General features: G+C 41.2%; 118 protein-coding genes, 1 rRNA gene, 4 riboswitches and 1 other annotated feature (2 of these 124 running past the window's edge). Of the genes, 84 read left to right on the top strand and 35 right to left on the bottom strand.

Features of this window, described 5'->3' with window-relative positions; all coding sequences use genetic code 11:
* Window positions 1-1,459, top strand: partial view of a BCCT family transporter gene (locus HUX68_RS07230; RefSeq protein WP_174614198.1) — the 3' portion only. Its footprint begins 53 nt before the window's first position; 1,459 of the gene's 1,512 nt are visible here — the last part of the coding sequence; its start codon lies off the left edge, out of view; its stop codon occupies window positions 1,457-1,459.
* 263 nt (window positions 1,460-1,722) lie between these two features.
* Here HUX68_RS07230 and HUX68_RS07225 read toward each other — a convergent pair whose 3' ends face one another.
* The 7 genes from HUX68_RS07225 to HUX68_RS07195 all read right to left on the bottom strand — a co-directional run bounded on the left by HUX68_RS07225 (window position 1,723) and on the right by HUX68_RS07195 (window position 7,854).
* Window positions 1,723-1,899, bottom strand: a complete 177-nt coding sequence (locus HUX68_RS07225; RefSeq protein ID WP_174614197.1) for a CrcB family protein — start codon at window positions 1,897-1,899, stop codon at window positions 1,723-1,725.
* Window positions 1,899-2,312, bottom strand: coding sequence for a Fur family transcriptional regulator (locus HUX68_RS07220; RefSeq protein ID WP_174614196.1), 414 nt, complete (start codon window positions 2,310-2,312; stop codon window positions 1,899-1,901). Before HUX68_RS07220 ends, HUX68_RS07225 begins: the two co-directional genes overlap by 1 nt.
* Entirely contained in the window at window positions 2,309-3,163 is an 855-nt protein-coding gene (locus HUX68_RS07215) for a metal ABC transporter permease (protein ID WP_174614195.1), read from the bottom strand. The genes HUX68_RS07220 and HUX68_RS07215 overlap by 4 nt, the downstream gene beginning before the upstream one ends.
* Window positions 3,164-3,180: 17 nt before the next feature.
* Complete coding sequence (locus HUX68_RS07210) at window positions 3,181-3,936, bottom strand: metal ABC transporter ATP-binding protein (RefSeq protein ID WP_174614194.1); 756 nt, start codon at window positions 3,934-3,936, stop codon at window positions 3,181-3,183.
* A gap of 12 nt (window positions 3,937-3,948) precedes the next feature.
* On the bottom strand, window positions 3,949-4,881 hold the full coding sequence (locus HUX68_RS07205) for a metal ABC transporter solute-binding protein, Zn/Mn family (protein ID WP_174614193.1): 933 nt from the start codon (window positions 4,879-4,881) through the stop codon (window positions 3,949-3,951).
* Between the two features lie 659 nt (window positions 4,882-5,540).
* Window positions 5,541-6,713, bottom strand: a complete 1,173-nt coding sequence (locus HUX68_RS07200) for an IS256 family transposase (protein ID WP_174616299.1) — start codon at window positions 6,711-6,713, stop codon at window positions 5,541-5,543.
* Between the two features lie 289 nt (window positions 6,714-7,002).
* Window positions 7,003-7,854, bottom strand: a complete 852-nt coding sequence (locus HUX68_RS07195; protein ID WP_174614192.1) for a YitT family protein — start codon at window positions 7,852-7,854, stop codon at window positions 7,003-7,005.
* Window positions 7,855-8,077: 223 nt separating this feature from the next.
* Between HUX68_RS07195 and HUX68_RS07190 the strand changes: the two genes are divergently transcribed.
* From HUX68_RS07190 to HUX68_RS07075, 24 genes are all read left to right on the top strand, one after another.
* On the top strand, window positions 8,078-10,477 hold the full coding sequence (locus HUX68_RS07190; RefSeq protein ID WP_174614191.1) for a 3-hydroxyacyl-CoA dehydrogenase/enoyl-CoA hydratase family protein: 2,400 nt from the start codon (window positions 8,078-8,080) through the stop codon (window positions 10,475-10,477).
* A 20-nt stretch (window positions 10,478-10,497) separates the two neighbouring features.
* Window positions 10,498-11,673, top strand: coding sequence for an acetyl-CoA C-acetyltransferase (locus HUX68_RS07185; protein WP_174614190.1), 1,176 nt, complete (start codon window positions 10,498-10,500; stop codon window positions 11,671-11,673).
* Window positions 11,674-11,796: 123 nt separating this feature from the next.
* A complete protein-coding gene (locus tag HUX68_RS07180) occupies window positions 11,797-13,581 on the top strand; it encodes an acyl-CoA dehydrogenase family protein (RefSeq protein WP_174614189.1) in 1,785 nt (594 codons plus the stop codon).
* 190 nt (window positions 13,582-13,771) lie between these two features.
* Window positions 13,772-14,128: an arsenate reductase family protein gene (locus HUX68_RS07175; RefSeq protein ID WP_174614188.1), complete on the top strand. Its 357-nt coding sequence runs from the start codon at window positions 13,772-13,774 to the stop codon at window positions 14,126-14,128.
* A gap of 63 nt (window positions 14,129-14,191) precedes the next feature.
* A complete protein-coding gene (gcvH, locus tag HUX68_RS07170) occupies window positions 14,192-14,575 on the top strand; it encodes a glycine cleavage system protein GcvH (RefSeq protein ID WP_174614187.1) in 384 nt (127 codons plus the stop codon).
* Window positions 14,576-14,772: 197 nt separating this feature from the next.
* Window positions 14,773-15,126, top strand: coding sequence for a toprim domain-containing protein (locus HUX68_RS07165; RefSeq protein ID WP_174616372.1), 354 nt, complete (start codon window positions 14,773-14,775; stop codon window positions 15,124-15,126).
* Window position 15,127: 1 nt separating this feature from the next.
* Window positions 15,128-15,448: a thioredoxin family protein gene (locus HUX68_RS07160; RefSeq protein WP_343033616.1), complete on the top strand. Its 321-nt coding sequence runs from the start codon at window positions 15,128-15,130 to the stop codon at window positions 15,446-15,448.
* Window positions 15,449-15,514: 66 nt separating this feature from the next.
* Window positions 15,515-15,626: riboswitch (SAM riboswitch) on the top strand.
* Window positions 15,627-15,721: 95 nt separating this feature from the next.
* Window positions 15,722-16,753, top strand: a complete 1,032-nt coding sequence (locus tag HUX68_RS07155; protein ID WP_174614185.1) for a methionine ABC transporter ATP-binding protein — start codon at window positions 15,722-15,724, stop codon at window positions 16,751-16,753.
* Window positions 16,743-17,411, top strand: coding sequence for a methionine ABC transporter permease (locus HUX68_RS07150; protein ID WP_174614184.1), 669 nt, complete (start codon window positions 16,743-16,745; stop codon window positions 17,409-17,411). Before HUX68_RS07155 ends, HUX68_RS07150 begins: the two co-directional genes overlap by 11 nt.
* Window positions 17,412-17,426: 15 nt before the next feature.
* Window positions 17,427-18,260 (top strand): MetQ/NlpA family ABC transporter substrate-binding protein, encoded by an 834-nt coding sequence (locus HUX68_RS07145; protein ID WP_174614183.1) that lies wholly within the window; start codon window positions 17,427-17,429, stop codon window positions 18,258-18,260.
* Window positions 18,261-18,480: 220 nt separating this feature from the next.
* Complete coding sequence (locus HUX68_RS07140; RefSeq protein ID WP_174614182.1) at window positions 18,481-18,651, top strand: YuzK family famiily protein; 171 nt, start codon at window positions 18,481-18,483, stop codon at window positions 18,649-18,651.
* A gap of 280 nt (window positions 18,652-18,931) precedes the next feature.
* Window positions 18,932-19,720, top strand: coding sequence for a Fe-S cluster assembly ATPase SufC (sufC, locus tag HUX68_RS07135; RefSeq protein WP_174614181.1), 789 nt, complete (start codon window positions 18,932-18,934; stop codon window positions 19,718-19,720).
* 18 nt (window positions 19,721-19,738) lie between these two features.
* On the top strand, window positions 19,739-21,049 hold the full coding sequence (sufD, locus tag HUX68_RS07130; protein ID WP_174614180.1) for a Fe-S cluster assembly protein SufD: 1,311 nt from the start codon (window positions 19,739-19,741) through the stop codon (window positions 21,047-21,049).
* Window positions 21,049-22,269: a cysteine desulfurase gene (locus HUX68_RS07125; protein ID WP_174614179.1), complete on the top strand. Its 1,221-nt coding sequence runs from the start codon at window positions 21,049-21,051 to the stop codon at window positions 22,267-22,269. Before sufD ends, HUX68_RS07125 begins: the two co-directional genes overlap by 1 nt.
* Window positions 22,259-22,690 (top strand): Fe-S cluster assembly sulfur transfer protein SufU, encoded by a 432-nt coding sequence (gene sufU / locus HUX68_RS07120; protein ID WP_174614178.1) that lies wholly within the window; start codon window positions 22,259-22,261, stop codon window positions 22,688-22,690. The genes HUX68_RS07125 and sufU overlap by 11 nt, the downstream gene beginning before the upstream one ends.
* Window positions 22,691-22,754: 64 nt before the next feature.
* Window positions 22,755-24,152, top strand: a complete 1,398-nt coding sequence (sufB, locus tag HUX68_RS07115) for a Fe-S cluster assembly protein SufB (RefSeq protein WP_174614177.1) — start codon at window positions 22,755-22,757, stop codon at window positions 24,150-24,152.
* 437 nt (window positions 24,153-24,589) lie between these two features.
* On the top strand, window positions 24,590-26,041 hold the full coding sequence (locus HUX68_RS07110; RefSeq protein ID WP_174616371.1) for an MFS transporter: 1,452 nt from the start codon (window positions 24,590-24,592) through the stop codon (window positions 26,039-26,041).
* A gap of 184 nt (window positions 26,042-26,225) precedes the next feature.
* Window positions 26,226-27,041, top strand: coding sequence for a sulfite exporter TauE/SafE family protein (locus HUX68_RS07105; protein WP_174614176.1), 816 nt, complete (start codon window positions 26,226-26,228; stop codon window positions 27,039-27,041).
* A gap of 11 nt (window positions 27,042-27,052) precedes the next feature.
* Window positions 27,053-28,447 (top strand): bifunctional metallophosphatase/5'-nucleotidase, encoded by a 1,395-nt coding sequence (locus tag HUX68_RS07100; protein ID WP_174614175.1) that lies wholly within the window; start codon window positions 27,053-27,055, stop codon window positions 28,445-28,447.
* Window positions 28,448-28,533: 86 nt separating this feature from the next.
* A complete protein-coding gene (locus HUX68_RS07095) occupies window positions 28,534-28,836 on the top strand; it encodes a YunC family protein (protein ID WP_174614174.1) in 303 nt (100 codons plus the stop codon).
* Between the two features lie 78 nt (window positions 28,837-28,914).
* Window positions 28,915-29,706, top strand: a complete 792-nt coding sequence (gene yunB / locus HUX68_RS07090; RefSeq protein ID WP_174614173.1) for a sporulation protein YunB — start codon at window positions 28,915-28,917, stop codon at window positions 29,704-29,706.
* Window positions 29,707-29,753: 47 nt separating this feature from the next.
* Window positions 29,754-29,931: riboswitch (Lysine riboswitch) on the top strand.
* 105 nt (window positions 29,932-30,036) lie between these two features.
* On the top strand, window positions 30,037-31,587 hold the full coding sequence (locus HUX68_RS07085) for a Na+/H+ antiporter NhaC family protein (protein ID WP_174614172.1): 1,551 nt from the start codon (window positions 30,037-30,039) through the stop codon (window positions 31,585-31,587).
* A 209-nt stretch (window positions 31,588-31,796) separates the two neighbouring features.
* Window positions 31,797-33,329: a sodium-dependent transporter gene (locus HUX68_RS07080; protein ID WP_174614171.1), complete on the top strand. Its 1,533-nt coding sequence runs from the start codon at window positions 31,797-31,799 to the stop codon at window positions 33,327-33,329.
* Window positions 33,330-33,428, top strand: a complete 99-nt coding sequence (locus HUX68_RS07075) for a methionine/alanine import family NSS transporter small subunit (protein ID WP_174614170.1) — start codon at window positions 33,330-33,332, stop codon at window positions 33,426-33,428. It abuts the gene before it with no gap.
* A 128-nt stretch (window positions 33,429-33,556) separates the two neighbouring features.
* On the opposite strand, the gene HUX68_RS07070 is transcribed toward HUX68_RS07075, so the two are convergent.
* Window positions 33,557-34,501, bottom strand: a complete 945-nt coding sequence (locus HUX68_RS07070; protein ID WP_174616370.1) for a M23 family metallopeptidase — start codon at window positions 34,499-34,501, stop codon at window positions 33,557-33,559.
* A 59-nt stretch (window positions 34,502-34,560) separates the two neighbouring features.
* A complete protein-coding gene (locus HUX68_RS07065; RefSeq protein ID WP_174614169.1) occupies window positions 34,561-35,109 on the bottom strand; it encodes a YhcN/YlaJ family sporulation lipoprotein in 549 nt (182 codons plus the stop codon).
* A gap of 141 nt (window positions 35,110-35,250) precedes the next feature.
* Between HUX68_RS07065 and HUX68_RS07060 the strand changes: the two genes are divergently transcribed.
* Window positions 35,251-35,526, top strand: a complete 276-nt coding sequence (locus HUX68_RS07060; RefSeq protein ID WP_174614168.1) for a YutD family protein — start codon at window positions 35,251-35,253, stop codon at window positions 35,524-35,526.
* A gap of 20 nt (window positions 35,527-35,546) precedes the next feature.
* Here the strand turns inward: HUX68_RS07060 and HUX68_RS07055 are convergent, their stop codons facing one another.
* Window positions 35,547-35,876: a hypothetical protein gene (locus HUX68_RS07055; RefSeq protein ID WP_246206623.1), complete on the bottom strand. Its 330-nt coding sequence runs from the start codon at window positions 35,874-35,876 to the stop codon at window positions 35,547-35,549.
* A 414-nt stretch (window positions 35,877-36,290) separates the two neighbouring features.
* Between HUX68_RS07055 and cpaB the strand changes: the two genes are divergently transcribed.
* From cpaB to HUX68_RS06940, 23 genes are all read left to right on the top strand, one after another.
* Window positions 36,291-37,082, top strand: a complete 792-nt coding sequence (cpaB, locus tag HUX68_RS07050) for a Flp pilus assembly protein CpaB (protein WP_174614167.1) — start codon at window positions 36,291-36,293, stop codon at window positions 37,080-37,082.
* Between the two features lie 34 nt (window positions 37,083-37,116).
* Entirely contained in the window at window positions 37,117-38,244 is a 1,128-nt protein-coding gene (locus HUX68_RS07045; protein ID WP_174614166.1) for a CpaE/TadZ family protein, read from the top strand.
* A gap of 18 nt (window positions 38,245-38,262) precedes the next feature.
* Window positions 38,263-39,633 carry a TadA family conjugal transfer-associated ATPase gene (locus HUX68_RS07040; protein ID WP_174614165.1) on the top strand — a complete coding sequence of 457 codons (1,371 nt, stop codon included), beginning with the start codon at window positions 38,263-38,265 and terminating at the stop codon, window positions 39,631-39,633.
* The gene (locus HUX68_RS07035; RefSeq protein WP_174614164.1) at window positions 39,605-40,534 is read left to right on the top strand and encodes a type II secretion system F family protein; all 930 of its coding nucleotides are present in this window, start codon (window positions 39,605-39,607) and stop codon (window positions 40,532-40,534) included. The genes HUX68_RS07040 and HUX68_RS07035 overlap by 29 nt, the downstream gene beginning before the upstream one ends.
* Before the next feature lie 3 nt (window positions 40,535-40,537).
* A complete protein-coding gene (locus HUX68_RS07030) occupies window positions 40,538-41,473 on the top strand; it encodes a type II secretion system F family protein (protein WP_174614163.1) in 936 nt (311 codons plus the stop codon).
* Window positions 41,474-41,492: 19 nt separating this feature from the next.
* Entirely contained in the window at window positions 41,493-41,714 is a 222-nt protein-coding gene (locus HUX68_RS07025) for a hypothetical protein (RefSeq protein WP_174614162.1), read from the top strand.
* 28 nt (window positions 41,715-41,742) lie between these two features.
* Window positions 41,743-43,158 carry a VWA domain-containing protein gene (locus HUX68_RS07020; protein WP_174614161.1) on the top strand — a complete coding sequence of 472 codons (1,416 nt, stop codon included), beginning with the start codon at window positions 41,743-41,745 and terminating at the stop codon, window positions 43,156-43,158.
* Window positions 43,159-43,507: 349 nt separating this feature from the next.
* Complete coding sequence (locus HUX68_RS07015; protein WP_174614160.1) at window positions 43,508-43,807, top strand: hypothetical protein; 300 nt, start codon at window positions 43,508-43,510, stop codon at window positions 43,805-43,807.
* 35 nt (window positions 43,808-43,842) lie between these two features.
* A complete protein-coding gene (locus tag HUX68_RS07010) occupies window positions 43,843-44,595 on the top strand; it encodes a hypothetical protein (protein ID WP_174614159.1) in 753 nt (250 codons plus the stop codon).
* A gap of 61 nt (window positions 44,596-44,656) precedes the next feature.
* Entirely contained in the window at window positions 44,657-45,484 is an 828-nt protein-coding gene (locus HUX68_RS07005; RefSeq protein WP_174614158.1) for a hypothetical protein, read from the top strand.
* A gap of 53 nt (window positions 45,485-45,537) precedes the next feature.
* On the top strand, window positions 45,538-46,251 hold the full coding sequence (locus HUX68_RS07000; protein ID WP_174614157.1) for a hypothetical protein: 714 nt from the start codon (window positions 45,538-45,540) through the stop codon (window positions 46,249-46,251).
* A 52-nt stretch (window positions 46,252-46,303) separates the two neighbouring features.
* Entirely contained in the window at window positions 46,304-47,551 is a 1,248-nt protein-coding gene (locus HUX68_RS06995) for a hypothetical protein (RefSeq protein WP_174614156.1), read from the top strand.
* Between the two features lie 48 nt (window positions 47,552-47,599).
* Window positions 47,600-48,418, top strand: coding sequence for a hypothetical protein (locus tag HUX68_RS06990; RefSeq protein ID WP_174614155.1), 819 nt, complete (start codon window positions 47,600-47,602; stop codon window positions 48,416-48,418).
* 34 nt (window positions 48,419-48,452) lie between these two features.
* Window positions 48,453-48,857, top strand: coding sequence for a TadE/TadG family type IV pilus assembly protein (locus tag HUX68_RS06985; protein ID WP_174614154.1), 405 nt, complete (start codon window positions 48,453-48,455; stop codon window positions 48,855-48,857).
* On the top strand, window positions 48,854-49,522 hold the full coding sequence (locus tag HUX68_RS06980; RefSeq protein ID WP_174614153.1) for a Tad domain-containing protein: 669 nt from the start codon (window positions 48,854-48,856) through the stop codon (window positions 49,520-49,522). The genes HUX68_RS06985 and HUX68_RS06980 overlap by 4 nt, the downstream gene beginning before the upstream one ends.
* Before the next feature lie 23 nt (window positions 49,523-49,545).
* Entirely contained in the window at window positions 49,546-50,052 is a 507-nt protein-coding gene (locus HUX68_RS06975; protein WP_174614152.1) for a hypothetical protein, read from the top strand.
* A gap of 64 nt (window positions 50,053-50,116) precedes the next feature.
* Window positions 50,117-50,290 (top strand): hypothetical protein, encoded by a 174-nt coding sequence (locus HUX68_RS06970; protein WP_174614151.1) that lies wholly within the window; start codon window positions 50,117-50,119, stop codon window positions 50,288-50,290.
* 241 nt (window positions 50,291-50,531) lie between these two features.
* On the top strand, window positions 50,532-50,789 hold the full coding sequence (locus HUX68_RS06965) for a hypothetical protein (RefSeq protein WP_174614150.1): 258 nt from the start codon (window positions 50,532-50,534) through the stop codon (window positions 50,787-50,789).
* Window positions 50,782-51,105, top strand: coding sequence for a hypothetical protein (locus tag HUX68_RS06960; protein ID WP_174614149.1), 324 nt, complete (start codon window positions 50,782-50,784; stop codon window positions 51,103-51,105). The genes HUX68_RS06965 and HUX68_RS06960 overlap by 8 nt, the downstream gene beginning before the upstream one ends.
* Entirely contained in the window at window positions 51,063-51,413 is a 351-nt protein-coding gene (locus HUX68_RS06955; RefSeq protein ID WP_174614148.1) for a hypothetical protein, read from the top strand. The genes HUX68_RS06960 and HUX68_RS06955 overlap by 43 nt, the downstream gene beginning before the upstream one ends.
* A 29-nt stretch (window positions 51,414-51,442) precedes the next feature.
* Entirely contained in the window at window positions 51,443-52,789 is a 1,347-nt protein-coding gene (locus tag HUX68_RS06950; protein ID WP_174614147.1) for a vWA domain-containing protein, read from the top strand.
* A gap of 179 nt (window positions 52,790-52,968) precedes the next feature.
* Window positions 52,969-53,760, top strand: coding sequence for a hypothetical protein (locus HUX68_RS06945; RefSeq protein ID WP_174614146.1), 792 nt, complete (start codon window positions 52,969-52,971; stop codon window positions 53,758-53,760).
* 129 nt (window positions 53,761-53,889) lie between these two features.
* Window positions 53,890-55,266, top strand: a complete 1,377-nt coding sequence (locus HUX68_RS06940; RefSeq protein WP_174614145.1) for a VWA domain-containing protein — start codon at window positions 53,890-53,892, stop codon at window positions 55,264-55,266.
* 73 nt (window positions 55,267-55,339) lie between these two features.
* Here the strand turns inward: HUX68_RS06940 and HUX68_RS06935 are convergent, their stop codons facing one another.
* Window positions 55,340-55,609, bottom strand: coding sequence for an SAV0927 family protein (locus HUX68_RS06935; protein WP_174614144.1), 270 nt, complete (start codon window positions 55,607-55,609; stop codon window positions 55,340-55,342).
* 89 nt (window positions 55,610-55,698) lie between these two features.
* Between HUX68_RS06935 and HUX68_RS06930 the strand changes: the two genes are divergently transcribed.
* Window positions 55,699-56,142: a DUF86 domain-containing protein gene (locus tag HUX68_RS06930; protein WP_174614143.1), complete on the top strand. Its 444-nt coding sequence runs from the start codon at window positions 55,699-55,701 to the stop codon at window positions 56,140-56,142.
* A 15-nt stretch (window positions 56,143-56,157) separates the two neighbouring features.
* The gene (locus HUX68_RS06925) at window positions 56,158-56,928 is read left to right on the top strand and encodes a TIGR01457 family HAD-type hydrolase (protein WP_174614142.1); all 771 of its coding nucleotides are present in this window, start codon (window positions 56,158-56,160) and stop codon (window positions 56,926-56,928) included.
* Window positions 56,929-56,961: 33 nt separating this feature from the next.
* On the opposite strand, the gene HUX68_RS06920 is transcribed toward HUX68_RS06925, so the two are convergent.
* Window positions 56,962-57,474 carry a phosphatidylglycerophosphatase A family protein gene (locus HUX68_RS06920; protein WP_174614141.1) on the bottom strand — a complete coding sequence of 171 codons (513 nt, stop codon included), beginning with the start codon at window positions 57,472-57,474 and terminating at the stop codon, window positions 56,962-56,964.
* A gap of 90 nt (window positions 57,475-57,564) precedes the next feature.
* Between HUX68_RS06920 and HUX68_RS06915 the strand changes: the two genes are divergently transcribed.
* Together HUX68_RS06915 and HUX68_RS06910 are read left to right on the top strand one after the other, a co-directional pair.
* Window positions 57,565-58,536: a protein kinase family protein gene (locus tag HUX68_RS06915; protein ID WP_174614140.1), complete on the top strand. Its 972-nt coding sequence runs from the start codon at window positions 57,565-57,567 to the stop codon at window positions 58,534-58,536.
* 30 nt (window positions 58,537-58,566) lie between these two features.
* The gene (locus HUX68_RS06910) at window positions 58,567-59,535 is read left to right on the top strand and encodes a 2-hydroxyacid dehydrogenase (protein WP_174614139.1); all 969 of its coding nucleotides are present in this window, start codon (window positions 58,567-58,569) and stop codon (window positions 59,533-59,535) included.
* A gap of 142 nt (window positions 59,536-59,677) precedes the next feature.
* Here the strand turns inward: HUX68_RS06910 and ltrA are convergent, their stop codons facing one another.
* Both ltrA and HUX68_RS06900 read right to left on the bottom strand, forming a co-directional pair.
* The gene (gene ltrA / locus HUX68_RS06905) at window positions 59,678-60,847 is read right to left on the bottom strand and encodes a group II intron reverse transcriptase/maturase (RefSeq protein ID WP_174614138.1); all 1,170 of its coding nucleotides are present in this window, start codon (window positions 60,845-60,847) and stop codon (window positions 59,678-59,680) included.
* 872 nt (window positions 60,848-61,719) lie between these two features.
* Entirely contained in the window at window positions 61,720-61,944 is a 225-nt protein-coding gene (locus tag HUX68_RS06900; RefSeq protein WP_174614137.1) for a NifU family protein, read from the bottom strand.
* A gap of 150 nt (window positions 61,945-62,094) precedes the next feature.
* Between HUX68_RS06900 and HUX68_RS06895 the strand changes: the two genes are divergently transcribed.
* From HUX68_RS06895 to HUX68_RS06880, 4 genes are all read left to right on the top strand, one after another.
* Complete coding sequence (locus HUX68_RS06895; RefSeq protein WP_174614136.1) at window positions 62,095-62,421, top strand: YuzD family protein; 327 nt, start codon at window positions 62,095-62,097, stop codon at window positions 62,419-62,421.
* A gap of 17 nt (window positions 62,422-62,438) precedes the next feature.
* Window positions 62,439-63,296: a diaminopimelate epimerase gene (gene dapF / locus HUX68_RS06890; RefSeq protein WP_174614135.1), complete on the top strand. Its 858-nt coding sequence runs from the start codon at window positions 62,439-62,441 to the stop codon at window positions 63,294-63,296.
* Window positions 63,297-63,377: 81 nt separating this feature from the next.
* Window positions 63,378-63,734, top strand: a complete 357-nt coding sequence (locus tag HUX68_RS06885; protein WP_174614134.1) for a HesB/IscA family protein — start codon at window positions 63,378-63,380, stop codon at window positions 63,732-63,734.
* 75 nt (window positions 63,735-63,809) lie between these two features.
* Window positions 63,810-64,115 (top strand): hypothetical protein, encoded by a 306-nt coding sequence (locus HUX68_RS06880; protein ID WP_174614133.1) that lies wholly within the window; start codon window positions 63,810-63,812, stop codon window positions 64,113-64,115.
* Here the strand turns inward: HUX68_RS06880 and HUX68_RS06875 are convergent.
* A complete protein-coding gene (locus HUX68_RS06875; RefSeq protein WP_174614132.1) occupies window positions 64,112-65,095 on the bottom strand; it encodes an NAD(P)/FAD-dependent oxidoreductase in 984 nt (327 codons plus the stop codon). The two genes, HUX68_RS06880 and HUX68_RS06875, sit on opposite strands and share 4 nt — an antisense overlap.
* A 221-nt stretch (window positions 65,096-65,316) precedes the next feature.
* On the opposite strand from HUX68_RS06875, the gene HUX68_RS06870 reads away from it, so the two are divergent.
* Both HUX68_RS06870 and HUX68_RS06865 read left to right on the top strand, forming a co-directional pair.
* Complete coding sequence (locus HUX68_RS06870) at window positions 65,317-65,628, top strand: YuiB family protein (protein ID WP_174614131.1); 312 nt, start codon at window positions 65,317-65,319, stop codon at window positions 65,626-65,628.
* A 55-nt stretch (window positions 65,629-65,683) separates the two neighbouring features.
* A complete protein-coding gene (locus HUX68_RS06865) occupies window positions 65,684-66,373 on the top strand; it encodes a 3D domain-containing protein (RefSeq protein WP_425509536.1) in 690 nt (229 codons plus the stop codon).
* Between the two features lie 38 nt (window positions 66,374-66,411).
* Here HUX68_RS06865 and HUX68_RS06860 read toward each other — a convergent pair whose 3' ends face one another.
* From HUX68_RS06860 to deoD, 3 genes are all read right to left on the bottom strand, one after another.
* On the bottom strand, window positions 66,412-66,885 hold the full coding sequence (locus HUX68_RS06860; protein WP_174614129.1) for a divergent PAP2 family protein: 474 nt from the start codon (window positions 66,883-66,885) through the stop codon (window positions 66,412-66,414).
* Window positions 66,886-67,050: 165 nt separating this feature from the next.
* Window positions 67,051-67,650, bottom strand: a complete 600-nt coding sequence (locus HUX68_RS06855; RefSeq protein ID WP_174614128.1) for a biotin transporter BioY — start codon at window positions 67,648-67,650, stop codon at window positions 67,051-67,053.
* A gap of 128 nt (window positions 67,651-67,778) precedes the next feature.
* Window positions 67,779-68,486: a purine-nucleoside phosphorylase gene (gene deoD, locus HUX68_RS06850; RefSeq protein WP_174614127.1), complete on the bottom strand. Its 708-nt coding sequence runs from the start codon at window positions 68,484-68,486 to the stop codon at window positions 67,779-67,781.
* Window positions 68,487-68,684: 198 nt separating this feature from the next.
* Between deoD and HUX68_RS06845 the strand changes: the two genes are divergently transcribed.
* The 3 genes from HUX68_RS06845 to HUX68_RS06835 all read left to right on the top strand — a co-directional run bounded on the left by HUX68_RS06845 (window position 68,685) and on the right by HUX68_RS06835 (window position 70,852).
* Complete coding sequence (locus tag HUX68_RS06845) at window positions 68,685-68,948, top strand: phosphocarrier protein HPr (RefSeq protein WP_174616369.1); 264 nt, start codon at window positions 68,685-68,687, stop codon at window positions 68,946-68,948.
* A gap of 230 nt (window positions 68,949-69,178) precedes the next feature.
* Window positions 69,179-69,667, top strand: a complete 489-nt coding sequence (locus HUX68_RS06840) for a cation:proton antiporter regulatory subunit (protein ID WP_174614126.1) — start codon at window positions 69,179-69,181, stop codon at window positions 69,665-69,667.
* Window positions 69,668-69,673: 6 nt separating this feature from the next.
* Window positions 69,674-70,852 carry a cation:proton antiporter gene (locus HUX68_RS06835; protein ID WP_174614125.1) on the top strand — a complete coding sequence of 393 codons (1,179 nt, stop codon included), beginning with the start codon at window positions 69,674-69,676 and terminating at the stop codon, window positions 70,850-70,852.
* An 88-nt stretch (window positions 70,853-70,940) separates the two neighbouring features.
* On the opposite strand, the gene kapB is transcribed toward HUX68_RS06835, so the two are convergent.
* Complete coding sequence (kapB, locus tag HUX68_RS06830; RefSeq protein ID WP_174614124.1) at window positions 70,941-71,333, bottom strand: kinase-associated lipoprotein KapB; 393 nt, start codon at window positions 71,331-71,333, stop codon at window positions 70,941-70,943.
* A 110-nt stretch (window positions 71,334-71,443) separates the two neighbouring features.
* On the opposite strand from kapB, the gene HUX68_RS06825 reads away from it, so the two are divergent.
* Together HUX68_RS06825 and HUX68_RS06820 are read left to right on the top strand one after the other, a co-directional pair.
* Window positions 71,444-71,626 (top strand): hypothetical protein, encoded by a 183-nt coding sequence (locus HUX68_RS06825; protein ID WP_174614123.1) that lies wholly within the window; start codon window positions 71,444-71,446, stop codon window positions 71,624-71,626.
* 80 nt (window positions 71,627-71,706) lie between these two features.
* A complete protein-coding gene (locus HUX68_RS06820) occupies window positions 71,707-72,279 on the top strand; it encodes a superoxide dismutase family protein (protein ID WP_174614122.1) in 573 nt (190 codons plus the stop codon).
* 40 nt (window positions 72,280-72,319) lie between these two features.
* On the opposite strand, the gene HUX68_RS06815 is transcribed toward HUX68_RS06820, so the two are convergent.
* The 5 genes from HUX68_RS06815 to HUX68_RS06795 form a co-directional block, all read right to left on the bottom strand.
* Window positions 72,320-73,489 (bottom strand): MalY/PatB family protein, encoded by a 1,170-nt coding sequence (locus tag HUX68_RS06815; protein ID WP_174614121.1) that lies wholly within the window; start codon window positions 73,487-73,489, stop codon window positions 72,320-72,322.
* Between the two features lie 352 nt (window positions 73,490-73,841).
* On the bottom strand, window positions 73,842-75,176 hold the full coding sequence (locus HUX68_RS06810) for a glucose-6-phosphate isomerase (protein ID WP_174614120.1): 1,335 nt from the start codon (window positions 75,174-75,176) through the stop codon (window positions 73,842-73,844).
* Between the two features lie 138 nt (window positions 75,177-75,314).
* Complete coding sequence (gene yugI / locus HUX68_RS06805; RefSeq protein ID WP_174614119.1) at window positions 75,315-75,692, bottom strand: S1 domain-containing post-transcriptional regulator GSP13; 378 nt, start codon at window positions 75,690-75,692, stop codon at window positions 75,315-75,317.
* A gap of 87 nt (window positions 75,693-75,779) precedes the next feature.
* Window positions 75,780-76,799: a potassium channel family protein gene (locus HUX68_RS06800; protein WP_174614118.1), complete on the bottom strand. Its 1,020-nt coding sequence runs from the start codon at window positions 76,797-76,799 to the stop codon at window positions 75,780-75,782.
* A 107-nt stretch (window positions 76,800-76,906) separates the two neighbouring features.
* Window positions 76,907-77,455, bottom strand: coding sequence for a thioredoxin family protein (locus HUX68_RS06795; protein WP_174614117.1), 549 nt, complete (start codon window positions 77,453-77,455; stop codon window positions 76,907-76,909).
* 140 nt (window positions 77,456-77,595) lie between these two features.
* Between HUX68_RS06795 and HUX68_RS06790 the strand changes: the two genes are divergently transcribed.
* From HUX68_RS06790 to menB, 4 genes are all read left to right on the top strand, one after another.
* Window positions 77,596-78,654, top strand: a complete 1,059-nt coding sequence (locus HUX68_RS06790; protein WP_174614116.1) for a M20/M25/M40 family metallo-hydrolase — start codon at window positions 77,596-77,598, stop codon at window positions 78,652-78,654.
* A gap of 584 nt (window positions 78,655-79,238) precedes the next feature.
* Entirely contained in the window at window positions 79,239-83,624 is a 4,386-nt protein-coding gene (locus tag HUX68_RS06785; RefSeq protein WP_174614115.1) for a S8 family serine peptidase, read from the top strand.
* Between the two features lie 135 nt (window positions 83,625-83,759).
* Window positions 83,760-83,907, top strand: a riboswitch (FMN riboswitch).
* Window positions 83,908-84,061: 154 nt separating this feature from the next.
* The gene (locus tag HUX68_RS06780; RefSeq protein ID WP_174616368.1) at window positions 84,062-84,652 is read left to right on the top strand and encodes an ECF transporter S component; all 591 of its coding nucleotides are present in this window, start codon (window positions 84,062-84,064) and stop codon (window positions 84,650-84,652) included.
* Window positions 84,653-84,888: 236 nt separating this feature from the next.
* Window positions 84,889-85,710 (top strand): 1,4-dihydroxy-2-naphthoyl-CoA synthase, encoded by an 822-nt coding sequence (gene menB / locus HUX68_RS06775; protein WP_174616367.1) that lies wholly within the window; start codon window positions 84,889-84,891, stop codon window positions 85,708-85,710.
* A gap of 195 nt (window positions 85,711-85,905) precedes the next feature.
* On the opposite strand, the gene HUX68_RS06770 is transcribed toward menB, so the two are convergent.
* Window positions 85,906-86,289, bottom strand: coding sequence for a hotdog fold thioesterase (locus HUX68_RS06770; RefSeq protein ID WP_174614114.1), 384 nt, complete (start codon window positions 86,287-86,289; stop codon window positions 85,906-85,908).
* 14 nt (window positions 86,290-86,303) lie between these two features.
* A complete protein-coding gene (locus HUX68_RS06765) occupies window positions 86,304-87,239 on the bottom strand; it encodes a 1,4-dihydroxy-2-naphthoate polyprenyltransferase (RefSeq protein ID WP_174614113.1) in 936 nt (311 codons plus the stop codon).
* A gap of 232 nt (window positions 87,240-87,471) precedes the next feature.
* On the opposite strand from HUX68_RS06765, the gene HUX68_RS06760 reads away from it, so the two are divergent.
* The 9 genes from HUX68_RS06760 to ytkD all read left to right on the top strand — a co-directional run bounded on the left by HUX68_RS06760 (window position 87,472) and on the right by ytkD (window position 97,715).
* The gene (locus HUX68_RS06760) at window positions 87,472-88,854 is read left to right on the top strand and encodes an isochorismate synthase (RefSeq protein ID WP_174614112.1); all 1,383 of its coding nucleotides are present in this window, start codon (window positions 87,472-87,474) and stop codon (window positions 88,852-88,854) included.
* Between the two features lie 2 nt (window positions 88,855-88,856).
* A complete protein-coding gene (menD, locus tag HUX68_RS06755) occupies window positions 88,857-90,587 on the top strand; it encodes a 2-succinyl-5-enolpyruvyl-6-hydroxy-3-cyclohexene-1-carboxylic-acid synthase (RefSeq protein ID WP_174614111.1) in 1,731 nt (576 codons plus the stop codon).
* Between the two features lie 4 nt (window positions 90,588-90,591).
* Entirely contained in the window at window positions 90,592-91,395 is an 804-nt protein-coding gene (gene menH / locus HUX68_RS06750) for a 2-succinyl-6-hydroxy-2,4-cyclohexadiene-1-carboxylate synthase (protein ID WP_174614110.1), read from the top strand.
* Between the two features lie 336 nt (window positions 91,396-91,731).
* Window positions 91,732-93,165: an o-succinylbenzoate--CoA ligase gene (locus HUX68_RS06745; RefSeq protein ID WP_174614109.1), complete on the top strand. Its 1,434-nt coding sequence runs from the start codon at window positions 91,732-91,734 to the stop codon at window positions 93,163-93,165.
* Between the two features lie 78 nt (window positions 93,166-93,243).
* The gene (locus HUX68_RS06740) at window positions 93,244-94,761 is read left to right on the top strand and encodes a mechanosensitive ion channel (protein ID WP_246206621.1); all 1,518 of its coding nucleotides are present in this window, start codon (window positions 93,244-93,246) and stop codon (window positions 94,759-94,761) included.
* A 346-nt stretch (window positions 94,762-95,107) separates the two neighbouring features.
* On the top strand, window positions 95,108-95,950 hold the full coding sequence (locus HUX68_RS06735; RefSeq protein WP_174614108.1) for an ABC transporter ATP-binding protein: 843 nt from the start codon (window positions 95,108-95,110) through the stop codon (window positions 95,948-95,950).
* A gap of 104 nt (window positions 95,951-96,054) precedes the next feature.
* Window positions 96,055-96,375, top strand: a complete 321-nt coding sequence (locus HUX68_RS06730; RefSeq protein ID WP_174614107.1) for a hydrolase — start codon at window positions 96,055-96,057, stop codon at window positions 96,373-96,375.
* A 242-nt stretch (window positions 96,376-96,617) separates the two neighbouring features.
* A complete protein-coding gene (locus HUX68_RS06725; RefSeq protein ID WP_174614106.1) occupies window positions 96,618-97,220 on the top strand; it encodes a hypothetical protein in 603 nt (200 codons plus the stop codon).
* Between the two features lie 33 nt (window positions 97,221-97,253).
* Window positions 97,254-97,715 carry an RNA deprotection pyrophosphohydrolase gene (gene ytkD, locus HUX68_RS06720; RefSeq protein ID WP_174614105.1) on the top strand — a complete coding sequence of 154 codons (462 nt, stop codon included), beginning with the start codon at window positions 97,254-97,256 and terminating at the stop codon, window positions 97,713-97,715.
* 237 nt (window positions 97,716-97,952) lie between these two features.
* Here the strand turns inward: ytkD and HUX68_RS06715 are convergent, their stop codons facing one another.
* The 3 genes from HUX68_RS06715 to pckA form a co-directional block, all read right to left on the bottom strand.
* On the bottom strand, window positions 97,953-98,762 hold the full coding sequence (locus tag HUX68_RS06715; RefSeq protein ID WP_174614104.1) for an ABC transporter permease: 810 nt from the start codon (window positions 98,760-98,762) through the stop codon (window positions 97,953-97,955).
* The gene (locus HUX68_RS06710; protein WP_174614103.1) at window positions 98,762-99,541 is read right to left on the bottom strand and encodes an ABC transporter ATP-binding protein; all 780 of its coding nucleotides are present in this window, start codon (window positions 99,539-99,541) and stop codon (window positions 98,762-98,764) included. The genes HUX68_RS06715 and HUX68_RS06710 overlap by 1 nt, the downstream gene beginning before the upstream one ends.
* 271 nt (window positions 99,542-99,812) lie before the next feature.
* Complete coding sequence (gene pckA, locus HUX68_RS06705; RefSeq protein WP_174614102.1) at window positions 99,813-101,402, bottom strand: phosphoenolpyruvate carboxykinase (ATP); 1,590 nt, start codon at window positions 101,400-101,402, stop codon at window positions 99,813-99,815.
* Between the two features lie 211 nt (window positions 101,403-101,613).
* Window positions 101,614-101,721: riboswitch (SAM riboswitch) on the top strand.
* Between the two features lie 132 nt (window positions 101,722-101,853).
* Between pckA and metK the strand changes: the two genes are divergently transcribed.
* Together metK and asnB are read left to right on the top strand one after the other, a co-directional pair.
* Window positions 101,854-103,053, top strand: coding sequence for a methionine adenosyltransferase (gene metK / locus HUX68_RS06700; RefSeq protein WP_174614101.1), 1,200 nt, complete (start codon window positions 101,854-101,856; stop codon window positions 103,051-103,053).
* A 228-nt stretch (window positions 103,054-103,281) separates the two neighbouring features.
* Entirely contained in the window at window positions 103,282-105,186 is a 1,905-nt protein-coding gene (gene asnB / locus HUX68_RS06695; protein ID WP_174616365.1) for an asparagine synthase (glutamine-hydrolyzing), read from the top strand.
* Between the two features lie 426 nt (window positions 105,187-105,612).
* Here the strand turns inward: asnB and HUX68_RS06690 are convergent, their stop codons facing one another.
* From HUX68_RS06690 to HUX68_RS06680, 3 genes are all read right to left on the bottom strand, one after another.
* Window positions 105,613-105,843 (bottom strand): SPOR domain-containing protein, encoded by a 231-nt coding sequence (locus HUX68_RS06690; protein ID WP_174614100.1) that lies wholly within the window; start codon window positions 105,841-105,843, stop codon window positions 105,613-105,615.
* A 369-nt stretch (window positions 105,844-106,212) separates the two neighbouring features.
* Window positions 106,213-106,470 (bottom strand): hypothetical protein, encoded by a 258-nt coding sequence (locus tag HUX68_RS06685; protein ID WP_174614099.1) that lies wholly within the window; start codon window positions 106,468-106,470, stop codon window positions 106,213-106,215.
* Between the two features lie 194 nt (window positions 106,471-106,664).
* On the bottom strand, window positions 106,665-106,835 hold the full coding sequence (locus HUX68_RS06680) for a hypothetical protein (protein ID WP_174614098.1): 171 nt from the start codon (window positions 106,833-106,835) through the stop codon (window positions 106,665-106,667).
* Window positions 106,836-107,043: 208 nt separating this feature from the next.
* Here HUX68_RS06680 and HUX68_RS06675 point away from each other — a divergent pair, with 208 nt between their 5' ends.
* Window positions 107,044-107,244, top strand: coding sequence for a hypothetical protein (locus tag HUX68_RS06675; protein ID WP_174614097.1), 201 nt, complete (start codon window positions 107,044-107,046; stop codon window positions 107,242-107,244).
* 7 nt (window positions 107,245-107,251) lie between these two features.
* Here HUX68_RS06675 and HUX68_RS06670 read toward each other — a convergent pair whose 3' ends face one another.
* Window positions 107,252-107,779, bottom strand: coding sequence for a gamma carbonic anhydrase (locus HUX68_RS06670; RefSeq protein WP_174614096.1), 528 nt, complete (start codon window positions 107,777-107,779; stop codon window positions 107,252-107,254).
* Window positions 107,780-107,866: 87 nt separating this feature from the next.
* On the opposite strand from HUX68_RS06670, the gene HUX68_RS06665 reads away from it, so the two are divergent.
* The gene (locus HUX68_RS06665; RefSeq protein WP_174614095.1) at window positions 107,867-108,934 is read left to right on the top strand and encodes a tetraprenyl-beta-curcumene synthase family protein; all 1,068 of its coding nucleotides are present in this window, start codon (window positions 107,867-107,869) and stop codon (window positions 108,932-108,934) included.
* On the opposite strand, the gene mnmM is transcribed toward HUX68_RS06665, so the two are convergent.
* Window positions 108,931-109,500 (bottom strand): tRNA 5-(aminomethyl)-2-thiouridylate-methyltransferase MnmM, encoded by a 570-nt coding sequence (gene mnmM, locus HUX68_RS06660; protein ID WP_174614094.1) that lies wholly within the window; start codon window positions 109,498-109,500, stop codon window positions 108,931-108,933. The genes HUX68_RS06665 and mnmM overlap by 4 nt on opposite strands.
* 125 nt (window positions 109,501-109,625) lie before the next feature.
* Window positions 109,626-109,840: a binding site (T-box leader), on the top strand.
* Between the two features lie 130 nt (window positions 109,841-109,970).
* Between mnmM and leuS the strand changes: the two genes are divergently transcribed.
* On the top strand, window positions 109,971-112,388 hold the full coding sequence (leuS, locus tag HUX68_RS06655; RefSeq protein ID WP_174614093.1) for a leucine--tRNA ligase: 2,418 nt from the start codon (window positions 109,971-109,973) through the stop codon (window positions 112,386-112,388).
* Window positions 112,389-112,491: 103 nt separating this feature from the next.
* On the opposite strand, the gene HUX68_RS06650 is transcribed toward leuS, so the two are convergent.
* On the bottom strand, window positions 112,492-113,244 hold the full coding sequence (locus HUX68_RS06650; RefSeq protein WP_174614092.1) for a hypothetical protein: 753 nt from the start codon (window positions 113,242-113,244) through the stop codon (window positions 112,492-112,494).
* A gap of 112 nt (window positions 113,245-113,356) precedes the next feature.
* On the opposite strand from HUX68_RS06650, the gene HUX68_RS06645 reads away from it, so the two are divergent.
* On the top strand, window positions 113,357-113,662 hold the full coding sequence (locus tag HUX68_RS06645) for a rhodanese-like domain-containing protein (RefSeq protein WP_174614091.1): 306 nt from the start codon (window positions 113,357-113,359) through the stop codon (window positions 113,660-113,662).
* Between the two features lie 399 nt (window positions 113,663-114,061).
* Window positions 114,062-115,343: ribosomal RNA gene (locus tag HUX68_RS06640) — 16S ribosomal RNA — on the top strand; it runs 283 nt beyond the window's last position.

The raw sequence follows: 115,343 nt of genomic DNA, 5'->3' as shown, positions 1-115,343 counted from the left end.
TGTTGGCTTGTTAGTTATCATTGGGGCTTTTATGCCAGAGCGGTTTGGCAAAGTAGCACAAACACTTTTTGATTTTACAACGGTAAACTTTGGATGGTTTTATTTACTGGCTGTATTTATTATTATTCTGTTCCTGATTGGACTTTCCGTAAGTAAATATGGAAAGACGCGATTAGGGCCTTCTGATTCATGCCCGGAATACCCATTTTTTACATGGATTGGCATGTTGTTCTCGGCAGGTTTTGGCGTATCTCTTGTTTTCTGGAGTGTCGCAGAACCGATGAGTCATTTTTTTGTAACACCATTTCCGGGTATTGAGCCTCAGTCAGAGGAAGCAGCCAGGGTGGCAATGGGTTACTCCTTTTTCCACTGGGGGATCAGCCAGTGGGCGGTTTTTGCGATTGCCGGGCTGGCTATCGCTTTTATTCAATTCAGAAAAAAGGGGAGTGGCTTGATTTCTGTTGCAATCAAACCCGCTATCGGGAAAAACAGGGGGGTAGCGAATGCGATTAATATATTGGCTGTAATTGCTACAGTCATGGGTGTTGCGACAACGGTCGGATTATCGTTTATCCAGCTAAATGGAGGGTTGTCATCCGTATTTAATATTCCAAATAACATTGGAGTCCAGCTCATAATAGCTTTAATCATGCTGGTTTGCTATTTAGTTTCTTCTGGTACAGGATTGGATAAAGGAATAAAGTGGCTGAGCAACTTAAATTTAGGACTCGCTCTACTCATTATGTTAATTGTATTTTTACTGGGACCAACGGTATTTATTTTAAATTCTTTTGTGCTCGGTATAGGCGACTATATAACAAATTTTGTTCAGTACAGCCTGCGCTTGACACCATATACAAGTGGCGATTGGGTATACCAATGGACGATATTCTATTGGGCATGGGCCATCGCTTGGTCTCCATTTGTAGGAGCATTTGTAGCACGGGTTTCCAGAGGCCGAACTATACGTGAATTTGTCGCAGGTGTGATGGTTGTACCACCAGCTATTGCCTGTGTTTGGATTGCCGTATTTGGCGGAACCGCATTGTACAGTGATTTAAATAATGGAACGCAGATTGCAGAGGCTGTTAATGAAGATGTAACAGTTGCCTTATTTGAAGCATTGGGAGTAGTGCCTTTTACAGACATCTTATCGATTATCTCAATTTTGCTGATTTTTACATTCATGGTAACTTCCGCTGACTCTGCAACTTATATTTTAGGTACCATGACATCCAAAGGAAGTTTGAATCCAGCACTGATAACCAAAATAATATGGGGTGTTCTTATTACAGCAATTGCCCTTGTATTATTATTTACAGGGGGATTAAATGCTTTGCAAACAGCTTCATTGACAGCTGCTTTGCCATTTACAGTCATTCTTCTGATTATGATTATATCGATATGGAAATCAATAAAAGCGGAATACAAACCGAAAGATAATAAGAGAAGCAGTTAAAATCATTCTTTGACTGCTTTTCTTTGCTTTCAGGATGCTGATGTTGTAAAAACTATTTGAACAATTAAGGATATATACAATTGGTATGAAGATGATTATTTATTTTGAAACCAAATATTCATGAAAAGGCGCGATTGTGGCATAGGTATTTGAATTTAAACGACTTTATTGTTACTTCCATAAGTTCGTATTCAGTAATTTTACAAGAAAGCAAACAATCGTCCACATATGCGGACGGTGTAATGCGTTTTATAGCTTCAAAATTAAACAATTTTATTATGATTACGCAACCGCTTTATAATTTCGAGCAAAAAATAATTGCATAAATTGGCTATTAATGTTGCAAAAGGAAATCCGAAACCGGTCGCAAAAACGATTGAAATATCGTAACGGGCCAGCGCACCCGCCATTCCAACGATACCAACTGCTAAATATTGCATCAGGCACTCTGGCACATCGGACATAACCCGTAAATTTCAAATTTATGCCCTTCAATAGCATAATTCCCCAGTTCGCTTTGGATCTCATCCATAGGGCAGACAGCAATTTCTTTTGTTTTGCCGCATTCCTTGCAGATGAAGTGATGGTGATGGTCATGTGTACAGGTAATCTGGAATTGTTTTTCACCGTTCAGAACCGTCGTTTCCAGAATTCCGACTTCATCAAAAAGGTGCAGGTTCCGGTAGACAGTATCAAAGCTGATCCCTTTGTATGTCGGTTCCATAAATTGAATCAGATCTTTGGCGGTCCGGTATCCATCAGCTTTCACAAAAAACGTCAGCATATCTTTTCGTTTAGCAGTAGTTTTATAGCCTTTTTCTTTCAATTGTTTGATAGCTTCATCGAGTTTCATTCGAGTTCACTCTCTCCCTTAGATTTTAATGAAAATCGTTTCATCCCAATGGAAATCAGTAAAATAATAATGGAGATAATAACAATTGTACCTCCAGGCGGGATGCTGAAATAATAGCCGCTGATCAATCCGAGGACAACAGCGAGTTCACCGAAAATAATGGACAGAATAAGCATCTGTTTAAAACCCCGTGCCAGCCGCATGCTTGCTGCAACCGGCAATGTCATCAGTGCAGATACAAGCAAAACACCGACAACCCGGATTGATGCGGCAATCACAAGTGCTGTCATTACAATAAAAAGCAAATGAATCTGTTTGGAATGAAGTCCTGAAACAACGGCATGCTCTTCATCAAACGACAGGGTGACAAGTTCTTTATAAAAAATTCGGATAACAATCATAATGACGATGGAAATGCCAAGGATTGAATAAAAATCTGTTTTGCTTACCGCTGATACAGAGCCGAACAGGTAATTAAACAACTCGGTGTTGAAACCGTCTGCGAGTGAAATGAAAATCACACTCAGTCCGACGCCCCCCGACAGGATAATTGGAATCGCCAGTTCCTCGTATGCTTTATAAACACTGCGGAGTTTTTCAATAAGGATGGATCCGAGCACAGAAAATCCCATTCCGCTGTATAATGGTGTAATGATTCCTGCAGCAACTTTTTTTTCAATTAAAAGGCCAAAGGCAATTCCGGCAAGTGTCACGTGAGATAATGCATCTGCAATCAATGACAGGCGCCGGACAACGATGAACGTTCCCAGAAGCGGGGCAATAATGCCAATCAGGAGCCCGGTCAAAAAAGTATGGCGTAAAAAATCGTATTGTATAAAATCGGCCAGCATGATATTCCCCCCAACTGTTAATGATCGTGTGCCACAATATTTACAGGGTGTCCGTAAAATCGTGATAAATCTTTCTCAGATAATGATGTGTATTCTTCCGGCTTTCCGTGAAAATGAAGTGTCTTATTCAGGCAGACAATATCTGTTGCATGTTCAGTCATCGTGCCAGTATCGTGAGTCACAAGCAGTAATGTTATATTATTTTTATCATTGAGACGGTGCAACAGTTCATAAAACCGTTTGACATTTTCATAATCAATTCCAACTGTCGGTTCGTCCAAAATCAGCAGTTCCGGTTCACTGACAAGGGAGCGGGCAATAAAAATCCGTTGCTGCTGGCCGCCTGACAAGGTACCGATATTTTCATATGCATAGTCGCGCAGCCCCACCTGTTCAATGGCATGCAGAATCTGTGCTTTGTGTTTGGATTTCAGAAATGAGAAGTAACCGATTTTGGCTGTAAGCCCCATGGATACGACTTCAAAAACAGTAGCCGGGAATCCCTTATTAAAAGAGTTTGCTTTCTGGGAAACAAAGCCAATTTTATTTTTCGATTTGAATTTTTCAAGCGGCTTTCCAAACAGCTCGATTTGACCATGATCCGGCTTCAGCAGTCCGAGAATCAGTTTAATTAGAGTCGTTTTTCCTCCCCCATTTGGTCCTACAAGACCCATAAAGGCTCCGGAGGGAATCTCAAAGTTGATGTGATTCAGGACGGTTTTGTTTTCATATGCGTACGTAATATTTTTCATGGAAACAATCGGTTCACTCATGGGAATACCTCCTTAATCGGTTGCTGTATCAAGTACTTCCAGATTGTGTTTCATCAGGAATAAATAATCTTCACCATTATCAATATTCTCCTGTGTGAGTACGGAAAGATTATGGATGTGCAATGCCTCTAAACCGAGCTGCTCCTGAATAATTTTGGACACCTGATCTGCGCCGTTCTGTTCGAAAATGACATACTTCATATTGTGTTCTTTTGCGGTGTCGATAATTTTGGTCAATTCTTTTTGTGATGGCTCTTCGCTTGATGACAGTCCACTAATGGCAATCTGCTCAATACCATAGCGTTCTTCCCAATACCCGTAGGCAGCATGTGCTACAAGAATTTCCTTGTTTTCTTTATTCTTTAACGTTTGTTTAAATTGTTTATCCAATGCAAGCAGATCTTTCTTCAGCTTGTTAAAGTTGTCGATGTAGATTTCTTTTTTTTCCGGATTCATATCAATCAATTTCCCTTTAATGATCCCGGCCATATCAAGCATACGGGTCGGATCAAGCCAAATATGCGGATCTTTACCCCCGTGCTGATGCCCGCCATGTTTGTGGTTCTTATGTTCGGAATTTTTATGAAAAAGTTCTTCGTATGTTCCGAGTTCGATCAGTTTGACATCCTGCGAACTTAGTGCATCTGCTGCAGATTCGGCAAAGCCTTCCATGCCGGCACCGAGATAAATAAATGCATCAGCTTCTGCGATGTCGGTCATTTCCTTCGTTGTCGGTTCATAGGTGTGTGCATCAACCCCTGGCGGGTAAACAGATTCAGCATTCAATGTATTACCACCGATCCGCTCGACTGCATATTGGATTGGGTAAATCGAAGTATAAACAGTCATACCTTCACTATCGGACTGCCCCGATGGCGATGAAGCGCATCCCGCAGTTATTATTCCTGTAATAAAAAGTGTGAGTAGTAGTTTGTAAAAACGCATGATCTAATCCTTTCTCTGTTAAATGGACTTCATCATCATATCGTAATGATTACGATTTGTAAACAGTAATGATTACGATTAGCTTTTTTAAACGGTGGGATACTGCATGAAATTGTCGTTATAAATAAAATTGTGGAAACAGTTGAGGTGATTGCATTTCAGTCAGTATCGAACTCGCCGAAAATGTGCGGCCTGCCAATGTTATGTTTGTATTAGAAGGCATTTTCAAAAAATTAATCGGAATGGCGCCTGAAGCGCTGCCCGGTTATATTGATTATATTAGGGGGAACTATTTGCATGGGAAGAATATCAACTGATTAGGAGAAAACATCAACCGCACGAGCGGAACATCAACTGTACGAGCGGAACATCAACCGTACAAGCAGAACATCACCCGCACGAGCGAAACATCACCCGCACGAGCGAAACATCAACCGCACGAGCGGCACATCAACCGCACGGGCGGAACATCAACTGTACGAGCGGCACATCAACCGCACGAGCGAAACATCAACCGCACAAGCAGAACATAGTCAAGTCCTTATCTATGTGTAAAAGTCCAATACAAGTTTTCAACCTTATGATGGTATTTATGTGAATTTGATGTGGTGGGAAGGGCCCTTCCCACCACATCAAATTTTCGCGCGCTGGAATCCTCTTCAACTTTTGTTTCGAATAAACCTTTTTTTATTCTTTTGTTGCCCTTCATAATCCATTAGTACTGCGCCAATTAGACGGAAGGCGGATTGTGTATTCGGAAATATACGAATGACTCTTTCCCGCCTTCTAACTTCTTCATTTAGGCGTTCCAATGAATTCGTGCTGCGTATGAATGTATGATATTTCTCTTCTTCATTGAGATACTGAATGGCATCATCGAAGCCTTCTTCCAATGTCTTAAGTGCTTGATTTAGCTTTGGATCTTCTTCGTAACGCGTGACGAACTCCTCCTTGAAGTTTCTTGCGTCATCTGGTGTAACGGCTTTAAAAATCCGTTTTAACCCCGTGATTACCTCTGACATACCCTTCTTTGGCAGTTGATCCACAATATTTCGTTTAAAATGAACGGTGCAGCGTTGCCATGAGGTTCCGAGGAATTCCTCCTGTATTGCTTTTTTGAGCCCTTTATGGGCATCTGAAATCATAAGTCTTGGTGAATGCAGCCCCCGGCCTTTCAGCTCTTTTAAAAAGCTTTTCCAAGCTTCGTAACTTTCGGTATGGTCAACCTTTAATCCGAGCACTTCCCGTTGGTTATCCTCGCTTATCGCTGTCGCAATGTAGACAGCTTTGGATACAACCTTACGATGCTCGCGAACTTTGATATACATGGCATCTACAAAAATGTACGGATAATAGGTGTTTGCCAAATTTCGATTCGCCCATTTATTGACGATAGGGTCTAGTTTCTCTGTAAGCGATGATACAAAGGACTTGGATACGCTCTCTCCACACAATTCTTCTACTACATTTCGAACCTTGCGTGTGGAGACCCCGTTCACCACCATTTCAAGCAGGGCAAGAACGAAAGCCTGGTCACAGCGTTGATACTTTTCAAAAATACTTGGTGAAAACTCACCGCTGCGAGTCCGTGGAACCCGTAACTTGATCTTTCCAATACTCATCAAATATTCTCTTTCATAATAGCCGTTTCGATAATCACGTGAACTACCAGTACGGGCGTATGGCGGAACGTCCAAAAATTCATCCCGTTCCTTTTCCATATACTCATTCAGAATTAATACAGCTGTTGATTTATAGATAGCGTTCATATTGGAGTTCATAATCTCATCTTTTAACTTGTCCATGTTTAGGTTAAAATGTAGTTGGGTCATCATTAATTCCTCCTTATGTTTTTGTGGTTGAAAACATTGTATCATAGGAATTAATATGGCCCTTTCTTATTTCGCTTTTACACAATTATACGGACTTAACCCAGAACATCAACCGCACGGGCGGAACATCAACTGTACGATCGAAACATCAACCGCATGAGCAGAACATCAACCATACGGGGGTCATTCGGATCAACTACCGATAGAAGTTGAAAAGCGTTGATTTAATCAGGCAATCACTGAATAAATAGATTCAGTGATTGCAATATGGATGCGAATTAACTCCGTGCTACAGCTTTTGCCCATAATACTTGTCCAACGAAAAGCCGCGGCCGAGAATTTCTGATGCGTTCAGGAAAATCACAAATGAAGTTGGTTCTTCCTGTTGCAGCATCCGTTTCAGCTGTACAGCTTCCTGCTGTTCTGTTACACAGAGAATCATTGTTTTGTTCTCGTTTGAGTAACCGCCTACCGTACGGATTTTTGTCATACCGCGATCAATTTGTTCATTGATCAATTGTTGGATTTTTTCTTCCTGCTCGGTAATGATCAGGATAAGCTTTGATGCGGAAGTGCGCAGCTGGACCATATCGATTGTCTTACTCGTAATATAGATACACATTAATGCAAAGAGTGTCAACTCCAAATTAAAGACGATTATAGAAGAGATAACGACAAAACCGTCAACAATTAATTGCGAATAGCCGCTTGAAAGACCGGTGAATTTTTTGACAACCTGGGCAATCGCTGCGGTTCCGCCGGTTGACCCGCCGCCTTTATAAACCGTGCCTAAGCCAACACCCAGAATGATTCCGCCGTAGATGGCACCCAACAATGGATTCGTTATGGTATACGGGATATCTGCACTCAAATAAATGATAAATGGAACCCAAAATGTTCCGACGAGTGTTTTACCGCTGAAATCTTTTCCCAACGCGATCCAGCCCAGAATAAATATCGGTAAATTGATCAGAAACTGGGTATATGCTGGACTCAGCTCATACAATTCATACAGAATGGTACTGACCCCGGAAATACCACCGGCTGCAAGTTTGGCCGGCAGCAGGAATATATTATAAGAAAGAGCGACGAGTGTTGCGCCGATAATAATTAACAGGTATTCGTACATTAACTTTTTCATATCTCAAATTCCTTTCTGTAAATGATGCCTATATCAGTTTAACGCAGTTTTCAAAAGGGGAACAGTCTAACGTGCAATAATCTTCAACAAAAATAAATTCATTTTTATTTGCTAAAAATCAGATAATAATTTATACTTGGAATAGACGGATAGGGAGCTATCTTTTATTTTTACGATAAAAAATGAATGAGTGTTCATTCAAATAGAGTGAGGGGGACAAATCATGAAGCACTCAATCAAGCGTGCCGCGGTGCTGGGCTCAGGTGTAATGGGATCCGGAATTGCTGCACACCTGGCCAATGTAGGGATACCAACAATTATGCTTGATATTGCACCGCGTGAATTAACCAAGGATGAAGAGAAAAAAGGATTTACACTGGACGACAACGCTGTCCGAAATCGTATGGCAGCAGAAAGCAAAAAAGCATTGCTTAAACAAAAGCCATCACCCATCACATCCAAAAAGAGCCTCGATTTAATCGAGATTGGTAACATGGATGACGACATGGAGAAGCTGGCAGATGTTGACTGGATTATTGAAGTCGTTGTTGAAAATTTGGATATTAAGAAAAAAGTCTTTGCCAATGTGGATAAATATCGTAAAGAGGGAACGATTGTCAGTTCCAATACATCAGGGATTTCGGTGGGAGCGATGTCAGCAGATTGCTCAGAGGATTTCCGAAAACATTTTATGGGCACACATTTTTTCAATCCGCCACGTTATTTGAAATTGCTTGAAGTGATTCCGACGAAAGATACGGATTCGGAAGTTCTGGCTTTCATGAAAAAATTCGGGGAGGACGTTTTAGGTAAAGGTGTTGTCGAAGCGAAGGATACACCGAACTTCATTGCAAACCGGATTGGTACGTATGGACTTTTGGTAACAGTTCAGGAAATGCTGAAAGGCGGCTACAGTATCGGGGAAGTGGATTCAGTCACAGGTCCGATGATCGGGCGTCCGAAAAGTGCCACGTTCCGCACATTGGATGTTGTCGGACTGGATACGTTCATTCATGTGGCAAATAATGTGCATGATCAGGTGGAAGGCAAGGAAAAAGAATTGTTCGAGGTGCCTGACTTCATGTTGAAAATGCAGGAGAAAGGCTGGTTCGGCGCAAAGAGCGGCCAAGGGTTCTTCCTGAAGAAGAAAGGAAAAGATGGAAGTACAATCTATCAATTGAACCCGAACACACTGGAATATGAGGATCGCAGAAAATTAAAGACCCAGGCAACGGAACTGGCCAAACAGGAGAAAGGTTCAAGGCAAAAATTGAAAGCGCTTGTAAATGCGAAAGGTGATCGCGCAGGCGACTTTGTCTGGTCTGTGCTGAAACCGGCATTGCTTTACTCGGCTGAACTGAGCGGTGAAATTGCTGATGACATTGTTTCCATTGATCAGGCAATGAAGTGGGGCTTTGGCTGGGAAATTGGCCCATTTGAAACATGGGATGCCATCGGTGTGAAAAAATCTGTTGAGCGTATGCAGGAAGAAGGCGAAACGATTCCGGCATGGGTATTGAAAATGCTTGAAAGCGGCAATGACTCGTTTTATAAAACGGAAAATGGCAATGTCTACTATTATGACAACGGCGAATACAATCAACAGTATTTTAACCCGAAAGAGATTAATATAAAGCGGATGAAAGAAGTCAATGGTGTTATCAAAAAAAATACCGGTGCCAGTTTGATAGATATGGGAGATGATGTTGCACTGCTTGAGTTCCATTCACAAAGCAATGCTATCGGACTGGACATTATTCAAATGGTAAATCATGCCATTGAAGAAGTCGGCAAAAATTACAAAGGACTTGTAATCGGTAACCAGGGTAAAAATTTCTGTGTCGGTGCCAACCTTGGCTTGATGCTGATGGAAGCACAGGATGACAATTTCTTTGAACTCGACATGGTTGTCCGCCAGTTCCAGAACATGGCGATGAACATTAAGTATTCCGAAAAGCCGGTGGTCACTGCGCCATTTAATATGACACTCGGAGGCGGTGCGGAAGTTTCCTTGCCGGCTGCGGCCATTCAGGCATCAGCCGAAACGTATATGGGACTTGTTGAATTTGGCGTCGGGCTCATTCCGGGCGGTGGCGGAACAAAAGAACTTTATTTGAAAGAACTCCGCAATCTGCCGAAGGGCGTGAAGCTGGATTTGACCAAAGTTGCCAATGATGTTTTTGAAAAAGTAGCGATGGCAAAGGTATCGACATCTGCAGAGGAAGCTGTAGAGAACGGATTTTTGAATAAAAATGATGCCATCAGTATAAATCCGGATCACTTGCTACATGATGCCAAGCAACGTGTGCTTGCATTGGATAAGTCGGGCTACCAAGCACCGCAGCCTGAAAAAATTCCGGTTGTTGGAGATGCCGGTTATGCCGCGATGCTCCTTGGAGCAAAAACACTGCGCTTTGGGGGCTATGCATCAGACCATGATGTGAAAATTGCTGAAAAATTGGCCTATGTGCTATCAGGAGGACGCATTAAAGAAGGTACTTTAATCGATGAGCAGACAATGCTTGATTTGGAACGTGAAGCATTCCTGAGTTTAATTTCAGAACCAATGACACAACAGCGTATGCAGCACATGCTGTTAAAAGGTAAACCATTACGCAACTAATTGAAGAGGGGGAAGAAAAGGTGAAGGAAGCAGTAATTGTTGCAGGTGCAAGAACCCCTGTAGGTAAAGCAAACAAAGGGTCACTGGCCAACACGAGACCTGATGACCTGGCAGCATTAACAATAAAAGAAACATTAAAACGGGCCGGCAATTATGCTGGCAATATTGATGATGTGATTATCGGATGTGCGATGCCGGAAGCAGAACAGGGCATGAACATGGCACGAAATATTGCGGGTCTTGCCGGACTGAAACATGATGTACCGGGAATTACAATTAACCGCTATTGCTCATCCGGTCTGCAAAGTATCGCTTATGCAGCTGAGCGTATTATGGTCGGTGCAAGTGATACGATGATTGCTGGTGGTGCCGAATCTATGAGTCTAGTTCCAGTTGGCGGTCACGTGATTAAACCAAATCCAAAGCTTGTCCAGGACGCTCCTGGATATTACATGGGAATGGGCTATACAGCAGAGGAAGTAGCAAATCGGTTTAACATTTCACGGGAGGACCAGGATAAATTTGCAGCACAAAGTCATGAACGTGCGGCTAAAGCAATTAAAGACGGCAATTTCAACGATGAAATTGTACCGGTCGAAGTTACAGAACGTGTTGTCGGTGCAAAAAACAACATTGAAGAAAAGAAAACGTTGTTCAAAATGGACGAAGGTGTGCGTGAAGGTACAACAACCGAAATCTTGGCAAAATTACGCCCGGCGTTCAATGTGAAAGGCTCTGTAACCGCCGGAAATTCCTCACAAATGAGCGATGGAGCGGCATCGGTTTTGATAATGGACCGGGAAAAGGCTGATGCGGAAGGGTTGAAGCCAATGGCCAAATTTCATTCATTTGCGGTTGCCGGGGTTGAGCCGGAAATTATGGGCGTTGGTCCAGTGGGAGCAGTTCCAAAGGCATTAAAAATTGCCGGATTGGAGCTGAAAGATATTGGTCTGATTGAACTGAACGAAGCGTTTGCATCTCAATCAGTAAGGGTCATCCAGGCGCTTGATTTGGATCCGGAAATCGTCAATGTCAATGGCGGCGCAATTGCACTAGGTCACCCACTTGGCATGACAGGAACCAAATTAACGCTTAGCCTCATTCATGAAATGAAACGGCGGAACGTACAATATGGTGTCGTAACCATGTGTATCGGCGGTGGAATGGGTGCAGCCGGTGTGTTTGAACTGCTGTAAGTGAATGTGTAACGCCAATCGAGGGAGTGACACAAATCAACGGTTAATTCGATTTGACAACGGTTTATTTCTGGGTAAGCGAGATGCTTGGCCAATATTCCATAATGGAAAGGAACGATTATAATGGGCGAAACGAAAGAAAGGCTTTTTAAGGGCGGAGCATTTTTAATTGAAGACCTGACAGGCGATGATGTTATAACGCCTGAAGATTTTACCGATGAACATAACATGATTGCTAAAACGACGGAAGATTTTGTTGCTGGTGAAGTATTACCGAAGATTGACAATCTGGAAAATCATGAATTTGAACATTCAGTGGATTTGCTGAAAAAAGCAGGGGGACTTGGGCTACTCGGTGCTGATGTTCCGGAAGAGTATGGCGGTCTGGCGCTTGACAAAATCAGTTCATCATTAATCACGGAGAAATTTTCACGCGCAGGCGGATTCTCGGTAACACATGGGGCCCATGTCGGAATTGGTTCACTTCCAATCGTATTTTTCGGAAATGCTGCACAAAAAGAAAACTATCTGCCCAAACTGGCGACAGGTGAATTGCTGGCCGCATATGCACTGACAGAACCGAGCTCAGGTTCTGATGCGCTTGGTGCAAAAACGACTGCAAAATTGAACGATGCCGGTACACATTACATTTTAAACGGTGAAAAACAGTGGATCACGAATTCAGCTTTTGCCGATGTTTTCATTGTTTATGCCAAAATTGATGGCGAGCATTTTTCAGCATTTATTGTTGAACGTGAATTTCCGGGTGTTTCTACAGGTCCGGAAGAGCATAAAATGGGAATCAAAAGTTCATCGACACGTACACTTATTTTGGAAGATGCGGAAGTGCCGGTGGAAAACTTGCTCGGTGATAAAGGAAAGGGACACAAAATCGCCTTTAACATCCTGAACGTTGGCCGCTACAAATTGGCAATCGGCGGTGTCGGCGGTTCAAAAAGAGGAATTGAACTCGCGACAAAATATGTGAACGAACGGAAGCAATTTAATACGCCGATTTCCAGATTCAGCCTGACACAGGAAAAACTTGCCGCAATGGCGGCAAGGACATATGCCAATGAAAGTGCCGTTTACCGGACAGTAGGCTTGTTTGAACAGCGCATGGGGGCATTGACCGATGAACAGTTGAAGGATGGGCGTGAAGTTGCAAAAGCCATCGCAGAGTATCAGATTGAATGCTCGATGAACAAATATACAGCGACAGAGTGTCTGGATTATGTTACTGATGAGGCGGTACAACTGCATGGCGGGTATGGTTTCATGGAAGAATATGAAGTTGCCCGCATGTATCGTGACTCACGGATCAATCGGATTTTTGAAGGAACCAATGAAATTAACCGGCTGATTGTACCAGGAACATTACTGAAAAAGGCAATGAAAGGCGAGTTGCCACTGCTGCAAAAAGCACAAACTTTGCAGGAAGAGCTCATGATGATGATGCCGGAAGAAGTTGGCGACGAACCATTGGATCAGGAAAAATATCTGTTGAAAAACGCGAAGAAAATGGTGCTGCTTGGCGCAGGTCTCGCTGCACAAAAATATATGAAAAAGCTCGAGAATGAACAGGAAATCCTGGTTAACCTAGCTGATATGACAGCAGAGGTTTACAATATGGAATCTGCCATTCTCCGTACCGAAAAGGCATTCAACAAAGACGGTGCAGAAAAAGCGAAGCAAAAACTTCTGTATACACAAGTATATGTGCAGGAAGCATTTAACCGCATCGAAGCGGATGCAAAAGAAACGTTAATTGCTGTTGAATCCGGTGACACACTCCGTATGATGCTGTCATCATTGCGGAAACTGACCCGTCATACGCCGACAAACGTAATTGCGAAAAAACGTGAAATTGCAGCGGGAATAATTGAATCTGAAAAATATTACGTGTAAGAAGAAAACAAAACTGCCTCACCTTAACCGGTGCTGCAGTTTTGTTTTTTCCAAGCACGTGATTGACTGCGGTTTGGCATTACCAGAAGTTGATGGATTACGTCGAATTTTTATTCTCAGCTTTTTCGTCGACCATTCTTCCGTATTTTTGCTATAATGTATCCAATAGGAATAAATGGAGGGATGCGGAATGGGATTGACATTTTACTGGTATCCGAACTGTGGTACTTGTAAAAAGGCAAAAAAGTGGCTGGACGAACAGAAATTGGATTATAAGCCTGTACATATTGTAGAAACGCCACCGTCTAAAGATAAGCTGTTGGAATTGATTGATAAAAGCGGTCTGCCAGCTAAAAAATTTTTTAATACGAGTGGGAAGAAATATCGGGAACAAAACATAAAGGAAAAAATCAAAGATGCGGATGCAGAAGAAATGGCAGAATTGCTTTCGTCTGACGGTATGCTGATTAAACGGCCGATTGTCACTGATGGAGAAAATGTAACGGTTGGTTTCAAAGAAGAGGTTTTTGAGGAAACCTGGAAGTAGTACTGGAAAAAACAGCCCGAACTTAGTATAGTAAAAATGCAATCTATTATCGGAGGGATTTCAATGAGTTTACCGAAAGATTTGTTATATTCAGAAGAGCACGAATGGGTTAAAAAAGAAGGTGACAAAGTACGAATCGGCATTACCGACTTTGCACAATCCGAATTAGGTGACATCGTATTTGTTGAACTTCCGGAAGCTGGTGATGAACTCGAACTGGATGAGCCTTTTGGCAGTGTAGAATCTGTAAAAACAGTATCGGAATTGTATGCGCCGATCAGCGGAAAAGTAGTTGAGATTAATGAAGAACTGGAAGACAGTCCTGAATTTGTTAATGAATCCCCGTACGACAAAGCATGGATGGTTGTAGTGGAGCCATCAGATGAATCAGAACTTGATAAACTGCTTTCACCTGAAAAATATGAAGAAATTGTAGATGAAGACTAAAGAAAAAGCGGGCTCAAGGCCTGCTTTTTTTCTTTTTGCAGATGGCAAGCTTATACGGTCGATGTTATAAAGCCTTAAAGATAGCTGAATTTTGTAATCGTAATGAATTATTGCATCGAGGCATAAAATAACAATACAGACTGGGTGCTGTGTTATAATTTAAAATGAATCTGTTTTCAGCTGGGAGCGATTTGGTGATGACGGATGATCCGGGAAAGATAATTATTGTAGAAGGTTTGACCGACAAGAAGCAAATTAAAAAGGTTATAGCGGAAGAACTGGATGTCGTTTGCACGAATGGCACACTTGGCGTTGAGCGATTTGATGAACTGCTGGAGACGTACAATTTGGACGATCGTGACGTCTATATTTTGGTGGATGAAGACAGTTCCGGAATTAAATTGCGGCGGCAGTTGACACGGGAACTTCCTCATGCCGAACATATGCATGTAAGCGGTGAATACCGCGAAGTTGCCGCAACCCCGGAACACGATATAGCAGTGGAATTGGCCGGAAAAGGTATCAGGGTCAATCCGATTTTTTTACAATAGGGTGATAAGTTTGCAGGAAGCAACTGAGGAAGTTTTGCAGCAGGAACGTTTTCTACTATATATTTACACACCATTTTGCGGAACGTGCAGTCTGGCAAAATCGATGCTGGATAAAATTGAGTCGGTACATGGCGAACATATTTTTTATGAAATGAATGCATCCCTGAATCCTGATTTGATGCAGGAGTATAAAGTGGAAAGTGTTCCGTGTCTGCTGATTAAGGACAGGGACGAGGTAAAAGAAAAGGTTTATGCATTTCGTTCCATTCCAAATATATATAACTATCTGATGAAATATAAACCTGAGTTATTTGTGAAATAATAATTGACATGCATGAAGAAGCGTGCTAATATCATTTTTATACTTTATTAATTAAATATGTGAATTCTCTTATCCTGAGCGGTGGAGGGGCTGGCCCTGCGAAACCGCGGCAACCTCAAATAATTTTTTATTTGAAAGGTGCCAATTCCTGCAAAGCATTTGCTTTGACAGATGAGAGAACGTGAAGATGCAATTTTACGTCTTTCTGTTCTCTTACGGAAAGACGTTTTTCTATTTTTTATGGCGCATAATAGTGTCTGAAGGAGGATTTTGTTGATTTTAATAGAGGGTTTAAGCAAAGTATTCACATCAAATAAGAATGAAATTACAGCTGTTGACGATTTAACCCTTTCGATAAACGAAGGAGAAATATTTGGCGTTATAGGCTACAGCGGTGCTGGAAAAAGTACGTTTGTACGGCTTTTGAACCGTTTGGAAGATCCTTCAGATGGACGGATTGTCATTAATCAGCAGGAAATTACAGCACTGAATAATAAACAGTTGCGACTGGCGCGACAGGAAATCGGGATGATCTTTCAGCATTTTAATTTACTTTGGTCGCGGACAGTAAAAGATAATATTGCATTCCCGCTCGAAATCGCCGGTGTGCCGAAGCGTGAACGTGAAGCCCGTGTAGAGGAATTAATCAAGCTGGTTGGCTTGTCCGGCAGAGATAATGCCTATCCATCACAATTGAGCGGCGGACAGAAACAGCGGGTCGGCATCGCTAGGGCACTGGCTAACCGGCCGAAAGTGCTCCTCTGTGATGAGGCTACATCAGCACTTGATCCGGAAACAACGAATGCGATTCTTGATCTTTTAGTCGACATCAATAAAAAACTCGGGCTGACTGTTATCCTGATTACCCATGAAATGCATGTAATTCGTAAAATCTGCAACCGAGTTGCGGTCATGGAAGAAGGAAAAGTTGTTGAACAGGGTGATATGCTGGATGTCTTTTTGAGACCCCAGCAACAGGTCACGAGAAAATTTGTGGAACAGGTAATGGGAACCAGTGACGAGAATGAAGGCTACACTAAGTTGATTGAAACGTATGAAAGCGGCAAAATCATCCGCTTGCACTTCATTGGGGAAACGGCGAATCAGGCATTGGTCAGTAAAGTTGCCAAAAAGTTTGCCATTGACATTAATATTTTGCAGGGGAAAATAACGCAGACACAGCGTGGGGCATATGGAACGCTGTTTGTCCAGATCGATGGCGAATTGGCTGAAATGGATAAGGCAGTTAACTATATAGTGAATGAAACCTCTGTTGAAGTGGAGGTGGTTCGCGATGTTGACTGAGTTGTTTCCGAATATCGATACACAGGAGTTATGGATCGCGACATATGAGACATTTTATATGACGGTCCTCGCATTGATTGGGACACTGGTTCTCGGGATTGCACTAGGGCTAATGCTTTATCTGACAGATAGAGGCGGTATCTGGCAGAATAAAACTTTTAACGTGATTGTTGCAGCCATTGTGAATGTGTCCCGGGCAATACCGTTTATTATACTGATTTTACTGCTTTTTCCTTTTACTGACTTTTTAATCGGTACAGTCCGCGGACCGAATGCCGCGTTGCCCGCTTTGATAATCGGTTCGGCACCTTTTTACGGAAGGCTTGTTGAAATTGCCCTGAAAGAAGTGGACAAAGGTGTCATCGAGGCAGCCAAATCAATGGGTGCTAAAAGCTTGACAATAATTTTTCGGGTTCTGTTGCCGGAATCGATGCCTGCACTTGTATCAGGTCTGACCGTAACCGCCATTGCGCTAATCAGCTACACTGCGATGGCAGGTGTTATCGGTGCAGGTGGACTTGGAAGTTACGCTTATTTCTTTGGTTTTCAACGCCAGGAATTTGATGTCGTTCTGATTTGTACAATCTTAATTGTAATTATTGTATTTATTTTTCAGTTCATTGGAGACTTTATTTCCAAAAAATTAGATAAAAGATAAAAGGGGAGAATTCAGATGAAAAAGATTTTGGCACTATTATCTGTATTATTTATTTTGATACTCGCAGCGTGCGGTGGGGAGGAATCCAGCGCGAAAGACAATGTTATTGAAGTTGGTGCATCCAGTACACCACATGCAAAAATTTTGGAGAAAGCAAAGCCAATTTTGAAGGAAAAGGGTATTACCCTTAAAATTGAGGAATATCAGGATTATATACTGCCAAATAAAGACCTGTCCAACGGTGAAATTGATGCAAACTATTTTCAGCATATTCCATATTTAAAAACACAAAAGGAAGAACTCGGTTATAATTTTACACACCTTGGTGGCATCCATATCGAACCTATGGGGATATATTCCAAAACGTATGACAGTCTTAAAGAAGTTAAGGAAGGAACGGAAGTACTGATGAGTCGTTCCGTTGCAGACCATGGTCGCACATTAGCCTTACTTGAAAAAGCAGGCCTGATTAAATTGGCTGATGGTGTTGATAAAGTGGAAGCGACCGTCGATGATATTGTGGAAAACCCGAAAAATCTGATGTTTTCCCCTGAATATGAAGCAGCATTTCTGCCGGAACTTTATGAAACGGAAGAAAATACACTGGTGGCCATCAATACAAACTATGCGATTGGCGCAGGTTTAAATCCGACAGAGGATGCACTGATTATTGAGGGTGAGGAATCACCGTATGTGAATGTGGTTGCTGTTAAGAAAGAAAACAAGGATAATGAAGCATTAAATACACTGGTGGATGTGCTTCATTCCAAGGAAATTCAAGATTATATCCTGAAAGAATTCGATGGAGCGGTTGTGCCGGTTGACGGCAAGGCATCTGACGACAAGTAAAGTGGTCTGCTCGAAAGTCGAATTTTAAGGAAAACCTAGCAAATCAGAGCATTTTGCCAAATGTTTTTATGAAAGTCGGCTATCTATTTTTCAGTGAATTAAACATGGACCTGGGGTTTCACAGAGGTTTAAATCGCTTTTGGAGTGGGAATTGTCCTGTGTTACGATAATTGTTGTAAATAATTCGAAAGGATGATTCACTATTTATAGTGGAATTAAAATGAATTACACTCCAGAGATGGAGAAAGCGATGCAACAGTCGCACAGAATTGGATTTGCCGAGTATGAAAGAAAACTTGACAAACGCATTTATGTTGAAAAGAGACGACAGCATGAATATGATAAATGTAAGAAAATAGTAGCTGAAATTGACAGTCAACTTCATAAATAAAGACTATCGCTGGTGCTCCCTTTGGGTACCAGCGATTTTTTGATATGTTTTATTGAAGAAATTTTACTGGAAGGTTAATTTCCAACAATAAATAATATATAATAATGTAGAAACTTGGTCATAAACTTGAAGTTTTTTTATATTCAAATATCTTATTTCATGCATATTAAAGAGTTGATTATAGATTCGAAATGATTTAAGATTATAATGAGAATAGATTGAGAATGGATATAAAGTCCATTTGAAATAAAGAACATAAATAGTAACTGGAGGTATCAACATGGCAGGATCGACGTTAGAAATCAAGAATCTTCATGTAACCATTGAAGGTAACCAAATATTAAAAGGTGTAGACCTTACGATAAAGGGTGGCGAATTCCATGCAGTAATGGGACCCAATGGTACTGGTAAGTCAACACTTGCTTCAGCAATCATGGGTCATCCAAAATTTGAAATCACTGAAGGGGAAGTGCTCCTGGACGGTGAAAACGTTCTGGAAATGGAAGTTGATGAGCGTGCACGGGCAGGATTGTTTCTTGGTATGCAATACCCAAGTGAAATCAGCGGTGTAACAACATCCGACTTTTTGCGTTCATCTATTAACGCACGCCGTGAAGAAGGCGACGAAATTTCGTTGATGAAATTCATTAAGGAAATGGACAGCGTGCTTGATTTTCTGGAGATCGACAAAAACATGGCACAGCGCTATTTGAATGAAGGATTCTCCGGCGGGGAGAAAAAGCGTAATGAGATTCTTCAATTAATGCTCATCAAACCGGAAATTGCGATTCTGGATGAAATTGACTCCGGTCTGGATATCGACGCATTGAAAGTCGTATCTAAAGGGATTAATAAAATGCGTGATGACAACTTTGGCTGCCTGATTATTACCCACTATCAGCGTCTGTTGAACTACATTACTCCGGATAAAGTGCATGTAATGATGCAGGGACGTGTAGTGAAATCCGGCGGACCTGAACTGGCGCAGCGCCTTGAATCTGAAGGTTATGACTGGATTAAGGAAGAACTTGGCATTGAAGACGACGAAACAGTTGAACAAAAAGCGTAAAAAGTTAGGAGGGGTAAAATGACTGTAGAAACAAAGCTGCCATACGACAAAGAATATATCAGCCAGTTTTCACAAGACAAAAATGAACCGGAATGGATGCGGGAATTACGCCTTCAAGCTTTGGAGCAAGCTGATTCATTGGAAATGCCAAAACCCGATAAAACCAAAATCAACAGATGGAATTTCAATAAGTTCAAGCATGAAGCAGTAAAAAGCGATGAAATTTCATCATTGAATGATTTGCCGGCAGATATTCAGGAATTTCTGGATATGGAAAACGAATCAGGCAATCTTCTGATACAGCGTAACCACACACTTGCATATGCTTCCGTAAGTGAAGAGCTGAAAGAGAAAGGTGTTATTTTTACCGATATTTTCACAGCATTAAATGAACATCCGGAATTGGTTCAGCGTTATTACATGAAAGATGCAGTTTCGATTGATGAACATCGTCTGACTGCACTTCATGCTGCATTAATGAACGGCGGGGCATTCGTTTATGTTCCAAAAAACGTACAGGTGGAAGATCCGCTTCATGTTATTTTCTGGCAGGAAGATCCGGAAACAGCATTGTTCAATCATGTATTGGTTGTAGCGGATGATAATAGTTCCCTTACCTACGTGGAAAACTATGTATCACAGAATGCTGAACAGGAAACCGTTGCAAATATTGTAACAGAAGTCATTGCCAACAATAATGCACAAGTTTCATTTGGCGCAGTTGATAATCTTGCGGCAGGAACCACTTCCTATATTAACCGGCGTGGTGTTGCATATCGTGATGCCAAACTTGATTGGGCACTGGGTCAAATGAATGATGGTAACACGGTTTCAGAAAATGTGACACATCTTGTTGGTGACAACTCCGGCTCTAATGCACGTGCCGTGTCTGTTGGACGTGGGAAGCAAACACAGAACTTCACAGCTAACATCGTGCACTTTGGCAAGGATTCGGAAGGCCATATTCTGCAGCACGGTGTTATGAAAGAACAATCGACTGCAATTTTTAATGGTATTGGCAAAATCGAACATGGTGCAACACGCTCGAATGCTGAACAGGAGTCCCGTGTATTGATGCTCAGTGAAAAAGCACGAGGTGACGCCAATCCGATTCTCTTAATTGAAGAAGACGATGTTACAGCAGGTCACGCAGCTTCTGTCGGACGTGTTGACCCGCTTCAACTATATTATCTGATGAGCCGTGGTATTACGCGTCATGAGGCGGAGCGCCTGATTATTCATGGATTCCTTGCACCGGTTGTTGGTGAATTGCCGATTGCATCCGTGAAAGAACAGTTGACACGAGTAATTGAAAGGAAGGTTTACTAATGGATGTAAAAGCCATACGGCAGCAATTTCCTGCATTAAACCAGGAAGTGAATGGACATCCTTTAGTATATCTGGATTCATCGGCAACATCGCAAAAACCGCAATCGGTTATTGACGCTGTAGATACCTATTATCGTCAGGATAATTCGAACGTACACCGCGGTGTTCACACGCTGGGTACCAGAGCGACAGAGAAATATGAAGGTGCCCGTGAAAAGGTGCGGCGCTTCATTAATGCTGACAGCACCGCTGAAATTATTTTCACACGCGGTACAACCACTTCGATTAATACAGTTGCATACAGTTATGCCCGGGCAAACCTGACGACAGGGGACGAAATTGTGATTAACCCGATGGAGCATCACAGCAATATCATTCCCTGGCAACAGGCTGCAAAAGCAACAGGTGCAACATTGAAATATATTCCATTACAAAATGATGGAACGATTGCTCTTGAGGATGTACGGGAAACTGTAACACCCAACACTAAAATAGTTGCGGTAACACACGTTTCCAACGTGCTTGGAACTATCAATCCGGTTAAGGAAATAAGCCGGATCGCTCACGATAACGGTGCTGTAATCCTAATTGACGGGGCTCAGGGTGCACCGCATATGAAGGTCGATGTGAAAGAAATAGACTGTGATTTTTATGCATTTTCAGGTCATAAAATGTGTGGTCCAACAGGTATTGGTGTACTTTACGGCAAGCGGGAACTTCTTGAAAACATGGAACCAGTTGAATTCGGCGGGGAAATGATTGATTTTGTTAATCTGTACGACTCAACGTGGAAAGAACTTCCATGGAAATTTGAAGGTGGAACCCCTATTATAGCAGGAGCAGTCGGGTTGGGTGCAGCAATTGATTTTCTGAATGATGTTGGTTTGGATAACATTGCGGCACATGAGCATAAAATTGCTGCATACGCACTTGATAAAATGCGTGCACTTGACGGGAAAACCGTCTATGGTCCGGAAGAGCGGGCAGCTTTGGTTACCTTTAATCTGAATGATGTTCATCCGCACGATACCGCGACAGTCCTTGATGCGGAAGGTGTTGCGGTCAGGGCAGGACATCATTGTGCCCAGCCTCTCATGAAGTGGCTTGATGTCACAGCAACCGCACGTGCAAGCTTTTATCTGTATAATACAGAGGAAGATATTGATCGTTTAGTTGATGGACTTTTGAAGACGAAGGAGTATTTCGGTGATGTCTTTTAACAACCTTGATACACTATACAGACAGGTAATCATGGATCATTATAAAAATCCGAGAAACCGCGGGACTGTTGAAGGTGACGCATTGACTGTCGACATGAACAATCCGACATGCGGGGATCGGATCCAGCTGCAGCTGCAGGTGGAAGATGGTATTGTCAGAGATGCTAAGTTTACCGGTGAAGGCTGTTCCATCAGCATGTCATCAGCATCCATGATGACACAGGCAATCAAAGGGAAAAAGCTGGAAGATGCACTGAATATGTCAAAGGCTTTTTCACAGATGATGCTTGGGGAAGAAATGGATACCGGTGATCTTGACTTTGGGGATGTTGAAGCATTGCAGGGCGTATCCAAGTTTCCTGCACGCATCAAATGTGCTACACTAGCATGGAAGGCAATGGAAAAAGGTGTTCAGGAATAAAAGGGTTACTGATTAAATCAGTTTTGGAACTATAAAGTACGAACACTATAAGGAGGTATTCAGCATGGCTAAAAACATGCCTGAAATGGAAGACTATAAATATGGCTTTCATGATAAAGACGTATCAGTTTTTCGCTCTGGAAAAGGTTTGACACGTGAAGTGGTTGAAGAAATTTCCAGAATGAAGGAAGAACCACAGTGGATGCTGGATTATCGTTTGAAATCATTGGAACAATTTTATAAAATGCCGATGCCACAATGGGGCGGCGACCTTTCGGAATTGGATTTTGATGAAATTGTCTATTATGTCAAACCATCTGAGCGCCAAGGTAAAACCTGGGATGAAGTACCAGATGAAATCAAGCAGACATTCGATAAACTTGGTATTCCGGAAGCGGAACAAAAATATTTGGCAGGTGTATCAGCTCAGTATGAATCTGAAGTAGTATACCATAACCTGAAGGAAGACTTGGAAGAACTCGGTATCATCTTTAAGGATACGGATACAGCGCTGAAAGAAAATGAAGATCTTGTCAAAGAATATTTCGGAAAAGTTATTCCTTCCTCGGACAATAAGTTTGCTGCACTGAACTCAGCAGTATGGTCCGGCGGTTCGTTCATCTATGTACCAAAAGGTGTTAAATCAACAACACCACTGCAGGCATATTTTCGTATTAACTCGGAAAATATGGGGCAGTTCGAACGTACGCTGATTATTGCCGATGAAGGCTCTTCCGTACAATATGTGGAAGGCTGTACTGCACCGGTTTATACAACAAACTCTCTGCATAGTGCAGTTGTTGAGATTTTTGTTCATAAAGATGCGTACTGCCGTTATACTACAATCCAAAACTGGGCAAATAACGTTTATAACCTGGTTACAAAACGTACTTCTGTTGATGCAAATGGAACAATGGAATGGATCGACGGAAACCTTGGGTCCAAATTGACGATGAAATATCCTTCATGTCTTCTGAAGGGTGAAGGCGCACGGGGAAATACACTGTCAATCGCAATAGCCGGAAAAGGGCAGGTTCAGGATGCAGGTGCAAAAATGTATCACCTGGCTCCAAACACATCGTCAAGCATTGTTTCAAAATCCGTTTCCAAGCAAGGCGGTAAAGTTAACTACCGCGGACTTGTCCATTTCGGACGCAAAGCAGACAATGCCCGTTCCAATATCGAATGTGATACGCTGATTATGGATAATGAATCAACATCAGATACGATTCCATACAACGAAATCAACAATGACAATATTTCACTGGAGCACGAAGCTAAAGTATCCAAAGTATCAGAAGAACAGCTCTTCTATCTGATGAGTCGCGGACTTGGCGAAGAAGAAGCGACTGAAATGATTGTCATGGGCTTCATTGAGCCATTTACAAAAGAACTTCCAATGGAATACGCAGTCGAAATGAACCGGCTGATCAAGATGGAAATGGAAGGTTCTATCGGTTAATAAATACCCCCCTTGTCACAGCAATATTTGTGACAAGGGGTTTTTTGGTGTGAAGGTCTTATTTTTATGGGTAACTTTAATTACAGTAGCAATGCCTCAAATTTTTTGTAGGATTTGAAGTCCATGAAGTTCATAATATGCTTCGTGGATTTTTTGTTCATGACAAATGAACGCAAAAATAGGTTATTTGACCATTTCGGCTGCTGGACGAGATTGTTATAATAGTCAATACATATTTTTTAAACTGGAGGTGCTTCAGTCACTCAGGTAATTTTATTTAGTTAATCACATAAAATAGGTTTTAATTTTTTCTGGAAAGGAAAATAAAACTTGTGGAAATAAAATATAATTCCACGGGTTTCGGTTAGGATAAGAAAGAGACGAAAACGAGGAGGAGCAACTAGGTGGATAAAAAGAAAAAATTTCGTAAAAAAAATATGCAACACTTACATAAAGATGATGTGACTGTTGTGGACACAAAGCTGGCAAGGAAATCAGTTATCGCAACAGCAATTGGTAACGCAATGGAATGGTTTGATTTTGGTATTTATTCATATCTCGCGGTTATTCTAGGTGCGTTGTTTTTCCCTGAATTCAGCGGTCCATTACAGTTAGTGTTCAGTTTTGCTACATTTGCTGTCGCCTTTTTGGTCCGTCCATTCGGTGGATTGTTTTTCGGAATGCTTGGTGACCGAATCGGACGGAAAAGAATACTGGCTATTACGTTAATTATCATGGCATTTGCAACACTAAGCATCGGGCTGATTCCAACCTATTCTTCCATCGGTATAACTGCACCGATATTATTGCTTGTGGCAAGGCTTATTCAAGGTTTTTCAGCAGGTGGGGAATATTCAGGTGCTATGACATTTATTGCCGAATCAACGGCTGATAAGAAACGTGGATTTTTATCCAGCGGTCTGGAAGTAGGTACGTTGGTAGGCTATATCACTGGTGCTGGAATTGTTACTCTTCTAAGTTATGTACTGGGATCAGAAACGATGCATGACTGGGGATGGCGAATCCCGTTCATCATAGCTGCACCTATTGGTATCATTGGGTTTTATTTGCGTAGTAATTTGGAAGAAACTCCGGCTTTTGAATCCAGGAGTGAGGAAGAAGAGGAAGAGAAAAAACAAAAAGCATCCCTTAAAAATATTTTCGTATATCATCGCAGGTCATTACTGATTGGCTTGGGATTGGTATCATTCTACAATACGGTTTACTACGTGATTTTGACTTACATGCCTTCTCATCTAAATGCTGTGCTTGGCTATGGAAATACAAAAGGATTGTTGCTGATATTGGTCGTGATGGTCATCATGATTCCATTTGTCTTAATGGCAGGTTATTTTAGTGACCGTATTGGAAATAAGCGGATTATTTTGTTCGGGATATCCGGAATGATTATTTTATCAATCCCATCCTTTCTGTTAATCGGAAGTGGAAATAGTTGGCTGGTTTTCTTGGGGTTACTAATTTTGGGCGCTTTACTTGCCTCTTTCCAAGGTGTTATGCCGTCGTTATTGCCTTCCCTCTTTTTTACAGAAGTACGATACGGGTCATTGGCGATTACGTATAATGTGGCAACATCAATATTTGGCGGTACTGCCCCGCTGGTTGTTTCATGGTTAATCAGTGCAACGATGAGCAGGATGGTTCCTGCATACTATATCATGTTTGCATCGGTTATCGGTATAATTATTGTTGCATTCTTTGTTGTCGAAACTTCAGGAAAATCACTCAGAGGACAGCCGCCTGCTGTAGAGGAACAGCATGAAATAGAGGATGTTTTAGAGGATCCTGAGGAAGCTTTATGGTGGAGGGAAGAAAAAAGTGAAATCGCAGAAAGAAAAGATGATAATGACCAAGGTGAAAAAGATGATTAAGTAAATATGCTTTACACAGTGCCACATAAATAATGGATTTATGTGGCACTCCAATTGTATGGACGATTGCAGTTTTTTGCCCGATTCATGAAAATAAGAATGAGTCACTACAATTTAAAATCGTGCAATTCTCTTTCGATTAATGCTACTATAAGGGTAGAGACTTGGATTGGCAGGGATTGTATTGGTTTATATTTTATGTGTTGTAATAGCTGTCGCGGCGGCATTTGTTGGCAGCCTGATTGGGCTCGGTGGCGGGATTGTCCTTATTCCAAGCCTGTTATTTTTATATAAACATTCGGATGTGTTCTCGTGGGCAGAACCGCAGATGATTGTCGGAATTTCCCTTGTCACAATGGTTTTTACCGCTCTCTCATCAACAGTTTCTTATATGAGGCAGGGGAGGGTGGATTACAAAACGGGTCTTCTGTTTCTGATTGGATGTGTTCCGGCCGGTATTTTCGGGTCGTGGCTGAATCAATTTGTGGATACCGAACGATTTACTTTGTATTTTGGTATCCTGATGATTGCTTTATCCACGCTTTTTCTGATTAAACGGAAACGACCGGATATAGATTTAACCAATGCAGCTAAAGTCCGTACCTTCACAGTCGATAACCAGACGTACCATTATAAAATATCTGTATGGCAGGCGGTTGTCATTTCTGTTATTGTCGGGATTCTCTCGGGGCTATTTGGAATTGGCGGCGGGTCAATCATGGTACCGGCATTAATTTTACTTTTTGGTATTCCAGTTCATATCGCAACAGCAACATCGATGTTCATGATTTTTTTTATTGGCATTATCAGTGCCGGAACCCATATTTTCCTGGGGCATGTCATTTGGGAGTATGCGATTCTGTTTATCCCGGGGGCATTAATCGGTGGGGTAATCGGTGCGAAGGTTAACCAGCTCATCAAAGGAAATATATTGGAATGGGCGCTGCGATTCATACTTGTTATTATTGGAGCACGCTTAATTATTGAGGGAATTATGTAAGGAGCATTTTCATGCAGGAACAAATACATTTCTACTATACAAATGATTTACATAGCAATTTTGAAAATTGGTCGCGTGTCGTCGGGTATTTTAAAGCAGAGAAGGAACGCCGCACATCAGAAGGCAGTTCATGCTGGATGATCGATATTGGAGATCATGTGGACCGGGTTCACCCGATTGCGGAGGCATTTATGGGGAAAGCCAATGTACAGCTGCTGAATGATGCAGGCTACGACTTTGCGACCATCGGTAATAATGAAGGAATCACCCTGGCTCATGATGATTTGTACCATTTATATGATGACGCGGAATTTCAGGTGACATGCGCCAACCTGCACAGTATGACTGGCCACGAACCATTCTGGCAGAAGCCGACGATTAACATTCAGTCAGCAGGCGGGGTGAAAATCGGGATGATCGGGTTGACGGCACCGTTTAATGCGTTTTATGAATTATTGGACTGGCACATGTCACCCCCGTTTCAAACATTGGAAAAATATATTGCTGAACTAAAAAAAGAAACGGATGTAATCGTGCTATTGTCACATCTCGGAATCACGGAAGATCAAGAGATTGCTCGTCGTTTTGAAGATGTTGATCTGATTATTGGCGGCCATACACACCATTTGCTCCGGACAGGGGAGGTCATTAACAACACGCTGATAACTGCTGCAGGGAAGCATTGTGCGTTTATCGGAGAAGTGACGTTAACATGGGATTACGCCGCTAAATCCATTATAAAAAAAGAAGCTCATACAACTGATATTACCCATAAGGCAAAAGATCTGCAGACTGAACAAACATTGTATGACATGAGTGTTCGTGCCGATAAGCTCCTGGGGCATCCTGTCATTCATCTGGAGCAGCCTATTGAGGTAAAGTGGTTTCAGCAGACAGAAATGATGCAAAAACTGACCGACACCCTGAAATCATGGACCGAAGCGGACGTGGCTATGCTCAATGCGGGGCTGCTGCTGGATCAATTTCCGGCGGGTGATGTGACGTATAAGGATATTCATCACATTTGTCCCCATCCAATCAATCCTTGTACAGTGGAGCTGAATGGTGACGAACTAGTTGAAGTTGTTCGAGCCTCCTATACGAAGGAATTGACTGAACTGAAGCTGAAAGGATTCGGCTTTCGTGGTGAAGTGATTGGCAAGATGATATTTTCCGGGCTGGAAGTGGATACAGTTATCCGTAAAGACGGCCATGAATATGTGGAACAGGTAACCCGCAATGGCCGTCCGCTTGACCCGGATAAAACGTACAAGCTAGCGACTGCTGATACGTTCACATTTGGCCGTCTGCTTCCGGAAATAGCCAAGTCGGAAACGAAGCAGTTCTATTTGCCGGAATTTCTGCGTGATTTGCTTGCAGATACGTTGCGTACCCATTTTGGCTGATGCATCCATTACACAAATTATGGTGACAATATGCCTTTCGCCTGCATAGCCTATTATGTATAGCAGGAGGGAGGCATTTTTTCCGTATGATGACCGTTAATCCGTTAGAAGTGGATGGCATGTATTTTACGGCAATAACTGTAGAACTTCCGAAAACAAATTTACTGGTGATTTCCAATGAGGTCGGCTATATTATGTGTGGAGCACTGGATGTGGATGTTTTAAATGAAGTGCTTAAAGATAGAAACGTTATCGCCGGCCGTGCACTTGGTGTGAAGACAATTGATCAATTGCTCCATGCACCGCTTGAGAAAATTACCGATGCATCCAGAGAATACGGCTGGGAGCCGGGAATGATCGGCAAAGATGCATTGCTGAAAATTTCCTGACTGAATTCATTGCTGACAGCTGAAAAATAATTCTAACCCCCTGTAAACAAGCATACGTTGTTTTAGGGGGTTTTTTTAATGATGAAGCAGCCAATGGTATTCCGCAAAAAAAGAACACCACGGTCTCCACTTCGGACAAAGAATATAATCGTTATTACTATGATTTTATTTATCGCTGCCGTTTGGTTCAGCTTTTGGATTATTAATCAGGGTTTTAAACCTGTCCTGATGGATATAGCGATAATTAAAACGCAGGAGTTTGCAACTAGGGGAATCAACACGGCTGTTAAATTTGCAGAAAATTATGATTTCGATGATATATTTGAAACCACAACAGATAATGAGGGGCAAGTTACCACTCTTAGCTGGAAAACAAATGTAGTCAGTAAAATAAACAGAGTAACTACAGACCGAGTTGAAGAATTTTTTATGGCGATGAATGAAGGCAGGCAACCCCAATACGAGGAGTCATTGAATGAACCGATTGAATATGACGGCAATGCTGAAGACTTGCCAAGAAAAGATCCAACTGTTGTGGAAATCCCGCTTGGCCAGATAACAGGTAATGCGGCGCTTGCCAATCTGGGTCCGAAAATTCCGGTTAATTTGGATCTTGCCGGAAGTGTGCGAACGGATGTCGTCAGAGAGGTGGAACCATTTGGGATTAACAACTCATTGGTTACTATTTACATACTTGTCGAGGCTGATGTGCAGGTGGTCATTCCGTTTACATCGGAAGTAGAGGAAGTCAGTACGAAAATACCAATTGATTCAACCGTTATTATGGGACAGGTGCCGGAGTTTTATGGAGTTGATGGCAACAATCCATCCATATCAATTCCAAAAGACTCCTTGAAGAAAAATGAATAACTTGCTATACTATGTGAGGAAATTAAATAGGCATTACCTTATCAGATCGGTGAGGTAGAGGTGCAACTGGCATGAGTAATCAGTTTGAGTATGACATCGAAGACGATTGATGAAAGGGTCACTTGCCGAAGCATAATGGTGGTCAGACCTATTATTGCTGGTGTGTTTTTGAATAAAGGATACACTGTCATGTTGATACTACATGCATGGAGAACTACTGATCGAAATGGAGGATAACAGATACTGAAGCAATGGTAGGTTATTTTCTATCGTTGCTTTTTTGTGGTTTATAGATCAGTAAGTGCATTAACGAAAATGGAGGAAGCAACTATGGAGGGAACATTTTATTCAATTATTCCAGCACTGCTTATGCTTGTGCTCGTATTACTCACGAAGCGGGTTTTGCTGTCACTTGGTGCCGGAATCGTTGTGGGGGCATTATTTATTCATGATTTTGCCATTATTTATTCATTGACGGAAATATGGAATGTTTTTTATGGGATATTTGTTACAAGCGGCCAGTTGAATATCGGAAATTTTCAGCTGCTGGGATTCCTACTGTTACTCGGTATGTTGACTGCTTTTTTGACCGCATCCGGCGGGAGCAGGGCTTTTGGTGATTGGATGATTAAACGGGTGAAAACACGAACCAGTGCACAGGTGATGACGGGCGTTTTAGGATTAATTATATTTATCGATGATTATTTCAACAGTCTCGCTGTCGGGCAAATTGCACGGCCGCTGACAGACCGGCACAAAATATCACGGGCCAAGCTTGCGTACTTTATTGATTCCACTTCAGCACCGGTAACCGTTATTTCTCCCGTTTCCAGCTGGGGTGCCTATATTATCGGGATTATCGGCGGTTTACTTGCCGCAAATGAAATCACGGATCTTCAGCCATTGGAAACTTTTATTAAGATGATTCCAATGAATTTTTACGCACTTGCCGCATTGCTGCTAGTATTTATGGTTGCGTATTTTCGCATGGATATTGGTCCGATGCGAAAACACGAGGAACGGGCCGTTGAAGAAGGGTTGCTGCTTAATCCGGATTCGGAACAAGTGCCGGGTGACCTGGGCGATGCATTCGATCCGCACAGCAATGGAAAAATATACCATTTGCTTGTTCCTATTGGTGTTTTAATTGTTGCGACTGTTGCTGCAATGGTTGTTACCGGCATGATGACGAGTGGTACAGAAATTACGTTATTATCCATTTTTGCCAATACTAATGTAAATCTTTCGTTGTTTATTGGCGGACTTGCTTCCGTTCTGTCTGCGCTGGTATTCCATTGGCTGCAGACAAAACCGAAACCGGGACTTTGGAAAATAAGCATTGAAGGAATTAAGACAATGATGCCGGCAATCTACATTCTATTACTGGCGTGGATGATCGGATCAATTATGGGGACGTTGGAGACTGGTGAATATTTATCACGTATTGTTAATGATGCATCCATCAGCCCGTCTCTGCTTCCATTTTTATTTTTTACCATTGCAGGCATAATGGCATTGGCAACTGGAACATCCTGGGGGACATTTGGCATTATGCTTCCGATAGCGGCAGAGGTTGCCTCGATAACCGATATGACCATGCTGCTGCCGTCACTAGCGGCGGTATTGGCCGGATCTGTATTCGGTGACCATTGTACACCGATTTCTGATACGACAATCCTGTCATCAACTGGTGCAGGATCGAATCATATTGACCATGTGCTCACACAGCTGCCGTATGCAATTATTGCAGCCATTTCCGCAGCTGTCGGCTATCTCGTAATTGGTTTTACCGGTTTGGTGTCAATTGCTCTGCTTGCTTCATTAATTATTATTATTGCAGCAGGTCTATTTATCCATTTTATGGAAACAACAAAACAGTAGATGAAGCAAAAGACTCTTTTGTCCCCAGTGGCGAAAGGGTTCTTTTATATCGCGCAATGCTGAAAATTGCCTTTATTTTTTGACATAGGAGGAAAGTACCGTTATAATACAAACATAAATATCTGAAAAAAATAAAGATTACTAACATTCCTTGTTACAATCAGACATACATTGGATTGTAATAAAGGAAAAAAGGGGGAAGTCCAACAATGGAAAATCGTTCACAATGGGGTTCGAGAGCAGGTTTTGTTTTGGCTGCAGCCGGTTCTGCGGTAGGTCTGGGGAATATATGGCGTTTTCCTGCAGTAGCGTATGAAAATGGTGGCGGGGCATTTTTTATCCCGTACCTGATAGCGTTATTAACAGCCGGTATTCCAATTTTGATAATGGAATTTACCATGGGGCACAAATATCGTGGTTCCGCACCGCTGACGTACAATCGGATGGGCGGCAAGAAAGTGGAATGGATTGGCTGGTGGGCTGTATTAGTCGCCTTTGTCATTTCAACGTATTATTCGGTTATTATTGCCTGGGCAATATCGTATTCCATATTTTCCATCAATCTGAGCTGGGGAGATGATACCGAAACATTTTTATTCAATGATTATTTAAATCTTGCAGATCCCGGTCAAGTTGGAGGATTTGTTCCAGGAGTATTAATTCCACTGATCATAGTTTGGATAGTTGTTCTTGGAATCTTATTTAAAGGTGTTAAAAAAGGTATTGAAATCGCTAACAGAATTTTTATACCTGCATTAGTAATTATCTTTCTTATTATTGTTATCAGGGCGGTTACATTGCCTGGCGCGGTACAAGGGCTGAATGCATTTTTTGAACCCAACTTCAGCCAAATCTGGGATCCAAGCGTCTGGGTTGCCGCATATGGGCAAATTTTCTTCAGTATGTCAATTGCATTCGCAATCATGATCACATATTCCAGTTATTTACCGAGAAAAACGGATCTAACAAACAATGCATTTATTGTCGGGTTCGGTAACTCAAGTTTCGAATTGCTTTGCGGTATCGGCGTATTTGGAGTATTGGGATTCATGGCATCACAACAGGGGGTTGCCGTCGATGAAGTTGTTGCAGGTGGTGTCGGACTGGCATTTGTAGTATTTCCGGCCATCATTAACGAATTCCCTGCATTAAATGAACTGTTTGGATTTTTGTTTTTCATTTCACTGGTGCTTGCCGGTTTAACATCATTAATGTCGATTACCGAAACATATGTGGCTGGTTTGGTTGACAAATTTAAAATTTCACGCAACAAAGCTGTACTGTTCGGTGGTGGGACAGCGGCAATTATCTCCTTGCTTTTTGCAACACGGGGTGGACTGAACTTCCTTGATGCGGCTGATTATTTTATTAATCAGTTTGGCGTGGCAATGCTCGGTCTGGTTGAGGTAATCCTGATTGCATGGTTCTTGCGTAAACTGGGAACGTTTAAAGAACATGCAAATGAAATATCAGATATACGAATTCGCGCATGGTGGAACGTCAGCTTAACCTTCATTACCCCGATAGTTTTGGGCTACACCATGTTCCAGCTGTTCCGGGATAACTTGTTGAAACTCTTTGATACACCGACAGGAAATTATGGTGGTTATTCTGATGCCTTTATCTTATATGGGGGTTGGTTTGTCGCAGGCGGTGCGCTTGTGATAGGTATTCTGCTTGCGCTTTCCAAATGGAAGTCATCGGGAAAAGCTAACAAAAAGAAAACTGGGGAGGCTAACTAAATGAGTGCTTCAGCTATCGTTGTTATGGTCCTTGGTATGGTAATCATTTGGGGAGGACTGGCAGCAAGTATTACAAACGCAGTTAAAAAATCAAAATAAATAAAAGCAGAGCCTTTACCAATGGGTAGAGGCTCTTTTTTGCTATAGTCAGCGGGACAAACGGGAGAGATTCATCCGAAAAGGGAGAAAGGCTGCACCAAAAAACAGAAGACGGCCACACTCACCCCTCAATCTTTCGCCATTCGCTCCCATTTCCTCAAATAAGGATATGGATCAAATGAAAATTCGCTGTATCCGTTATCTTTGTACATGCCGTAATGCAGGTGCGGCGGGAATTTTCCGGAAGTTCCGGGAGGGCCGTAGCCGGTGGAACCGACCTTTCCAAGTACATCGCCAGGTTTAACAACCTGCCCGACTTCAATATCATCACTGTACCCGCTCATATGCCCGTAATAGTGATAAATATTATTAATATCACGGATGCCAATACGCCAGCCTCCATACAGATTCCAGCCCATCATCTCAATCACGCCGTAAGTGGTTGATTTAACCGGCGTTCCGTAATCGGCAAAAATATCGGTGCCTTCATGAATCCGTAGTCCCCCAAAACCGCGGCGGTCTCCCCATGTGCTGTTGTAGCTGTAATTATATTCGGTGGCAACAGGGAAATCCCGATCCTCCAGTTTAATTTTCCCAAATTTACGGAAAACCTTTGCTGTATTCATGATTGTCTGGACAGTCAGATCACGATGATAATAATTCCAAAGCGCAATTTTCACCTCATCCTTTGCCGGACCATACTCCATAATTATGTTTGCCATTGTATAGAGCACATCTTCGGGATTATTTGGATTTGCTTTATGGTCCCCGTTACCATCCTTGCCTCGTCCTTGAAAAAACTGAATAAAGCTCTCTGCCTTGATTCGTGAACTGTTTCCAATGCCAAACCAGATCTCAGACGGTATGGATATCGATACAAGCTGTTCTTCATCATCGCTTTTTTTACTGTTACGTTCATACTGGTCGATTGCGGCAATATAATACCATGGCAGTTGTGTTACTGCCTGGGTTTTTTTATAAAGAGCCATACGTTCATCGTACAAATCTTTTTCTTTTGCATGAACTTGCTGCACTTGGAAAATAAGTGCTAAAAACAAGAAGCACACCATCATCTTTTTTAAGTTGCTCATGCAGTGATTTCCACCTCCTTACCCGGAGCTTGTTCCGTTTTTTAATTTCCTTGCGGTGATTTCTTCATCTCACGAATAATACTGTCAATGGTGTTATCATAACTGTTGTCCTGAATACTCGAATTGTGCAGACTTTGAATATCATCCATTAATGTTTCATTTCCGGATACATATACATGAAAGTAACCTGGAACGGCAGATACTGCAGTTTTTTTAGCAATGTCCGCTGCTTCTTCGGCATTTAATGCACTATTCTTTGCGTATGCAATTAAAACTTCCTGATCGGTGACAAGTGTTGCGACCTCCTCAAATCCATCGTTCCGCAATATAATTCTTGTGATCATGTTTGCCATTTTTGTACGGTCTATGTTTACGGAATGGTTCTGTTCACTATTATTGTTTAATTGCTCTTTCGTGTACCTGACATAGCCAAGTTTATTTTCCTGTGCAGGATTATCAGGTGTATTTTCATTGGATGGATCCAATTCTTCAACAATCTGGTCATGCTCCTCTGCCGTATTTTCTGTATTTTCGCATCCCGCGAGAACTGCACACATCATTATGAAAGAAAGCAATATCATCCTCGTCATGGTTATCAGCCTCCATAAATATTCTATGGCTTTAGTTTGTAGAAATAAGAAAAATTCATACAAAGTAATTCATGATTTGCTGGTTGCAACGACTTTAAAATGTGATAAACTAAAGACAGTTTTATGAGAGGTGACGCACAATTGATTGAAATCCAAGGAAAAACATATGAAATCATCGAGAATGTTAAAGATGGATTCCAGGAAGACCGTCTTAATGAACGGTATTCGGACATCCTTTCAAAATACGACTTCATTGTTGGCGATTGGGGTTATGAACAGCTCCGGTTAAAAGGATTTTACGATGACCAGAACTCAAAAGCCGTATTTGATACAAAAATCAGCACACTGGATGATTACCTTTATGAGTATTGCAACTTTGGTTGCGCTTATTTCATTTTGAAAAAAATCGACAAATAAGAGCAGCAGTTCATCCGGAACTACTGCTCTTCATCGTATAAATCGTCCGAAACGTTCACACCGTCGTCTAAATCATCCACATCATCGGTCGCATCGCCGGACTCATCATGCAGCGGGTGGCTCCCCGGGGTCTTTCTGGGCAGTTCATCATGCTGGTCTTTATCCGGATAAACAAAGGCACTTTGACGCCGCTGTCCTTCAGTCCAAGGAGTCGTTTTACTGTAAGGCGGCTCATCGGCATTAATAGAGGACCCGACCGGACCTTCAGGAAACTCTTCAGGAACCAGATTCTCTCGGACATTTTTAACATTTGAAAAATCACGATATTCTTTCTTGCTGCCTTTTGCCATTTTAATCATCCTTTCTCTCTGTATATCTTTTGATAAAAACAAAACCAGAAAACCTGCCAATTTCCTCCAAAATTCAATGGTCCCTTTCTCCCAACAAATATCTTGAATTCGAGATAAATGTCATAACTTACAAAATAATTAAAAATAAGTCTAAATGACTACTTAAAATTGAAATATCCGACAAAAGTGTAAAATCATGGATATTATATAGTTCTTTTTAACTGTTTTCAGGCTAATTTGTTACAAAGGTTTGACGATTTTTATGCGGGGGTATAGGAAGAACCAACCAACTATTTCTTTTTACCCACTGTAACGGAATTGACATATTTCATTTTTGTGTGATGATGTAGTATAGAAAAACCTTAAGTAAGCTGTATTTATGTCTTATTTAATGAAGGGAAAGAGGGTCAATGAATGCTTGAATCGAAAAGGAAGGCAATAATATTTTTTCTCATTGCACTAGTATTGGCATTGATATCGGGTTTTCTGGTATTGAAGAAAGTTCAAGCCTTGAATACTAACCTAGGAACAATTGTGACGATTTATGTTGCAAAAGATGATATTTCATCGAGATCTGTGATTACGCCAGAAGATATCACAACAGATGAGATACCTAAAAAATATCTTCGTGAGGAACATATTACAAACATTGATACATTAGTTGGGAAAGTTGCAGTAGTTCCACTGTCTCCAGGTGATATAATTACTAAAAATATTTTAAAGCAAGCTTCAACAGTTACTGCGGCAGATAATAGGTTAATTACACTGATAAAATCTGAGAAAGTTTTTTTTGATGATGAGTTAATTGCACTCGATCGAGTTGATATCATCGTTTCCCATAGTTTTGAAGAAGAGCCTGTAACTGAAGTTTTCATGAAAGATGTTAAAGTGGCAAGAGTAGCTAAAAATAAAAGTGGGGAATTTCAAGGAGTACAATTGGAAGTACCATTTGAAAAAGTTCCTGAATTGATACATATGCAGAATTATGCTGACAGTTTAAGAATCGTTAAATCAAGTGTTGGTCAGGTACAAGAGCAACAGTCAAATGAAGGTCAAACTTCGGAATCTGAAGGCGAAGAACAAAAAGAGGAATCTGGCACTGAGAAAACAACTGATAAGCAGGAAAAATCGTCTAACGATAAAGAAAAGAAAAAAGAGCAGAAAAAGGATTCCAAAAAAGACGAAAAAAAAAGTGATAAGAAATAAAAGAAGCACATAGCTATGCAGGTGGAGGACACAAATGAGCAAAGTTAATGACATTTACGTTTTAGGGAATAACGAAGAATTAATTGCTTCGTTAAATGAGCAAATTAATGAATCTTTTCAATTGCATTTTGTTACAGCAACAGATTTAACCAAATATAATGCACAATTAATTATTATTGTGAATCAAGGTAAGTCAGCTGTTGATGATGCACAAATTGTTTTGGCGGAAAATCCAAGCGCATCTATTATCTGTTTGAATTATCAAGAGGATTTTGAGTTGCTAAGGGGACTCATTAGATTGGGAGTTTCCGAGTTTTTTGTGTTACCAGGGGAAGAACTTATCTTTATGGAGCGCCTGGATGCGATGTCGAGGGAAGCCGGCAGCCTGGAGGAGAAAACAGCGGACAGTTTTAAACGGGGCGGTGGTAAGGTATTTGCGTTTTACAGCGGCAGCGGCGGTACTGGTAAATCATTATTAAGTACAACATTTGCTCAAACGCTGAAACTTGAATCGACTGCAAAAGTACTATTCATCGATTTAAATTTGCAATATGGCGGTGCTGAAACTTTTCTGGGAATTGAAAGTAACCGATCCATAATTGATTTATTGCCGGTAATAAACGAAATTGGCGAGCATCATATAAGAAATGTATCCGAAAAAGAAGAACATTCCGATTTAAATGTATTAGTTGGTCCAAGAGATGCTGAACTGGCCGAGAAAATTAATGACGTATTTGTACTAAAGCTTTTAAGAGCGGCAAAACGAAGCTATGATTTTATAGTAGTTGATTTGCCGGGTTGGATGGATGAAAGAACATTTACAGTGTTGGAAGAAGCGCATCGAATTTATTATGTAATGAACATTGATACTGTTGCGATAAGTGTATTGAAAAACGTAGAATCATTATTCCAACGCTTAGGGATCATTACGGATGAAAGAATGGAATTTGTAATGAATTTTAAAAGCAAAGAAAAGGAATTAAATAAAAAGGATATGGAACGATTTGTATCCTATGGCATAGCAGCTGAAATAAGAAAGGATATTAAACACGTTCAGGCGTATATAAATCAAGGTGAACCGTTACGTAAAGCGCCAAAGGAAAAGAAAATGACTCCAGTGGCAAAGGATGTACATAAATGGGTTCACTCCATGCTGAAATAATATATGGGTGGTGGTATCATGTCTCTCTTTCAAAGAAGTTCAACAATAAAATCTGACAATGACATAGATACTAGTTTTGTGTCCAATAATGGATACATAGATGAATTAGTGGAGCATTATAAAAGTAGGCTTTTGACGGAAGTAAATCTGGAGCAGATTACCAGTTTGCGAGAATCAGATAAGCGTTTGAAAATTGAACGATTTATTAACCAGTTTATGTCAGAGGAAAAGGTAGTCATTCCGCGTCAGGATAAAGAATCACTTCTATCCATGCTGATTGATGAAAGTGTCGGTTTTGGTCCCCTAGAGCCCTTGCTGAAGGATGATTCTATAACAGAGATTCTGGTGAACTCACCTACTGAAATTTATGTGGAACGAAGAGGACAACTGGAGCGGGTGAACGTGTCATTTAAAGATGAGGCACACGTTCGTCATATAGTGGACCGGGTGGTAGCACCATTGGGAAGAAGAATCGATGAAAGTTCACCGATGGTAGATGCCAGGTTGCCGGATGGAAGCCGTGTAAACGCAGTTATTTCGCCAATCAGTCTGGATGGAACGATTCTATCCATTCGTAAGTTTAGAAAGACACCTTTTGTCATGGACGATTTGCAGCAGTATGATACATTCACAAATGATATGTCAGTGTTCATGCAGGCATTGGTTGAAACGAAATTAAGTGTATTAATTTCCGGGGGAACCGGTAGTGGTAAGACGACGCTATTGAATGCACTGGCGAAATCAATTCCGCATGGAGAACGTGTTATTACGATTGAGGATTCAGCAGAACTTAAACTCGATCGTCCGAATGTAGTTGGAATGGAGGCGCGTCCACCGAACGTGGAAGGCAATGGTGAGGTTACCATTCGAAATCTTGTTAAGAACTCGTTACGGATGCGTCCGGACAGGATTATAGTAGGTGAGGTACGTGGTTCGGAAGCATTTGATATGCTTCAGGCAATGAATACCGGTCATGAAGGGTCATTAACTACAGTACATGCGAATACACCAATTGATGCCATAAATCGTGTTGAAGGTATGGTCGTAATGGCAGGTATGGATCTACCTACACATGTAATTCGTGATTACATTGTCGGTGCACTAGATTATATTATTCAGGTACAGCGGCTTACAGATGGTACTCGTAAAATTACCAATATATCCGAAGTTGAAAAAACAGGAGACAATAAAATTGAAATTCGCGACATCTTTCGTTTTCAGCGAACAGGTGTTGATGGTGAAGGAAATATTAAGGGGCATTTTACACCTACTGGCATCATTCCTAAATGTATACCGCACTTAAAAGTGTTTGGAATAGACTTGGATATGGATTTCTTTACCCCAGTGGAGGAGGCAGATTATGAATATAGCAGTGTCCATACTTTATAGTTTAGCTGTATTGTCTCTTCTGATATTTGTTTACTACTATTTGGGTTACCGGTCACAAAAGAAAGAGTGGAAACAAAAGGTTAAACAGTGGTTTCCTGAAGAAGAACGGAAAAGTTTTATCAGTAAATGGGGGGACAATTTTGATGAAAAAGAGTCTTCCCAGGCATTGCGCAATAAATTACAGAATGCTAATTTAAATCTTCTGCCTTCAGAATACATAGGTATTTTTGTGGCTGGTTATCTTACATTGTTTGTCCTGTGTTATTCAGTTTTTGGTATGCCAATTTTGGTGGCGATGCTTCTGCCGATATTGCTGTTGTTTGTTGCGAATTATTTACTGTTTTACTTTAGGAAAAATAACTATGAAATTCGATTCAATGAACAACTTGGCGAAATATGCAGGATACTTGGAAATGCAGCACGATCCGGGTTAACCATTAATCAGGGAATCGATATTGTTGCCAGAGAGGTATCAGCTCCAGCTGGTGATGAATTTAAACGAATTTCAAATGAATTGAAGCTTGGGGTTACGATGGAAAAAGCCTTTCGTTCGGTGCAGAAGCGAAATAAATCCCGGGATTTCAATCTGTTTATCGCAACATTGCTTATTCAGAAAAAAACAGGAGGAAACCTGGCACTAACTTTGGATACAATGGCTGACACTTTTGAAGAACGCAAGGTGCTGAATCAGGTGATCAAAACGATGACATCCGAAGAAAAATATATTTCATTTATTGTACCTGCGTTACCTATATTTCTGCTGTTGGTCATGAATAATGTAATAGACGGATTTATCGATCCATTATTTTCCGGTTTTGGCTTGATTATCTTGATTATATTTCTCATTGCAATAGTTTTATCATTTTTTCTGATACGAAAAATAACGAATATAAAGGTGTAGTATATGGATGCATTAATTATTTTAACAATAATCGCTTTTTGGTTCTGTTGTCTGATTGCAATGAAACATTTATGGACATTTCTTCGTGAGAAACGGTATGCAATTGACCATGTTGCAGATGTAACGCATATCGATCCGTTTGAGAAAAAAGTAAAAAAGAAAAATAGAAGGGCTGAAATATTCAGCCGTATTACGAATTACGCAGATGACTTTGCAGATTTGGGACAGCGAATTAATTTCTTCAGTGAGAACCATATGGTGGAAGAATGGCTGAGAAAATCCGGAAATCCATTAAAGTTAACGGTATCCCGTTTCCAGGGATTAAAAATATTTTTATTCATCATAGGCTTCTTTTCTGGGTTACTATCCATGGTTATTGGGCTGCCATTCTCTCAATATATGATTATATTTAATCCAGTAATCGGTTATTTTATACCGATTATACTCATTCGGAGGGAGGCAAAGAAGCGCCAGTTATTAATCCGAAGAGATTTACCAGACTTTATGGATACGGTAAGTACCAGTTTACAAGCTGGTGTTAGTTTAGATCACGCATTAAGGGAGGTGATTCGATATTTCGACGGTCCAATTCGTGAGGAGTTTACACGATTTAATCAGGAAATTGATCTTGGTGTTCCAAGGGAAAAAGCATATCGTGAATTATTAAAACGAAATGACAACGAAGAATTTCAATCGCTAATCAAGGCTTTAATCCAGGGAATGGATCTAGGGATACCGATAGCAAAGACGTTTAAAATTCAGGCGGAAGATTTAAGGCAGATAAGGCAGGAACAAGTTAAAGAATTAGCAGCTAAAGCTTCGCCAAAAGTAACTTTGGTCACAACATTTTTAATTGCACCTGTTTCCATATTGATGATTGCGGGCTTGATGATCATGAATATGTTGATGGGTGAAAATAGTATTTTTAATCTACTTTAATAAACAGGAGGAATTTAGAATGAACTTTATTAATGGAATCTACGCAAAGGCTATTAACAGATTTGAAAGCATCAAACAGGATGAAAGAGGGTCGCAAACACTTGAGTGGATTGGGATTGCTGCGGTTATTGTTATTATGGTTGGAGTTATTTCCCAAGCGTTCAGTAATGATACGTCTATAGGAAACGCTGTATTGAAAAAAATCAAAGGATTTATTCAAGACATTGGCGGGGGTAACTAATAAATTTTAATAAATGGGGTATTATGTTATGCAACAAGTTTTAAAAGTGCTGATACTATTTCTTACCTTATTAATCTTTATAGTCGGTTGCAGTGATAATGAAGAAGATAAGAATCCAAAAAATGTTTCGGACCAACAAGAAAAAGAAACAACAAAACAAGACAAGAATGAAAACATAGAAAGCAATAGTGATAATGATAATAAGCCATCTCTAGATGTTAGTGGAAGGAACATTCCTGATGCCCCAGAAAAGACAGCAGGTTTGATTAATCAAAAAAAAGGTCCATATGCAACTGCTGATTTGTTTAATAAGAAGATTGAAAAAGAAATTATAAATAAAATGGAAAAAATAGGTAAACTACCTAAACAGGCAACTGATAAGCAAATGGAAACATATTTTAGTTACATATACTCTTTAGTTTCAGTAGACTTTCCTAATCCTGAAGATGTTATTAAAAAATGGCAGTTTGCTTCATTTGGTAATCCAAAACTTCCAGATGCCCGTTACCATTTTAAAGAAAACTATAATATTGAAATTATTTTAGATGCCAGTGGAAGTATGGCAGCACTTGCACAAAATGGGAAAACACGTATGCAACTTGCAAAAGAAACGATTAATAGTTTCCTGTCCAGTGTTCCACAAGAAGCTAATGTATCACTACGCGTATATGGCCATAAAGGTTCTGGCTCTGAAGCAGATAAAAAAATGTCATGTAGTGCTATTGAGCAAATTTATGGATTTGCGCCTTATGAAAAACAGACATTCCAAAAAGCACTGAATGGCTTTAAACCAAGTGGTTGGACTCCGATTGCTGCCGCATTGAAACAATCACAGAAGACGATGAAAAAGTTTGATTCTAAAAAAAATACGAACCTTATTTATTTAGTTAGTGATGGAATAGGTACTTGTGATGGAGATCCGGTAAAGGTGGCAAAATCATTCTCTAAATCAAATGCAAAGCCAATTATTAATATAATAGGATTTCAAACCGATTCTAAGGCACAGAAACAGTTGGAAAAAATGGCAGAAGCGTCAGATGGTATTTTTACTTCCGTTTCCAATCAAGAAGGATTAAAAGAAGAATTTAGTCGTGCGGAAGAAGTATTGCGAGCATGGAAAGATTGGAAGGAACAGGCGTTAAATGATGCAGAATATCAGAAAGTGGAACATTCTTTTGACATACTTGGTTTGACGAATGAATGGGGCTATAAAACAGATGTATTAACAACACAACTATACACAATTATTACTATGTTAAATGAAAAAGGATACATTACAAATGAACAGGAGGAAAAATTTCTAGAAAGAAGAAATACTATAGAAGAGATGGCTCGACAATCAAGAAATGAATTAGAAGAACAACTTAAAAAAATTAGTGCCGACAATGTAAAAAAAATGAAAGAGAAAATCAAAAAGAAATATGATACACAAACCCAGAAGTAAACACCCAGATTGCTAACTTTTTGTAGAAATGGGGTGATTTAAATTGATAATTGGATAAAGAAGTTATTAATTATAACTTCTGTTATTTTTATCGCGTTCTTTCCAGTAATAACACCAACTGTTTATGCCGTTAGTTCATGGTCTGGAGACTCCTGGGAAGGAGATTCTTGGAATGGTGACTCCTGGTCTGGGAATTCCTGGGATGGATCCGAACTAGAATGGGATGGAAGCCCCTGGGAAGGTAAAGGTACTGATGGATCAAAAACAGATGGTTCTAATTGGTTAGGATATGAGTGGAGTAGTCTTCCTTGGTATATGAAAGGCTGGTCTATCGACGGATATATTGGAAATGGAACAACAGGAGATGCCTGGTCCCAGAATGGATTCAATGGAAACGGCACAAATGGTCAAGGCACAGTTGGAAATGGAACAACAGGGGATGCCTGGTCCCAGAATGGATTCAATGGAAACGGCACAAATGGTCAGGGCACAGTTGGAAATGGAACAACAGGAGATGCTTGGTCCCAGAATGGATTCAATGGAAACGGCACAAATGGTCAAGGTACAGTTGGAAATGGAACAACAGGGGATACTTGGTCACAAGATGGATTTAATGGAAATGGTACCGATGGAAACGAGACTGATTTAGATCCAGCAAAAGTAGCGGAGTACGTTGCCAAAGATGTGATTGGTGGTACTGCTACCTTTATTGAAGCTGGTTTAAGGCATCAACGATACTTAGATTCTGGGATAACAAAATCTGGTTTCGGGTCTTCGGCATCAAGAGTGTATGGGAACATGCTTGTGAATGGTTTGAAATTAGCTGGTGTGGATAGTACATTAACGGGTGCGTATGATGTAGGTACTAAATTCTATGATGGTGCTCAAGGATATAAGGCTTTTCAAAATGCAAAAAATGTAAGAAATACCGCAGATGAAGCAAGTGATGCTTCTAAAGTTTTACAACAAACAAAAGAATCAACAAAAGCAAATAAGGCACTATCTGTTATGAAAAAGGTTCCTGCCCCACCCGCAGGAGTTGAAAAAGCATTATCTAAGTTTAATGTTGCTGCTGCAGCCATAGGTACAGTTGCCTCAGGTGCCAAAACTATTGGTGAAATTCGAAATGCTTCAGATGTATTAAATAGTAACGCAAGTGGTGCAGATAAAACTGCGGCAGTTGCAGATGCAACTGCAAGTGCCGGCAACACTCTTATGAACGCTGGAGTTGTTACTTCTGCAGTACCAGTACCGGGTGCAAGAGTTGCGGGTGGTATAATGGTTGCAGGAGGAGCAGTATTGTGGGGAGCTTCAAAAGCTACTAAATATGTTGCTGAGAATTGGAATTCTATAAAGGAAACTGGTAAAAAAGTCTGGGAAGGCACGAAAAATATAGCTAAAAAAGGCTGGGACGCTGTGACAGGTCTCTTTGGTTAACAGAGGTGAGCACTAGCTCATTTCTGTTAACTTTAAACCCAATCTGAAGTGAGTGATAACAATGTATTATGATAATCCACTGGTTAAGAAAGAAGCTAAAAAACACAAAAGATTTTTAGAATCATTTACTATTAATCCCGGTTCTTTTTTAATTAATAATAACCAATACTTTTTTGTTAATTATTATAGAGGAAAGAAAATGACTGATTGCGCGGTGGTTTCTCCAACCTCCAAGGCCGAAAAAAGTGAATACTTGATGGCATACGATGCATTAATGGAATATGCTCAACTTACAGTATCGATTATGTCATTTGGTGCCGAAAAAGCAACTGCTGATATGCATGCGTTTACTACGTTACAACAATTTTTTACTGATGTTTTAAACAATGGAGAGAATTACTTAAAACAAGAGGACAAAAAAGAAATTGCTTATTGTCTTGAAAGAATAAACTTGATTTTAGATTTGCAAGATCGCCTTGGTAAAATATATGAAGAGTTTTATCAAAAAACAAAAAAATTCCATGAGGGATTTATAGAAAACTTTACAAATTCAGATATTGAAGAAGCAGTCAATTACATGGGTGAAATAGACTATATTCAATACAAGCAATTAGTCGCTAACTATGAGTCTATACCAAAATTTAAATATATTAAAGAATTAGAAATACCGGAGTTAAAGAAATATAAAACAAATGCTGTAAGAAGTTATTTAGAGGAATTTTCTATTAACCAGGGCAGGCAACGTAAAAGAATAGATAGTCTTAAATTTCAGACGGACATGGAAACATTAACGAAAGAAGAGCACATTGAAGGTGCTATAAAAGACTTTTATAGAAACTTGGCTGAGACAAATGCTTCTTCCAGAAAAAGAATGCGTTATCCAAAGTAGGTTATAATTGCTGTTTTTATATAACTTAATTAAAAGCCGACAAGGAGAATACCATGGAAAAACCATTAATCAATGCATGGGAAGTCTATACAGGTAAATTTGAAAAAATACTTGTTTTAATGTTAACTACAACCTTGCCTTTACTCATGCTGCATTCATTTATAACAAACTACATATATGCTATAACCCCAAGTTACTCTAATGTTTATTCCTTTGCGGACATCTATTATGGGCTATTAACATTACTGTTTTTCTTATATGCGCAGGTTCCTTATATTCAGTTTGTATATAACGAATATAAGGGTGTTGAAAATAACTTACGCCAGTCTATATTTAGCTTTTTAACTAAAGGATTTACCGTTTTTGTATTTGCTTGTATTATATCTACTCTCACTACTATAGGGTTTATGTTATTTCTAATACCAGGTTTAATTATTTTGTCATTATTCTTTCCAGTTCCTTACATAAGTGTATTTGATAATAAGTCAGTATGGAAATCTTATAAAGAAGGTTTTCGTATTGGCAAAAAGAACTTATTTAAGATTTTACTGATACTCATTATAACCGGAACTGCTGAGCTATTAATTGGTATTTTCATAACCTATCAGCTGTTTAATATTACTTCTTCTTTTGCAGCACAGATGATTACTCAAATGACATTGAATATTCTTATCTTTCCTTTCATCGTTATACTTACAACATCTTATATAATTAAGTGGCGAGCGTCGTTGGAAATTTTAGATGTTAATGTTTCTGAAAACAGTTGAATGTACGTATTCATCTGAGTGCAATTATTCATTCTGGAAATGAGGGAAGATTATGAGCGGATTGATTAAAAAAGTATTAGTTTCATTGGCGATAATTTTTGTTATCTTTCAACCTGTACTTACTCCTCTTTCTTATGCTGTTGGACCATGGGAGGGAAATACCTGGGAAGGTAATCCTTGGGAAGGAAATTCTTGGGATGGTAATAATTTAAAATGGTCTGGTAATACATGGTCAGGTGATTCTTGGGAAGGAAACTCCTGGGATGGAGACAGCTTACTGTGGTCAGGGAACCCATGGGAAGGTAAAAGTTGGGAAGGGAATGGAACGAACGGAAACGGCACCAATGGCAATGGAACAGCAGGAAATGGAACGAATGGAGACGGCACCAACGGCAATGGAACAGAAGGGAATGGAACGAGCGGAAACGGCACCAACGGCAATGGAACGGAAGGAAATGGAACAAACGGAAGCGGCACTAACGGTAATGGAACTAATAATGATATTGGACTTGAAGAATACCCAAAACTTCCACAGGAATATAACGTTGGCAAGTATATTTTAAACGATGTGGTGATGGGTCAGGCAAAGTTAATTGGCGATTTTCAAACCTATCAAAATTTAAAAGATCTTGGTTATAATCCTAAATTTAATTATGGTGGCAGATTTTATTCCAATTTACTTATGAACGGGGTTAAACTTGGAGTTGGAAATAATGCTATAAACAGTATGTACGATACATATACACATGTGGCTGATGGTGTTAAGGGTGTCCAGGATTTCCGAACTGCACGTAAATTTGCTACGATGGCAGATAACGCACAGGATGTCGCTAATACAGCAGATAGTTTGCGTGATGCTGCAAATGTTGCAGATAATTTTACCCCGCCTGCAGCTCCTGTCGGGGCATTATCGAAATTGAATGTTGCTGCAGCAGTTGTAGGTACTGGAGTTTCCGCGTTCGAAACTGGATACAAAGGTGCTAAGGCGTATGATGTTTTAACAAGTGATGCCTCCGGAGCGGAAAAAACGTCTGCTGTAGCTGATGCAACGGCGAGTTTAGGAAACACTTTGATGAACGCTGGAGTTGTGACTTCAGCCATACCAGGCGGTCAGGCAATCGGTGCCGGTATGGTAGCAGTTGGTGCTGGCATTTGGGTGGTATCCAAAGGTGTTAAATTATTTGCGGATAATTGGAAGGGTAATTTGTGGGATACCGGAAAACATCTTGCTAAAAAGGCCGGAAATGCTATTAAAAATGTAGCATCAAGTGCTTGGGATACAGTAACAGGATGGTTTTAAAGGTTAGACAGTTACATTTAGTAATATAATGTGGGGATGATGCTCAGAATGAACGAATTAGAAGTTAAAGCCAGAAAATATAAGAGGTTATTCGAGAAAATTAAATTTAATCCACATCACCTTCATGTAAATGGAGATGAATTTTATCTCGTTTATTATCAAAAGAGGATAACCAACAAAACAACAATGGTACTTTTATCAACTAATTCAAATTCCACTATAGAAGAGTATAACAATGCATTAGAATCGATGCTGTTTTTGTTGGTTTTATCCTCGAATATTATAAATTATGGTGGACAGCGTAAAAACATTAATATGAAAGCATTTTATACAACAAGGGATTTTTTTAGCAGTGTTCTTGATAACGCATCGCTATCTGAAAATGAACAGCAAATCTATCATTCTTGCTTGGAAGCATTAAATACTCAGATAGAACTTCAAGAAAAACATATCAATCTTATGAATGAATATATGGATTATTATAAAGAGAAGGAAGAAAAAGGTTTCGGATTTTTACCTGAAGATATCGATTATACTAAAGAAGTATTTCTGGAAATGGATTATATACAATATAAGCAGTTGTTAATTAATCAGGATGCAATAAACTTATTTGAAAAAGCGGAACAAATTCGAAAAAGTAATGATTCTATAAAAAATTCATCCAACTTTGAAACTAATCAATATATAAAAGAGTTTGCGAGAGGCGAACGGAAATTGGCAAAAGAAATTAATAGCGTAACTTACGTTGAAGGTTTGGAAAATATGACAAAAAACGAACACAAGGAAGCTGTATGGGAATATTTTTATACGGGACAAAAAAAGCGTATTAATTCCATGAAAAAGGATATTCGACATCCGAAATTATAGATGCTGTCAATATAAAAGGGTAGGAGAGTTTAAGATGCTTAAATGGTGGAAAGAAAAAGTTAAAAGTGAAGATGGATCAGCTACAATTGAGTTCCTGGGGATTGTACCCTTGGCTCTGATGTTGCTAATGATTATTGTCCAATTTGTTGTTGGTATCAATGCTGTACTCGTTACGCAGTCCGCTGCAAATGAATATGCTACGGTGTATTCCGTGACAAAAAACCCTGCAGAGGCGAGTGATGCTGCCAGCGAAATATTATCATCTACCGGCAGTTATCTTCAGACAACATCTATTTCTGGATCCGGTTTAGGAAATAAGGAATTTTCCGCCAATGTAAGTGTTAATATTCATCTCCTCTTTTTACCTGAAGAAATTTTTGGTTATCCATTGCCTTCTGTTCCATATTCAACGACAGCCTATGGCAGGGTGATTGAATGATGTGGAAATCTATCAGGAACGAAGATGGAAATATTGCTCTTTTTGTCCTTGGTATGTTGAGCATCATTATGATTCTGCTTGTTTTTGTATTAAATTTAGGGGCTGCACTTGCCACAAAAGAGGATTCAGCAACAACAGTTCAGCAGGCAAGTTTATCTGGATCAAGTGTGCTTTATGAAGAGGTTCGGAAAGTTATTTATGATTATGAACATGATACCTTAGAAGGCGCACTTCAAGCCTTCTTCAAAAATATTGAAGAAGATGTGGATGATAGGGCAACTGTACTGGCAAACAGCGGAGGATATAGTGACTGGTCCCGGAATGAAATTGAGGTTGAAGCATTTGATCAAGTATTAACAGAGGAGTTAAATAAGGAAGTTGTCAGGCAGAAATTACATGAACTGCTCCGGAATAAGAATATCGAACAAAAAGTAATCAATGAAGTGAAGGAAACAATTACAGATAATGGTGGAAAATTGGAAGGCGCGGTTTTATATATTCGTAATAACCAATTTTATGTAAGAGCAGCTAATGAAATGGAAGGTATCTCATTTGATGAATATATGGAAGGCATTAAGGAGAATGTCTATCAGGAGTCGGCCGGTCCTAAAATAGATTTTCTGGATGAGGTTTGGAATTATAGTAATACAATTCCACTTAATTAATAGAGGGAGAATCATAAATGCGAATGAAAAAAGTTTTATTCTTTATTGGCTTGTCACTAGTCATGCTGCTCACTGCATGTGCTTCTGATCAGGCGAAAGAAATTGTTGAGTATCATAACAGCTATCTTAAAAATGTGAATCACAAAGGGAAAGAATTGGATAAAATTATTAAACAATCCTTACAAGAAGCAAACCCTCAAGCTGCATATCAGATGCAGAAGGAAAAGGCAATGCCAATCGTTCAGGAAATTACAGAGTACATGAAGTCGCAAGAACCTAAAACTGATGTTGTCAAGGAATTGCATCAAATGCGATTGGATCAATTTAAGAAATGGGAAAAGGGTATAAAGATGAAATTCGAAGCAGTTAAGAAAATGGGAGAAGGTATTAGTCAGAAAAAGGCAAAGGAACTGGTTGATAAAGCCAATAAACAATTAAAAGAGGCTATAAATTTAGGAAAGAAAGCAGATGAGAAGTTCTTGGGTTTAGTTGAGGAATATAATATAGAACTTGAAACAGAAAGTAACTAAATATTTCTGATAAAGGAGAGTGTAATTATTGTCCAAATCTGAAAAGAAGTGGCGGAGGTTCTACATGATATTGATGATTTTTATCTATGCCATCTTTGTTCCAGTTACCGTATTTGAATGGTTGTCAGGTACGGCAGGATTTCCATTAACCGCTCTTGTAGTTGGAACGGCATTACCTGTTATGCGAACTAATCATATAAGTCAAATCCAAGAAAAATACGGTAAAACATCATCATAAATTGAACAAGGGAAAATGGTTTATAGCATTTTCCCTTTTCTTTTATGAAGAAGGTATACATATTGGAATGAGAAGCATTGGTTATTAAGGGTGAAGTTCAATGAATGATGAGCAAAGGGAAGAATGGCTTAAAATACTGAAAAACGTGGAAGGCCAGTAATTCTATGAAGGCAGATACCATATAATTTTTGCTGAATATGGTGTGTCATAATGATGCGGAACGAAAATGGAGGTATATCTTTTGAAAAAAATCTGGTATTTAACAGTTGCAATTATAACATTATTATTTATTTTGTCCGGATGCGGTAATGAGAATGCTGGTAAAACAAATGAGTCCACTGAATCCAGGGAGTCAGCTGAGACTGAGCAGGAAAGTAAAAAAGATAATAATTCTACAGAAGCGAAAGAACCGTTAAATGTACAATTTGACGGGTCTGTAACATATAAAAGCCATCATCTTACCGTGGAAGGTCAGACAGGATGGTTCATTTGTGTATAAAACTGAGATTCCGGAAGAGTACGAATATGGACTAAATGTAAAAATTAGGTTTCGTCCTGAAGATTCAACATCTGATTCCATTAAAAAGAAATATAGGGAGTTTGGTAAAAATCTGAAAGGTCCATTTGTGCGTCTTTATGAAAGTTCAGAAGAGGTCAGAAAACAAGCCAGTACTAATGTTTTTTTACCTTTAAATAATAGCAAGTCTGCTACTAAAGAAATTACAAAGCCAGATTGGAAAAAACCTGAAGATTATGGTGATCAAAAATTCGAATGGAAGCCGATGCTACATATAATAAAAATCTTGTATTTATAGATGGAAAGAGTAATTTAATAGAGGGTAGTGAATTAAGTCTAACAATACTTAGTCCGGAAGGTGCCAGGACTGGTTCCGGCGACAAAATTCGTGTTAACCCGGATGGTACTTTTCATGCACAAATTGAGAACCCTTCTCAATCAAAAAGTCTAAAAAATTATACGCTGCGGTTTATATTTAAACCTTCAGAATACAGTTGGGAAAATGTATGGAAGCAATACGGGAAGAAAGGTCAGCACACGACAGGAAATCTTATTGAAGATTGGGCCGATCAGCAACAGGCCGTTCTGAAAGTGCCTTTAGATTAAAGTTTTATTTTTTAAGAGGAGAGATATTAATGAAGCGTATCAGTATATTGTTTACAATCATCTTTCTTTTGGTCACACTTTTGTTAACAGGATGCTCTACCAATGAACAGGCTGCTACTAAGGAGAAAGATAAACAGTCCGATCAGGCAGAAGAAGAAAAGGAAGAGCCCAAAGCTCCAAAAGCAGCGAGCGAACCGGAAGCAATGGTAAACGAAGGTCCCGGGAAATTTTATTCAGCCGATGAAGAGAACATGGAGAAATGGTCTAGTGCGCTGAAAAGGTTACCAAAAGACCTGACCGCCGATGAAGCCTATAATCACTTAATTCATTATCTGTCAGCAGATTATGGCCCGGCTTTGAAGAAATACAAAAATTTTAATCCATCATTTCTGGTCGATGGAGCACCGGAAGGCAGTAGTGATTCTAAAAAGCAGGAGGAATACAAGAAACTTCATGTTGCCTTATTAATGGATGCAAGTGGCAGTATGGGAGCTTATGTGAGTGGCGAGATGAAAATGAAAGCAGCCAAGAAATCACTGAAAAAATTTGTTTCTCAGCTTCCAAAAGATGCAAAAGTAATGCTCCGTGTTTATGGGCATAAGGGTACCGGGAGTCAGGAAGATAAGAAAATGTCCTGCAGCAGTACGGAAGTCGTTTATCCTTTAAGTACATATGATAAGAAAAAATTCAGTGAATCGCTATCGATATTTAAACCTGCTGGATGGACACCATTGGCAGCATCTATTAAAGCAGCTAAGAAAGATTTGCAAGGAAACTCAGGAGATAATGTGAAGAACGTAGTATATATTATCAGTGATGGAGAAGAAACGTGCGGCGGTAATCCGGTACAAGCGGCAAAACAGCTGCATGATTCAGGTATCGCGACTGCCGTTAATATTATCGGTTTTGATGTTGGGAACAAAGCACAGGCTCAACTAAAAAAAGTAGCGGAAGCTGGCGGTGGATCTTTCACGAATGTTGATTCTGGTACAGATATTTTTGAGGTTGCCCAGAACAATATCCAGGAAGCGGTGGAAACTGCTGAACTAAACATGTGGAGTGCTATGGAAGGTGTTGACTTGACATGGGATGCCATTCACATGAATGATGATCTGGACGCAATTGCAGCTGACTTTCGCGATATTATCCAGAACGAAAATGCTCTGTTGCTGGATGGTATGGAGAAACTGGTCTCTTTGAAAAAGATATCTGAAGAGGAAGAAGATAAAGTGAGGGAAATGATTGAAGCAAGAGAAGAAAAAATCGATAAATTCAACGAGAAGAAAGAAGATAAGCTGGAAAAACGTATTGAAGAAGAGAAGCAGAAGGCCAGTGATATAATTGATAAGATGAGGGAAAAGAAAGCGAAGGATTAGACGTTGATTGATGTAGAATTATTGGGACGGTTCTTGCGCTACTTAGCATGGATACAATTTGCATAATCCATAGCCATTAAAAGTAACTGAGTTCATAAGGAACAAAAGAACCGATCCCATGTATACACGGTGTTGAATTTAATATTTTATCTGATCAGATTGAAAAGAAGGTGGAAAACTTGTTTTATATGGGAATTGTGATTGTTGCTTATTTACTACCGTTTATATGGATTTTATGGTCCTTTATTGACGTCAAAAAAGGTGACAAGGAAAAGTTTAATAGGAAGGGTCCGTTGATACTGTTTGTTGTGATTTTAATACTTAGCGTTGTGGTTAATTTCTATCTTTCTTTTGCTTATAACCTTTCATTCTTCCAAAATGGTTTTACAAGTATGATAGGATTGATAGTAATTGGTTCACTTTGGGTTATCATTGCGATTATCAACATTATAACGACAGTAATAGCACGCCAAAAAAATTTATCAAAAACATTACATAATCCTAAAGTAGTATGGATTTTCTCCGGGGTGTTTGCTGGAACGTTATTAATCTTCTTTCTGTGGTTTATGCCATTGGGCAACAAAATTTCCTATGCTGTTACATTAAATAATGCAATTAGTGCAATGGAGAATTCCTCGGAAAATAAGGAAATATCATTAGTTCAAGTTCTCTCAGAAAGTGATTGTTTCAGAAGAAGGAACTGTGATGAAGAATATAAAAATGTGTTTTATGTAAGGAATAATCTTGATAACACAAAAGAGGTACAGCTCCAGATCTACGCACTCGATGCAAATAAAGAAGAATTAAAGGTCATTGATTCCAACATAATGGAATTGGAACCAGGTGAAATCCAGATGGTTAAAACAGAGGAAACGAATGAAAAGAGGAATATTTGGAGCCAACCTACATTTAAGACTGAGAGACGTGTGGTTTATTACAAGTATAATTACCGATACCGAAATGCCGAATGATAGTTGTAGTTGTTGAAAACTTGTAGCCGTGGGTTGTGAATTACTGGGACGGTTCTTGTGCTTCTTATTCCGGTTTGCTTGGAAACAATCGATATGATGACTTGGTAAAAAATACAAGGAGAGATTTGGATGAAGAAGTTCTTATTTGTTGTGTTTCTGTTATCTATGTTAGTGGGGTTATCAGCATGTGGAGCGGATAACGAACAAGAAACGGATCAAAAGGAAAAAGAAACGACTGAGCAAGCTGATGATGAAAAGAAGAAGGCAGATGAAAAAAGTTCATATGATAAGTCAGATTTGAAGCATTTGCATTTTTCTAATGTTGAGGAAAGGATGCAGATAAGTTTAGAGGACGCCAAATATAGTGGAGATAATTATAATGAAGAAAAAGTGCTTCAAATCATGCAACAGCTTCCGAAAGATCTTGATGCTAAAGACTATTATTATAAGATTCTATCTTTGGTTGGGGAAGATTATCGTTCTTATTATGAATTTTTCAACAGTGTAGACACATCATTTAAAAATCCGAGTTCAAAACCCGGCGAAATGCAAAAACCGGGAAAGAAAAAACAGCCAAAGGTGAATGTTTCCATATTGTTTGATGCGAGCGGAAGTATGGGGGCAATGATTAATGGCAAAACAAAGATGGAATTGGCAAAGGAAGCAGTGAATACTTTCGCAAGTAACCTTCCTAAATCTGCAAATATTTCTTTAACAGTTTACGGCCACAAAGGTACTGGGTCTGATAGTGATAAAAAGCTTTCCTGTAATAGTATCGAGGAAATTTATTCTCTTGACTCTTATAAAAAGAAATCATTTAAAAAAGCATTAAACTCCTTTTCACCGGCTGGATGGACGCCATTAGCAGGTGTTATGGAGTTGGCAAAGAAGAACTTAAAGAACGAGAGAGGTAAAAATACAGAAAATATCATTTATGTGGTTAGTGATGGGGTGGAGACTTGTGGTGGAAATCCCGTAAAGGCTGCCAAGAGTTTAAATCAATCTGATATGCAGGCAATTGTCAATATCATTGGATTTGATGTGAACGATAAAGGACAGCAGCAATTAAAGCAGGTTGCAGAAGCGGGCGAGGGAAAATATTCCACAGTAAGAACTGAACAGGAACTAAATGAATTTTTTGAACAAGAAACTACAGAACTTATAAACGAGTGGTATAACTGGGAAACAGAAAATGTCAATAAATATTATGATACGGAAACCGATCGAGTGAATGAACTTTATGATATGGAAACCGAAATGGTAAATACGGCTTATGACGAAGAAACACGCATCAAAAATCTGACATATAAAATGGAAAGGGCTATGGATATAGAAGGATCAGAGATTAGAAGTATTGCATCGGATATTGCATATAAACTTAGAGAATACGCTAGAAACACAGCTTACAAGTATCGGGAAATAATTCGGGAAAAAGCATATAAGCATAGAGAAAACGTTCGGGATAAGGCTTATGACGAACGTGAAGATCTAAGAGATAACGATTAACTTCAGTAACAAGCAGACTTTTCATACAAAGGTAGGTAACAGGGAAGGTGCCAAATAGCATCTTCCCTGTCTTTTACAACACTCCCCTTAAAAACTCCCGAATCTCATCCGCTTCCATCTCCGTCTCATGAAAAAAGTGCTCGATTTCGCCCTCTTTATCGAGATCCTCCAGTCCCAAAAACGCAAAACGATTTTTCTGCAAATAGATAATAATATGCTTGGCTGGATCATCTTCGTGCTTTATGAGAACAAAGTCATAGCGTTGCAGATCACCCTTAAAGTTGATATAACGGACTTCTTTTGTATGTGTTTCATCTTTTAGTATATTGAATTTTTCATCCATATAACTCACTCCATGCAGTTTTGTTTTACTATAACATGTATTGGTTCTTATGATATAGTTAAATGAGCAAGATATGCGGAGGGTGAAAAATGTATTTTGTTGATCGTAAACAAATAGAAGAAACACTTGATTATATGAATGAACTGCTGGCAGAGGTAAAAAAGCATCAGTTCGGTTCATTTATGGAAAAATTATATTTGGAACGAACGGTACATATGGTGATCGAATCGATGCTTGATGTCGGGAACATGATGATTGACGGATTTATTATGCGTGATCCGGGCAGCTATGAGGATATTATTGATATTCTGGTTGATGAAAAAGTGGTGCCGAAGAGTCATGATGAAGGATTGAAGGTAGTTATTCAGCTGCGGAAACATCTTGTTAAAGAGTATTTGTCTGTTGATCACGAATTGCTGGAGAAAACTCTAAAGAACCATATGGAAAAGCTGTCAGAATTCAGTTCCTATGTAAGAAAATATTTGGACACAGAACTTGGAGTGGCGAATGCATTTATAAAGAATGATGATTAGAAAGAGGTACTGTATTTGAAGACATATAAAGCATACTTAATTGATTTGGACGGAACGATGTACAGAGGGAACGAACGGATTGAGGCGGCCGGAGAGTTTGTTGATAAGCTGGCCGCAAAAGGTATACCGTATTTATTTTTAACGAATAATTCCTCCAAAAAACCGGAGCAGATTTCGGATAAATTGGAACAGATGGATATCAGGTCGACGCCGGAACATGTTTTTACATCCAGTATGGCGACGGCGAAATATATTCGGAAGCAAAAAGAAGGTGCGCGGTGTTTTGTAATTGGCGAGGAAGGACTGCACAATGCAATTCAAGGAGAAGGTCTCAGCATAAGCGATAATAATTGTGATTTTGTGGTAGTCGGCATTGACCACAATATCAGTTATGAGAAGCTGTCAACAGCATGTATTGCAGTCCGGAATGGCGCATCGTTCATCTCGACCAACAGTGATGTGGCGATTCCGACCGAGCGTGGTTTGGAGCCGGGTAATGGTGCGTTGACTTCGGTGATTTCCGTGAGCACGGGCAGGGAGCCGACTTTTATCGGGAAACCGGAAGAGATTATCATGGAACAGGCTTTGGCTGTAATCGGTTCATCCAAAGCGGATACACTGATGATTGGTGATAATTATCATACCGATATCCGTGCCGGGATGGATGCCGGGCTGGATACGCTGATGGTTTTTACCGGTGTTACATCGTTCGCTGATTATTCTGGTTTGGCAAAAAAGCCGACGCACTATGTGAAAAATTTATATGAATGGATAGAAAGAATCTAAAAAGCTGCTCACATTAGAGCAGCTTTTTTAAATTTAGTCATCCAGTTGTTTTACATCAGCTGTACCATGTGCAAGTCTGCTTGATGCGGCAGCGGCAATGGCTCCAACGATGTCATCGAGAAATGTATGGCATTCTCCGGTTGATTTGTCGTTCAGCTTCTGCAGAATGCCTGGCTTTTGTTTGTCAATATAGCCATAGTTCGTGAAGCCGATTGATCCGTAGACATTTACAATGGCAAAGGCAACGATTTCGTCTATTCCATACAGGCTCTCATCCGTTTCAATTGTTTTTTGCAGTGGCTGATCGAGCAGTTTTTTCTCCGCAAGTACATCAAGCTGAATTCCCGTCAGGATGGCATTTTGCACTTCCCGTTTTTTTAATACTTGGTCGACGTTGTGCAGGCAGTCGTCCATGCTTAGATTTTCATGATATTTTGCCTGGAGATAATATACCAGTTCGGCAATGTCATCCAGTGTAACTCCTCGTTGTGTCATCCATTCTCTTGCTTTTAATTCCAATTCGCTTTGTTGTGTGTTTTTGTCCATTTTCATCACCTTTTCTTTCAATAAAAGTTAAAAAATTGCTGATACATACATAGATATAATATAGATATTATTCGAATGGAGTGGATATCCATGAGGGAATTGCTTGCCGATTACTATAATATACATGCACGTGAAAATATTATTGTGAACGGAAGGGAGGGTTTTAAGCAGGATAACTTTCTTTATTTTACCATTTCAGCTGATTTTAGGGAAATTATACATATGGAGCAAGCGGCTACGGCATATTTTTTAGTTGAAAATAATTATACACAAGTTGCGTATCCGATTCAAAATGTGAATGGGGATTGGTTCACACGTTACCAGGGCAACCATTATCTTGTTTTGAAAGCTGCGTTTGCTGCATCTGGTCAAAGAAAATCGGAGGGAAAGGCATTGGCAGACCTGCATCTCGCAGGTCTGGATTACCCGTATGAACCGAGGGAGATTTCCAGTTATGGTCAGTGGAAGCAATTGTGGATTGATAAGCTGACAGCATTTGAAAACAAAATTATGCTAGATGCGGAAGAGGCTTTCGATGAATGGAGTCTACTGCTTGCTGATACGCTGCCATATATTGTTGGTATCAGTGAAAATGCGATTCAATACATGCAGGAAAGTGAAGGTGAGAAACGGTTTGCGGAGGTGGATCAAGGGACCGTATGCTTAAGAAGGTACTCCGAAAAACTTGCGGATGGATTTGTGTGGACGAACGATCTTGTTTATGATCATCCGGCAAGGGATTTGGCTGAACATATCCGTCACAATCTCCTGCAGGTAAATGATCCGCTGAATAAAATCAGGGATTTTTTGAACGAATATCAGGAGAAGCGGCAGTTGTCCGTATTCAGTTGGCGATTGATCTATGCCCGGCTGATTTTTCCCATTCATTTATTTGATGCGATTGAACGTGGCTTTTCCAATTCGGAGGACACCCAGCGTGTGCGGGAAATGAGGGATCTGCTGGAACGTCAAGCGGATTATGAACGACGGTTGGGACAGTTCTTTGACGAAGCGGGTGTCGATTGTGAAAGGTTGGAGATCCCTGTGTTACACTGGTTATAAAGAATTCAAGCATAGAGGAGCGAATGATTTGTGAAACCAGTTATTTATGTAACACGGAAGATTCCAGAAAGTTTGCTGGAACCCTATCAGGATCAGTTTGCATTTCGGATGTGGGAAAAAGCGGATGAACCAGTGCCACGGGATGTGCTGTTGAAGGAAGTGAATGATGCGGAAGGGCTGCTTTGTTTGTTGACCGAGCAGATTGACCGTGAATTGCTGGATCATGCGGAAAAGTTGAAAATTGTTGCCAACATGGCGGTCGGTTTTGACAATGTGGATGTTGCTGCTGCAGAGGAGAAGGGTGTCACGGTAACGAATACACCTGACGTGCTGACGGCGACAACTGCTGATTTGACATTCGCACTCCTGATGGCGACTGCCCGTCGGATAGTGGAAGCAAGTGAATATATTAAAAAAGATGCCTGGGAAAATTGGTCACCATACTTGCTGGCTGGTGCTGATGTACATCAAAAAACGATCGGAATTGTCGGAATGGGCAGAATCGGGCAGGCGGTGGCAAGTCGTGCAAAAGGCTTTGATATGAATGTATTGTATCATGCACGGTCACGCAAGCCTGACGCTGAACAGGAATTAGGTGCGGTGTATAAAGAATTTGATGAACTGCTGGCGGAAGCTGATTTTGTAGTTTGTCTTGTCCCGTTAACGGATGAAACTGCGAATTTATTTGACCGGGAGGCTTTTGGGAAGATGAAGCGGTCAGCAGTTTTCGTGAATGTTTCGCGCGGTGGTACTGTTGATGAGAATGCCTTATACGATGCGTTGACAGACGGAACGATTCGTGCCGCTGGATTGGATGTTTTCAAAGGTGAACCAATCAGTGCTGATCACCAGCTTGTCAAGCTCGCTAATGTGGTTGCATTGCCGCACATAGGGTCGGCAAGTGAGGAAACCCGCTCCAAAATGCTCAAGCTGTGTCTTGATAATCTTGCAGCAGTGTTTAATGGGAAGGATCCATTAACTCCGGTTAATAATGGTTAATTGAGTATCAAAGTAGAGTAGGAGGAGGGCTTTCGCCCTCCGACCCCTCGTCAAACCGGACGTGCAGATTTCCCGCATCCGGCTTTCACTTCGTCAGTTCCCCATTTCCGGGAATGAGTTGTTACTTTATTTCACTCACGAATTAGGAACGTTTGGTGAATAAGCTGACCATTGAAACCAATCCCGCTTGTGCTAACACTTTATTGGGTATGCGCCAATTCGACTCCATGGAACGCTTTTTCCTCATATAAGCTCGCACCCTCATTCGAATCCATTCATTCAGACGTTCGAATTTCTTTTTGACATTTCCTATCCTGAAGTAATTGGCAAATCCCCGAATGACTTCATTCAGTTTGTGAATCACTTCTGCCAGACTCTTACCTTGTTGTCTTCTTGATAGATGCCTTATTTTATCTTTAACCTTTCGGGCTCTTTCATCTGGAAGGACTAGATAGTCTTTCCAGAAATGAAACCCCAGAAAACGAAATCCTTCATCAAAATGAACGACTTTCGTCTTTTCGGGATGCATCGTGAGCTTTAAATTGCCTTCCAATATCTCTTCAGCTGCTTTATACGCTCGATTAGCTTTTATCTTCGTTTTACAGAAAATAATCGCATCGTCCGCGAAACGTACAACTGGAAATCCTTGTTGGTTCATTTTCCAATCAAATTCATCCAAATAGACATTCGCCAATAACGGTGATATGACCCCTCCCTGAGGAGAGCCGGAAGTCGTGTCATAGAACCGATCGTCTTCCATGACACCTGCTTTTAACCACATTTCAATCAAATCAAGTACTCGCCCGTCGGCGATTTTTGTTTTGACTTTTTCCATCAATAAGTCATGCGGGATATTATCGAAATACGATTGGATATCCAAATCCACCACGTATTCATACCCATTCTTCTTCGCACGTCTTACGACGTCCACTGCCTGATGTTGGGAATGTCCCTTTCGAAACCCATAACTGTGTGGATAAAAGTCCCGGTCAAACAAGGGTTCCATCATTTGCCGTACGGCTTGTTGGATGATTCGGTCCCTTACAGTGGGGATGCCCAGCGGTCGTTTCTTTTTGCCGTCCCCTTTTGGGATATAGTGACGTAGTACCGGTTCCGGTCGATAACGCTGTTGCTTCAAAAGCCGTTGGACTTCTCTAAGATTTTGTTCCAACTGCGCCTCAAACCATAGGATGGTTTCACCATCTACCCCGGCGCTACCTTTATTGGTCTTAACGGCATTCCATGCATCGTACAGGTTACTCATGCGGTACACCTTATCAATGATGGAATAAAATTTGCGCTTTGGTCGCATATTCATCACCACCTTCGCGCTTACTCACCACATTGGTCTTATGGTCACTACAAGAGGCGATTCCTCGCTTGTTCCACCATGTTGGATTACGTGTTTAGGCAAAAGCCAATCGCTCCTATCCAATCATCATGTACTCAGGTCGCAAGTCCACCTGTATCCTTACATGGCTTTTCATGTTCGGCAGGACGTACCCCTTGGTGAACCTTTCCATTTAATGCGTTACGTCTCCCACTCACTTCCATTCACAATGTTGACGAAGCAGGTCCCTTCACCGCCATATCACAACTTTTGATCGTGACACAGGTTAGATGACATCATGCATCTACTCATCCGAGTTTTCCCCTCCAGACTGTCGCCAGCCTTCATCGGCTCGGACTTCATCGCTACTACGGAGCCATCCGCCACCTGCAGTACCCTCGGTTTGGCTTTCCCCATTTAGGGTTATACCTCCCCTACCTACCGGTGTTTACCGATAGGAGTCTACAGTGCTTCCCCCAGTAATCACACACTCTGTTCCATCCATCCTGACCCTAATCACGTCGATGTGCCCTGTAGGTCGTTTCCCTTTTCTAGTTTCCCTACAAGGTGCGCAACTGCACAGGTTTCCCCGTTTTTTGGGCGGGTCACCCAACATCGCCGCCACCTCTGGTTCACACAATGTTCCGGGCTGGACTTTGCCTGCAGACCTTTCGGATTCCCCTTCGCAGAGGACACCCTGTCAATCCTGCCTCATCAGCGAGGATTCTTCTTCGGCTACGATACTTGAAAGGATAAAGTTATCGAGTGGATTTGAACCACTTAGAGTGTGGAACAGTGAGGCACACTAAAAAAAGCAGACACGATGGGGTGTCTGCTTTCATGTATATATTTTTTTAAAATACCTGTTCGATTTCTGTTACACCGGGAACTTCAGCCATTAATGCACGCTCAATCCCAGCTTTCAAAGTAATCGTGGAACTTGGGCAGTTGCCACACGCACCCATGAGACGAAGAAGTACAATGCCATCATCATCAACATCAATTAACTCCACATCTCCACCGTCGCGCAGTAAAAATGGGCGTAATTTGCTTAACACTTCCTGTACTTGCTCTTGCATTATCCATCTTCTCCTTTCTGATTATCATTATAAACCGAATTGGCGAAAAAATCTATCCAGAATTTTATTTCACTGATTATAGCTTCTTTTATTTTATCTTTAAATCAATATTTTGTAAAATAAAAGTAACTATGAAGGTGAGGGGTCAATATGGGAAAAAATTTGCAGATTACCGTTTACGGGGCGGAACAGATTTGTGCGAGTTGTGTTGGTGCCCCTGGATCAAAGGATACGTATGAATGGTTGCAGGCAGCAATTGGCAGGAAGTATGTTGCCGATGATATTACGTATGAGTATATCGATATTGATAATCCGCCTGAAATTGAAAAACATCAGGATTTTGCAGAACGAATTTTTGAAGAGGATTTATTCTATCCGATTGTCTTTGTAAATGATGAATTGGTTGCTGAGGGTATTCCACGGCTTAAGCCCATTTATAAAGAGTTGGATAAGCATGGAATCGAATTGCAATCATAACGGAACGGGGTTTTAAAATGAAGATACCTTATACAAAAATGCATGGACTTGGCAATAATTATATTTATATTGATTTATTTCATTTTGATTTGGATGAGCGTTTTTTTCCTGAGGTGGCGCGCCGGGTATCGGATGTCAATACAGGTATCGGATCAGATGGCATGATTGTGATTCATCCAAGCGATGTTGCGGATGTTGGGATGCGGATTTTTAATAAAGATGGCTCTGAAGGTATGAACTGTGGAAACGGACTACGCTGCGTCGCAAAGTATGTTGTTGAAAAAGGGATTGTAGAAACAGAGGATTTTAAAATTCAAACGAAAGCCAATGTAGTCGAAGCGGTGGTCCCATCCGCGGATGGTATTGTTAATGACATAACAATTAACATGGGTGAACCGATTTTGCAGCGGTCCCTCATTCCAATGATGGGTACAGATGAGGATAAAGTTGTTGCTGAACCTTTTGTAACTGATGGTAAAGAATTGAAGGTTACCGCGGTTTCAATGGGAAATCCGCATGCGATTTTTTTTGTGGATCGTATTGAAGATGCTCCACTTCATGAATTGGGGCCGGTTATAACGGACGATTTGCGGTTTCCAGACCAGGTAAACGTTGAATTTGTTGAAGTGGTTTCATCCGATGAACTGAATTTCCGTGTCTGGGAGCGTGGTTCAGGAATTACCCAGGCATGTGGAACCGGAGCATGTGCGTCTGTTGTCGCTGCCGTTCTTAATGGAAAGTCCGAGCGAGGAAAAGAGGTCACCGTCCACTTGAGCGGTGGTGATTTGGTTGTTAATTGGGATTTAAATGGAGTGGTCTGGATGACCGGCGGGGCGGAAATCATTACGGAAGGCGTTTATTTTTTCCGGGATTGATTGCTTGAACGTTTCGTACATCGTTTGTATACTTATAGTAACGATTCGTATAAAACCGTCAAAATACAGAGGAGGGTAAAAATGGTTATTACCATTACGGATAAAGCAGCTGATCAGGTGAAAGAAATGATGCAAGGTGAAGAAGAAGGTGTTCGTCTGCGTTTCGGTATTAAAGGTGGTGGCTGCAGCGGGCTTTCGTACTCACTCGGATTTGAACACGACGTGAATGATGATTTGGATAATATGTATGATATCAACGGAATCCCGGTTGTAATTTTCAATCAGGATGAACCGATTATAGAAGGTACAACAATTGATTATAAACAAAACATGATGGGCGGCGGGTTTGCAATTGAGAATCCGAACGCAATTGTTTCTTGCGGCTGCGGCTCTTCGTTTAAAGCGAAGAATCGTGAGGGCACGCCGGAAAATTGCTAAATGATTTGTGGAAGTGGAGCGCTTTAGCGGCGCTCTTTTTGTGTGAAACGGGTCCTTGCTGTTGATTGTAAAGTCTTGAACATTAACTTTACGAGCGGAACATCAACCGTACGGAGGAAACATCAACCGTACGGAGGAAACATCAACCGTACGAGCGAAACATCAACCGTACGAGCGAAACATCAACCGTATGAGAAAAACATCGACCGTACGAGCGAAACATCAACCGTACGGGGAAAACATCAACCATACGAGCGAAACATCGACCGTACGGGGAAAACATCGACCATACGAGCGAAACATCAACTGTATGAGGAAAACATCAATCATACGATAGAAAAAACCCGAACACTGGAAATAGCGTTCGGGTTTTCTAATTAAAACATTGCAGTTGAATGCTTTGGCTGGATGCGGGCTTTCGGATCGATGTATTGTTTAGCATTATTAATAGCAGTTGGTCCTTCTCCGAATCCGGTGGCAATGAGTTTGACTTTGCCGGGATAGGTGGTAATATCGCCGGCTGCATAGATGCCCGGGATGTTTGTTTCCATGCGTGAGTTGACGACAATGCTGTTCTTTTCGATTTCCAGACCCCAGTCTTTAATAGGTCCCAGGGTGGACACAAATCCGTAGTTGCAGAGCACGGAATCAACATCTACCGAAATTTTTTTATCGCCCTTAACTTCCTCAAGTGTTACAGTTTCAATTTTATCTGTTCCGCTGATTTCTTTTGGAACGAATGGAGTTAAAATATCAACATTTGATGCCATAAGCTTTTCGACGCTGTGTTCGTGGGCTCTGAATTTATCACGACGATGGACAAGGTTGACCTTTTTCGCAATTGGTTCAAGCATCAACGCCCAATCCACTGCGGAGTCCCCTCCACCAAGCAGCATGACGTTCTGGTCTTTGTATTGATTCATATCCTTCACATGATAATGGAGATTAACACCTTCAAACTTGTCACATTCACCTACATTTAACCGACGTGGCTGGAATGCGCCATTTCCGGCGGTGATAATGATTGTTTTTGAATAATGAACCTCTTTATCTGAAATGAGCTTAAATGTGTCATCTTCCAACCGTTCAATTTTTTGAATGGATTGTTCAAGGACGATTGTCGGATCGAACAGACTTGCCTGTTCTTCCAGGTTGTCCACCAGCTCTTGTGCACCAACCTTTGGAAATCCTGCAATATCATATATATCTTTCTCTGGGTACAGGGCAGTCAGCTGCCCGCCAGTGTGCGGTAAACTTTCAATTATTTTAACGCTTGCCTGGCGCATTCCGCCATAGAAAGCTGTGAATAAGCCAGTGGGGCCGGCGCCAATAATTGTTACGTCATATATTTTATCTGACATGGAAATTCCCCCATTTATTGTTGTCGATTGAAACACCATTCCTATCGTATCACAAACAACTGGCATCTGTGTATTAATGAACACAGCATTATGTTTTACAAAAACATATACTGATTATTTGTCGCAAAATTGTTGAAAAGAGGGGTAGAAGCTGGACTTGTTGCCCGTGTTTTTTTCATATAAAATGGACTTTGTATGTAAGTGTGAAGGGAGACACAGCGTTGATTCAATTAGTTGTTTCGATATTATTGTTTTTTGTTATATTTTTTGGACTCGCATTTATTTTAAATATGCTGCTGCGGCGCACATGGCTGATGGCATTCATTTATCCGATAATTATTCTGATGATTGTGGATGACTTTTCAACGGTGGAATATTTTAAAAATCCCGGCAGTGCGTTTTCAGAAGCGTTTGCCCGGTTAATAAATATCACGGTTGTTGATATTACGATTCTTGGCGCCGGATTTATCGGTACCATTGTTTCCGGATTTGTTATAAGATTCCTTCGTAAGAGCGGCTATCAAATGTTTTAATCCGATTGCATGAATAAAAAGTTAATAGATTGGAAATGATGACATGCAGAGTGAGGTGTTATCATTGAAAAATCTAAAATTTATTCGAAATGCCGGGATTTTTCTGTTGTCTCTTGCGGTAATATGGACGGCAGGATCAGCCCTTTCAAATGGATTGTTTACCGATGCTTATGCCCGGATCGTGAACGATAATGTGGTGGCCGATAATCATTCAAAGGATCAAAGGCATACTGCGGTGAAAAAGAAAGAACTTAATGTTGTACAGCCGGATAAAAGGTATATCTCAAGCGAACGGGTTGAAGGTCCGCAAACTTTGGCTGACGCTGTGGATTATAAGCAATATCCAAGTAATACGGTGATTGCTACCGGTTACACGGCAGGTTATGAATCAACCGGAAAAACATCGGAGCATCCATTATATGGGATTACTTATTCCGGTATTAAGGTCAAAAGAGACTTGTACTCTACTATTGCAGCGGATCTGGATGTGTATCCGATTGGAACGGTTATGTTTATTCCGGGCTACGGTTATGGTGTAGTCGCCGATAAAGGCGGAGCGATTAATGGGAATGAAATTGATTTGTATTATGAAACGGTGGAAGATGTTTATTCGCAATGGGGCAAGAAAAAGGTTGAAGTATATATCATCGAACGTGGTGATGGTTCTTTAACGGCTGAAGAACTGAAAAAAATGAATGAAAACCATGCATTGCAGGTATTTCGCAACCAAATAAATAAGAGCTGATCAAAACAGGCGTTCCAGAATTTATGGGACGCCTGTTTTTAGTATAGCTGATAAAGCAAAAAGGCGATGGTGATTCCTGACAGACCCCCGAAAAACACTTCGATCGGCTGGTGGCCCAGCAGTTCCTTCAACTCTTTGCGTTTTTGATATTCCTCTTTTTGATTCCAGTCCTTGGCACCATCAACAAAGTATTGAAAATCGTTAACAAGCCTGTTCAGAACGACAGCCTGTTCACCAGCTTGCCTGCGGACACCGGATGCATCAAACATAATGATGATGCTGAAAACCGTTGCAACGGCAAAAATAGTTGATGCAACGCCTTCGATGATTCCAACTCCGGTTGTCAATGCAGCAACTGCCGCAGAATGACTGCTCGGCATACCACCAGTACTGAAGGCGAGACCCGGTTTGAATTCGCCTGTAACTGCAAGCCGTATTGGGATTTTAACAACCTGGGCAAAAATAATTGCTGATAATGCTGCCAATAATGGGAAATTTGCAATGAGCTCCATGAATCATGAACATCCTTTCTGTTGTTTTTCATGGATAAATTTAAAATACTTATCGTGCTGTATGATATGCAATTTTATCACAATGGCCTTCGTTTATCACGCGAAAAAGGCATCCCTGTATCGGAATGCCTTTGAATTGCTTATCGATCGGTTGGTTCACTTTTTTCATGATGCTTTTGCTGTTGAGGTCCATCGTGCAGGAACCCTTTTTGCGAGGTTGATCATGAAAACAGCTGCCAGAACAGCGAGGGCCGTATCTTTAATCAGAAATGGTATCATTCCAATCCATGCTGCCTGATAGCTTACCTGCAGCTCAAGCCACGTATTCATGGCAATATACATATACGTGACACCGATTCCATAATTGAAAATCAGACCTGTCAGCGCTGCAGCGGTATACACTGGAATGGAGGGCTTCTTGCCCATTTCCGCAATCATTCCTGAAAAAAATGCAATGAATACAAATGAGAAAATAAATCCGCCGGTTGGTGAAACAAGTGCCATTGGTCCAGCAGACATGTTTGCAAAAACTGGAACACCAGCAACACCAACTAGTATGTACGTAATCATCGAAATGCTTCCAAGCTTCCTTCCGAGCATCAGTCCAGCAAGTATGGCAAAAAAAGTTTGCAGTGAAATCGGGACGGATGCGCCGCCAATGGGGATAGCCAGCATTGGAAACCAGACTGCGATATTAGCCCCAACTGTCATCAGGCAAACAAAGACTGCACCAAAAGTAAGGTCAGTTGCTTTTAAATCATTCATGACGTTCTCTCCCTTCCATCTATAATCATAAATGGAACAGCAGAATATTGTCAACTTATTATTAATATGGTAAACAATAAAAAGAAAAGACAGGCGCTTCCAAAATTTGAAAGTGCCTGTCAGTCCGATTATTTGATTGCCGCATCCAGAGCAATTTCCATCATTTCGTTAAATGTTGTTTGACGCTCTTCTGATGTTGTTTCCTCACCGGTAAGGATATGATCGGACACGGTCAGTACGGACAATGCCTGGCGATCAAATTTTGCGGCAAGTGTGTAAAGTGCAGTTGTTTCCATCTCAATTGCCAGCACTTTATATTTGGCAAGCAGCTCATTGATTTCCTGTGCATTATCACGATAGAATGTATCACTTGTGAAAACGTTGCCGACTCGTAAGTTCATGCCTTTTTCAACCCCGGTGTCATAGGCATTTTTCAGCAGGTCAAAATCGGCAATTGGTGCATAGTCAATACCGTCAAAAATCATTTGATTCATTTTGGAATCAGTTGTAGCACCCTGGGCAAGAATGACGTCACGTACTTTGACATCTTTTTGGATAGCTCCACACGTTCCTACTCGCAATAATTTTTGTACATCATAACTTTGAATCAGTTCATTAACATAAATGGAAATGGATGGAACACCCATCCCGGTTCCCTGGACGGAGATGCGTTCACCTTTGTATGTACCTGTGTATCCGTACATGCCGCGTACTTTATTGTATTGGCTTACATCTTCCAAAAATGTTTCCGCGATGAATTTCGCCCTTAGAGGATCACCCGGCAGAAGAATTTTATCGGCAATGTCACCTTTTTTAGCCCCTATATGAACACTCATTTTCATGAACCTCCTAAGATTCGGTATTATTCAAGGTAACGGTATCACATTGCGTGTTTAAAAACAAATAAGTGGTGTAAAATAGATAAACGGAATGATTAACTTTTGGGTTTCCAAATAAGCAGTTATTGTTTATAATAAACTTAGTGCAGATTATAAATCTACATAAATGAACATACAGGTGGAAGGATGAATAATATGCAGGAACAAACGTATAAAATCACAGCGGATACCGGGGTTCACGCACGCCCGGCTACATTACTGGTGAATAAAGCGGGACAATTTGAATCAGAAATTGAAATTTCCTATAAAGAGAAAAGCGTCAACCTGAAATCAATCATGGGTGTTATGTCGCTTGGAATTCCAAAAGATGCTGAAGTGAAAATTACCGCAACCGGCGGTGATGAGGAAGAAGCAATCAAAGGCGTAACAGAAGTCATGAAAGAGCATCTGGGAGAATAAAGAAATTAGCCTAGAGATAATGCCTCTAGGTTTTTTATTTTTAATAAGATAGAAAATATAAATGATGACAGACCTTATGGGAAAAACTTCAGCACTCGCTGTAAGACGGGGTGAATACTGAGTTTTTCTAATGTTTTATCAGAAAAACGTTGGCACTCACTGCGATCGAAACGAATGCCGGGTTTTTCTGTTAATGCATATGGAAAACAGACAATAAAGAGGTGACAAGAATGAATATTTCTGTATCCCAGTTACCGGGGATTGGTCAAAAAATTTCATTGAAAACTGCTGAAGATGATATGTTAGTTATCATCGTTCATCATACCGGCAAAAGAGAGCTTTATTTCTTTGATGATGCGGAAAATGATGAAGCTGATTTTGCAATGGATTTAACGCCAGATGAAACGAGAGAAATTGCAGCCCAATTGCTTGGAGCCACATATCAGCCGGTTGGAATTGATAAAATGCGTATGTTTAAGCGGCAGATTATTATTGATTATATTACACTCGATGAAAAGTCGGTTCTTGCGAATAAAACGATCGAGGAGTCCGATGTAAGGAATCAAACGGGTGCAACAATTATTGGAATTGTCCATGGTGAAGATGTTATCGCAATACCAGAAGCCGACACCACATTGAAACCAGGAGATGTTCTCATGTCTGTAGGAAAAGAAGAACAAATCTCCACATTGTCCAAACTCTGTAAGGGTGAGGAATGATGCTGTTTGTGGAATGATGTCCCTGCGTTGCTGGGTGCCGGCTTAGTTTTATTAGGTATTTTTATATTGGGATACATCGGATTCCGTACCAGGTTTCCGAATGTTATTCTTTATATTCTATTTGGGATTTCGATAGCAGGTTTACTGCACGAAAATGAAATCCTGCATTTTTCAAGTGAAATAGCTATTGTGTTGTTGTTCTTTTTACTGGGGCTTGAATTTAATATGGAACGATTGGGCGGAATGGCCAAAAAGATTTGGAGCTCCGGCTTAATCGATGTGATTCTGTGTTTATTTGTTTCGATTTTCATTGCTGTACTGTTCGGAATGGCTTGGTTCGATGCGTTTGTCATAGGGAGTATTGCGTATGCGACCAGTTCAACGATAACAGCCAAACTTCTTGATGATAAAGGAAGGATGGCAAATGCTGAAACGGAATATGTGTTAGGCATATTGGTTTTTGAGGATCTTGTTGCTCCCATTTTGATCGCTATTATTATTGCATTGAGCAGCGGCGACCAGTTTACCAGCATGGATATGCTGTTATTGGTAGGTAAAATAATCGGACTGGCACTTCTTGCAATTATTCTTGGTAAAACAGTGTTTAAACATGTGGAAAAATTTCTGCTGCGAATCGATGATGAAGATTTTAAAATTGTTCTGTTGGTGGGAATTGCGGTAACCTTTGGCGGATTTGCTGTTTATTTGGGATTATCCGAAGTACTAGGTGCGTTTCTGGCAGGTGTTATGCTTGCGGAAATCGGTAAAATTGAGCAGGTTGAAGGAACCGTTACACCGGTCCGGGACCTAATGCTGCCAACATTTTTTGTCTATTTCGGGACAACCATTGAATTGGGGGAAGGTGTTCCATTTATAGGCATGTTAATTGCACTTGTTGCCTGGTCATTTATTGCAAAGATATTGGTCGGTATTATTGGCGGAAAACTTTATGGTCTTCCAAAACGGGTTGCATTAAGGGCTGGGCTTTCCCTGTGTGCACGAGGTGAGTTTTCCGTTGTCATTGCCGGAATCGCTGCCGGATCAATCAAGATTTTTGGCGGTATATACATTATTATTACAGCATTTCTTGGAATGCTCTTGTTTAACTACGCACCTAAGATAACAACAAAAATATACGGAAAGCCACCGAAAAAAAAGAAAAATTTACGCGTTCCAACCGTGTAAGGAAAAAAGAGCCTCACAAATATACTGTGTGAGACTCTTTTTTCTGTTTCTGTAGCGGCTGCAGATTGGTACTGAAGCTTAATCATCGTTATCTATAATAGCTTTTCGTATAGTCGTGTTCTTCCAGGTTTTTTAAATTTTCCAATGCCATTTGATTGTATTCTGTATCTTTTTTTGTAAGAGTTTTTTTCAGTTCGTCGATTGCAGTGCGCAATGATTCACTGTATCCCGGAACTTCTTCGTCGAATAGACGCGCAGCAGAGCGGACAACGTTCATTTTTTCATAGTGTGCCAGTGCTTTTCGCTCATGAAAAAAAACACCGTCAACCTGTCCGAGATTATGCAGGTCTCCCTGTTTCGGATGCTTTTGAACGGCCATTGTTTTTACCAGAATACGGTCTCCCCGATCTTCCACAACTTCACCAATATATTTTCCTGAATTATATTTTACTTGTACAGTATCCCCGATTGAAATTGTCATATCGTGTACCTCCCTTGATTTCCATTGTGCCAAAAATTAAAGTGAAAGGCTAATCATTGTTCCGCAGATTATTAAAAAATGTTATACTTGCCAATGAGGACGTGATAACGATGATGGAATTTCTTTATTTTCCGGAAGATAAAACGGAATATATTCCTGCAGTGATAACACTGATTATTTTTATGATTGGTGCCGCAGTGGCAATGTATCTTTTTTATAAAAAGTCCAAAAAAGAAGAGAAAGAGTTTAATCAGCAATATCAGCATAAACTGAATAACCATGACAAAGAGTGACGGACCATAAAAATTGGTCCGTTTAAATTTTGGTCCTTTGCAGATACTACTCGTAAAGTGTTTGTAAAGGAGCGGCGACGATGAGGGTTTTAATCATTATATTACTATTGCTGTTGACGGCTTGTCAGCCAAATGAAACAAATAAAACTGTCAATATGTATAACCAGGACGAGAGTATGATTGGTACGGCAAAACTGACGGAACGACCTGATGGGGTACAGGTGAAATTAAAGTTGGAAGGTCTTGAACCGGGATTTCACGGTATTCATGTGCATGAATTTGCTGAATGTGAGGCTCCGGATTTTAAAAGTGCTGGAAATCATCTGAATCCTGGAGGAAAGGAGCATGGCCTGATGCATCCGAAAGGCGCTCATCTCGGTGATCTGCCAAACATTGAAGCTGATTCGGGCGGTCTTGTTGAAGCGGAGCTGATGCTTCCGAAGGCAACGTTACTTGATGGCAAAAATTCATTGACGGAGGGTGACGGAACCTCGCTTGTAATTACTGCAGGCCAGGATGATGGGGTGAGCCAGCCGAGTGGCGACTCCGGGCCGCGGATTGCCTGTGGCAAAATTACCACCAGCAAGGACAAGGGCACTAAAAATTCCCCGACTGATCCAACACAATTTAATGAAAAACAACAGGAAAAATAAATAAACGGCTCGCCAACAATGAGTTGGCGAGTCTTCATAGTTACAAGTTATTTACTGCCTGAATAATGCGAGCAACGCCTTGTTCCACTGTTTTTTTCGGACAGGCCAGATTCATGCGCATAAACGCATCACCTTCATTACCATATTCGGCTCCGGCGTTCAGGCCGACTTTGGCATTTTCAATCATGAATTTTTTTAATTCCGTTTTGTCCATATCCAAATTACTGCAGTCAATCCATAACAGATAGGTGCCTTCTGAACGGGTTACTTGCAACAGCCCGTCTGTTTTTTCTTCAAGCATTTTGGTTGCGTAGTCCCGATTTTCTTTTAATACATGCTTCAGTTCTTCAAGCCATTCCTCTCCGTATGAATATGCTGCGTAAAGAGCAGTGCTTCCCATTGTATTTAACATATGATGCCCTTGTTCACCTAATTTTTTCTCCAGGGCAACACGTTTTTCCTTATCGGAAGTAATGATATACGATGCCTGCAGCCCCGCCAGGTTAAAAGTTTTCGATGGTGACATGAATGTGATTGTTTGATCGGCAATATCCTTAGAAAGGGACGCAATTGGCGTATGGTTTTGATCCGGATAGATAAGATCAGCGTGAATTTCATCGGATAAAATCAGCACGTTATGTTTCAGGCACAGTTCAGCCATTTTCATTAGTTCATCCTTTTTCCAAACCCTTCCGACAGGGTTGTGTGGTGAACACAGAAGAAGTGCCTGCACATTTTTTAATTTTTCCTCCATGTCGTCAAAATCAATTTTGTAGTAGTTATCCTTTTGTTGAAGTTCATTCTTCACGATTTGCCGGTCATGCCCCTCGATCACTTTATAAAAAGGTGTATAAACCGGTGTTTGGATCAATATTTTATCGTTTGGCTTTGTGAAAGTCTGAATCGCCATGTGCAGACTTGCCACAACACCGGGGCTGAATGATAGCCAATCCTGTTTCACTGTCCAATTATGGTGCTTTTCAATCCAGTTGGATATGGACCCTTTTATATTTTCATCAATAATGGTATACCCATAAATACCATGTTCCGCACGTTCTTTTAATGCATCATTAACAGCCTGTGGTGCCTTGAAGTCCATATCGGCAACCCACATCGGCAGCAAATCATCGGTCTGAAAAACCGGCTTCAGCATATCCCACTTGACGGATCTTGTGTTTTTGCGGTCGTGAATTTCTTCAAATATTCCCATAGTAAACCTCCTGCAGAAATTTTATCTACGTAAAGTATAACAAAATTGAAGTTTAAGAGCCCGATAAACGGGTTGTTCTTATGGGTAGAATCAAATAGGGGGTAAGTGGTATTACTTGATTCGGGAATGTTCCGTTCAATAGGGAAGTGGCTCCACCCGATCTGGGAAGCACCCAACCCGATGTACGTTAAAGTAAACCTTCCATTTAAACAAAAAAGAAGCAAAGCGTTAAAACGCCTTGCTTTACAGGGGGAATACGAGAAAGTCTTACATTTATAGTTATACCCGGATTTCAACTATATAAACATAATTTGACAATAAAATTGTAATTTTTTTCTGTACTGGAAATTTATTATTTTAAGCGATTTTCCAGGTCGGCTTTTTGGTCTTCAAAGCCGGGTTTACCCAGCAGCGCAAACATGTTTTTCTTATATGCTTCCACGCCGGGCTGGTCGAACGGATTTACTCCAAGCAGGTATCCGCTGATTGCACATGCCTTTTCAAAAAAGTAAACCATGTAACCGAATGTGTATGCATCAAGTGCCGGCAGCTCGACAACCAGGTTAGGCACACCGCCATCTGTGTGGGCGAGCATGGTGCCCTGAAATGCTTTATTATTAATATCATGAATCGTTTTTCCTGCAAGGTAGTTGAGTCCGTCGGAATTGGATTCATCCGATTCAAGCGTTATGTTATGTTTTGGATTGGTGACATGCAAAGTCGTTTCAAAAAGATCCCGCCGGCCGTCCTGAATATACTGTCCCATCGAATGGAGGTCGGTTGTAAAATTAGCTGATGCAGGAAAGATGCCTTTCTGATCTTTGCCTTCACTTTCACCAAATAATTGCTTCCACCACTCAGCAACATACTGTAGCTGCGGATCATAATTGATTAACATTTCAATTGTTTTTCCTTTATTGTAAAGAATATTCCGTACCGCTGCGTACTGGTATGCCGGGTTTTCTTCAAGGTCAGCATTATTTAAGTCATCCATTGCTTTACGTGCACCCTGCATAATGTCGTCAATGGAAATACCACTGACAGCAATTGGCAGCAATCCAACTGCGGTCAGAACCGAATAGCGTCCGCCGACATCATCCGGAATGACAAAGGTTTCATATCCTTCCTGATCAGCTGAAGTTTTCAAAGCACCTTTTGCTTTATCCGTCGTTGCGTAAATTCGCTGAAGTGCTTCAGATTCACCGTATTTTTCAATCAGATATTTTTTAAAGATACGGAATGCGATGGCCGGTTCCGTTGTTGTTCCGCTCTTGGAAATGACGTTAATCGAAACATCTTTACCTTCTAGTGCATCAAATAATTCATGCAAGTAGGTTGAACTCAGCTGATGTCCTGCAAAAATAATTTGCGGTCCATTCGGGTTAAGTCCGAATGAATGATTCAGCATTTCCAGCGCTGCACGAGCGCCCTGATAAGATCCACCGATACCAATGACCAGGAGGACATCTGAATCGTTTCGGATCTTATCGGCTGCTTTTTTAATTCGTGAAAATTGTTCTTTATCATACGCTTCCGGGAGATCAAGCCAGCCCAGAAAATCATTTCCTTGACCTGTTTTAGTATGTAACGCCCGGTGCGCCTGTTCAACTTGCGGTTTCAAATAATCAAGCTCGTTTTGTTGTAAAAATGGTAATGCTTTGCTGTATGAAAATGATACGTGTGTCATGATATCCTCCTTAGGTTGAACTTACATTCACTTTATCCAAGTTATCCGGCTAAATCAAGAATGAACTTTTGGGGGATACAGAAAAGGCATCCTTCAGAGGAACGCCGATTAATCGTTCCCTGAAAAATGCCTTTTGTTCTACTTCTTAAAAGTACCTTCACGTTCTTTTGATTGTTCAATCCATTCTTCGAGTTTGTCTTTCAGTGTGTTAAAGCCTGCATTTGAGTCTTCCTGTGCTTTGTTATTACCAGGTTTGGGGCTTTTTTTAGGCGGTTCTTCTGTCGCACGGATGGATAATGATACTTTGTTGTTTTCTTCATCAATGTTCAAAATTTTTACATTTACATTGTCCCCAACAGCCAAATGATCATTAATATCTTTAACATATCCGTGCGTCACCTCGGAGATGTGAACCAATCCTTGCGTTTCCTCGTCCAAAGCAACAAATGCACCATATGGTTGAATTCCTGTAACTTTTCCTTCCAAAATTTGATCAATCTCAAACTTTTCTAGCATGCTGAACAACTCCTATACCTTATTCGATTCTTTTTACACAATAAAATATTTTAACACAAATACTCTATTGAAGCAAAAATGGTATATTTAATTGTTCGGGGGATTTTGCTTCCAGGATTCAAGTACTATCAGCATGTCAGCTTCTTGCAGTTTAAAATCGGGAGAGGGGTTCATCTCCCAGCTTTCATCACGGATTATGCCAATCAGCAGCTCCCGTTCCTGTAATAAATGTGTCAGACAATCCTGAAATGTATAATCTATCATTTTTTCAGGAATTGGTTTTTGAATAAACTGTTGACTGTTTAACATGTTCAGGATGGTTTCAAATGGCCGGGTGGATTCTTTATGGAAAATTTCATGGTAAAACAGTGTACTCATAAAGTCATTGGAACTGATTACCGTCGTAGCACCTGCGCGAATTGCGTTGTCGACTTGCGCAATCGACAGAATTTCGGCATTGATCGGGACATACTCATTGTTACCACGGACTGCAACGGTCGTCAAAATTGTTAAGACATCGGCCTGTCGTTCTTTCTTTGTAATGTCTGAAGTTATAATGACGGAGGCTGCATGCTCAATGTTAGCCTGAGCGAGGGTCGCATCCTCACTCGGGTCGCCTTGAATGAAATGTACCGGAAAGTGTTGATAAGGCAAATGGTTGACGGTACGGTCGATCAATACCATTTCCACTGTCGCATCCTTATCATTTATCATTCTGACAAGTTGTCTTGTTCGTTCATTCCAGCCGACGACGATAATATGTTTTTTTCCTTTATAGGCTATTTTCCCTTGGGAGAGTTCGTGCTCGTGATTGACGGTAGCTGATGAGAAGGTCGTAATGTAAAATGTCAGCAAACCACCACCTGATAGAATCAGTAACATGCCAATAATTCGGCCGGGTATTGTTTCTGGAACCATATCTCCATAGCCGACAGTTGCACCTGTCACGACCGCCCACCATACACCATCAAGGATCGTTGGAAACTCTTCCGGCTCCACCATGTTAATGATGATGCCGAATGTCAGCATTAATACAAATACCGAGAGCAGCAGTCTTACCATTATCGGCATGCGAAAATAAATATGTTTAAACGTTTCGATATTCATGAAGTCACCTTTTGTAAAAAATAGTATATGGATAGTATAGGCAACAGCATAATAATCCTATTCATAGTGTAAAAAACTCACCCTGTTAAATGGTGAGTTTTCTAAGGTTATTTCAATGTATTTTTAATGCTTTCATAAACCGACTTCCAAAAAGACGCGTTGTCGCGGAATGATTTGGACATAAACATGTACATTTCTTTTGCTTTTTCATCATAGTCATCGGCCTCTTTCGCCGGAAGCTTTTGTCTGGATTCATCGACATATTCCTGGACTTTATCGGCACGCGGTCCCCATTTTGCTGCTTCCTTTCCATCCTCATCAATGAAAATAAAAATAGGGATAGAGCGGGATTTGCCGTTGGTCAGGTATTGATCCATCAGTTCGAGGTTCTGATCTCTTAAAAGCATACGAACCGGAACGTGTGCCTGTTCTGCCAACCGCAACAATACAGGGATATTCAACATCGCATCACCACACCAATCTTCAGTTAGAACAATAGCACGCAAATTTTTATTCTGTAATTCTTGTATAAATGCATCGTCCTCAGGTGGTGTGAAGTTGTCGTAAATATGCAGCAGGTTTTCTTTGTTCTGTTCCATTGCCTCGATATAAGCATCAGGGTTCATCCCTTTATCAAACCAGTCGTTCAGATTCATTTGTCGTCCACTCCTTCAATGTGATTCTGCACTAAGTTTACCCAATTGGCCATACAAGGTAAACAGATGTGCTTCATATCGGAAAGTCTGCTATGATGGGAACGTGGAAACTTACGAATCAGGATTGAAGGAGGATAAAAATGGAAAAAGCGAACCGGGACTTCTTGCTGGAACTATTACATACACCTTCACCATCAAGCAATGAAGTGGAAATTCAGAAAAAGTGGATCAGCTATGTACAGAATTTTGCAGATGAAATCAAAACGGATCATGCAGGAAACGCAATTGGTGTCCTCAATCCTGCTGCACCGTTTAAAGTGCTGCTGGCCGGTCATTGTGATGAAATTGCTCTCGTTATTAACCGGATTGATGAGGATGGATTTTTGCATTTTGACAAAATGGGCGGCATTAACCCGAAAGCCGCTGTCGGGATGAAGGTTACCGTCCTCGGCTATAATGGACAGGTAACAGGTGTAATCGGGGTCAATGCCCAGCACCATGGCGGGTTGAAAAATGATTTTGATTTGGAAGATTTGTTTATCGACTGTGGGTACCGCAAAAAAGAAGAAGCGGAAAAATATGTGCAGATCGGGGATTTAGCGGTCTATAAAACAGATCCCGAAATACTGATGGACCGTTATGTATCCGGCCGCGGCCTGGATAACCGGACAGGGTCGTTTATCGTAGCAGAAGTTTTGAAACGGCTGTCTGAAACGGGAAGTAATGTCGGTGTATACGCGGCAAGTACTGTTAATGAAGAAACGAATATGGGCGGGGCATATTTTGCTGCTGCCGGGATTGAACCAACCATGGCCCTTGCCATCGATGTGACGTTCGCGACTGACTACCCGGGTGTAAATAAAAACAAGCATGGTGATGTAAAATTGGAAGGTGGACCGGTATTGGCAAAAGGTGCGCCGATTAACAGTAAAATCAATAAGCTGCTCGAGAAAACTGCACGGGAACTGAAGATGAATGTGCAGTATGAGCTGACACCGAGAATGACAGGAACCGATGCGGACAGAATGCGTTTGACAGGCCGGGGAGTACCCGTGTCACTCGTTTCGCTTCCACTTCGTTATATGCATTCACCGGTGGAATCGGCAAGCATAAAAGATATTGAAGAAGAAATCGAATTGCTGGTAACGATGATTGCTAATTTGGATGGGGATGAAAGTCTGAATCCACTTGAAGACTGAATCAAATGTTTCAAGAACCCTGAATCTTTTTTACGATTCGGGGTTTTTTATGTCCATAAATTTCGAAGGTTTTTACTAGTATAAAAGAACCTCATTTTACTGGAAAATTCTATGCCATTCTATCTATAAACATTTGGTGCATGTGTCATAACAGGAAAAAATAACCATAATTTATGCAATAACCCAAAAGATTGTAATTGAAAAGGAAATATAGTGGTCTTTTCGATGCGTTTTTTTTAATTAAAGAATGAAAGATAAATGTTGAAATTTAGGTGATACACGCTTTTATACTGATATAACCATGTTTTAGCTCTTATTATATCATGTGTAGCAGGTAAAAACTGGTACTTTTGTCCAGCGGGTAATCCTCTCAAAATACGACAAATTTATCAGTTGTTGTGGTAGGTAGATTTATCGACATCGTTCGACGGAAAATTCAAAAATAATACAGTACGATTACAATAACAACAAAGATATTACAAACAGCTCCACTTTCAGCTGAGAACCGGCACTGATTTTATTAGTAAAGGAGGCGAGTGGGAGCTTTTTTGTGTATTACGGTATTTTAAAAACAAGGAGGAGGAATGAAATTGCGCAAGAAAAAGCGTCAAGTGCAGATCTTTAGTATGGTCGCATCACTGCTTATGGTATTTTCGCTTGTAATGCCGGGGCTTTCTTACGCCGAGTCGAGTGGAAAACTTCATGAATCGGTTAAAGACACCCAGGCTGTTGCAAAAGAAAAGATGAACAACCGGCTGCAAAAGCAGTTTAAGCAGAAGGAAAAAGTGACTTTCCTGATTAAGTTTAAAGAAACAACAGATTCGATGAAGATCGCAAAACAAGCCAGGAAAAGTGCAAAATCTGCAGATCTTACCGCACAAAAGACAGAATTTGTGCAGCGTTCAGCAGTAATTTCCGAACTGAAGTCAACCTCCCTTGAGTCACAGCGCAATGTAAAGAAATATTTGCAGGAGCAAAAGAAAAAAGGCAATGCTGACAATATTCAATCGTTTTATATTGTCAATGGGATGGCTGTTACTGCTACTAAGGAAGTGGCGAAAAATGTAGCAAGCTTTGCCGAAGTCGAGAAAATTTTACCTAACGAAACAAGGCAGCTATTTAATGCTGTGACAAAAAATGCTAAAACACCTAATTCAGGATCAGATAATGTGGAGTGGAATGTGGAACAAGTCAGAGCTCCACAGGTTTGGGAATCGGGTATCGACGGCTCCGGTACAGTTGTTGCCAGTATTGATACCGGTGTTCAGTGGAATCACCCGGCTTTGAAAGATAACTACCGTGGTTATGATGAGGCAACAGGTGAAGTAAATCATGATTTTAATTGGCTTGATACAACGGAAGGTCAAGCTGAGCCATATGATGATTTGGGGCATGGTACACACACAATCGGTACAATGGTAGGAAGTGAACCGGACGGATCCAATCAGATTGGTGTTGCACCGGGGGCGCAGTTTATTTCCGTAAAAGCATTTACATCTGCGGGCGGAACGGACGTTGATCTGCTTGAGGCTGCTGAATGGATTTTGGCACCGACAGATTCAGAAGGGAATGCCCGTGTCGATAAGGCGCCTGATATTGTAAATAATTCCTGGGGAGGCGGACCAGGACTCGATGAATGGTATCGTGATGTTGTAATCAACTGGAGAGCCGCAGGAATTTTGCCGGTATTCTCTGCCGGTAACACTGGTTTGTTTAATCCAGGTGGTCCCGGTTCCGTTGCAGCACCAGCAAATTATCCGGAATCTTTTGCAGTTGGGGCAACGGATAGTAATAATAATTTAGCAGGTTTTTCATTGGAGGGACCATCACCTTATGATGAAATAAAACCTGACGTTTCGGCACCCGGAGTAGGGGTACGATCCTCTGTACCTGGAAGTGGATATGAAGGCGGTTGGAGCGGCACTTCAATGGCTGCACCGGCAGTAGCGGGTGTCGCAGCGTTGATGCATCAGGTTGACAGCGGCCTGACTGTCGATGAAATGGAGCAGATTATGATGGATACTGCCATTCCATTAACCGATGACGAATATCCTGAGTCACCGAATAATGGATATGGATATGGTCTGGTTAATGCAAATGCTGCCGTAGCAGCCATTCAAAGTGGAATAGGCACAATTGAAGGTACGGTTACAAAGCCTGGTGAAGATAGTGAGGCACCTGTACTTGACCACAATCCTCCAAGTCAAACGTATGAAGGTATGGATCTTGATTTGAATGTTCAGGTTAGTGACAACATCAGTGTCAATACGGTTCAATTGAGCTACCTTGATACGAATGGGGACTGGCAGACGATTGATGCCGGGCGTATCTCCGGTGATTTTAAAGATGGAGAATATGAAGCCACAATTCCCGGCGATCAAATTGCTGAAGGAACCCTGACATATAAATGGATCGTTAACGATTTTGGCGATAATGAAGTTGTCAGTGAAGAATATAACGTTGAAGTAAAAGCTGGTATTTCCGTTGGATATTCGGAAGATTTTGAAGCAGACCCTACTGGTTGGAGTTCTTTTGGAACCAATAACAGTTGGGAGTGGGGTGAACCAACATCAGGTCCTGATAGTGCAGCATCAGGTGAAAAGGTTTATGCAACAAACCTTGATGGCGAATATGGGGACGATACGAATGCAACATTAGTTATGCCGCCGATTGACTTACCGGAAGGAAATGCATATTTGCAGTTCAATCAGTGGCATAACCTGGAAAAATACGATTCCGGAAATGCCTATGATTTCGGCCATGTATTCATTTCCACTGATCGTGAGGAATGGACGCAACTGCAGCAAATAGAAGGCGATTCAAACGGTTGGGCCCCTGCAGAAGTTGATTTATCTGAATACAGCGGTCAGCGTGTATATATCGGGTTTAATTTGACCACTGACGGAAGTGTTACTGAACCGGGCTGGTATATTGATGATGTAGCATTAACGGATACGTCACAAAGCAGCAAAGCCTCCCTTGGAAAGCAAAAGGGTAATAACGGTAACAATGGCGATAAGAATCGTCTGTTCCGCGGCAATGGACTTGGCGTTGTTAAGGCTAATCCGAAAGCTGGTTTGAAGGAAAACGTTAATCCCGATAAGATCAAGCCGTTAATGCCTAAAGAAGAAAAACCACCTGTTAAGGAGGACGCAGTAAATCCAAATCTGCTGCCAATGAGTGCGACTGTAAGTGTATTGGAATCCGGTCGTTCGGTAACGACTGATCCGGCAACAGGTAACTATTCATTAAGCCATGCAGCAGGAACCTATACACTGAAAGCAGAATCGTACGGGTTTGCATCAGAAGAACAATCCGTAACACTGGAAGCAGATGCTACCGTGCAGGCAGACTTTACCCTTGAAGAACTTCCACAGGCAACAATCAGCGGTACGATTACTGACCAGCAGACAGGTGAACCTATTGAAGGTGCAACCATCATGCTGGTGGAGGATGCTAACGTTGAGCCTGTCACTTCTGATGAAAATGGTAACTATTCCATTACGGGATATGAAGGAACATACACTGTAAAAGTGCTTGCAAGAGATTACTACAGTAAGGAAATTGAAGTAAACCTTACTGAAGACAAACAACTTGATATCGAGCTGGAACCATTTTACACGTATCCTGGCGGTGAAATCGGCTATGATGATGGAACTGCAGAAAATGCACGTGCATTCTATGATGCTGGAAATGGCTGGGCAGTAAAAATGTCCTTGCCTGAGGGTAAAGACTCAGCTGTCGTGACAGAAGGTGTCTTCCAGTTCCATGGTACGGACTGGCCGGTTCCGGGTGGCACAGACTTTGCGGTTGAAGTATGGGATGCATCCGGTCCTGATGGTGCACCCGGCGAAAAGATTGCCGGTCCAATCGATGCTGAAGCAATTCGTGATCTGGACGAGTGGACTGTCGTTGATCTTCGCGAACAGAATATAATTGTTGACGGCGATTTCTATATGGTGTATATCCAAAAAAATGATAATCCGAATGCACCAGGGCTTGCAACGGATGAAAGCAGCACAAATGCTGAACGCAGTTACCAATATGTCGGCGGAACATGGTCACCATCACCAGTCAGTGAGGGTAACTATATGATTCGCGCCCGGGTCAGCTATGAAGTTGCCGCTCCGGAAATCACTTCACCGGACGAAGGTTTGATTACAAATGATTCGAACCTGACTGTTGAAGGTACTGCATCCCCTACCACTACGATTCAGCTCATGAATAACGGGGAAGAAGCGGGAACTGCCGAAATTGGTGACGATGGTAAATTTGCCATCGACGTGGAGCTGACAGAAGGTGCAAATGAATTCAAAGCAGTATCTAAATTGGATGGTGCTGTCACAGGTGAATCTGATCCGGTCACCGTTACGCTGGATACAATGCAACCTGAACTGACCATTGACAGTCCTCAGGATGGGGATAAAACAAATCGTGAGACCGTGACTGTCGAAGGAACTGTTGCAGATGCCAATCTTGATTTTGTAAAAGTCAATGGACGCACAGCAGACGTTGCTGATGATGGATCATACTCCAAGCGGATTCTGCTGAACAACGGAGAAAATGAAATCGAAGTTGTTTCCAAAGACTTGGCCGGTAATACGACTACGAAAACGGTGACGATTGACGTGGACTTTGTAGCACCGACGATCAGTAATCTGACACCGACTGAGGATAAACATCTTGATTCAGGTGAAAGTGTACGGATTGAATTTGACAGTGAGCCTGGACAAGAAGCAACATTCTTTATTCACATGCCACTGACAAATGCCAAGGCAAAAGTGTCCAATGCTACCGAACTTCCTATGATGGAAATGGAAGACGGACATTATGTCGGCTACTGGACTGCACCAAGTAACGTGGTCGCAGAGGGTGCTGTGATTGAAGTGAAAGTCGTCGATGACTTTGGTAATGAAACACGTCAAACAACGGACGGTAAACTGTTTATCAATGTCGAAGGCGATGAATAACAGGTAGTTGATGTGGAAGGGCGCTGTGATGGCGCCCTTCTTTAAATTGTGGGGGAACCAAATCAATAGTTTTTCAAGCAAAACACTTTTCAAATACATAAATTAATAGTATAATATCTTTAAATAACATATCGATTCCATCTTCGGGGCAGGGTGCAATTCCCGACCGACGGTAATGAACAATTTATGTTCTAAGTCCGTGACCCGCAAAGGAATATTCTTTGCGGCTGACCTGGTGTAAGTCCGGGACCGACAGTTACAGTCTGGATGGGAGAAGATGCGAGCTGAAATATGGTGCTGTATGCGCCTCTATTTTCCTGTGAATAATACCCTAAGGCCCCGATTAGGCTTTAGGGATTTTTGTATGTCCAGGAATAGGCTTATCCTTCATCACTTCATAGATGTGAATCGATAAAAGATGAGGGAGGAAATTGATGATGAAAGCTGCAAATGTACAATCATCAAAACTGTTAAAACTTATTATTCTGGCATTACTTGGAACGATTTCGCTGCTCCTATTTTTTGTGAATTTTCCACTGCCGTTTTTGCCGCCGTACTTGAAAATTGACTTTAGTGAGGTGCCGGCATTAGTTGCTGCACTGATTTTTTCACCGATGGCGGGGGTGCTAGTGGAGGCAATAAAAAATATGCTGTATCTGATTGTTTCAGGTGCAGGCGATCCGATTGGCGTTACAGCAAACTTCCTGGCAGGGGTTATGTTTATTGTACCTGTTGCAGTACTTTATCATAAATACAAAGGTGTAAAAAGCATTATCTCCGGATTGGTGTCCGGAACTGTCATTATGGCAATTGGTATGAGCGTATTGAATTATCTCGTTATTTTGCCTGCATATGCGTGGTTTATGGGCTGGGGTGATATGAGCAGCGCTGCAAAATGGGCAGCAGTATCACTCGGTGTTCTGCCATTTAATATTATAAAAGGTATTATAGTGGGAATGTTGTTTGTACCGCTGTTTGTAAAAATGAGAACTTGGATAGAACAAAAACAATCGAATTTAGCTGCATAATAATAGAGGGGCGCTTTCGTTTACGGAAGTGCTCTTTTTTAGCGGGAAGTATTAAACTTTCTATCTTCACAGGTAACGATGGCATCTTGCAACAGCTTGTCGAGTACCGAGTTTTTCTAATGTAAAGATTTGTAAATAGTAAGAAAAGGAATACGGACAAAAATAATGTAAAATAATCACGATATTTGATAATATAGTATAGGAATGGATTATTGAAATCGAAAGGACTGAGTGATTTGTCAGTTGAATGGAAATCAGTGCGTACATATGAAGATATTGTGTATGAGAAATGTGAAGAAGGCATTGCCAAAATCACAATCAATCGCCCGGAAAAGCACAATGCGTTTACCCCGCAAACGATTGATGAGTTGATCGATGCATTTAGCGATTCCCGAAATGACGGCAATGTCGGGGCGATTATTTTCACTGGAATGGGAGATAAGGCATTTTGTTCCGGTGGGGATCAGATGGTAAGAGGAGACGGTGGTTACGTCGGAACTGATCAGATTCCAAGACTGAATTTGCTTGACCTGCAGCGTCTTATGCGCTTCACCCCGAAACCGATTATTGCGATGGTTGCCGGTTACGCTATTGGTGGCGGTCACGGTCTTCACGTCATCTCTGATTTGACAATCGCTGCGGATAACGCAATTTTCGGTCAAACTGAGAGCCGTGTGGGCAGTGTTGACGCTGGATATGGACAAGGCTTCCTGGCCGAAATCGTTGGTCAGAAGAAGGCGCGTGAAATTTACTATTTAAGCAGGCAATACAATGCCCAAGAGGCGGATAAGATGGGTCTCGTCAATAAGGTGGTGCCGTTGGAACAGTTGGAGGAAGAAACGATTCAATGGGCAAAAGAACTTGTTGCGAAAAGCCCGACTGCCTTGCGCCTGATGAAAGCATCTTTTAACGCTGATACAGACGGTCTCGCTGGATTGCAACAACTAGGCGGTGACGCAACATTGCTGTACTACAGGACTGAGGAGTCAAAAGAGGGACGCGACGCCTTCAAAGAAAAACGCGAACCCGACTTTTCAAAATTCCCGCGTTTTCCGTAAGCTATAACAAGATTGCATGCGGCTTGATGGAACTCCCATCAAGCCGTTTTCATGGTGCATCCGGCACTTATTACAGAGATATTATCAATATTTCCTTATGATCAAACTTTTTAATCCAAGTAATAAGAGAAGAAAAATAATGGAACAGCGCAAAAAAACCGCCTGAACGGACAAGCGGTTTTATCAAAGAAGCAGCTATTTTTTTGGGACGACCCCAATCGTACAACGGGAGATGCAAATTAGGTTGTCCGCTTCGTCAGTGATTTTAATTTCCCATACCATAGTTGTTTTTCCGACATGTGTAGGGGTTGCAGATGCGGTAACCGTTCCTTCGCGTTTGCTTTTTACATGATTTGCGTTAATTTCAATGCCGAAAACAAGATGTGTTTCCAGATTAACATTCAACATGGAGCCCATGCTTGCTGCGGTTTCGGCAAGTGCAACACTGGCGCCACCGTGCAGATATCCGACAGGCTGGTGTGTCCGCTTGTCAACCGGCATTGTCATGATCACTTCATCTTTGTCCATTTTCACTGTTTCGATTCCAAGTGTTTCGATGAGTGTGTTGGATACATCCAATTGTAGGTCCTCCCTTATACAAAATTGCTGATCAGTAATGATAATCCTAAGAGAAATCCGTATATCGTGTTAGTTTTACCGGTAGCTACCATGGCAGGAAGCATTTCCAGCGGTTTTGTTTTGCCGCGGAATTTCCTAATAACATCCACTGCAATTACAATGCTTAAGAATGAAATGAGTGACCACAACGGTAACAGCCCGGCAAAAATATAAATCGCAGTCAATACAAATGATACAGTAAACATGATTGCTAAAAATATAATGGCATTTTCCCTTCCAAGCAGAATTGCTAATGTTTTGCGGCCGTTTTCCTTATCTCCGTCCAGATCACGGATGTTGTTGGACATCATGATGCCGCCGATAAAAATGGCAATCGGCAGGGAAATCAACACAACCGATGCAGTAAATTCGAGTGACTGGATATAATAACTGATGCAGATGATTACTGTTCCCATCAAAAATCCGGAAAAAATTTCACCAAAGGGCGTGTAGGCGATCGGGTAAGGGCCTCCGGTATATAAGTAACCGAACAGCATACAAACCGAGCCGATTACTGCAATCCACCAGCTTGATGCCACGCAAATATAGACACCGAGCAGGATAGCAATTCCAAAGAAGGTAAGTGCCAGGTTCAGGACCGTTTTTGGTTTGACACCATCCCTTACAATCGTTCCCCCAATGCCCACAGATTGGTCATTGTCCAGACCGCGCACGAAATCGTAATATTCATTAAACATATTTGTTGCGGCTTGAATAAGCATAGAGGCCAGCAGCATGGCAATGAATAATCCGACATGAAGTGTATGTTCCTGGATGGCAAACATTGTACCAATAAAGACTGGAACAAATGAAGCAGTCAAAGTGTGCGGGCGGAGCAGGCGCCACCAGATTTGAAATCCGCCTTTTTCATTTAATGCTTGTTTTACTGATGTATGATTTGCTGAATTCACAGTTGTTCTCTCCCTAAATGTATATCATATTAATTTTAGGCAATTCCACAGGGGGTGTCAATTGTTAAAAGCCACAAAAACGACATAAAAGGAAAGATTTCTTGAGAAACACATCAAAAGCGAATAAAATAGATATGGTACTTATGTATGTTACTTATCTTATTGCGGAGTGCTCCGGTTTGTACGTTGTTAAAAGAGCGCTTCCGCTTTGTTTAAGACGGAGGTTCATGAAATGATCGAAATAGAGGAAGAATTGCTTGAGTCCGTGCTTGACGGGGCAATTCATGAAATAAACGACAATGGTGCAAAATTAATCAGCATCACACGTAAAATAGATGCGATCGATCCGCTGTATTTTTTTGTGAATGCAAAACAGTTAGCGAAAGATCGCACATTCTGGTCCAGTACTGCAGAACAGTTTTATATTGTCGGAATTGGCAAGGCATTTACCATCAGTACTGATTCCAACCGATTTCAAAAAACGGAAAGATTATGGAAGGACTTGCTGGATGAAGCGATAATACACAATCCTTTTCAGACGCCCGGAACTGGTCTGCTTGCGCTGGGGGGCATGTCATTTGATCCGGGAATCCGTAAATCATCACTATGGGAAAAATTTAATCACAGCTTATTTGTCATTCCTGAATACATGTTAACAGTCAATAAAGCCGGATATTTTTTGACTGTAAATGTACGGGCTGATGCGGAAACAAATGCCAATCAATTAGCTGGTATAATCAGACGGAATGAAGAAGTATTGATGAAACCGCGCCCTGTATTATCCGACGGTCCATCGATTAAGTGGCAGGAAGAGATTGCCCCCCGTGACTGGATGGATACAGTAAAGCTTGCAACAGAGACAATTGAACAGAATGAAGCGGATAAAATTGTCCTGGCCAGAGAACTTCGTGTCAAGCTGGACGGGATGGTTGACATTGCTGCGGTTTTGAATAATTTGATAAAAACGCAATCAAACAGTTATGTGTTTGCTTTTGAGCAGGATGGTCACTGTTTTGTTGGGGCAACGCCTGAACGGCTGGCTAAGATTGAAGATACACATGTACTTTCAACATGTCTGGCGGGAACCGCGCCAAGAGGAAAGACGGCCTCTGAGGACAAGCGAATTGGAGAGAATCTGCTTCACGATGAAAAAAACCGCAGTGAGCATGAATTTGTCGTCAGCATGATTAAACATGGAATGGATCAATATTGCACGGATATTGAAATACCGGATCACCCTGTGATTTACCCACTGAAAAATTTGCAACATTTATATACGCCAATAACTGCAACGTTGAAGGACGGTTACAGCATTTTCGATATAATTGGTAAACTGCATCCGACTCCGGCGCTTGGCGGGGTTCCACGTCATAAATCGCTTGAATTTATTCGTGAACATGAACAGTTGGACAGAGGCTGGTACGGGGCACCCATTGGATGGCTCGACAGTAATGGTAACGGAGAATTTGCGGTAGCAATCCGTTCAGGCCTCATTCAAGGGGATGAAGCGTCATTGTTTGCCGGCTGTGGTGTTGTACGGGATTCGGATCCACTGGCGGAATATGAGGAAACAGCTATCAAATTTACACCAATGTTGTCCGTGCTAGGAGGCTGACCATGAATCACACAGAAAAACTGACTCGATATACGGCAAATTTTGTAGATGAGCTTGCCAAAAGCGGACTAACAGATGTAGTTATTTCACCGGGTTCCCGTTCGACACCGCTTGCCATGACACTATCCGAACATCCTGAATTGTCGCAATGGGTGATTCTTGATGAACGATCGGCTGCATTTTTTGCACTGGGAATGGCTAAAAAGAAACAACAGCCGGTTGCCATTGTCTGTACGTCCGGAACGGCAGCTGCCAACTATTTTCCGGCGATTGTCGAGGCTTATTACAGCAGGGTTCCTTTGGTTGTTCTTACAACAGACCGTCCACATGAATTAAGAGATGTGGGAGCACCGCAAGCAATCGGGCAATTGAAATTATATGGTGATTATGTGAAGTGGTTTCATGAAATGGCACTTCCTGAAGCTGACGATACCATGCTCCATTATGTCCGCAGCAAGGCTTCACGTGCCGTGAAAACCGCGAGTCAAGGAAACGCCGGGCCGGTGCATCTGAATTTTCCGTTCCGCGAACCGCTTTTACCCGATTTCACCCTGGAAAATTTGTGGGGGGAGCAGGCTGGTCATGCCTACTATCCGACGTTCACTGGCTCAAGGAAGCTGGGTGATGACCAGATAGAACAGCTTTTTGATCAGTTGAAGTTGGACGGGAAAGGTCTTATCGTGTGCGGACCCCAGACGGATCCTAATTTAGCTGTGGCGATCACACAATTTGCATCTGTATGGGGGCTGCCGATTCTCGCTGACCCGCTCTCACAGCTCCGGGCCGGAAAGCATGATAAAGACGTTGTTATTGAAGGATACGACGCAATTCTGAGGGATGAAACAATCCGTCGGAAGCTGAAACCTGATTATATTATCCGCTTCGGTGCCATGCCTGTTTCCAAGCCATACCTTTTCTATGTAAAGGAACATGGCGACGTCCCGCAGTTTATTGTCGAACAGGAGGCAGGTTACCGGGAACCCGCTGGCAACCGCTCTCAGTTTATTTATGCGGATGCGGCTGAATTGTGCCGAGAACTTGCTGCTAAAAAGAATACTTATGATGATAGTTGGCTTGCTTCCTGGCAGTCAATGAATCATATAGCCAAACATCATCTGATGAAACAGGACGATGATCTGATGGAAGGCAGTGCAGTAAGGGTTCTGGCGGAAACAATCCCTGAAGGCGGGACCCTGTATGTCGGGAACAGTATGGCGGTACGTGATGTCGATACATTTTTTGGGGCGACCTCGAAGCAGGTCAATGTTTTGGGTAACCGTGGTGCGAATGGTATCGATGGTATGGTTTCAAGCGGTCTTGGTGCAGCGGCATCAGGTGAACCGACTGTATTATTGCTCGGTGACCTGTCCTTTTTCCATGATTCGAATGGGTTGCTTACAGCAAAACAATACAATATCAATATTACGATTTTATTAATTAACAATGATGGAGGCGGAATCTTTTCATTTTTACCGCAAAAAAATCATGAGCAGCATTTTGAAGCATTATTCGGAACACCGATGAATGTTGATTTCAGCCATATCGTCAGGATGTATGAAGGAACATATGCACACGCTTCGACTATCGATGAATTACAGGCTGCACTTGAAGCAGGTTACCGGTATCATGGCTTATCAGTGGTTGAAGTGAAAACAGATCGCACAGAAAACATGAACTGGCATCGTGGAAAGTGGGAAGCCATCACAATAGATTTATTGAAACTAAAGGAATGATTTTGTGTATTTTTCAAAAGGTGATACATCCTATTGGTATGAGACAACAGGTGAAGGCGAACCGGTTGTATTGTTGCATGGGTTCACCGGAAGCACTGGAACATGGTCCGAATTTGTACGTGAGTGGCAGCATGAATTTCAGGTTATTACAATTGATTTGCCAGGCCACGGAAAAACAACGCACAGCCGGCCGGTTACAATCGAAGAATGCTGCTCGGACCTGGTGAGTTTGTTTAACTATCTCGCGTTTGATAAAGTTCATGTGATCGGCTATTCAATGGGAGGCAGGACAGCATTATCACTGGCGATGCTCTATCCGGAAAAGCTGTGTTCACTTACCCTTGAGAGTTCATCGCCCGGTCTGTCGGATGATCAGGAGCGAATGGATCGCAGGCACCGGGACGCGCAACTCGCAAAACGACTCGAACGGGATGATATTGAGGCGTTCGTTGACTTTTGGGAAAACATTCCATTGTTCGATACGCAAAAGAAACTGCCGAATGAAACAAGACAAAAAGTTCGGAATGAACGGTTAAACCAATCAGCAGAAGGGCTCGCCATGTCACTTCGCAGTATGGGAACAGGGCAACAGCCGTCTTGGTGGGACAGACTGAATGAGTTGAAACTGCCGGTTTTACTGCTGGCGGGAGCGTATGATGAGAAGTTTATTGGAATAAATAAATTGATGGCAAAGCGTATGCAACAAGCGAGTTTGAGACTGATTGAGGATGCGGGACATGCAATTCATGTGGAACAACCGCAGATTTTTGGTAAAATAGTAATTAAGTTTTTAAGGAACGTTGGATAGTGGTACATGTTAAAGTTTCCGTGATTTCTCTGTTTGAATACGTTAATAAGAGGCCTTTGCTGAATTTAGGCAAAGGTCTTTCATGTGAAAGTAAATATGACAACAGCTAGAAACTGGGAAAAGTCGAATAATATATTATTTTAGCGTAGGAAATATACGTAGACTCCTGCGGGAGGAAAGGCATAGGTGAGACTCCCTAATGCGTATGCACAAGGAGGCTCACCAGCCGCCCGCGGTAAAGAAGACACAGCGAAAGTGATTTTCTTGAGCTGATGTCGCACTTATGCTCGAAAGTGAAAGCGAAGTATATTTCCGGAGCGGTAGGGGGATGAACCAATGTCTGAAACAATTCCACACTGGCTGACAAAACAAGCGGATCTTGCTCCGGATAAAATCGCAATTGAACATGAAGACGGCTCAACCATTTCGTTTAGTGAGCTTAAAGATTCAAGCCGGCGATTTGCCAAAAAGCTTGTTCAGCTTGGGATTTCAACTGGTTCGCGTGTTGGTATTTTATCAGTAAACCATAGCGATATGGTAATTGCTGTTCATGCATTGAGTTATCTTGGGGCTGTTGCCGTTATGCTCAATACGCGCCTGGCTGACGATGAACTGAACTACCAGATTCACGATGCTGACGTTGCAACAGTATTGGTGCAGGAACATGGTTCGCAGCTGGATGCTTCTGTGTATACATTTTCTGAAATAAAAAAACTGGAGGAAAAAGAAATACCCTTACATGAGGAATTAAATCTGGATGAAGTATTTACAATTATTTATACTTCCGGTACCACCGGTTTTCCGAAAGGTGTTATGCACACATATGGAAATCACTGGTGGAGTGCTGTTTCATCGATGCTTAATTTCGGGCTGGACAAAGATGATAAGTGGCTCGCTGTATTGCCTATTTTTCATGTCGGTGGACTGTCCATATTTCTGCGTAGTGTTATTTATGGAATTCCGGCATATTTGATGGGAAAATTTGATGAACATGCGGTAAATGATGCAATTATGACAAAAAATATCACAATTGCTTCGGTGGTTCCTGTCATGCTGAAAAAAATGGTGAATGCTCTTGATGACCGAGACTATCCGAAGAATTTCAGAAGTGTATTGCTTGGAGGAGGTCCGGCATCGAAGTCCTTGCTGGAAAAAGCCCGGGCACATAAAGTTCCGGTGTTCCAATCATTTGGAATGACCGAAACTTCATCCCAAATCGTGACACTGAGTCCAGATAATGCTTTGGATAAACTTGGCTCATCAGGAAAACCGTTATTCCCGGCGCAACTGGAAATTGGTCCATCCGAAGACGGGATTGGTGAAATCTTCGTCAAGGGACCAATGGTTACAAAAGGATATTTTAATAACAAAGATGCAACTGAAAAAGTTTTTGCCGATGGCTGGCTGTCAACAGGTGACCTTGGATATGTTGATGAAGATGGTTTTCTTTTTGTAGTAGACCGAAGAAAGGATTTAATTATATCAGGCGGGGAGAACATTTACCCCAGTGAAATCGAAGCAATCCTTTCTAGACTTAATTCCATCAGAGAAGTTGCTGTTGCCGGTGTGGAAAGTGAGGAATGGGGACAGGTGCCTGTAGCATTTGTCGTGAAAAACAGTGAAACAACTGCTGAAGAAATTTTAGAATTCGCGAAAAGTCATATTGCCAGGTATAAATTGCCAAAGGAAATATATTTTATTGACAGCTTACCGCGAAATGCATCCAATAAAATCGTTCGAACTAAATTAGTTAATTTTTTGGAAGAATAATGTAAAAAATTATCGAAAAATGTTTAAAAAACTCCCTGAAAGGTATATATAACTGTATTCCAAGAAAGGGGAGTTTTTATGAATTTTATGGATCAGTATTTATCCGCAAGTTTTATGCAAGGATTGCAAAATTTTGTTATTGCAATTGTTGCATTACTTGTCGGATGGTTAATTGCCAAACTTATTGCAAATGCCGTGGAGAAGGCTCTCGGAAAAACCGATTTGGATGAAAAGCTGTTAGATAAATTCCGAACAAGTGATAAACCTATAAATTCCAGCCGGATTGTCGGGAAAGTGGTTTATTACATATTGCTGATCATCGTGTTTATCATTTTCTTCAATCTGTTAAACCTTAATATGATCGCAAATCCATTATCAGATCTAATCTCAACATTCTTTGCCTTTATACCGACAGTATTGAAAGCAGCATTAATTTTACTTCTGGCGTTTGTACTGGCTACTGTTATTCAGTGGTTGGTTGTTACTGGAGGGAAAAAGGTTAATTTGCAGAAGGTGTTCTCCAAGCTGAAGATTTCAGCTACGGACGAGGATGCTGAAAATGCTATTGAAACAGTGGGTAAAGTAGTTTTTTATCTGATTCTTTTGCTGTTTATCCCTGGTGTACTCGATGCATTAAGCATTGAAGGTGTATCTGAACCATTTGCGGGGTTACTGGCAACAGTGCTTGCTTTTATTCCGAAGCTGATAGCTGCAGCCTTAATTTTTGTTGTTGGATGGTTCGTTGCCAAAATAATCAAAGGTATTATCGTTAATTTGCTTAAAGCGGTAGGTTCTGAAGGTTTAGTACTTAAACTGAAGATGCAGAAATTATTTGAAGGAACAAGTCTTGCTGCATTTGTTGGTAATCTTGTATTCGTCCTTATTATGATTCCAATAACAATCGCAGCACTTGAAAAGCTCGAATTGACTGGAATTACCGACCCGGCAATTTCAATGCTGAATGATATCATGAATATGATTCCGAATATTATCATTGCTGTTGCACTGATTCTTGTGGGTGTGTGGCTTGGTAAATTAGTTGGTGGATTTGTTACTGATTTATTACAGCGTCTTGGTTTCGATGGACTGGCGGCCAAAATTCGGTTAGGCAATATGGATGCCTCCGAAGCAACCATGAAACCTTCAGCACTTGTCGGGTACATTGTTCAGGTATTGATTGTTTTCTTCCTGACAGTGCAGGCACTAAATTTGATTGGACTTGAATTCCTGGTTGATATTGCTTCAGCCATTACAGCTTATCTGCCAAATGTACTGGCAGCAGTACTTATACTGGGTATAGCTTTAATTGTGGCAGGCATAGTTGAAAAAGTGCTTGTAAATATGCTGGCAGGACCGGCAATCAAGATTCTGGCCGCTTTCGCAAAATATGCGATTATCGTACTGGCTGGATTCATGGCACTGTCACAACTTGGCATTGCGACATCAATCGTTACTTCAGCGTTCATCTTGATTCTGGGTGGGCTGGCGCTTGCGTTTGGGCTTGCATTCGGTCTTGGCGGAAAAGAATTTGCAAGCAAGCACCTAGCCAAGTTTGACCGTACGCTGGAAGAAACAAAAGTAAAAGACAATGAATAAATCTGGAATATGGGAAGGGCATCTGTATTTAATGCGGATGGCCTTTTTTTATGCAAAATTTATGACGGCTGAGAATCATGAAACAGTCGTTCGTGTACTTTCTGAAACTTTAATTTTTCATTGAAAATGATTCTCAAAGTCATTGACTTATTATCCAAAAGCAAATAAACTGTATATATGGAGATTATAAAAGCAGTTACATACATTCCAGCTATCTTTGTATGTTTTTTAGGTGAATAAACTGATAAGACAGTCTTCTGCTTGCGCTTTGGCTAATAACACCGATATGGACAATTAGCCAGTTTTTTTGAATGCGAAGAAGAATGACACGGGGAGAGATTCCAATATGCAGACGTTGGCAGCGAAGGATTTAACACTTGGCTATGGCGAAGATATCATTATAGATGATTTGGACATTTCGATTCCAAAAGGTGAAATCACAGTATTTATTGGCGGTAACGGCTGTGGAAAATCAACTTTACTACGTTCATTGGCTCGTCTTTTGAAACCCAAAGGCGGCGATATTGTATTGAATGGTGAGGATATCGCCAAAATGCGAACGAAGGAAGTGGCACAAAAACTTGCCATTCTTCCGCAGAGTCCGGTAACACCTGAAGGGTTAACAGTATTGGAACTTGTCAAGCAGGGTCGTCATCCATACCGTGGATTCCTGAAACAATGGTCCAAAGATGATGATCAGGCTGTTAATAAAGCACTCGATGTAACAAATATGGTTGATTTGAAGGATCGTACGGTTGATTCGCTTTCGGGCGGGCAGCGCCAGCGGGCATGGATTGCCATGACGCTTGCACAGGATACAGATACCATTTTACTTGATGAACCGACAACATATTTGGATATGACACATCAAATTGACGTTCTCGATTTATTGTTTGAGTTAAATGAGAAAGATGGTCGTACGGTTGTAATGGTGCTGCATGATTTGAACCTTGCCTGCCGTTATGCGCATCATATCGTTGCTATTAGGGATAAGCAGGTATTCGCACAAGGTAAACCGGAAGAGATTGTAACGTGCAAACTGGTACATGAGGTATTTCAGATGAAGTGTGATGTTACTTTTGACCCTATGTTCGGCACGCCAATGTGCATTCCGCATGGAAGAGGCAGATGTATTTACGCGAATGGTGCAGGAACTGGTACTGGTACATCAAAGACCGCGCTTAACTGAATTTTTTAAAGTGATATGCCCATTAATCGGTTATCATCCGGTTAATGGGTTTTTCTGTACATTCATTTTCGATTTTAAGGCAAATTAAGAATGGGAGGTGCAGTATGGAAAAGAAAAAATATTATGTGAATATGGCCAGCCAGGAGATTTCCAGGATTGAATACGGAAACAATGCAGATTTTGTTATCCATGCTACATGGGAAGAGGCTCAGCTGCTGCGGGCGAAGCTGGATCGTATGAATGATGCAGATTTTAACGGTTTTTTCAGGGCACATGTACCGATACGGCCGTATCACCATGATCAGTCGAATGATGATTATGATTCGGGGATTACCGATGCTTTCCGGATGATTTATGACCTGGGCAATGATGCGACAAAAGAACATATAGTCAATATGGGTGTGTTATCAGAAAATCACATGTAATCATCAGCAGAAGAACAGGGTTGGAAGATCCTGTTCTTTTTATAACGTCAGAAAGTATAAATTATGGTAGAAGACCCTAGTAGAAAAGCTTCGGCACTCGCTATAAGACGAGGCAAATGCGAGTTTTTTCAATAGCTGAATGAGAATGCAAAGGGAACTTCAAATACTAAGTTTATAATTCTTGAAAAAAGGAATAGTATTACCAGATTCATCCTATATATAATACGAAGGAGGAGCTTGCTGTGAAAACAAAACATCGTTCGTATTTCAAAAAGATTTTTAGCATTGCGCTTATTTTGCCATTATTGTTCATGATTCAGGCAGCCAATTTACAGACTGAGGCTGCGGGTAAAAGTGGTGATGACCATAAAATTTCCAAGACAAGTATCGAAAAGGTACAAGCCTTTCAAAAATTCGAATCAAAGTCATCATCTAAGAAAAAGGATCGCGAAGTTATTAATAAAACGATTTCACATGATACAATAGTTACATTAACAAATGGGTTTATGGATGTTTTAATACAGGATTTGAATAAGCATAACAAGGTAGTTCATTTTAATACTAAAGAAGCATTGTTAGACGAATTTGAAAAAGTAACAACAAGAGAAGTAGCATCCAAATACGTGGATTTTTATTTTAAAGAAAAGCCGGACGGATTATATGTTATTCCGACGGAAACACCATTCTGGTTTCAGGAAAAGAACAACTATGATATGATACGTAAGGATGAGAATGTGGTACAGATTGTGCAGCGAAATAAAAACGAACTGTACAGAGCATATACGATAAAAATCGAGTTCACCTATAAGAACAATTGGAAGATAACGAATATCCTGCACAAATAATGTTAATGAAAACGAAAGCAGTTGAAATGATTAATGTACACGTTTAAAGATTATTATCACAATAAAGTAAAGTTATCGTTCGATGACCACCCGTTTTCCAAAAAACCGAAACATGTTTGGGTTATCTGCAAATATAAAGGGAGATGGCTGCTGACAAGGCATAAAGACCGAGGCCTTGAGTTCCCGGGTGGAAAAGTGGAACCCGGTGAGTCGGCTCTCGATGCTGCCATTCGGGAAGTGATGGAAGAAACGGGTGGTACAGTGCGTAAAATCCGGTATATTGCCCAGTATTTTGTGGCAGGAAAAGCGGGGCATGTCATAAAAAATGTTTACTATGCCGACATCGGTGAACTGACAGAACGGGAGACCTATTATGAAACCGATGGTCCGTTTCTGTTAAAATCAATTCCTGACAATGTAGAAACAAATGAAATGTACAGCTTTATAATGAAAGATGGTGTACTGATTCATTGTATGAAACACTTGAATATATGAGGCTGGGACAAATCAAACAGTGTAATTCAAAAAACGAACGTTTCTAGAGACTAGTGGAGGAAATATACGTAGACTCCTGCGGGAGGAAAGGCCTAGATGAGACCCCGCAGTGCGTAAGCGCGAGGAGGGCTCAACAGCCGCCCGCGGAAAGCGGAGTATATTTCCGGAGCGGTTGAGTCCACCATTTGATTCGTTTTTTCTTTTGATAAATCACTTTTTGTCCCAGTCTCTTTTTTTCTAATTTGAATCCCTGATCAGTAAGTGTTTGGTCTGTTTAACGATTACATGCATGATTACAGCAGAAATGGTAATCAGCAGCAAACTGGCTGCAACGAGCGTAACATCAGATATCTGAACACCGTAAATGGTCAAATAGCCAAGTCCTTTTTTTGAAACAAGAAATTCGCCGATGATGATTCCAATCCAGGATACGTAAATGTTTATCTTCAATGTTAAAATTACTGTCGGCAGTGTTGCCGGAAACACGGCTTCTTTAAAAATGTCGCCGCGCGTTGCACCAAAGCATTTCAATATTTTTATATAGTTGTAATCCACCGCTTTGAATCCGGAATAAATAACTGAAGAAGTAATCAGGGCCGTGAGAATGGCAGCAATGGTTATGATTGCGAAATAACCCGGTCCGACGAGAACGATGATAACTGGCCCCAGAGCCAACACGGGTAAAGCATTCATGATGATAAAAAAGGGATTCATAATGTTGAAAAATCGTAATGATGACCAGAGAGCGCTGGCTGTCAGGATTCCACTGCTTGTGCCGATGATGAATCCAGTAATCGTCGCAAGCAATGATACCCTGAGGTGCATCAGCATCAATCCACTCGAAACATTTCCAAAAATTAATGCGTACACCTGTGATGGAGAGCTGAATTGTAAGGGGTTAAACCAATCTATTCTGCTGGCCAGTTCCCAAATGACGAAAAGGGTTATTAGCAATATAACCAACCATGAATGGATGATTCTGTTTTTATGCTTTTGGCTGCTTTTATATTCTTTAAGTAGACCATAATAAGTCCCTGCTTTTTTCATTAAGGCCACACCGCCTTATCGAAGGATTCGAATACTTCCCAGATCTTATCAAAAAGCAGCTGATATTTTGGATGTCTGCGGACTAGAAATGGTCGTTCTTCACGAAGCTCGATTGGCACATTAAATGTCCTTGCAGCTGTCCCTGGATTGGGAGCCATGACTATAATCCGATCGCTCATGCATATTGCTTCTTCCATATCATTTGTAGCCAGCAGTGTTGTTTTATGGCAGCTCTTGAGCATCTTTGAAAATACATCTTCCAGTTTGCGTTTTTCCCGGTAATCCGTAGCTGAAAATGGTTCATCCAACAGTAAAATTTTCGGATCCATAATGAGTGTCCGGACGAGTGCAACTCGCTGACGCATCTCAGCGGAAAGGCTATCGGGATAGTAATTTCCAACATCCGGCACACCAACATCACGCAGAAGATCCACTGCCTTTTGCCTGGTGTAGTCTGACAGTTGACCACTGATTTTCGGACCAACCAGAACATTATCCATTATTGATTTCCATGAAAACAAATAATCCTTTTCAAGCATATAGCCGATTGTATAATCAGTCTGTTTCAGCGGTTTCAAATCCAGCAGGATATTCCCTTCAGTCGGCTGGATGATGCCGGATATAATCGAAAGCAACGTTGATTTGCCACATCCACTTTGTCCAAGGAGAGCGGTGATTTCACCTTCATTTATCTTGCATGAGACGTTGTCCAGCGCCTTTGTGAATGACTTTTTTGCGAAATAATGATGTGATATGTTGTCTAAGGTAAGGAATGACATTTGTTTCTCCTCCTTAGGTTTCACATACTTCCTTGACAATTCGTGTTGACGGTCTTTATGGGAATTATTCCGGAATTTCACCGATTTCTGTCGTGATTGCATTTTCGAATCTTCATGCGTTGTCTCATCATAACCTATGCTTCACGGCATAAATGTGTGATTGCCTATATAAAAAACGGCCTCTGTAAAAAGAGACCGTTATCAGCACTGCGCTGATGAAACTTTTCCTTCATTTATTAAAAATCCTTGTGGGATGAGGAAACAATCATTATTAACCCCGGTATAATGGACCAGCTTTTTTGATTTCATCACTTGCATGTGTGAACTGATTAAAGTTGTCATGAAACTTCATGGCTAGTGATTGTGCTTCTTTGTCATAAGCTTCTTTATCGTCCCAGGTTTGTTTTGGAATCAGTACTTCATCCGGAACACCGGGTACGTGCATAGGGATTTCCAGTCCGAAAATTTCATCGCTGGTTGTTTCGGCAGAGTTCAATTCGCCTTCAAGCGCTGAATGAACCATCGCGCGTGTATAGGATAATTTCATCCGCTTACCAACTCCATATGATCCACCAGTCCAGCCGGTGTTAACCAGAAATACACTTGTATTATACAAATCAATTTTCTCGCCAAGCATCTCAGCGTATGTCGCCGGTTCGAGCGGCAGGAACGGTGACCCGAAGCATGCTGAAAACGTTGCCTGTGGCTCGGTTACGCCGCGTTCTGTACCGGCAAGCTTACTGGTGTAGCCGCTTAAAAAGTGATACATAGCCTGTTCTTTGGTTAATCTGCTGATGGGCGGTAAAGTACCGGATGCATCAGCTGTCAGGAAAATTATGGTGTTTGGATGGCCAGCTACACTTGGCGAAACAATATTATCAATATTTTTCAGGGTATAGGCGGCCCGGGTATTTTCTGTCAGCGATGTGTCATCATAGTCCGGTTGACGCGACTCTTCATCAAGAATGACATTTTCCAGTACCGATCCAAACCGGATTGCGTCATAAATCTGCGGTTCTTTTTCCTGTGAAAGGTTGATGCATTTTGCATAACAGCCACCTTCAATATTGAATACACCGTTCGTGCTCCAGCCGTGTTCGTCATCCCCGATTAATCGGCGGTACGGATCTGCGGAGAGCGTAGTTTTACCGGTTCCGGAAAGTCCGAAAAATAATGCAACATCCCCTTCCTGACCAACGTTGGCAGAACAATGCATCGATAAAATGTCACGCTGTGGGAGCAGGAAATTCATCACGGAAAAAATGGATTTCTTGATTTCTCCGGCATATTCAGTACCACCAATCAGAACGATGCGTTGTTTGAATGAGACAAGAATAAACGTTTCGGAATTCGTTCCATCGACTTTCGGGTCTGCCTTGTATGTAGGGGCAGATATGATAGTGAATTCGGAATGATGGGTTCCCAATTCTTCCTCCGTCGGTTCGATAAACAGTTGTCTGGAAAACAGATTGTGCCAGGCATATTCATTGAAAACTTCAATTGGCAGCCGGTAATTTGTATCGGCTCCGGCATAGCCCTGAAAATGATATAATTCATTTCGTTCCTTTAAATGGGCAACCACCTTTTTGTAAAGGTTATCAAAAGATGCCTCATCAATCTCCTGGTTGACGATTCCCCAGTCAATGACGTCCTTAGTGGTCTCATCCCGAACGATGAACTTATCTTTTGGGGATCGCCCGGTATATTTACCGGTAGTCGCACGAATTGCACCTGATGCAGACAGCGTTCCCTCTTCACGTGCCAGAATTTTCTCGACAAGCTGTGGTACGGAAAGGTTATTTTGCAGATTATCATGTGAAAGTAAATCTTTGATTAATTTTGATTGTTCCACCGCATTCATTTGTGATACCTTCCTTTATGATGGATTTTAATTAAAGTACATTTTAATAATCAAGTTGTAAATCTGTTTATTTAGTATAACACATTCATAAAATTAGTCCATACTAATTATACGAATATTTATATGAACTTTTCATGTCAAGTGTGTCATTCCCTTGTAAATTGTTGACATGACAGCGCTTTTCCGTTATGCTGAATTTCGAGCGGAAACTCTCTTATTCAGAGTCGGTGGAGGGACAGACCCGATGAAGCCCAGCAACCGTCACATGCTGTGAAAAGGTGCTAATCTGACGCAAGGATTTATCCTTGGACAATAAGAGCGAAAGGCTTCAGGACACCTTTCCTCATGATTGCAGGAAAGGTTTTTTTATTTTTTCTAACCTTATTAAAACATAAACATACACTGAATAGATAGATTTCCGTACTATTTTTTAAAGGGAGGACTTAGCCACATGGCTGCAAATCGTCGTTTATTTACATCTGAATCTGTTACAGAAGGGCATCCTGACAAAATCTGCGATCAGATATCAGATGCTATTTTGGATGAAATTTTAAAAAATGATCCGAATGCCCGGGTGGCATGTGAGACAACAGTAACTACAGGATTAGTATTGGTTTCGGGGGAGATTTCTACTACTACATATGTAGATATTCCTGCAATTGTCCGTCAAACGATTAAGGATATTGGGTATACACGCGCTAAATTCGGATTTGACGCGGAAACATGTGCCGTGCTGACTGCTATTGATGAACAGTCAGCAGATATTGCCGGTGGAGTTGATACGGCGTATGAAACACGGCAGGGGAAAACGGATGAAGAAATTGCTTCGATTGGTGCGGGTGACCAGGGGTTAATGTTCGGGTTTGCCTGTGATCAGACGGACGAATTAATGCCATTGCCGATTTCGCTCGCACACAAATTATCGAAGCGATTATCAGATGTACGTAAAGAGCAAATTTTGGATTATTTACGCCCTGACGGAAAAACACAGGTAACGGTCGAATATGATGAAAAAGATAACCCGGTAAAGGTGAATACAATTGTTATTTCAACACAGCACCATCAGGATATAACAACTGAACAAATCGAAAAGGACCTGATTGAGTATGTGATTCGACCGATTGTTCCGGCAAATCTGCTTGATGAATCAACCAAGTTTTTTATCAATCCGACGGGAAGGTTCGTAATTGGAGGACCACAGGGTGATGCCGGTTTGACCGGACGTAAGATCATTGTGGATACGTACGGCGGATATGCAAGACATGGCGGCGGTGCATTCAGTGGAAAGGATTCCACCAAGGTGGACCGGTCTGCATCATATGCAGCCCGTTATGTTGCTAAAAACATTGTGGCGGCAAAGCTTGCGAAAACATGTGAAGTACAATTGGCTTATGCAATCGGTGTGGCTGAGCCAGTGTCGATTTCCATCAATACATTTGGCACCGGTACGGTCGATGAAGCTGAGCTGGAAGCCGCAACACGAAAAATATTTGATCTACGGCCAGCAGGTATAATTCGGATGCTTGATCTGCAACGTCCAATCTACCGAAACACAGCTGCATATGGCCACTTCGGCAGAACAGATATCTTATTTCCATGGGAGAAAACCGATAAAGTCGAAGAATTGCAGGCCATTGTAAAAGAGGGATAACTGGGGTGTTTAAGTGCACCTCTTTTTTGTGGGGTGATCTAGTTGTGGTCACCACCTGAATTTTGGTGGAAACACTGAAATTTATCATTCGGCCTATTAATTAATCGGGATTTCAGTTTTGACAATGTAATTGCAAAGGCATTTCAATGAAAATAAGGCTTTCGTCAAGATGCATCTTTTATGATATAATTTTAAGGGTTCAACATGAATGAAAGCGAGGCAAAAGTGATGTGCGGTTTTATTGGAATACTGCGAAATAAACCTGAGGATTTGAACGAAGATCAGCTTAACCGATTTACAAACCAAAACAACATTATTACACATAGAGGTCCTGACGATGAGGGCTACTATCATGATGATTACGTATCTTTCGGGTTCAGACGCCTGAGTATTATTGATATTGAAACCGGTCAGCAGCCATTGAGCTATGATGATGAAAAATGCTGGCTTATTTTTAATGGCGAAATTTATAACTACGTTGAATTGCGGGAGAATTTAGTGAAAGAAGGATTTTCATTTGCAACCGAATCCGATACTGAAGTAATTGCTGCGTTATTTTCCAAACATAAGGAAAATGCATTTCAGTACTTAAGGGGAATGTTTTCCATCCTGATTTGGGATAAAGAGCAGCAAACACTTTACGGTGCACGAGATCCGTTTGGCATTAAACCATTATTTTATAAGGAATCAAAAGAAGGAACTATTTTTGCGTCAGAGAAAAAAAGCATTACGTTAATGATGGAAAATGAAGAAGTTAATTATGAAGCATTGCAGCATTATTTAAGTTTCCAGTTTGTTCCGGAGCCGCTGACATTGACTACAGGCATTAAAAAAATGGAGCCTGGCCATTATTTTGTGAAAAAGCCGGGACAGGCATTGGAATTCAATCGGTACTGGCATGCAACGTTTAATCCGGTGTTAATGGAGAAAAACGACTGGATCAAGCGGATTCAGGACGTAATGTACGATTCTGTTAATGTTCATATGCGGAGTGATGTTCCAGTTGGGTCATTTTTATCCGGTGGAATTGATTCGACAATTATTGTGGCGATGGCTAAAAAATTCAACCCGAATATCAAGACGTTTTCCGTCGGTTTTAAACGGGAAGGCTTTTCAGAAATTGACGTTGCAAAAGAAACGGCGGAGAAGCTGGATGTGGAGAATATTTCCTATATCATTTCACCGGAGGAGTATGTGGAGAAACTGCCTAAAATCATGTGGCATATGGATGATCCACTGGCAGATCCAGCGTGTGTCCCGTTATATTTCCTTGCCCGCGAAGCTCGTAAACATGTAACCGTTGTCCTCTCAGGAGAGGGATCCGATGAATTATTCGGCGGCTACAATATTTACCGTGAACCAGAATCTTTGAAATTGTTCAATACAATACCAACTCCGGCAAAGTCATTGCTTGCCCGGGTAGCAGAAGCAATTCCGGAGGGCGTACGCGGCAAAAGCTTTCTGGAACGCGGAACAACTCCGCTCCGTAATCGTTATATAGGCAATGCAAAAATGTTCGAGGATACCGAAAAACGTGCATTGTTAAAGACGTATAATGAAAATGTCTCCTATCAGCAGGTTACGGAAAAACTTTATGATCAGGTAAGCGACTATCCATTGGTGAATCAGATGCAATATGTGGATATTCACACATGGATGCGGGGAGATATTTTGTTGAAAGCGGATCGTATGACAATGGCAAACTCACTGGAGTTGCGCGTGCCATTTTTGGACAAAAAAGTGTTTGATGTGGCAAGTAAAATTCCGGTTGATATGAAAATTGCCAATGGAACGACGAAAAGTATTTTACGGGAGGCTTCACGTGGCATCATCCCTGATCATGTGCTTGACCGTAAGAAACTTGGGTTTCCGGTTCCAATCCGTCATTGGTTAAAAAATGAGCTTAATGGATGGGCGAAACAGTTGATTCAGGAAAGCGAGACAGATCATCTGCTGCACAAAGACTATGTGCTTAGTTTGCTTGATGCACATTGCCAGGGTAAAGGTGATTACAGCAGAAAAATCTGGACGGTGCTCATGTTTATGCTGTGGCATCAAATCAATATTGAAAACAAATTTGATGTTGAGGAATTAAGTAAACCAGACAAGGCGATTGAAGCGATTACGCAATAAGTAAGACCGGCGACACGGACTTTGCACCGTTGTCGCCGGTCTTTTATATAGGGTGATTTAGATAATTATTGGGGGCTTATTAGATGAAATATTTCTTGAAGTTAAATGTTGTTAGTATTCTGTACGCTCTTATGGTATTTGTTCCTCTTGAACTTATGTGTGAATTCTTAAATAATGGCGCAGTTGAGGAATAAATTTGTTTACCAGTGGGCCAGTTTGTTGTATAGATGAAGGGCTCATAAGTATGAGGGGGGAGATAATGCTTAAAATTGGTTCAATCGCGTTGGGCATTTATGATTAAGTGACAGGTAGTTTACTAAGCAGCTAAAAGGATCTTTTGCTCGAAGATCCTTTTTCAATACCGCTTCCGGAAAAGTGGGGTAGGATCCAAATTGCCATAGTAGGGGCAGATCACTCCTTGCCCCACTATGCGCGTGTAATAAAAGCGTTTGTTATTCCAAGGCCTTTAATTTTATCTACGTTTTGAAGCGCTTGTTTTTTTGAATATGGACCAACCTCTACGGAATAAAGTTCCCTGCTGTCCATTTTATAGATTCTTATATCTGCGTTAATTTTATTTCTAGTTACTAAATTATATTGGTGCTGGGCGCTTTTTTTCTTGTTAGTTGTGCCAACGACTATTTTATATTTCCCCATAAACATCCTCCTAACTTGTTTATGGGTAGTATATTCAGCTTTATAGCAAATGAATGGTCGTTGTACATGGCTTTTCGCAAAATGATTAATTAATCTATTAGGAAATAGCGAAGTAATGCATTATAGATTATGGATAAACGCAGCTAAAAATGGGTACGCCTTCTAGGATTTGTTAAACTGATCATCGTGGATCTTATATCACAGCTGTATTAGTCAGAAGGAATATTTAGATAGCCATTCTATGTTAAAGTATTGAATATATCACAAATTCAATAATGAAATGACATAAACAAAAATTGAATTAAAAAAGGGCTTTGACGAAGTTCTTTTTAATTATAAAAAGTAAAAAAGCAACGATAATTATTGCTTTTAATTTTTTTGATTACTATTTGATTCATATGTCTCCACCGCCGAATTTGCTAATGTTTCCAAATTTGTTTCAAGATCTTTCTTTTGTTTAGGTTCTGTTTCTGTTTTAAAAACTTTTACTAGTTTATTTTGCTTTTCTGGTTTAAGAACAAAAACTTTAATTTTAGTTTGATAAAATCCCGAGTGTAAGTAAAACTGTTTTAATTGGACTAAATATTTTTGTTTATTTGATTCTACGTTGAATTTATTTATTTTCATATGATTCATGCCCCTTTCCTTTATTTTTTATATTATGTTTATGAGAAGTGCCGGAAAAATAATATTAAATTTTAAAATTCATAAAAGGATAGTTGAAACTTAACGGGTGCCATTTCGGAATATGAAAGGGAACTGTGCTTTTTAATTTTTATACAGTGCAAAATAGAATCAAAGTGACAGTTAATCCGAGGGGTTTACAAATACTTTCGTTTCTCCGTAAAATTTTGAAGTCGTTTTTTACATTGCTCAATGTTCTTCTGGTGGTCTATCCATTCCGTTATAGTGTGGCCACGTTTTTCTAAATTTTGGAGTTCTTCCTTTGCTTTACAGAGGTCCTCTTTTAAGTAATCGATTGTTTTTTTCATTTAATTACCTCCCAAATATATCCAAATTATAGCAGGCGATTTATCAAAAAACAATAATATTTCCTATTTTTCAAATATTTATAGAAAACGAAATTAAAATAGCTTTGTAATAAAAGAAGAAAGGTTAGATACTTCTGGCCTCAGTCCCCCCAGTCTCCGTGTGTTTTTTCGCTAGGTTTGTTCACCATATCCTAATAAAGGAGGCGAGGTGCGATCTGGGGAGGATTCGGCACTTGCCCTCGGTAAAGAAGACACTGCGAAAGTAGTTTACTTGAGCAGAAGTTGCACTTATGCTGGCAGTGAAAACGAGTATATTCCAACGGATCGGCTAGTAAGCTGTACTAAACAAATTGATTTTTCAATGTCGCAGCATCTTTACGGCAGCAACAATGAAAAAGCCTTTTATTAGAATAATACTAAAAGTCCTGTCCCAAATTCGTGTTGTGCTTATAATATTGCCCTTTTTCCACGTAGGATTGCAGAACACGTTCCATTTCCTTATAGTCGGCCTCAGTCAAGGAACGTACGACTTTAGCTGGACGGCCCATTACCATAGTGTGTGGAGGAACTTTTTTGCCGGGCGGGACGAGGCTGCCAGCACCGACAAATGCATGCTCACCGATTTCAGCTCCATCCAGAATGAGTGCCCCCATGCCAATTAAAGCATTTTTACGGACGGTACAGCCATGTAGTGTCACCTGATGCCCGACAGTTACATCATCTTCTGCAATAACCGGATTGTCAGGGCTTTGGTGCAGCATGGATAAGTCTTGGATGCTGACACGTTTGCCAATCCGGGCCGGCGCAACATCCCCGCGTATAACGGTTTTAAACCAGATACTGGCTTGCTCGCCAATTGTCACATCACCTATTACCTCAGCGTCATGAGCGACGAATACAGAGTTGTTTATCGTAGGTTTTACGTTTTTATAATGATGAATCATTTGAAACCTCCTCATAAATATGGTCATATATGTATTATAGCAAAATGTTATAATGGGAATCGAAGGATAGGCAGGAATGGAGGAGCAATGTTGGGTCTACCAAAAACATCTTTGAGATTAATGGTAAATGTATATTGTAAGGTTTTCCCGGCAGTCAGAGACGAATTAGACTACTGGAAAAGAAGAGCTGCACAAATACCCGATCAGGAGTTGCGAACCCAGGCACTTGCAAGTATGGAGGCAAAGCGGTTTCACTGTCAGGGAGGATCGGTATACGCACTATTAGCCGGTAATAAATGGAAAGAAGCGATCCGGTTTATTGTGGCATATCAGACAATAAGTGATTATTTGGACAACCTATGTGACCGGAGCACATCACTCAATCCCGATGACTTTCGACTGTTGCATCAATCCATGGTTGATGCGTTAATTCCAGATAACGACATGAAAGATTATTACAGACTACGGGATGAGCATACAGATGATGCATATCTGACAGATCTTGTCCAAACATGCCGGAAAACGATCAGGACATTGGACAATTATGATGAAATACGTGATTATTTGCTGCACTTGAATCAGTTATACTGTGATTTGCAAGTACATAAGCATGTCAGGCTGGATGAACGAATTCCGCGGCTTCAGAAATGGTACCTTGAAAAAATGGGGGACCAGGCAAAGTTGTCCTGGTTTGAATTTTCCGCAGCAGCAGGTTCAACACTGGGTATTTTTTATCTTGTGTCGTATTCGCTTGGGAAAAGGGTGCCGGCGCAATTGGCTGAACGAATATGGTGCGGTTATTTTCCCTATATGCAAGGGCTTCATATCTTAATGGATTATTACATTGATCAGCAAGAGGATATTGAGGAAGCAGATTTAAATTTCTGCAGTTTTTATGATGATCAAGCCCATTTGAAAAGACGCATCTCTTTTTTTATCGAACAGGCGAACAAGCATGCCCGCCACCTACCGGATCATCGTTTCCATGAAATGGTTCAGCAAGGATTGGTTGGGCTCTATCTTGGTGATCCCAAAGCAAACAAGCTGTCCGGCGGTAAAGGAATGGCCAAACAGCTTTTGCGTGTCAGCGGCGGCAGTACCTGGTTTTTCCATTTAAATACAAAGTTTTATTACCGCCTGAAAAAAAGGGATTAATTTCGTTTCTGAATGGCAAGAATGAATGGCGGATCATTTTTCTGGTTAATGAATCCGTAATAGAGTACGTGAAAAACTTTCTGATCCAACAGACGGGCATATTTCATAATCTGTTCTTTCTCTTCGGTGCCACCCTCGTGTCCATGATAAATCACCAGTACTACCAGTCCATTGCGTTTCAGATGGGAAAGAACCCCCTCGACTGCCAGTATAGTTGATTCACTTTTGGTAATAACTGATTTATCACTTCCGGGAAGATAACCAAGGTTAAAAATAGCACCGCCCAACCTGGTCAGTTTATCGACTGGAATGTGATGGATAAAATTGCTGTGGCTGTCTTGAATGATGTCAGTGTTGGTCAGTCCGTTTTTCGCAAGTCTGTTTTTCGTATTGGTAACAGCCTGTTCTTGTATATCGAATCCGAATACGTGTCCGGTTTTCCCAACCAGTTTGGATAAAAAGATGGTGTCATGACCATTTCCGCACGTGGCATCGATGACAGTATCGCCTTTTTCAACAGCGGTTTCAAGCAGGTAATGGGAATAATTTATGATACCTTTAATCATGGATAAGTTCGCTCCTCTATGCAAAATACTATCATTATTCTATCATGAAGCTTTTGTGCGGTGAAAGATTGTGTCCCAAATCTTGACAAAATAGCACACATTGATTAAAATGCGATATACATATAGTATCGGCGTTGCAAAGGATTAGTAGTGAATTGTCCAGGTATAGCGAGGCAGTGGCTGGTGAAAACTGCTCCTGAAGATTTACGAACTCACCTTTAAGCTGCAGGGATGAAGATAAGTAATTCCTGCCGTAAATCTGCGTTAAGGATCCAAGTGAACGCTCATTCAGTGTTAATTCGGGTGGTACCGCGGGAAACTATAGTCTCTCGTCCCTTTACTTCATAGGGATGGGTGGCTTTTTTTATAGGGTAACAAAGTGTAAAGTTTACCAAACTTTATAAGAACTTTGACACTCGCTGTAAGACGCCTGAGTGATGTGTTTTGCAACTGATGAAGGAGGCAATCTGATGACGTTTAATCATAAGGAAATTGAAAAGAAATGGCAGCAGTATTGGGAAAAAAATAAAACATTTAAGACAGATACGTATTCTGATAAGGAAAAAGTTTATGCACTTGATATGTTTCCATATCCGTCAGGTGCCGGATTGCATGTCGGTCACCCGGAAGGATATACGGCAACAGACATTTATTCGCGGATGAAACGGATGCAGGGGTATGAAGTGCTGCATCCAATGGGCTGGGATGCTTTCGGGCTTCCTGCTGAACAGTATGCACTGGATACCGGAAACAGCCCCGCAGCTTTTACTGATAAAAATATTGAAACGTTTAAACGACAGATAAAGGAACTTGGTTTTTCATATGACTGGGACCGTGAAATAAATACAACGAATCCGAGCTACTATAAATGGACGCAGTGGATTTTTACCAAGCTGTATGAACACGGTCTTGCCTACATGGATGAGGTGGCGGTTAACTGGTGCCCGGCACTTGGAACTGTTTTGGCCAATGAAGAGGTAATTGATGGCAAAAGTGAACGCGGCGGGCATCCGGTTGTCCGTAAACCAATGAAGCAGTGGATGCTTAAAATCACCGCATATGCGGACCGGCTTCTGGAAGATTTGGATGAACTGGATTGGCCTGAAAGCATTAAAGATATGCAGCGGAATTGGATTGGCCGCTCGGAAGGTGCTGAAGTGAATTTTGCCATTGATGATTTTGATGAGACATTCACTGTATTCACAACAAGACCGGATACATTGTTTGGTGCAACTTATGCCGTATTTGCACCAGAGCATCCATATGTCGAACAAATCGTCACTGCTGACCAAAAGGATGCGGTTGATGCGTATATAAACGAAATCCAGACAAAATCTGAATTGGAGCGGACAGACCTTGCCAAAGATAAAACAGGTGTATTTACTGGTGCGTATGCTATTAATCCTGTCAATAATAAAAAGATTCCAATCTGGGTTGCTGATTACGTCCTGATGTCTTATGGAACCGGGGCGATTATGGCGGTTCCGGCACATGATGAGCGTGACTATGAGTTTGCCACGAAATTTGACCTGCCGATTACCGAAGTTGTTGCAGGCGGTGATGTTTCCAAAGAGGCTTATGTTGGCGATGGTAATCATGTCAATTCAGAATTCCTTAATGGGCTTGGGAAAGAAGAAGGAATAAGTAAAATGATTGACTGGCTTGAGGAAAAAGGTAAAGGCGAGAAGAAAGTTACGTATCGTCTGCGTGATTGGCTGTTCGCGAGACAGCGCTACTGGGGTGAACCGATCCCGGTCATTCATTGGGAAGACGGCTCTATGACAGCTGTCCCGGAAAATGAGTTGCCGCTGGAATTGCCGGAAATGGATAATATTAAGCCTTCTGGAACCGGTGAATCCCCGCTGGCTAACAGTGACTGGATTAATGTAACCGATCCGGAAACAGGCATGAAGGGCCGTCGGGAAACAAGCACAATGCCGCAATGGGCTGGAAGCTGCTGGTATTTCCTCCGCTTTGTCGATCCGGATAATACCGAACAGCTTGCTGATCCAAAAGCATTACAGGAATGGCTGCCGATCGATATTTACATCGGAGGGGCGGAGCATGCTGTACTTCATCTGCTGTATGCACGGTTCTGGCATAAATTCTTGTATGATATTGGCGTTGTCCCAACAAAAGAACCGTTTATGAAATTGTTTAACCAAGGAATGATTCTCGGTGAGGGTCACGAGAAAATGAGTAAATCGAAGGGGAATGTTGTCAATCCTGACGATATTATTCATTCGCATGGTGCGGATACACTTCGTTTGTACGAAATGTTCATGGGGCCGCTTGACGCTGCGGTTGCCTGGTCAACAAACGGCCTGGATGGATCACGCCGCTTTCTGGAACGCGTTTGGCGGCTGATTGTAAATGAAGAAACAGGAGAAACCGCTGATAAAATTATTGAAGGTAATGGTGATGAAACGCTTAATAAGGTATATCATGAGACGGTTAAAAAAGTGACGGAAGACTTTGATAACCTGCATTTCAACACCGGTATTTCCCAGTTGATGGTGTTCATTAACGAAGGGTATAAAGCGGAGGAGATTTCCAAACAGCATGTTGAAGGTTTTGTAAAAATGTTGTCGCCTGTCGCACCACACCTATCAGAAGAATTGTGGACCCGGCTTGGACATTCTGAAACAATTACGTATGAGGAATGGCCACGTTATGACGAATCCAAGCTGGTTGAAGAAGAGGCTGAGGTTGTACTGCAGGTAATGGGTAAAGTCCGGGCGAAAATAAACGTTCCCAAAGATATCACGAAAGATGATTTGGAGAAACAAGCGCTCGAACATGAAAAAATTCAGGAATGGATTGAAGGAAAAACAATCCGTAAAGTTATTGTTGTGCCAGGTAAGCTAGTGAATATTGTAGCAAATTAATATTAGGATCCCGTTCATGTTAATTTTGAACGGGATCCTTTTTTGCAGATAAAACCTTCTATTGCATACGCGGTGATTAAGGCTTGTTGTTCAGCCGGGTTTGCTAATTGGAAGGTGTCCATTTTGTTTTCAGTATAAGCCATTTGTCGTTTTCGTAATACCAGGTTGTTTGAACTGTTCCGATTGTATCAGATTTTCCAGTGCCATTAATTTGCTGGTAGCTTTTCAATCCGTATCCCTTTTGTTTATTAATAAACACTGGCTCATATTTACTAATTGGTTCTATTATTACAGAGCCATCTGTCAGAAGTCTTCCCTGTTTATTATATATTCCTTTTTCAATATAATCTGCAGCCTGTTTTTTCACATTGGTAGTATATGGTTTTTGTTCGGGTGAAAGTTTAACTTCTAATTCAAATCCATCTGTAAGATGAGCTTTTACGTATCGCTGGACAGGTAATTGGATTTCCTTAAGCTCCCCGTTTGACAGGGTGTGTAATGCATGGTTGTGCAATCCGCCCTGTCCCTTACTTTGATAAAAAATATCCAAAACCTTATCATGATTCAAATCCAGAAACTCCAGGTTAGGGTCATACCCGCCATCATATGGAATTTTCCATTTTTTATTGTTTGCCAGTTGAATTTCTGTCCACGCATCTTTAAGGTAATCTGTTTCCATTGAAAATTTGATACCTTTAAGGGTTACGGATTCCTTTCGCCCATCACCTGTTACATCCTCGTCGAATTCTAAAATTTGCTTTTGGGATGGTATCTTGGTGGTTCCCTCTGCGGCCGTCATAGTTGCCGTGATTAAAAAAAGCAGAATAAAGCATAATTTGCCGATGATAAATTTCATAGGATAAAACCTCACTTTGTATCGTTATTTTATTTTGTGTTATATAGTTGCAAGCTATTCATGTCAGAAGTTATGATAAGTAGGAAATATTTTTATACGGAGGATGGTATTAATGGATGATATAAATGAAATAACTCCCGAAGAAGTAGAAGAACTGCTAGGAAATGAAAGTGACGTGATTATTGATGTGCGGGAAGATGATGAAGTTGCCCAAGGTATGATTAATGGTGCCAAACACATTAAACTTGAAAATATTCCACATTCATTACAGGAGTTGGATAAAGACAAACATTACATCATGGTATGCAGATCCGGCAGAAGAAGTATGACGGCAGCTGCCTTTATGGATGAGCACGGTTATAAAGTATCTAGTATGGCAGGCGGGATGCTTGATTGGAAAGGTGAAGTTGTGGTGTGAACCCGAGGCATTGTACCTTATAACTCATAAAGGTTGGGGGTTCTTGACGGGTGTCGGGTATTATTCGTTATTGACGTGTGGGAAAGCGTGATTTCTTATATACGCGCTTTCTTTCATTTTTTTAAAAAGATCATTGACATTTTAATCTATGGAGAGTAATATTGATTTTGCTGTTGAAAAACAGCCCCAAAAATGTTGAAAAATGTTGTGTTGACATACATTATCAACAATGATATAATTATTATGTTATCGATAGATTTCATTTTTGATTTTTGCTCCTTGAAAACTGAACAAAAACAACCAGTATGTCAAGAAAACAGGACGAAAGCAAAAGCTTTCCCCTGGATTCAATTTACGAAGCTAAGCTATGGTTGATTGGTGTCAATCATATATCAACTTTCTATGGAGAGTTTGATCTTGGCTCAGGACGAACGCTGGCGGCGTGCCTAATACATGCAAGTCGAGCGCGGGAAGCAAGCGGAAGCCTTCGGGTGGAAGCTTGTGGAACGAGCGGCGGACGGGTGAGTAACACGTGGGCAACCTGCCTGTAAGATTGGGATAACTCCGGGAAACCGGGGCTAATACCGAATGAAGCACGTCACCGCATGGTGACGTGATGAAAGGCGGCTTTCTAGCTGTCACTTACAGATGGGCCCGCGGCGCATTAGCTAGTTGGTGGGGTAAGAGCTTACCAAGGCGACGATGCGTAGCCGACCTGAGAGGGTGATCGGCCACACTGGGACTGAGACACGGCCCAGACTCCTACGGGAGGCAGCAGTAGGGAATCATCCGCAATGGACGAAAGTCTGACGGTGCAACGCCGCGTGAGTGATGAAGGTTTTCGGATCGTAAAACTCTGTTGTCAGGGAAGAACAAGTACCGTTTGAATAAGGCGGTACCGTGACGGTACCTGACCAGAAAGCCCCGGCTAACTACGTGCCAGCAGCCGCGGTAATACGTAGGGGGCAAGCGTTGTCCGGAATTATTGGGCGTAAAGCGCTCGCAGGCGGTCTTTTAAGTCTGATGTGAAATCTCGCGGCTCAACCGCGAATGGTCATTGGAAACTGGAGGACTTGAGTACAGAAGAGGAGAGTGGAATTCCACGTGTAGCGGTGAAATGCGTAGAGATGTGGAGGAACACCAGTGGCGAAGGCGACTCTCTGGTCTGTAACTGACGCTGAGGAGCGAAAGCGTGGGGAGCGAACAGGATTAGATACCCTGGTAGTCCACGCCGTAAACGTTGAGTGCTAGGTGTTAGGGGGTTTCCGCCCCTTAGTGCTGCAGTTAACGCATTAAGCACTCCGCCTGGGGAGTACGGCCGCAAGGCTGAAACTCAAAAGAATTGACGGGGGCCCGCACAAGCGGTGGAGCATGTGGTTTAATTCGAAGCAACGCGAAGAACCTTACCAGGTCTTGACATCCTCTGCCAGCGCTGGAGACAGCGTGTTCCCTTCGGGGACAGAGTGACAGGTGGTGCATGGTTGTCGTCAGCTCGTGTCGTGAGATGTTGGGTTAAGTCCCGCAACGAGCGCAACCCTTGATCTTAGTTGCCAGCATTCAGTTGGGCACTCTAAGGTGACTGCCGGTGACAAACCGGAGGAAGGTGGGGATGACGTCAAATCATCATGCCCCTTATGACCTGGGCTACACACGTGCTACAATGGATGGAACAGAGGGCAGC

Source organism: Virgibacillus ihumii (assembly GCF_902726655.1).
Classification (GTDB): Bacteria; Bacillota; Bacilli; order Bacillales; family Amphibacillaceae; genus Lentibacillus; species Lentibacillus ihumii.
This window is presented reverse-complemented; position numbering and strand designations above follow the sequence as displayed.

Bases quoted from the DNA above. Each gene is read 5' to 3' on its own strand.
- HUX68_RS06795 (WP_174614117.1), bottom strand. From the start codon at position 77,455: ATGAATCTGAACGACTGGTTTGATAAAGGGATGAACCCTGATGCTTAT.
- HUX68_RS07075 (WP_174614170.1), top strand. From the start codon at position 33,330: ATGAGTGCTTCAGCTATCGTTGTTATGGTCCTTGGTATGGTAATCATT.
- gcvH (WP_174614187.1), top strand. From the start codon at position 14,192: ATGAGTTTACCGAAAGATTTGTTATATTCAGAAGAGCACGAATGGGTT.
- HUX68_RS07045 (WP_174614166.1), top strand. From the start codon at position 37,117: ATGAGCAAAGTTAATGACATTTACGTTTTAGGGAATAACGAAGAATTA.
- ytkD (WP_174614105.1), top strand. From the start codon at position 97,254: ATGTACACGTTTAAAGATTATTATCACAATAAAGTAAAGTTATCGTTC.
- HUX68_RS07005 (WP_174614158.1), top strand. From the start codon at position 44,657: ATGTATTATGATAATCCACTGGTTAAGAAAGAAGCTAAAAAACACAAA.
- yunB (WP_174614173.1), top strand. From the start codon at position 28,915: ATGATGAAGCAGCCAATGGTATTCCGCAAAAAAAGAACACCACGGTCT.
- HUX68_RS07040 (WP_174614165.1), top strand. From the start codon at position 38,263: ATGTCTCTCTTTCAAAGAAGTTCAACAATAAAATCTGACAATGACATA.
- sufU (WP_174614178.1), top strand. From the start codon at position 22,259: ATGTCTTTTAACAACCTTGATACACTATACAGACAGGTAATCATGGAT.
- HUX68_RS06950 (WP_174614147.1), top strand. From the start codon at position 51,443: ATGAAGCGTATCAGTATATTGTTTACAATCATCTTTCTTTTGGTCACA.
- HUX68_RS07095 (WP_174614174.1), top strand. From the start codon at position 28,534: ATGATGACCGTTAATCCGTTAGAAGTGGATGGCATGTATTTTACGGCA.
- pckA (WP_174614102.1), bottom strand. From the start codon at position 101,402: ATGAATGCGGTGGAACAATCAAAATTAATCAAAGATTTACTTTCACAT.
- HUX68_RS06680 (WP_174614098.1), bottom strand. From the start codon at position 106,835: ATGAAAAAAACAATCGATTACTTAAAAGAGGACCTCTGTAAAGCAAAG.
- HUX68_RS06785 (WP_174614115.1), top strand. From the start codon at position 79,239: ATGAAATTGCGCAAGAAAAAGCGTCAAGTGCAGATCTTTAGTATGGTC.
- HUX68_RS06935 (WP_174614144.1), bottom strand. From the start codon at position 55,609: ATGGATGAAAAATTCAATATACTAAAAGATGAAACACATACAAAAGAA.
- HUX68_RS07190 (WP_174614191.1), top strand. From the start codon at position 8,078: ATGAAGCACTCAATCAAGCGTGCCGCGGTGCTGGGCTCAGGTGTAATG.
- HUX68_RS07225 (WP_174614197.1), bottom strand. From the start codon at position 1,899: ATGCAATATTTAGCAGTTGGTATCGTTGGAATGGCGGGTGCGCTGGCC.
- HUX68_RS07070 (WP_174616370.1), bottom strand. From the start codon at position 34,501: ATGATGGTGTGCTTCTTGTTTTTAGCACTTATTTTCCAAGTGCAGCAA.
- HUX68_RS07015 (WP_174614160.1), top strand. From the start codon at position 43,508: ATGGAACAACAGGAGATGCCTGGTCCCAGAATGGATTCAATGGAAACG.
- HUX68_RS06860 (WP_174614129.1), bottom strand. From the start codon at position 66,885: ATGGAGCTCATTGCAAATTTCCCATTATTGGCAGCATTATCAGCAATT.
- HUX68_RS06780 (WP_174616368.1), top strand. From the start codon at position 84,062: ATGAAAGCTGCAAATGTACAATCATCAAAACTGTTAAAACTTATTATT.
- HUX68_RS07020 (WP_174614161.1), top strand. From the start codon at position 41,743: ATGCAACAAGTTTTAAAAGTGCTGATACTATTTCTTACCTTATTAATC.
- HUX68_RS06915 (WP_174614140.1), top strand. From the start codon at position 57,565: ATGAGGGAATTGCTTGCCGATTACTATAATATACATGCACGTGAAAAT.
- HUX68_RS07080 (WP_174614171.1), top strand. From the start codon at position 31,797: ATGGAAAATCGTTCACAATGGGGTTCGAGAGCAGGTTTTGTTTTGGCT.
- HUX68_RS06840 (WP_174614126.1), top strand. From the start codon at position 69,179: ATGAATATTTCTGTATCCCAGTTACCGGGGATTGGTCAAAAAATTTCA.
- HUX68_RS07110 (WP_174616371.1), top strand. From the start codon at position 24,590: ATGCAACACTTACATAAAGATGATGTGACTGTTGTGGACACAAAGCTG.
- yugI (WP_174614119.1), bottom strand. From the start codon at position 75,692: ATGCTAGAAAAGTTTGAGATTGATCAAATTTTGGAAGGAAAAGTTACA.
- HUX68_RS06970 (WP_174614151.1), top strand. From the start codon at position 50,117: ATGATATTGATGATTTTTATCTATGCCATCTTTGTTCCAGTTACCGTA.
- dapF (WP_174614135.1), top strand. From the start codon at position 62,439: ATGAAGATACCTTATACAAAAATGCATGGACTTGGCAATAATTATATT.
- HUX68_RS07175 (WP_174614188.1), top strand. From the start codon at position 13,772: ATGGGATTGACATTTTACTGGTATCCGAACTGTGGTACTTGTAAAAAG.
- HUX68_RS07030 (WP_174614163.1), top strand. From the start codon at position 40,538: ATGGATGCATTAATTATTTTAACAATAATCGCTTTTTGGTTCTGTTGT.
- HUX68_RS06665 (WP_174614095.1), top strand. From the start codon at position 107,867: ATGTTGGGTCTACCAAAAACATCTTTGAGATTAATGGTAAATGTATAT.
- HUX68_RS06900 (WP_174614137.1), bottom strand. From the start codon at position 61,944: ATGCAAGAGCAAGTACAGGAAGTGTTAAGCAAATTACGCCCATTTTTA.
- HUX68_RS06995 (WP_174614156.1), top strand. From the start codon at position 46,304: ATGAGCGGATTGATTAAAAAAGTATTAGTTTCATTGGCGATAATTTTT.
- leuS (WP_174614093.1), top strand. From the start codon at position 109,971: ATGACGTTTAATCATAAGGAAATTGAAAAGAAATGGCAGCAGTATTGG.
- deoD (WP_174614127.1), bottom strand. From the start codon at position 68,486: ATGAGTGTTCATATAGGGGCTAAAAAAGGTGACATTGCCGATAAAATT.
- HUX68_RS06975 (WP_174614152.1), top strand. From the start codon at position 49,546: ATGAAAAAAGTTTTATTCTTTATTGGCTTGTCACTAGTCATGCTGCTC.
- HUX68_RS06710 (WP_174614103.1), bottom strand. From the start codon at position 99,541: ATGTCATTCCTTACCTTAGACAACATATCACATCATTATTTCGCAAAA.
- HUX68_RS06825 (WP_174614123.1), top strand. From the start codon at position 71,444: ATGATGGAATTTCTTTATTTTCCGGAAGATAAAACGGAATATATTCCT.
- HUX68_RS06875 (WP_174614132.1), bottom strand. From the start codon at position 65,095: ATGTCAGATAAAATATATGACGTAACAATTATTGGCGCCGGCCCCACT.
- HUX68_RS06855 (WP_174614128.1), bottom strand. From the start codon at position 67,650: ATGAATGATTTAAAAGCAACTGACCTTACTTTTGGTGCAGTCTTTGTT.
- HUX68_RS06670 (WP_174614096.1), bottom strand. From the start codon at position 107,779: ATGATTCATCATTATAAAAACGTAAAACCTACGATAAACAACTCTGTA.
- kapB (WP_174614124.1), bottom strand. From the start codon at position 71,333: ATGACAATTTCAATCGGGGATACTGTACAAGTAAAATATAATTCAGGA.
- HUX68_RS06815 (WP_174614121.1), bottom strand. From the start codon at position 73,489: ATGGGAATATTTGAAGAAATTCACGACCGCAAAAACACAAGATCCGTC.
- HUX68_RS06735 (WP_174614108.1), top strand. From the start codon at position 95,108: ATGCAGACGTTGGCAGCGAAGGATTTAACACTTGGCTATGGCGAAGAT.
- HUX68_RS06930 (WP_174614143.1), top strand. From the start codon at position 55,699: ATGTATTTTGTTGATCGTAAACAAATAGAAGAAACACTTGATTATATG.
- HUX68_RS06745 (WP_174614109.1), top strand. From the start codon at position 91,732: ATGTCTGAAACAATTCCACACTGGCTGACAAAACAAGCGGATCTTGCT.
- HUX68_RS06955 (WP_174614148.1), top strand. From the start codon at position 51,063: ATGGAAGCCGATGCTACATATAATAAAAATCTTGTATTTATAGATGGA.
- sufB (WP_174614177.1), top strand. From the start codon at position 22,755: ATGGCTAAAAACATGCCTGAAATGGAAGACTATAAATATGGCTTTCAT.
- HUX68_RS07220 (WP_174614196.1), bottom strand. From the start codon at position 2,312: ATGAAACTCGATGAAGCTATCAAACAATTGAAAGAAAAAGGCTATAAA.
- HUX68_RS06990 (WP_174614155.1), top strand. From the start codon at position 47,600: ATGAACGAATTAGAAGTTAAAGCCAGAAAATATAAGAGGTTATTCGAG.
- HUX68_RS07200 (WP_174616299.1), bottom strand. From the start codon at position 6,713: ATGACCCAACTACATTTTAACCTAAACATGGACAAGTTAAAAGATGAG.
- HUX68_RS06730 (WP_174614107.1), top strand. From the start codon at position 96,055: ATGGAAAAGAAAAAATATTATGTGAATATGGCCAGCCAGGAGATTTCC.
- HUX68_RS07085 (WP_174614172.1), top strand. From the start codon at position 30,037: ATGGAGGGAACATTTTATTCAATTATTCCAGCACTGCTTATGCTTGTG.
- HUX68_RS07205 (WP_174614193.1), bottom strand. From the start codon at position 4,881: ATGCGTTTTTACAAACTACTACTCACACTTTTTATTACAGGAATAATA.
- HUX68_RS07215 (WP_174614195.1), bottom strand. From the start codon at position 3,163: ATGCTGGCCGATTTTATACAATACGATTTTTTACGCCATACTTTTTTG.
- HUX68_RS06690 (WP_174614100.1), bottom strand. From the start codon at position 105,843: ATGGGGAAATATAAAATAGTCGTTGGCACAACTAACAAGAAAAAAAGC.
- HUX68_RS07180 (WP_174614189.1), top strand. From the start codon at position 11,797: ATGGGCGAAACGAAAGAAAGGCTTTTTAAGGGCGGAGCATTTTTAATT.
- HUX68_RS07195 (WP_174614192.1), bottom strand. From the start codon at position 7,854: ATGAAAAAGTTAATGTACGAATACCTGTTAATTATTATCGGCGCAACA.
- HUX68_RS06820 (WP_174614122.1), top strand. From the start codon at position 71,707: ATGAGGGTTTTAATCATTATATTACTATTGCTGTTGACGGCTTGTCAG.
- HUX68_RS07055 (WP_246206623.1), bottom strand. From the start codon at position 35,876: ATGGCAAAAGGCAGCAAGAAAGAATATCGTGATTTTTCAAATGTTAAA.
- HUX68_RS06885 (WP_174614134.1), top strand. From the start codon at position 63,378: ATGGTTATTACCATTACGGATAAAGCAGCTGATCAGGTGAAAGAAATG.
- sufD (WP_174614180.1), top strand. From the start codon at position 19,739: ATGACTGTAGAAACAAAGCTGCCATACGACAAAGAATATATCAGCCAG.
- HUX68_RS06800 (WP_174614118.1), bottom strand. From the start codon at position 76,799: ATGAATATCGAAACGTTTAAACATATTTATTTTCGCATGCCGATAATG.
- HUX68_RS07140 (WP_174614182.1), top strand. From the start codon at position 18,481: ATGAATTACACTCCAGAGATGGAGAAAGCGATGCAACAGTCGCACAGA.
- HUX68_RS06740 (WP_246206621.1), top strand. From the start codon at position 93,244: ATGAATTTTATGGATCAGTATTTATCCGCAAGTTTTATGCAAGGATTG.
- HUX68_RS06685 (WP_174614099.1), bottom strand. From the start codon at position 106,470: ATGAAAATAAATAAATTCAACGTAGAATCAAATAAACAAAAATATTTA.
- HUX68_RS07210 (WP_174614194.1), bottom strand. From the start codon at position 3,936: ATGAGTGAACCGATTGTTTCCATGAAAAATATTACGTACGCATATGAA.
- HUX68_RS07035 (WP_174614164.1), top strand. From the start codon at position 39,605: ATGAATATAGCAGTGTCCATACTTTATAGTTTAGCTGTATTGTCTCTT.
- HUX68_RS06715 (WP_174614104.1), bottom strand. From the start codon at position 98,762: ATGAAAAAAGCAGGGACTTATTATGGTCTACTTAAAGAATATAAAAGC.
- HUX68_RS06645 (WP_174614091.1), top strand. From the start codon at position 113,357: ATGGATGATATAAATGAAATAACTCCCGAAGAAGTAGAAGAACTGCTA.
- HUX68_RS06940 (WP_174614145.1), top strand. From the start codon at position 53,890: ATGAAGAAGTTCTTATTTGTTGTGTTTCTGTTATCTATGTTAGTGGGG.
- HUX68_RS06920 (WP_174614141.1), bottom strand. From the start codon at position 57,474: ATGGACAAAAACACACAACAAAGCGAATTGGAATTAAAAGCAAGAGAA.
- HUX68_RS06980 (WP_174614153.1), top strand. From the start codon at position 48,854: ATGATGTGGAAATCTATCAGGAACGAAGATGGAAATATTGCTCTTTTT.
- sufC (WP_174614181.1), top strand. From the start codon at position 18,932: ATGGCAGGATCGACGTTAGAAATCAAGAATCTTCATGTAACCATTGAA.
- asnB (WP_174616365.1), top strand. From the start codon at position 103,282: ATGTGCGGTTTTATTGGAATACTGCGAAATAAACCTGAGGATTTGAAC.
- HUX68_RS07000 (WP_174614157.1), top strand. From the start codon at position 45,538: ATGGAAAAACCATTAATCAATGCATGGGAAGTCTATACAGGTAAATTT.
- ltrA (WP_174614138.1), bottom strand. From the start codon at position 60,847: ATGCGACCAAAGCGCAAATTTTATTCCATCATTGATAAGGTGTACCGC.
- HUX68_RS07065 (WP_174614169.1), bottom strand. From the start codon at position 35,109: ATGACGAGGATGATATTGCTTTCTTTCATAATGATGTGTGCAGTTCTC.
- HUX68_RS06760 (WP_174614112.1), top strand. From the start codon at position 87,472: ATGATCGAAATAGAGGAAGAATTGCTTGAGTCCGTGCTTGACGGGGCA.
- HUX68_RS07145 (WP_174614183.1), top strand. From the start codon at position 17,427: ATGAAAAAGATTTTGGCACTATTATCTGTATTATTTATTTTGATACTC.
- HUX68_RS07025 (WP_174614162.1), top strand. From the start codon at position 41,493: ATGAACTTTATTAATGGAATCTACGCAAAGGCTATTAACAGATTTGAA.
- HUX68_RS06845 (WP_174616369.1), top strand. From the start codon at position 68,685: ATGCAGGAACAAACGTATAAAATCACAGCGGATACCGGGGTTCACGCA.
- HUX68_RS06790 (WP_174614116.1), top strand. From the start codon at position 77,596: ATGGAAAAAGCGAACCGGGACTTCTTGCTGGAACTATTACATACACCT.
- HUX68_RS06985 (WP_174614154.1), top strand. From the start codon at position 48,453: ATGCTTAAATGGTGGAAAGAAAAAGTTAAAAGTGAAGATGGATCAGCT.
- HUX68_RS07165 (WP_174616372.1), top strand. From the start codon at position 14,773: ATGACGGATGATCCGGGAAAGATAATTATTGTAGAAGGTTTGACCGAC.
- cpaB (WP_174614167.1), top strand. From the start codon at position 36,291: ATGCTTGAATCGAAAAGGAAGGCAATAATATTTTTTCTCATTGCACTA.
- HUX68_RS06810 (WP_174614120.1), bottom strand. From the start codon at position 75,176: ATGACACACGTATCATTTTCATACAGCAAAGCATTACCATTTTTACAA.
- metK (WP_174614101.1), top strand. From the start codon at position 101,854: ATGGCTGCAAATCGTCGTTTATTTACATCTGAATCTGTTACAGAAGGG.
- HUX68_RS07125 (WP_174614179.1), top strand. From the start codon at position 21,049: ATGGATGTAAAAGCCATACGGCAGCAATTTCCTGCATTAAACCAGGAA.
- HUX68_RS07150 (WP_174614184.1), top strand. From the start codon at position 16,743: ATGTTGACTGAGTTGTTTCCGAATATCGATACACAGGAGTTATGGATC.
- HUX68_RS07100 (WP_174614175.1), top strand. From the start codon at position 27,053: ATGCAGGAACAAATACATTTCTACTATACAAATGATTTACATAGCAAT.
- mnmM (WP_174614094.1), bottom strand. From the start codon at position 109,500: ATGATTAAAGGTATCATAAATTATTCCCATTACCTGCTTGAAACCGCT.
- HUX68_RS06895 (WP_174614136.1), top strand. From the start codon at position 62,095: ATGGGAAAAAATTTGCAGATTACCGTTTACGGGGCGGAACAGATTTGT.
- menD (WP_174614111.1), top strand. From the start codon at position 88,857: ATGAATCACACAGAAAAACTGACTCGATATACGGCAAATTTTGTAGAT.
- HUX68_RS06650 (WP_174614092.1), bottom strand. From the start codon at position 113,244: ATGAAATTTATCATCGGCAAATTATGCTTTATTCTGCTTTTTTTAATC.